The organism is Salinihabitans flavidus, assembly GCF_900110425.1.
Lineage (GTDB): Bacteria > Pseudomonadota > Alphaproteobacteria > Rhodobacterales > Rhodobacteraceae > Salinihabitans > Salinihabitans flavidus.
In genome coordinates this window covers 1-98,699 of record NZ_FODS01000016.1, presented here as the reverse complement: position 1 = coordinate 98,699, position 98,699 = coordinate 1, and the positions used below count along the sequence as shown (strand labels likewise).

The 98,699-nt window shown below is 65.2% G+C and carries 99 protein-coding genes, 3 tRNA genes and 1 pseudogene; 35 read left to right on the top strand and 68 right to left on the bottom strand.

Going from position 1 to position 98,699, the window contains the following annotated elements:
- Nucleotides 1–265, bottom strand: a pseudogene (locus BMW66_RS13395) (IS481 family transposase); the annotation flags it as partial.
- Between the two features lie 172 nt (nt 266–437).
- Between BMW66_RS13395 and BMW66_RS13390 the strand changes: the two are divergent.
- The 5 genes from BMW66_RS13390 (at nt 438) to BMW66_RS13370 (ending at nt 2,865) form a co-directional block, all read left to right on the top strand.
- Nucleotides 438–512 (top strand) — tRNA-Gly (locus BMW66_RS13390).
- A 145-nt stretch (nt 513–657) separates the two neighbouring features.
- Nucleotides 658–1,245, top strand: a complete 588-nt coding sequence (gene hisB / locus BMW66_RS13385; RefSeq protein ID WP_093119232.1) for an imidazoleglycerol-phosphate dehydratase HisB — start codon at nt 658–660, stop codon at nt 1,243–1,245.
- Between the two features lies 1 nt (nt 1,246).
- On the top strand, nt 1,247–1,885 hold the full coding sequence (gene hisH, locus BMW66_RS13380) for an imidazole glycerol phosphate synthase subunit HisH (RefSeq protein ID WP_093119231.1): 639 nt from the start codon (nt 1,247–1,249) through the stop codon (nt 1,883–1,885).
- A 133-nt stretch (nt 1,886–2,018) separates the two neighbouring features.
- Nucleotides 2,019–2,444 (top strand): tellurite resistance TerB family protein, encoded by a 426-nt coding sequence (locus BMW66_RS13375; RefSeq protein ID WP_093119230.1) that lies wholly within the window; start codon nt 2,019–2,021, stop codon nt 2,442–2,444.
- 4 nt (nt 2,445–2,448) lie between these two features.
- On the top strand, nt 2,449–2,865 hold the full coding sequence (locus BMW66_RS13370; protein WP_093119229.1) for a L,D-transpeptidase: 417 nt from the start codon (nt 2,449–2,451) through the stop codon (nt 2,863–2,865).
- 21 nt (nt 2,866–2,886) lie between these two features.
- Here the strand turns inward: BMW66_RS13370 and BMW66_RS13365 are convergent, their stop codons facing one another.
- The 4 genes from BMW66_RS13365 to BMW66_RS13350 form a co-directional block, all read right to left on the bottom strand.
- Nucleotides 2,887–3,663, bottom strand: a complete 777-nt coding sequence (locus BMW66_RS13365; RefSeq protein ID WP_093119228.1) for an SDR family NAD(P)-dependent oxidoreductase — start codon at nt 3,661–3,663, stop codon at nt 2,887–2,889.
- Nucleotides 3,664–3,666: 3 nt separating this feature from the next.
- The gene (locus BMW66_RS13360; protein ID WP_093119227.1) at nt 3,667–4,692 is read right to left on the bottom strand and encodes a phosphotransferase family protein; all 1,026 of its coding nucleotides are present in this window, start codon (nt 4,690–4,692) and stop codon (nt 3,667–3,669) included.
- Nucleotides 4,693–4,727: 35 nt separating this feature from the next.
- Entirely contained in the window at nt 4,728–5,717 is a 990-nt protein-coding gene (locus tag BMW66_RS13355; protein WP_093119247.1) for an NAD(P)H-dependent flavin oxidoreductase, read from the bottom strand.
- Nucleotides 5,718–5,830: 113 nt separating this feature from the next.
- Complete coding sequence (locus BMW66_RS13350; protein ID WP_093119226.1) at nt 5,831–7,453, bottom strand: long-chain fatty acid--CoA ligase; 1,623 nt, start codon at nt 7,451–7,453, stop codon at nt 5,831–5,833.
- A 196-nt stretch (nt 7,454–7,649) separates the two neighbouring features.
- On the opposite strand from BMW66_RS13350, the gene BMW66_RS13345 reads away from it, so the two are divergent.
- Nucleotides 7,650–8,561 (top strand): pirin family protein, encoded by a 912-nt coding sequence (locus BMW66_RS13345; RefSeq protein WP_093119225.1) that lies wholly within the window; start codon nt 7,650–7,652, stop codon nt 8,559–8,561.
- Between the two features lie 42 nt (nt 8,562–8,603).
- Here BMW66_RS13345 and BMW66_RS13340 read toward each other — a convergent pair whose 3' ends face one another.
- Nucleotides 8,604–9,191: a TetR/AcrR family transcriptional regulator gene (locus BMW66_RS13340; protein WP_093119223.1), complete on the bottom strand. Its 588-nt coding sequence runs from the start codon at nt 9,189–9,191 to the stop codon at nt 8,604–8,606.
- 100 nt (nt 9,192–9,291) lie between these two features.
- Between BMW66_RS13340 and BMW66_RS13335 the strand changes: the two genes are divergently transcribed.
- The 3 genes from BMW66_RS13335 (at nt 9,292) to BMW66_RS13325 (ending at nt 11,396) form a co-directional block, all read left to right on the top strand.
- Nucleotides 9,292–9,579 carry a hypothetical protein gene (locus tag BMW66_RS13335; RefSeq protein ID WP_093119221.1) on the top strand — a complete coding sequence of 96 codons (288 nt, stop codon included), beginning with the start codon at nt 9,292–9,294 and terminating at the stop codon, nt 9,577–9,579.
- Between the two features lie 78 nt (nt 9,580–9,657).
- Nucleotides 9,658–10,617 carry a KpsF/GutQ family sugar-phosphate isomerase gene (locus BMW66_RS13330; protein ID WP_093119219.1) on the top strand — a complete coding sequence of 320 codons (960 nt, stop codon included), beginning with the start codon at nt 9,658–9,660 and terminating at the stop codon, nt 10,615–10,617.
- Complete coding sequence (locus tag BMW66_RS13325; protein WP_093119217.1) at nt 10,614–11,396, top strand: 3-deoxy-manno-octulosonate cytidylyltransferase; 783 nt, start codon at nt 10,614–10,616, stop codon at nt 11,394–11,396. The genes BMW66_RS13330 and BMW66_RS13325 overlap by 4 nt, the downstream gene beginning before the upstream one ends.
- Before the next feature lie 6 nt (nt 11,397–11,402).
- Here the strand turns inward: BMW66_RS13325 and BMW66_RS13320 are convergent, their stop codons facing one another.
- From BMW66_RS13320 to BMW66_RS13310, 3 genes are all read right to left on the bottom strand, one after another.
- The gene (locus BMW66_RS13320; RefSeq protein ID WP_093119246.1) at nt 11,403–12,398 is read right to left on the bottom strand and encodes a GGDEF domain-containing protein; all 996 of its coding nucleotides are present in this window, start codon (nt 12,396–12,398) and stop codon (nt 11,403–11,405) included.
- Nucleotides 12,399–12,402: 4 nt separating this feature from the next.
- Nucleotides 12,403–12,990, bottom strand: coding sequence for a heme NO-binding domain-containing protein (locus tag BMW66_RS13315; protein ID WP_093119215.1), 588 nt, complete (start codon nt 12,988–12,990; stop codon nt 12,403–12,405).
- 64 nt (nt 12,991–13,054) lie between these two features.
- Complete coding sequence (locus tag BMW66_RS13310) at nt 13,055–14,776, bottom strand: DUF4153 domain-containing protein (RefSeq protein WP_093119213.1); 1,722 nt, start codon at nt 14,774–14,776, stop codon at nt 13,055–13,057.
- A 216-nt stretch (nt 14,777–14,992) separates the two neighbouring features.
- Here BMW66_RS13310 and BMW66_RS13305 point away from each other — a divergent pair, with 216 nt between their 5' ends.
- Entirely contained in the window at nt 14,993–15,172 is a 180-nt protein-coding gene (locus tag BMW66_RS13305; RefSeq protein WP_093119211.1) for a hypothetical protein, read from the top strand.
- A 343-nt stretch (nt 15,173–15,515) separates the two neighbouring features.
- On the opposite strand, the gene BMW66_RS13300 is transcribed toward BMW66_RS13305, so the two are convergent.
- Nucleotides 15,516–17,078, bottom strand: a complete 1,563-nt coding sequence (locus tag BMW66_RS13300) for a trimethylamine methyltransferase family protein (protein ID WP_093119209.1) — start codon at nt 17,076–17,078, stop codon at nt 15,516–15,518.
- Nucleotides 17,079–17,250: 172 nt separating this feature from the next.
- Between BMW66_RS13300 and yghX the strand changes: the two genes are divergently transcribed.
- A complete protein-coding gene (gene yghX / locus BMW66_RS13295; protein ID WP_093119207.1) occupies nt 17,251–18,138 on the top strand; it encodes a YghX family hydrolase in 888 nt (295 codons plus the stop codon).
- Nucleotides 18,139–18,156: 18 nt separating this feature from the next.
- Here yghX and BMW66_RS13290 read toward each other — a convergent pair whose 3' ends face one another.
- Nucleotides 18,157–18,861, bottom strand: coding sequence for an HAD family hydrolase (locus BMW66_RS13290; RefSeq protein ID WP_175483248.1), 705 nt, complete (start codon nt 18,859–18,861; stop codon nt 18,157–18,159).
- Between the two features lie 81 nt (nt 18,862–18,942).
- Nucleotides 18,943–19,221, bottom strand: coding sequence for a DUF3572 domain-containing protein (locus tag BMW66_RS13285; protein WP_425441328.1), 279 nt, complete (start codon nt 19,219–19,221; stop codon nt 18,943–18,945).
- An 87-nt stretch (nt 19,222–19,308) separates the two neighbouring features.
- On the opposite strand from BMW66_RS13285, the gene BMW66_RS13280 reads away from it, so the two are divergent.
- Entirely contained in the window at nt 19,309–20,697 is a 1,389-nt protein-coding gene (locus BMW66_RS13280) for a diguanylate cyclase (RefSeq protein ID WP_093119204.1), read from the top strand.
- 1 nt (nt 20,698) lies between these two features.
- Here the strand turns inward: BMW66_RS13280 and BMW66_RS13275 are convergent, their stop codons facing one another.
- The 4 genes from BMW66_RS13275 to BMW66_RS13260 all read right to left on the bottom strand — a co-directional run bounded on the left by BMW66_RS13275 (nt 20,699) and on the right by BMW66_RS13260 (nt 22,766).
- On the bottom strand, nt 20,699–21,199 hold the full coding sequence (locus BMW66_RS13275) for a periplasmic heavy metal sensor (RefSeq protein ID WP_175483247.1): 501 nt from the start codon (nt 21,197–21,199) through the stop codon (nt 20,699–20,701).
- 4 nt (nt 21,200–21,203) lie between these two features.
- Nucleotides 21,204–21,584 carry a hypothetical protein gene (locus tag BMW66_RS13270; protein WP_093119200.1) on the bottom strand — a complete coding sequence of 127 codons (381 nt, stop codon included), beginning with the start codon at nt 21,582–21,584 and terminating at the stop codon, nt 21,204–21,206.
- Nucleotides 21,577–22,161 carry an RNA polymerase sigma factor gene (locus BMW66_RS13265; RefSeq protein WP_093119198.1) on the bottom strand — a complete coding sequence of 195 codons (585 nt, stop codon included), beginning with the start codon at nt 22,159–22,161 and terminating at the stop codon, nt 21,577–21,579. Before BMW66_RS13265 ends, BMW66_RS13270 begins: the two co-directional genes overlap by 8 nt.
- A 77-nt stretch (nt 22,162–22,238) precedes the next feature.
- The gene (locus tag BMW66_RS13260; protein WP_093119196.1) at nt 22,239–22,766 is read right to left on the bottom strand and encodes an EF-hand domain-containing protein; all 528 of its coding nucleotides are present in this window, start codon (nt 22,764–22,766) and stop codon (nt 22,239–22,241) included.
- Nucleotides 22,767–22,982: 216 nt separating this feature from the next.
- Between BMW66_RS13260 and BMW66_RS13255 the strand changes: the two genes are divergently transcribed.
- Nucleotides 22,983–23,378, top strand: coding sequence for a DUF983 domain-containing protein (locus BMW66_RS13255; protein ID WP_093119194.1), 396 nt, complete (start codon nt 22,983–22,985; stop codon nt 23,376–23,378).
- A 29-nt stretch (nt 23,379–23,407) separates the two neighbouring features.
- Nucleotides 23,408–24,118 carry an NUDIX hydrolase gene (locus BMW66_RS13250; RefSeq protein ID WP_093119193.1) on the top strand — a complete coding sequence of 237 codons (711 nt, stop codon included), beginning with the start codon at nt 23,408–23,410 and terminating at the stop codon, nt 24,116–24,118.
- Nucleotides 24,119–24,131: 13 nt separating this feature from the next.
- On the opposite strand, the gene BMW66_RS13245 is transcribed toward BMW66_RS13250, so the two are convergent.
- The 3 genes from BMW66_RS13245 to BMW66_RS13235 are packed head-to-tail and all read right to left on the bottom strand — an operon-like array spanning nt 24,132 to nt 26,156.
- Complete coding sequence (locus tag BMW66_RS13245) at nt 24,132–25,028, bottom strand: EamA family transporter (RefSeq protein ID WP_093119192.1); 897 nt, start codon at nt 25,026–25,028, stop codon at nt 24,132–24,134.
- A 20-nt stretch (nt 25,029–25,048) separates the two neighbouring features.
- A complete protein-coding gene (locus BMW66_RS13240) occupies nt 25,049–25,957 on the bottom strand; it encodes a fatty acid desaturase (protein WP_093119190.1) in 909 nt (302 codons plus the stop codon).
- Nucleotides 25,950–26,156: a DUF2061 domain-containing protein gene (locus BMW66_RS13235; RefSeq protein ID WP_093119188.1), complete on the bottom strand. Its 207-nt coding sequence runs from the start codon at nt 26,154–26,156 to the stop codon at nt 25,950–25,952. The genes BMW66_RS13240 and BMW66_RS13235 overlap by 8 nt, the downstream gene beginning before the upstream one ends.
- A 109-nt stretch (nt 26,157–26,265) precedes the next feature.
- Between BMW66_RS13235 and BMW66_RS13230 the strand changes: the two genes are divergently transcribed.
- Entirely contained in the window at nt 26,266–27,123 is an 858-nt protein-coding gene (locus BMW66_RS13230; protein ID WP_093119186.1) for a helix-turn-helix domain-containing protein, read from the top strand.
- 16 nt (nt 27,124–27,139) lie between these two features.
- Here the strand turns inward: BMW66_RS13230 and BMW66_RS13225 are convergent, their stop codons facing one another.
- From BMW66_RS13225 to bcoG, 3 genes are read right to left on the bottom strand one after another with little or no spacing between them, the layout of a single operon-like run.
- Nucleotides 27,140–28,618 carry a carnitine 3-dehydrogenase gene (locus tag BMW66_RS13225; protein ID WP_093119184.1) on the bottom strand — a complete coding sequence of 493 codons (1,479 nt, stop codon included), beginning with the start codon at nt 28,616–28,618 and terminating at the stop codon, nt 27,140–27,142.
- Nucleotides 28,619–28,623: 5 nt separating this feature from the next.
- Nucleotides 28,624–29,187, bottom strand: coding sequence for a lipocalin family protein (locus BMW66_RS13220; RefSeq protein WP_093119182.1), 564 nt, complete (start codon nt 29,185–29,187; stop codon nt 28,624–28,626).
- Nucleotides 29,188–29,207: 20 nt separating this feature from the next.
- Nucleotides 29,208–30,122, bottom strand: a complete 915-nt coding sequence (gene bcoG / locus BMW66_RS13215; protein WP_093119180.1) for a 3-dehydrocarnitine:acetyl-CoA trimethylamine transferase BcoG — start codon at nt 30,120–30,122, stop codon at nt 29,208–29,210.
- Nucleotides 30,123–30,200: 78 nt separating this feature from the next.
- Between bcoG and BMW66_RS13210 the strand changes: the two genes are divergently transcribed.
- The 3 genes from BMW66_RS13210 (at nt 30,201) to BMW66_RS13200 (ending at nt 33,069) form a co-directional block, all read left to right on the top strand.
- Nucleotides 30,201–31,172 (top strand): GlxA family transcriptional regulator, encoded by a 972-nt coding sequence (locus BMW66_RS13210; RefSeq protein ID WP_093119243.1) that lies wholly within the window; start codon nt 30,201–30,203, stop codon nt 31,170–31,172.
- Between the two features lie 287 nt (nt 31,173–31,459).
- Nucleotides 31,460–32,143: a helix-turn-helix transcriptional regulator gene (locus BMW66_RS13205; protein ID WP_175483246.1), complete on the top strand. Its 684-nt coding sequence runs from the start codon at nt 31,460–31,462 to the stop codon at nt 32,141–32,143.
- Between the two features lie 71 nt (nt 32,144–32,214).
- Nucleotides 32,215–33,069 carry an NmrA family NAD(P)-binding protein gene (locus BMW66_RS13200; RefSeq protein ID WP_093119177.1) on the top strand — a complete coding sequence of 285 codons (855 nt, stop codon included), beginning with the start codon at nt 32,215–32,217 and terminating at the stop codon, nt 33,067–33,069.
- A gap of 78 nt (nt 33,070–33,147) precedes the next feature.
- Here the strand turns inward: BMW66_RS13200 and BMW66_RS13195 are convergent, their stop codons facing one another.
- Together BMW66_RS13195 and BMW66_RS13190 are read right to left on the bottom strand one after the other, a co-directional pair.
- The gene (locus BMW66_RS13195; protein ID WP_093119175.1) at nt 33,148–35,160 is read right to left on the bottom strand and encodes a M3 family metallopeptidase; all 2,013 of its coding nucleotides are present in this window, start codon (nt 35,158–35,160) and stop codon (nt 33,148–33,150) included.
- 86 nt (nt 35,161–35,246) lie between these two features.
- Complete coding sequence (locus BMW66_RS13190; RefSeq protein WP_093119174.1) at nt 35,247–36,035, bottom strand: inositol monophosphatase family protein; 789 nt, start codon at nt 36,033–36,035, stop codon at nt 35,247–35,249.
- A gap of 185 nt (nt 36,036–36,220) precedes the next feature.
- Between BMW66_RS13190 and BMW66_RS13185 the strand changes: the two genes are divergently transcribed.
- Entirely contained in the window at nt 36,221–37,246 is a 1,026-nt protein-coding gene (locus tag BMW66_RS13185) for an NADP-dependent oxidoreductase (protein ID WP_093119173.1), read from the top strand.
- 248 nt (nt 37,247–37,494) lie between these two features.
- Here the strand turns inward: BMW66_RS13185 and BMW66_RS13180 are convergent, their stop codons facing one another.
- Nucleotides 37,495–38,400, bottom strand: coding sequence for a LysR family transcriptional regulator (locus tag BMW66_RS13180; RefSeq protein WP_093119241.1), 906 nt, complete (start codon nt 38,398–38,400; stop codon nt 37,495–37,497).
- Between the two features lie 99 nt (nt 38,401–38,499).
- Between BMW66_RS13180 and metF the strand changes: the two genes are divergently transcribed.
- Together metF and BMW66_RS13170 are read left to right on the top strand one after the other, a co-directional pair.
- On the top strand, nt 38,500–39,366 hold the full coding sequence (gene metF, locus BMW66_RS13175; RefSeq protein ID WP_093119172.1) for a methylenetetrahydrofolate reductase [NAD(P)H]: 867 nt from the start codon (nt 38,500–38,502) through the stop codon (nt 39,364–39,366).
- Between the two features lie 69 nt (nt 39,367–39,435).
- Entirely contained in the window at nt 39,436–39,933 is a 498-nt protein-coding gene (locus BMW66_RS13170) for a PaaI family thioesterase (RefSeq protein ID WP_093119171.1), read from the top strand.
- A gap of 6 nt (nt 39,934–39,939) precedes the next feature.
- On the opposite strand, the gene gph is transcribed toward BMW66_RS13170, so the two are convergent.
- The 5 genes from gph to BMW66_RS13145 all read right to left on the bottom strand — a co-directional run bounded on the left by gph (nt 39,940) and on the right by BMW66_RS13145 (nt 45,790).
- Nucleotides 39,940–40,590, bottom strand: coding sequence for a phosphoglycolate phosphatase (gene gph / locus BMW66_RS13165; RefSeq protein ID WP_093119240.1), 651 nt, complete (start codon nt 40,588–40,590; stop codon nt 39,940–39,942).
- The gene (locus BMW66_RS13160) at nt 40,587–41,141 is read right to left on the bottom strand and encodes a thioredoxin family protein (protein WP_093119170.1); all 555 of its coding nucleotides are present in this window, start codon (nt 41,139–41,141) and stop codon (nt 40,587–40,589) included. The genes gph and BMW66_RS13160 overlap by 4 nt, the downstream gene beginning before the upstream one ends.
- A 140-nt stretch (nt 41,142–41,281) precedes the next feature.
- Complete coding sequence (locus BMW66_RS13155) at nt 41,282–42,352, bottom strand: DUF2235 domain-containing protein (RefSeq protein WP_093119169.1); 1,071 nt, start codon at nt 42,350–42,352, stop codon at nt 41,282–41,284.
- Nucleotides 42,330–44,627: a xanthine dehydrogenase family protein molybdopterin-binding subunit gene (locus BMW66_RS13150; RefSeq protein WP_093119168.1), complete on the bottom strand. Its 2,298-nt coding sequence runs from the start codon at nt 44,625–44,627 to the stop codon at nt 42,330–42,332. The genes BMW66_RS13155 and BMW66_RS13150 overlap by 23 nt, the downstream gene beginning before the upstream one ends.
- A 71-nt stretch (nt 44,628–44,698) precedes the next feature.
- Entirely contained in the window at nt 44,699–45,790 is a 1,092-nt protein-coding gene (locus tag BMW66_RS13145) for a type III PLP-dependent enzyme (RefSeq protein WP_342741867.1), read from the bottom strand.
- Between the two features lie 151 nt (nt 45,791–45,941).
- On the opposite strand from BMW66_RS13145, the gene BMW66_RS13140 reads away from it, so the two are divergent.
- Entirely contained in the window at nt 45,942–46,376 is a 435-nt protein-coding gene (locus BMW66_RS13140; RefSeq protein WP_093119238.1) for an Lrp/AsnC family transcriptional regulator, read from the top strand.
- A gap of 142 nt (nt 46,377–46,518) precedes the next feature.
- Here BMW66_RS13140 and BMW66_RS13135 read toward each other — a convergent pair whose 3' ends face one another.
- Nucleotides 46,519–47,862: a dicarboxylate/amino acid:cation symporter gene (locus BMW66_RS13135; protein WP_175483245.1), complete on the bottom strand. Its 1,344-nt coding sequence runs from the start codon at nt 47,860–47,862 to the stop codon at nt 46,519–46,521.
- A 159-nt stretch (nt 47,863–48,021) separates the two neighbouring features.
- On the opposite strand from BMW66_RS13135, the gene BMW66_RS13130 reads away from it, so the two are divergent.
- Complete coding sequence (locus BMW66_RS13130) at nt 48,022–51,129, top strand: valine--tRNA ligase (protein WP_093119165.1); 3,108 nt, start codon at nt 48,022–48,024, stop codon at nt 51,127–51,129.
- Nucleotides 51,130–51,226: 97 nt separating this feature from the next.
- A complete protein-coding gene (locus BMW66_RS13125) occupies nt 51,227–52,420 on the top strand; it encodes an MFS transporter (RefSeq protein ID WP_093119164.1) in 1,194 nt (397 codons plus the stop codon).
- Between the two features lie 4 nt (nt 52,421–52,424).
- Here the strand turns inward: BMW66_RS13125 and BMW66_RS13120 are convergent, their stop codons facing one another.
- Complete coding sequence (locus BMW66_RS13120; RefSeq protein ID WP_093119163.1) at nt 52,425–53,219, bottom strand: crotonase/enoyl-CoA hydratase family protein; 795 nt, start codon at nt 53,217–53,219, stop codon at nt 52,425–52,427.
- Nucleotides 53,220–53,334: 115 nt separating this feature from the next.
- Between BMW66_RS13120 and BMW66_RS13115 the strand changes: the two genes are divergently transcribed.
- On the top strand, nt 53,335–54,438 hold the full coding sequence (locus BMW66_RS13115) for a pyridoxal phosphate-dependent aminotransferase (protein ID WP_093119236.1): 1,104 nt from the start codon (nt 53,335–53,337) through the stop codon (nt 54,436–54,438).
- 19 nt (nt 54,439–54,457) lie between these two features.
- Here BMW66_RS13115 and BMW66_RS13110 read toward each other — a convergent pair whose 3' ends face one another.
- From BMW66_RS13110 to BMW66_RS20355, 8 genes are all read right to left on the bottom strand, one after another.
- Entirely contained in the window at nt 54,458–57,562 is a 3,105-nt protein-coding gene (locus BMW66_RS13110; RefSeq protein ID WP_093119162.1) for an efflux RND transporter permease subunit, read from the bottom strand.
- Nucleotides 57,559–58,704, bottom strand: a complete 1,146-nt coding sequence (locus tag BMW66_RS13105; RefSeq protein ID WP_245729480.1) for an efflux RND transporter periplasmic adaptor subunit — start codon at nt 58,702–58,704, stop codon at nt 57,559–57,561. The genes BMW66_RS13110 and BMW66_RS13105 overlap by 4 nt, the downstream gene beginning before the upstream one ends.
- A 197-nt stretch (nt 58,705–58,901) precedes the next feature.
- Nucleotides 58,902–59,360, bottom strand: coding sequence for an arsenate-mycothiol transferase ArsC (locus tag BMW66_RS13100; protein ID WP_093119160.1), 459 nt, complete (start codon nt 59,358–59,360; stop codon nt 58,902–58,904).
- A gap of 5 nt (nt 59,361–59,365) precedes the next feature.
- Nucleotides 59,366–59,845: a UPF0262 family protein gene (locus BMW66_RS13095; RefSeq protein ID WP_093119159.1), complete on the bottom strand. Its 480-nt coding sequence runs from the start codon at nt 59,843–59,845 to the stop codon at nt 59,366–59,368.
- 246 nt (nt 59,846–60,091) lie between these two features.
- A complete protein-coding gene (gene hisD, locus BMW66_RS13090; RefSeq protein WP_093119158.1) occupies nt 60,092–61,402 on the bottom strand; it encodes a histidinol dehydrogenase in 1,311 nt (436 codons plus the stop codon).
- Between the two features lie 75 nt (nt 61,403–61,477).
- A complete protein-coding gene (locus BMW66_RS13085; RefSeq protein WP_093119157.1) occupies nt 61,478–61,957 on the bottom strand; it encodes a DUF2948 family protein in 480 nt (159 codons plus the stop codon).
- Nucleotides 61,954–63,222, bottom strand: coding sequence for a UDP-N-acetylglucosamine 1-carboxyvinyltransferase (gene murA, locus BMW66_RS13080; protein ID WP_093119156.1), 1,269 nt, complete (start codon nt 63,220–63,222; stop codon nt 61,954–61,956). The genes BMW66_RS13085 and murA overlap by 4 nt, the downstream gene beginning before the upstream one ends.
- A 7-nt stretch (nt 63,223–63,229) precedes the next feature.
- Nucleotides 63,230–63,382 carry a hypothetical protein gene (locus tag BMW66_RS20355; RefSeq protein WP_175483244.1) on the bottom strand — a complete coding sequence of 51 codons (153 nt, stop codon included), beginning with the start codon at nt 63,380–63,382 and terminating at the stop codon, nt 63,230–63,232.
- Between the two features lie 86 nt (nt 63,383–63,468).
- Between BMW66_RS20355 and BMW66_RS13075 the strand changes: the two genes are divergently transcribed.
- Nucleotides 63,469–63,543 (top strand) — tRNA-Thr (locus BMW66_RS13075).
- A gap of 301 nt (nt 63,544–63,844) precedes the next feature.
- Here BMW66_RS13075 and BMW66_RS13070 read toward each other — a convergent pair.
- From BMW66_RS13070 to dacB, 9 genes are all read right to left on the bottom strand, one after another.
- On the bottom strand, nt 63,845–64,081 hold the full coding sequence (locus BMW66_RS13070) for a hypothetical protein (RefSeq protein WP_093119155.1): 237 nt from the start codon (nt 64,079–64,081) through the stop codon (nt 63,845–63,847).
- Between the two features lie 61 nt (nt 64,082–64,142).
- A complete protein-coding gene (gene lepA / locus BMW66_RS13065) occupies nt 64,143–65,945 on the bottom strand; it encodes a translation elongation factor 4 (protein WP_093119154.1) in 1,803 nt (600 codons plus the stop codon).
- Nucleotides 65,946–65,998: 53 nt separating this feature from the next.
- Complete coding sequence (gene arsJ / locus BMW66_RS13060) at nt 65,999–67,249, bottom strand: organoarsenical effux MFS transporter ArsJ (protein WP_093119153.1); 1,251 nt, start codon at nt 67,247–67,249, stop codon at nt 65,999–66,001.
- Nucleotides 67,250–67,261: 12 nt separating this feature from the next.
- A complete protein-coding gene (locus BMW66_RS13055; protein WP_093119152.1) occupies nt 67,262–68,272 on the bottom strand; it encodes an ArsJ-associated glyceraldehyde-3-phosphate dehydrogenase in 1,011 nt (336 codons plus the stop codon).
- Nucleotides 68,273–68,303: 31 nt separating this feature from the next.
- Entirely contained in the window at nt 68,304–69,362 is a 1,059-nt protein-coding gene (arsB, locus tag BMW66_RS13050) for an ACR3 family arsenite efflux transporter (protein WP_093119151.1), read from the bottom strand.
- Nucleotides 69,359–69,724 (bottom strand): ArsR/SmtB family transcription factor, encoded by a 366-nt coding sequence (locus tag BMW66_RS13045; RefSeq protein ID WP_093119150.1) that lies wholly within the window; start codon nt 69,722–69,724, stop codon nt 69,359–69,361. Before BMW66_RS13045 ends, arsB begins: the two co-directional genes overlap by 4 nt.
- A gap of 255 nt (nt 69,725–69,979) precedes the next feature.
- Nucleotides 69,980–71,047 (bottom strand): acyl-CoA dehydrogenase family protein, encoded by a 1,068-nt coding sequence (locus tag BMW66_RS13040; protein ID WP_093119149.1) that lies wholly within the window; start codon nt 71,045–71,047, stop codon nt 69,980–69,982.
- A gap of 3 nt (nt 71,048–71,050) precedes the next feature.
- Complete coding sequence (locus tag BMW66_RS13035; protein WP_093119148.1) at nt 71,051–72,235, bottom strand: acyl-CoA dehydrogenase family protein; 1,185 nt, start codon at nt 72,233–72,235, stop codon at nt 71,051–71,053.
- Nucleotides 72,236–72,308: 73 nt separating this feature from the next.
- On the bottom strand, nt 72,309–73,799 hold the full coding sequence (dacB, locus tag BMW66_RS13030; RefSeq protein ID WP_093119147.1) for a D-alanyl-D-alanine carboxypeptidase/D-alanyl-D-alanine endopeptidase: 1,491 nt from the start codon (nt 73,797–73,799) through the stop codon (nt 72,309–72,311).
- Between the two features lie 111 nt (nt 73,800–73,910).
- On the opposite strand from dacB, the gene BMW66_RS13025 reads away from it, so the two are divergent.
- On the top strand, nt 73,911–74,759 hold the full coding sequence (locus BMW66_RS13025; RefSeq protein ID WP_093119146.1) for a DMT family transporter: 849 nt from the start codon (nt 73,911–73,913) through the stop codon (nt 74,757–74,759).
- Here BMW66_RS13025 and BMW66_RS13020 read toward each other — a convergent pair.
- Nucleotides 74,721–75,299: a nicotinate-nucleotide adenylyltransferase gene (locus tag BMW66_RS13020; protein ID WP_245729481.1), complete on the bottom strand. Its 579-nt coding sequence runs from the start codon at nt 75,297–75,299 to the stop codon at nt 74,721–74,723. The genes BMW66_RS13025 and BMW66_RS13020 overlap by 39 nt on opposite strands.
- 188 nt (nt 75,300–75,487) lie before the next feature.
- On the opposite strand from BMW66_RS13020, the gene ettA reads away from it, so the two are divergent.
- Nucleotides 75,488–77,143, top strand: a complete 1,656-nt coding sequence (gene ettA / locus BMW66_RS13015; RefSeq protein WP_093119144.1) for an energy-dependent translational throttle protein EttA — start codon at nt 75,488–75,490, stop codon at nt 77,141–77,143.
- Nucleotides 77,144–77,257: 114 nt separating this feature from the next.
- On the opposite strand, the gene BMW66_RS13010 is transcribed toward ettA, so the two are convergent.
- Entirely contained in the window at nt 77,258–77,461 is a 204-nt protein-coding gene (locus BMW66_RS13010; protein WP_093119143.1) for a YgaP family membrane protein, read from the bottom strand.
- Nucleotides 77,462–77,720: 259 nt separating this feature from the next.
- Between BMW66_RS13010 and trhA the strand changes: the two genes are divergently transcribed.
- The gene (trhA, locus tag BMW66_RS13005) at nt 77,721–78,368 is read left to right on the top strand and encodes a PAQR family membrane homeostasis protein TrhA (protein WP_093119234.1); all 648 of its coding nucleotides are present in this window, start codon (nt 77,721–77,723) and stop codon (nt 78,366–78,368) included.
- A 175-nt stretch (nt 78,369–78,543) separates the two neighbouring features.
- Here the strand turns inward: trhA and BMW66_RS13000 are convergent, their stop codons facing one another.
- The 4 genes from BMW66_RS13000 to BMW66_RS12985 all read right to left on the bottom strand — a co-directional run bounded on the left by BMW66_RS13000 (nt 78,544) and on the right by BMW66_RS12985 (nt 81,523).
- Entirely contained in the window at nt 78,544–79,326 is a 783-nt protein-coding gene (locus BMW66_RS13000) for a redoxin domain-containing protein (protein ID WP_093119142.1), read from the bottom strand.
- A 131-nt stretch (nt 79,327–79,457) separates the two neighbouring features.
- Complete coding sequence (locus BMW66_RS12995; RefSeq protein ID WP_093119141.1) at nt 79,458–80,174, bottom strand: response regulator transcription factor; 717 nt, start codon at nt 80,172–80,174, stop codon at nt 79,458–79,460.
- Between the two features lie 271 nt (nt 80,175–80,445).
- Complete coding sequence (locus BMW66_RS12990; protein WP_093119140.1) at nt 80,446–81,141, bottom strand: 5-formyltetrahydrofolate cyclo-ligase; 696 nt, start codon at nt 81,139–81,141, stop codon at nt 80,446–80,448.
- A 1-nt stretch (nt 81,142) separates the two neighbouring features.
- Nucleotides 81,143–81,523: a group III truncated hemoglobin gene (locus BMW66_RS12985; protein ID WP_093119139.1), complete on the bottom strand. Its 381-nt coding sequence runs from the start codon at nt 81,521–81,523 to the stop codon at nt 81,143–81,145.
- Between the two features lie 160 nt (nt 81,524–81,683).
- Here BMW66_RS12985 and BMW66_RS12980 point away from each other — a divergent pair, with 160 nt between their 5' ends.
- Nucleotides 81,684–82,112, top strand: a complete 429-nt coding sequence (locus BMW66_RS12980) for an Rrf2 family transcriptional regulator (RefSeq protein WP_093119138.1) — start codon at nt 81,684–81,686, stop codon at nt 82,110–82,112.
- A gap of 7 nt (nt 82,113–82,119) precedes the next feature.
- Here the strand turns inward: BMW66_RS12980 and BMW66_RS12975 are convergent, their stop codons facing one another.
- The gene (locus tag BMW66_RS12975) at nt 82,120–82,596 is read right to left on the bottom strand and encodes a MarR family winged helix-turn-helix transcriptional regulator (RefSeq protein WP_093119137.1); all 477 of its coding nucleotides are present in this window, start codon (nt 82,594–82,596) and stop codon (nt 82,120–82,122) included.
- Between the two features lie 246 nt (nt 82,597–82,842).
- On the opposite strand from BMW66_RS12975, the gene ectA reads away from it, so the two are divergent.
- The 4 genes from ectA to BMW66_RS12955 are packed head-to-tail and all read left to right on the top strand — an operon-like array spanning nt 82,843 to nt 86,646.
- Complete coding sequence (gene ectA / locus BMW66_RS12970; protein WP_093119136.1) at nt 82,843–83,376, top strand: diaminobutyrate acetyltransferase; 534 nt, start codon at nt 82,843–82,845, stop codon at nt 83,374–83,376.
- A gap of 51 nt (nt 83,377–83,427) precedes the next feature.
- Nucleotides 83,428–84,717 carry a diaminobutyrate--2-oxoglutarate transaminase gene (gene ectB, locus BMW66_RS12965; protein WP_093119135.1) on the top strand — a complete coding sequence of 430 codons (1,290 nt, stop codon included), beginning with the start codon at nt 83,428–83,430 and terminating at the stop codon, nt 84,715–84,717.
- Between the two features lie 6 nt (nt 84,718–84,723).
- A complete protein-coding gene (locus BMW66_RS12960) occupies nt 84,724–85,116 on the top strand; it encodes an ectoine synthase (protein ID WP_093119134.1) in 393 nt (130 codons plus the stop codon).
- A gap of 45 nt (nt 85,117–85,161) precedes the next feature.
- Nucleotides 85,162–86,646, top strand: coding sequence for an aspartate kinase (locus BMW66_RS12955; protein WP_093119133.1), 1,485 nt, complete (start codon nt 85,162–85,164; stop codon nt 86,644–86,646).
- A gap of 154 nt (nt 86,647–86,800) precedes the next feature.
- On the opposite strand, the gene BMW66_RS20055 is transcribed toward BMW66_RS12955, so the two are convergent.
- From BMW66_RS20055 to BMW66_RS12945, 3 genes are all read right to left on the bottom strand, one after another.
- Complete coding sequence (locus BMW66_RS20055) at nt 86,801–86,947, bottom strand: TRIC cation channel family protein (protein ID WP_139196179.1); 147 nt, start codon at nt 86,945–86,947, stop codon at nt 86,801–86,803.
- 145 nt (nt 86,948–87,092) lie between these two features.
- Entirely contained in the window at nt 87,093–87,293 is a 201-nt protein-coding gene (locus BMW66_RS12950) for a hypothetical protein (protein WP_093119132.1), read from the bottom strand.
- Complete coding sequence (locus BMW66_RS12945) at nt 87,290–88,894, bottom strand: FAD-dependent monooxygenase (protein ID WP_093119131.1); 1,605 nt, start codon at nt 88,892–88,894, stop codon at nt 87,290–87,292. The genes BMW66_RS12950 and BMW66_RS12945 overlap by 4 nt, the downstream gene beginning before the upstream one ends.
- A gap of 66 nt (nt 88,895–88,960) precedes the next feature.
- Here BMW66_RS12945 and BMW66_RS12940 point away from each other — a divergent pair, with 66 nt between their 5' ends.
- A complete protein-coding gene (locus BMW66_RS12940; RefSeq protein WP_175483243.1) occupies nt 88,961–89,683 on the top strand; it encodes a helix-turn-helix transcriptional regulator in 723 nt (240 codons plus the stop codon).
- 356 nt (nt 89,684–90,039) lie between these two features.
- Here the strand turns inward: BMW66_RS12940 and BMW66_RS12935 are convergent.
- The 9 genes from BMW66_RS12935 to BMW66_RS12895 all read right to left on the bottom strand — a co-directional run.
- A tRNA-Phe gene (locus tag BMW66_RS12935) sits at nt 90,040–90,114 on the bottom strand.
- A gap of 192 nt (nt 90,115–90,306) precedes the next feature.
- Nucleotides 90,307–91,680, bottom strand: coding sequence for an aspartate aminotransferase family protein (locus tag BMW66_RS12930; protein WP_093119129.1), 1,374 nt, complete (start codon nt 91,678–91,680; stop codon nt 90,307–90,309).
- A gap of 8 nt (nt 91,681–91,688) precedes the next feature.
- Nucleotides 91,689–93,203, bottom strand: coding sequence for a M81 family metallopeptidase (locus tag BMW66_RS12925; RefSeq protein WP_093119128.1), 1,515 nt, complete (start codon nt 93,201–93,203; stop codon nt 91,689–91,691).
- Entirely contained in the window at nt 93,200–93,886 is a 687-nt protein-coding gene (locus tag BMW66_RS12920) for an ABC transporter permease (RefSeq protein WP_093119127.1), read from the bottom strand. The genes BMW66_RS12925 and BMW66_RS12920 overlap by 4 nt, the downstream gene beginning before the upstream one ends.
- Complete coding sequence (locus tag BMW66_RS12915; RefSeq protein WP_093119233.1) at nt 93,883–94,554, bottom strand: ABC transporter permease; 672 nt, start codon at nt 94,552–94,554, stop codon at nt 93,883–93,885. The genes BMW66_RS12920 and BMW66_RS12915 overlap by 4 nt, the downstream gene beginning before the upstream one ends.
- Before the next feature lie 93 nt (nt 94,555–94,647).
- Complete coding sequence (locus tag BMW66_RS12910) at nt 94,648–95,409, bottom strand: transporter substrate-binding domain-containing protein (protein ID WP_093119126.1); 762 nt, start codon at nt 95,407–95,409, stop codon at nt 94,648–94,650.
- A gap of 48 nt (nt 95,410–95,457) precedes the next feature.
- Entirely contained in the window at nt 95,458–96,243 is a 786-nt protein-coding gene (locus BMW66_RS12905) for an ABC transporter ATP-binding protein (protein ID WP_093119125.1), read from the bottom strand.
- Nucleotides 96,244–96,266: 23 nt separating this feature from the next.
- On the bottom strand, nt 96,267–97,892 hold the full coding sequence (locus BMW66_RS12900) for a phytoene desaturase family protein (RefSeq protein WP_093119124.1): 1,626 nt from the start codon (nt 97,890–97,892) through the stop codon (nt 96,267–96,269).
- Between the two features lie 118 nt (nt 97,893–98,010).
- The coding region (locus BMW66_RS12895) for a 3-oxoadipate:acetyl-CoA acetyltransferase (protein WP_093119123.1) at nt 98,011–98,699 on the bottom strand (689 nt) is incomplete at its 5' end.

Here is a 98,699-nt window from a genome sequence, read left to right as displayed (position 1 = left end):
CGTAAAGACAGTCGTCCAGCGGCAGCAATGTGTGCCGCCGGAACGCGACGATCATTGCCTCCTCTTCCTCGCTGAGAACGGTTGAACGCGTGGCTCTCGGGCCGGTCTTCTGATCCTCCACCGTCGCACGCTTGCGCCACTTCGCAACGGTCTTGGGGTTGATGCCCAGCTCCTTGCTCAGCTGCGCGAGCGAAGCTTGCGATCGCTGTATTGCAGCTCTGACAGCGTGCGTGGTCGTGGCGCTCCCGTGACGAACTTGTCCCATAATGCTTCCTTCCATTCCCGAGAAAGGATCGCACCATCAAACCATGGGATCAAACACCTAGCCCCGAGCGCATGAAGTGATCGCCTGAAGCCGGGGATTTTTTTCATGCAAAGCGGCATTTTCCACTTGCAGCCCCACGCGAGTCTTTATATCTCACGCCTCACCCAAGGACGCGGGCGTAGCTCAGGGGTAGAGCATTACCTTGCCAAGGTAAGGGTCGAGAGTTCGAATCTCTTCGCCCGCTCCATTTTACCACCGCCGCCGCCACGGCGGATGTCGACAGGGCCGCTCTTGCGGCCCTTCGTCGTTTTTATCCCCTGTTCACGGCATCTTTCCCCGGCCGGCCCGCGCGCTTATAAGACGGTCGAGCCAGACCGGAAAAGGGACATCCCATGCGCAGCGCCGAGATCAGCCGCAAGACCGCGGAGACCGACATCACCGTCACCGTAAACCTTGACGGGACCGGGCAGTACGACAACCGCACCGGGGTGGGATTCTTCGATCACATGCTCGATCAGCTTGCGCGGCATTCGCTCATCGACATGACGATCCGGGCCAGCGGCGACACCCACATCGACGATCACCACACGGTTGAGGATACCGGAATCGCGCTCGGTCAGGCGCTGGCGCAGGCCCTTGGCGACAAACGCGGCATCCGCCGCTACGGCGCCTGCCACCTGCCGATGGACGACGCACAGGTGCGCGCCGCGCTCGATCTGTCCGGGCGCCCCTATCTGGTGTGGAACCTCGATATGCCCACGGACCGGATCGGCAGCTTCGACACGGAGCTAGTGCGCGAGTTCTTTCAGGCGCTGTCCACGCATGGCGGGATCACCCTGCACGTTGACAGGCTACACGGCTTCAACAGCCACCATATCGCCGAGGCCGCCTTCAAGGCCGTGGCCCGCGCCCTGCGCGAAGCGGTGGAAACCGACCCGCGCAAATCGGATGCCGTGCCATCGACCAAGGGGGCGCTGTGACGTGCTGACCGCGATCATCGACTACGAATCCGGCAATCTGCATTCCGCCGAAAAGGCGTTTCAGCGCATGGCCGGCGAAACCGGCACCGGCGATGTTGTCGTCACCTCCGACGCCGACGTGGTGGCGCGCGCCGACAGGATCGTTCTGCCCGGCGACGGCGCCTTTCCGGCCTGCGCGGCGGAGTTGCGCGGACAGAAGGGCATCTATGACGCGATGGTCGAGGCGGTGGAGGACAAGGGCCGCCCCTTCCTCGGCATTTGCGTGGGAATGCAGCTCATGGCGACGACGGGGCATGAGTACGAATCCGTCCCAGGCCTTGGCTGGATCGGCGGCGACGTGGTGAGGATCGAGCCGGAGGACCGGACGCTCAAGGTGCCGCACATGGGCTGGAACGATCTGGTGATCGACCGTCCCCACCCCGTGCTCGACGGGATCGACACCGGCGATCACGCCTATTTCGTGCATTCCTATCACGTCCGGTTGCACAATCGGGCCGATCGCATCGCCCATGTGGACTATGGCGGAGAGATCACCGCCATCATCGGCCGCGACACGATGGTCGGAATGCAGTTCCACCCCGAGAAAAGCCAGACCGTCGGCCTGCGCATGATCGGAAATTTCCTGCGCTGGCGGCCATGACCCGCCCCCGCACGAAGAAGGGGCCAACGTGCGAAAGCACGGCGGCACGGCGCTCCGGCGGCCCGCCGCCCTTGTTCCGCGCAGGCTCCGCCCATATGCTGCACCGCAACAGAATTTCGCAAAGGCGCAATGCATGACCCAGGAAGCCCCTCATCCGCTGACCCCGCAGGATTGTCTCGTGGCGATGATGATCGCCATATCGGCGTCGGACGAAAACATCCGCACCGCCGAGCTGATCAAGATCCAGTCGGCGGTGAACAACCTGCCGATTTTCAGCGACTACGACATCGACCGCATGTCCACCGTAAGCCGCACCGTGTTCGACCTGTTCGAACAGGAGGACGGGCTGTCGGCGTTGTTCGGGCTGATCCTCGACAACCTGCCCCAGCGTCTTTATGAAACCGCCTATGCGCTGGCCTGCGATGTGGCCGCCGCCGACGGGCTGATACTGGAGCCGGAACTGCGCCTGCTGGAAGAGATGCGCTATGAGTTGGAACTGGACCGGCTGCATGCCGCCGCGATCGAACGCGGGGCGCGGGCACGGCACATGACACTCTGATCTCATGTGGCGCGGGATGCTTCTGGCGGCATTGCTGCTCCTGCCCACCCTTGCGCGGGCCGAGAGCATTCTGGCACGGATCGACCTGTCGGGTCAGTGGATGCAGGTTGTCGTGGAAGGCGAGTTGCGCCACATCTGGCCCGTCTCCACCGCGCGCGATGGAAAATGCACGCCGACAGGCACCTATAGGGCGCAATCCCTGTCACGCTTTCACCGCTCCAGCCTCTACAACAACGCGCCGATGCCCTTTTCCATCTTCTTTCACGGCAATTACGCCATTCACGGCACCGATCAGACCGACAAGCTTGGAAGCCGGGCCTCGGCGGGCTGTGTGCGGCTGCACCCAACCCATGCCGAAATCCTCTTCGAGATGACCCGCGCCGCCGGCCCCGAGAACCTGAGCATCGTGATCCGGGACTGACACCGCCCGCGCCGCCCCCCGTCAGACCGCACTGAGCCCGCCATCCACCGCGACCGCCTGCCCGGTCATGAAGCTGTTTTCGCGCGCGCACAGAAACAGCATCGCTGGCACCACCTCTTCGGGCTGCGACACGCGCCCCATCGGCACGCGCGCGGCGATCCGTTCATAGGCATCCTCGCGGCTGATCCCGGTTCGGGCGCCCACCTGATCGGCCATGTCGTCAAACAGCGGCGTGGCGCTGAACGACGGGCAGAGCGCGTTGATCCGAACCCCCTTTTTCGCGTTCTCATCGGCCGCCGACCGCGTCAGCCCGACCACCGCGTGCTTCGCCGCGGCATAGGCCGAAAGCTGCCCCGCCCCCACCAGCCCGGCGGCGGAGGCCACATTCAGGATCACCCCCCGCCCCGCCTGCCGCATCACCGGCAGCTGGTGTTTCATGCCAAGGAACACACCGCGCGCATTGACCGCCATGCAGGCGTCGAACGCCTCCACGCTGATCGTGTGCAGCGGGGCCAGATCATGCCCCATCCCGGCGTTGTTGATTGCCACGTCAAGCGTGCCGAAGGTCTCGACAACCCGCGCCACATGCGCGGCCCAATCGGCCTCCCGCGTCACGTCGAGGCGATCCGTCAGCACCTCCGCCCCCTGCCCCCGCAATTCCTCCGCCAGCGCCTCCAGCGGCGCCAGCACGATATCCGACAGCGCCAGCCGCGCGCCCTGCTCCGCGAACCGCCGCGCGGCCAGCGCGCCGAACCCGCTGGCCGCGCCGGTGATCAGAACCGTCTGCCCATCGAACATCGCCTATTCCCCTTTCGCCGCCTCAAGCCCCGCCGCAGCGAAGGCAGGCACAAAGGCGCCCATCCGCGCGCCCTTCTCCGGGTCCGACGCGTTGCCGTCGAGCGCGCGCTTCTTCACGCCCTGAAGGATCGCCGCCATCCGGAAAAAGCTGAAGGCGAGGTAGAACCCGAACGGCGGAATCCGCTCGATCCCCGCGCGGCGGCAATAGCTTTCGATGAAGGCGTCATCGGACGGCAGGCCAAGCGCCGCGCGATCCACCCCCGCCAGCCCGCGCCCCTCCGCACCGGGGGGCATCTGCCATTGCATGATTACCCCCGCCAGATCGGCAAACGGATGACCCGTCGTGGACAGCTCCCAGTCGAGAACGGCGACACACTCGGGCCTTTCGGGATGAAACAGAAGATTGTCGAGCCGGAAATCGCCATGCACCAGCGTCCTGCGTCCGTCGTCGGGCGGTGTATTGGCCGCCAGCCAGTCGATCAGCGCGTCCATATCCGCCACGGCCTCTGTCTCCGATGCGCGATACTGCTTGGTCCAGCGGCCGATCTGACGCTCGAAATAGTTGCCCGCCGGCCCGTAATCGTCCAGTCCCACGGTGCTGAGATCGACCGCGTGGATCGCCGCCAGAACGCGGCTCATCTCCTCCACGATCCGCCCGCGCGTCTCGGAGGTCAGATCGGGCAAGCGCGGATCTTCGAAATTGCGCCCCTCGACATGCGCCATCACGTAGAAGGCAGAGCCGATCACGCTGTCATCCTCGCACAGCACCAGCATCTCCGCGACCGGCACATCCGTGTCGGCAAGCGCCTTTTGCACGCGGAACTCCCGGTCCACCGCATGCGCCGACTTCAGCAACACGCCAGGCGGTTTGCGCCGCAGCACGTAGTTGCGCGCCGGCGTTCGCAGAAGGAACGTAGGGTTGGACTGCCCGCCAGCGAATTTCTCCGCTTCAAGCGGTCCTTCGAACCCCGGCAGATGGGCGCGCAGCCAGCCGCTCACGGCCTCCACGTCAAGTTGATCGGTGCTCATTTCCTATCTCCCGTTTCGCCCTCGCCGGCCTGTGGTCACTCCACCCGCGCCCGGAGCCGGGCATAGGCGGCGTGATATTCACCCTCGATCCGGGCGATCAGATCGGCGGCCCCGGTGACCTCGCGCACCGCGCCGATCCCCTGTCCCGCGCCCCATATCTCTTTCCACGCCTTCGGTTTGCTGCCCTGATCCTTGAAGTTCATCGTGGAGACATCCCCCTCCGGCAGGGCCTCGGGATCAAGCCCCGCGCGGGTGATGGACGGGCGCAGATAATTTCCCGACACCCCCGTGAACAGCGAGGACGTGACAATATCCTCGGCCCCCGATGCGACGATCATCGCCTTGTAATCCTCGACCGCGTTGGCCTCTGTCGTGGCGATGAAGGGCGAGCCGATATAGCCGAGGTCGGCCCCCACCGCCAACGCGGCCAGAAGCGCATCGCCCGTCGCGATCGCCCCGGACAGCAGAAGCGGGCCGTCGAACCACGCCCGGATCTCGCGGATCAGAGCAAAGGGCGACTGCGGCCCGGCATGTCCCCCCGCCCCGGCCGCCACGGCAATCAGCCCGTCGGCCCCCTTCTCGATGGCCTTGCGGGCGAATCTGTCGTTGATCACGTCATGCAGCGCGATCCCGCCGCTATCATGCGCGGCCTGGTTCACCTCCACCCGCGCGCCAAGCGATGTGATCCAGATCGGCACCTTCCAGCGGTGGCAAATCTCGATATCCCGCTCCAGCCGTGCGTTGGACCGATGCACGATCTGGTTGACCGCATAGGGCGCGGCGGGCCGGTCGGGATTGTCCTGATTGTGCCGGTCGAGCGCCTCGGTGATCTGCTTGAGCCAGACCTCCAGCATCGGCGGCTCGCCCTCGGCCTCGCGCGCGTTGAGCGCGGGAAAGCTGCCGACGATCCCCGCCTTGCATTGCGCGATCACCAGTTCGGGGTTCGAGACGATGAACATCGGCGAGGCGACGGCGGGAATGCGAAGGCCGCGCAGGGCGTGGGGCAGATGGCTGTCGTCGGGCATGAGGATCTCCGGTTTGTCCGCGTTGTGCACAGCCTAAGCCATGCCGCGCCACAGGCAAGCGCGGCGCGCGGGAACACTGCGTCATCCGGCCCGGCCACTGGCCGGACCGCGGCCTAGCTTTCGGGCAGGCTGTGATCCGCGAACCGCTCGCGCAGGGTCAGCTTGGACACCTTGCCTGTCGCCGTAAGCGGCAGATCCTCCACGAACACGATGTCGTCGGGCAACTGCCATTTGGCAAAATGCTCCGACAGCAGATCGAGAAGCGCCTGCCTGTCCGGCGCCTCGCCCTGCGGCACCACGATCAGAAGCGGGCGCTCGTCCCATTTCGGATGCGGCACCGCGATCACCGCGCAATTGGCCACCCGCGGGTGCGACATGACCACGTTTTCCAGATCCAGCGAACTGATCCATTCCCCGCCCGACTTGATCAGATCCTTGGCCCGGTCGGTGATCGTCAGAAACCCGTTGGCGTCGATCGTCGCCACATCGCCGGTGCCGAACCAGCCCTCGCCATCGAACACGCGCGCGTTCGCCTCGTCGTTGCGGAAATAGCCCGAGGTGACGGTATTGCCGCGCACGTAAAGCTCCCCGATGGCCTTGCCGTCATGCGGCAGGCGGGTGCCGTCCTCTGCCACGATCTTCAACTCCACCCCGAACAGGCGTCGGCCCTGCTTGGCCTTGACGGCGAGCCTTTCGTCGAATGGCGCGTCCTCCATATGGGGCGGCAGCGTGCCCTGCGTGCCCACCGGGCTCATCTCCGTCATGCCCCACGCGTGGCAGACGTTGACCCCGGCCTCCTCGAAGCCGCGGATCATGCTCGCCGGCGCGGCGGAGCCGCCGATCACCACATCCCCGAACCCTTTGGGCAGCCGCCCCTGCTTGGCGATCTCCCCCTGAAGGCCAAGCCAGACGGTCGGCACGCCCCATGCGGAGAACACCTCTTCGTCATCCATCAGCCGGAACAGGCTTTCCCCGTCCAGCGCCCCACCCGGAAAGATCAGCGACGCCCCCGTCAGCGGCGCGGCATAGGGCAGGCCCCACGCGTTGACGTGAAACAGCGGCACAACCGGCAGGATCTTCCGGCCCGGTTGCAGCGCCGACGGCAGCGACAGCCCCACCATCATCGCATGAAGCACCGTCGAGCGGTGGGAATAGAGCGTGCCCTTGGGGTTGCCCGTGGTCCCCGACGTATAGCAAAGCCCCGCCGCGCTGTCCTCGGGCAGGTCGGGCCAGTCGATCCGATCCTCCTGCCCCTCCAGCAGATCCTCATAGCAGAGCAGATCGCCCCCCTCGGGCATATGCGCGCGGTCGGTCATCACCACGATCCGCAGATCGCGCGGCCATTGCCCGCGCAGCCCCTCGACGATGGGCAGGAACGTGGTGTCAACGAACAGCACCGTATCCTCGGCGTGGTTGACGATATAGCTCATCTGCTCGGCACTCAGACGCGGGTTGATCGTGTGGCAGACCGCCCCCATCCCCGACACCGCGTAGTAAAGCTCAAAGTGCCGGTAGCCGTTCCACGCCAGCGTCGCCACCCGGTCGCCAGGCACCACGCCCATTTCCGCCAGCCCATGCGCAAGCTGGGCCACGCGGCGGGCCGTGGCGGCGTAGGTGGTGCGATGGATGTCGCCCTCCGTACGCACCGACACGATCTCGCCCTGCGGATGCACCTCCGCCGCATATGTCAGGATGTCCGCGATCTTAAGCGGCACATGCATCATCTGGCCCTGCATCAAGGCACCTCCCCTTCCTGTGTGTCTCCTCGCGCCCACTATGCGAGAGAGCCCGCCGCGCGCCAAAGGGAAATTGCGCCCTTTGCCGCAGCGGCACATCTGCGCTGGGGCACAGGGTCCGTTCGCCCATTCACACCCCGCACGCTTGGCGATGGCTCGGCGCCTGCCTATCTTGAGCGGGAAAGGAGAAACGCTCATGTCTCTCAGACCCACGCTCGAAACCCGCCGCGCCCAACCCACGATGGAAGGGGCCGGCGTGCATCTGCACCGCGCCTTCGGCTTTCAGGATCCGTCCGAGCTTGATCCCTTCCTGCTGTTCGACGATTTTCGCAACGAACGCCCCGAGGATTTCCTCAAGGGCTTTCCCTGGCACCCGCACCGCGGCATCGAAACCATCACCTATGTGTTGTCCGGCACGGTGGAGCATGGCGATTCGCTGGGCAACACCGGCACGCTGGCCGCCGGCGACGTGCAGTGGATGACCGCCGGATCGGGCATCCTGCATCAGGAAATGCCCAAGGGGAACGACACCGGCCAGATGCACGGCTTTCAGCTCTGGGCGAACCTGCCCTCGTCGCTTAAGATGACCGGACCGCGCTATCAGGATGTGCAGGGCAAGGAGATCCCCGAGATCCTCGAGGATGACGGCACCCGCGTGAAGGTGGTCGTCGGCCACTTCTGGGGCCAGACCGGCCCGGTGGACGGCATCGCGGCGGACCCGCAATACCTTGACATCTACGTGCCGCCGGGGGTGAAAAAGACCTTCCCCGTGGACACCTACCGCCGCGCCTTCGCCTATGTCTTCGACGGCGCCGGCGTGTTCGCCGATGCAAGCCAGCCCGGCGGCGTGCTTCTGGAAAAGGAGGTCGCGGGACAGGAGGTCAACATCCGCGACATGTCCGGCAACCGCACGCTCATCCGGTTCGGCACCGGCGACGAGGTCACGGTGCAGGCCGGCGAAGAGGGGATTCGCTTCCTGCTCATCTCCGGCGCCCCGATACAGGAGCCTGTGGCCTGGCACGGCCCGATCGTCATGAACACCCGCGACGAACTGATGACGGCGCTTGCCGAATTGCGCAACGGCACCTTCATCCGGCCCGCGCATTGAGACCCCGGTGGATCGGGGCGCCCCCGATCCAACGCGCCACGCTCAGGCGGAGACCGCCTTGCGCACCATGTCCCAGTAGATGTCCCCGACCTGCCCAAGCGTGAGCGGCCCGCCCGCGCGGAACCATGTGTTCACCCCGTTGAGCATGGCGATCACCGCCCGGGTGGCGATACGCGCGTCGGGCAGGGCAAAGGTCCCCTCGGCCTGCCCCTGACGCAGGATCGCCGTCACCCCGTCCTCGTAGGCGCCGCGCAACGATTCGATCACGGCGAAATTTTCCGGCGTGAGGTTGCGCAGCTCCATATAAGCGATGAACACCTCGTCGGGCCGGCTCGAATGAAAATCAATGTGAAAGCGCGTGAACGCCTCCAGCCGCGCCAGCGCGTCCGCGCCACTCTCCAGCCGGGCGAAATCGGCGAGCAGATCCTCCATATGCGTCTGCATCAACTCGAACAGCAGCGTCTGCTTGTCCGGCGTATAGTTGTAGAGCGCCCCGGCCTGCACGCCGACCTCCCCGGCGATCCGGCGCATCGACACGGCGGCAAACCCGTGCCGCGCGAAAAGCCGCAGCGCCGCCGCGCGCACACGCGGGCCGGTGATGTCGGAATGGGATCCTGCGGTTCTCGCCATGCCCCGACATTAACTGAACAGATGTTCAGTTGAAAGCCCCCGCTTGCGCAGGCCGGGCCGTTGGGGCATCACGGGAGCCACCCAACCCCGCGGAGCCGCCATGCGCCTGTCCCTGCTGTTGATCCCCGTGCTGCTGATCGCGGGTTGCACCCAGTTTCCCGACGTGGACGCGGCGATCGGAGACGAGGTCGCCAAGGCCCCCTATCCGGCGCTTGTGCCGCTCGGGCCCCTGCTGACCGCAGACAGCCCGGCCCGCCTGGACGAGGGCAGCGAGGCCGCTCTGACGGCCCGTGCGGATGGACTCAGGCGGCGCGCGCGCGCCCTGCGTGCCAGCGATCCTGTCAGCGGGGATGAGGAACGCCGGCTTCAGGAGCGGCCCGGCACCTGACCGGCACGCGCCAATTCGACTATTTCACCCCGCCCCCCATCCGCCTATAAGTCGCGCAGCAACTGCAAGAGGCCCGCAATGGCGAAAACCGGCTCTGTCCTGCAAACGGGACAAGGCGTCCTGCGTACCGAGGCGCGGGCGCTGACGCTCATGGCCGATACCATGCCCGCCGATTTCGAGGCGGTGGTGACGCTCATGCTCGGCGTGAAGGGGCGCGTGATCGTCTCGGGCATCGGCAAATCCGGCCATATCGGGCGCAAGATCTCCTCCACGCTGGCCAGCACCGGCACCCCCTCCTCTTTCGTCCATGCCGCGGAGGCCAGCCACGGCGATCTCGGCATGATCACGCGCGAGGATGTGTGCCTGTTGATCTCCAACTCCGGCGAGACGCCCGAACTGCGCGACATCACGCTGCACACGCGGCGCTTCTCCATCCCGATGGTGGCGATCTCCTCGCGCCCCGACAGCACGCTGATGCAGGCCGCCGACTACCGGCTCGCCCTGCCCGAGGCGCCGGAGGCCTGCACCGTGGGCATGGCGCCCACGACATCGACCACGCTCACCTTGGCTCTTGGCGACGCGCTGGCCGTGGCGCTGATGGAGGCGCGCAACTTTCTGGTCGAGGATTTCCACATCTTCCATCCCGGCGGCAAGCTTGGCGCGCAGATGTCCACCGTCGCGCAGCTCATGCACGGCGCCCAAGAGGTGCCCGTCGTCGCGGCCGACACCTCCATGAGCGAGACGCTTCTGGTGATGACCTCCAAGGGCTTCGGCATTGCCGGGGTGCTGACGGGTGGGCGGCTCACCGGGGTGATTTCTGACGGCGACCTGCGGCGCAAGATGGACCACCTGATGTCGCACACCGCGGGCGAGGTCGCCTCCGTCAATCCCGTCACCGTGTCGCCCGATCTGCTCGCCGCGCAGGCGCTCGCGCTGATGAACGAGCGCAAGATCGGCGCGCTTTTCGTGGTTGATGACGATGACCGCCCGCTGGGCATTCTGCACATCCACGACTGCCTGCGCGCGGGTGTCGCATGAAAACCGTGATCGTCATTCCCGCCCGCTACGCCTCTACCCGCTATCCGGGCAAGCCCTTGGTCGAGCTGACGCAACCCGACGGCAGCCGCAAATCCCTCATCCGCATGAGCTGGGAGGCCGCCCGCGCCGTGCGCGGGGTGGCCGAGGTGCATATCGCCACCGATGACGACCGCATCCGCGCCGCCGCGCAAGCCTTCGGCGCGCAGGTGATCATGACCTCCGAGAGCTGCGAGAACGGCACCGCGCGCTGCGCCGACGCCTTGTCGCGCGCCGGGATAAAGGCGGATCTCGTGGTCAACCTTCAGGGCGACGCGCCGCTCACGCCCGCGTGGTTCGTCGAGGATCTGATCGCCGCCATGCGCGACGACCCCGACGCGCAGGTCGCCACCCCGGTGCTGCAATGCGATGCGCGCACCTACAGCCATTTCATCGAGGACCGCCACGCCGGACGCGTCGGCGGCACCACCGCCGTCTTCGACCGCAGGCAGCACGCGATGTATTTCTCCAAGGAGGTGCTGCCTTACATCGACCCCGCCAAACGGCCAGAGCGCGACATTCCCGTCTATCACCATGTCGGCGTCTATGCCTACCGTCCCGCGGCGCTGGCCGCCTATACGGAATGGCCCGAAGGGGTGCTGGAGGCGCGCGAGGGGCTGGAACAGCTTCGCTTTCTCGAAAACGGCGTTCCGGTGCGCTGCGTCATCGTCGAGGGGCGCGGGCGGGTGTTCTGGGAACTCAACAACCCGCAGGACGTGGCGCGCATCGAATCGGTGCTCTGATCCGCCCTACATGCCATCCGGGCGCATCTCCGGCTCGAAGAACGCGAAACACGCCCGCCCCCGGCGCTTGCAGGCGTAAAGCGCGGCATCGGCATCCGCGAGGATTTCCGCCATGCAAAGCGGGCGCGTCTCCTCCGACAGGGCAATTCCGATGGAGATCGAAATCCGGCACACCTGCCCGTCAAAGGGTATCGGCGTCTCGATCCGCGCGATAATCCGCTCCGCGATCCGCGCCAGACGCGCGCGCGCGTCCACCTCGCCGAAGATCACCACGAATTCATCGCCACCGATCCGCGCCACGCAATCGCTGCCGCGGGTCTCTTCCACGAGGATGCCCGCCACCCGTTGCAGAACCGCATCGCCGGCGGCATGGCCCCTCTCGTCATTGACCTGCTTGAAGAAATCCAGATCCGCCTGAAGCACGGCAAAGGGGCCGCCCCCCTCGATCAGCCGGGGCAGGATATGCTCCACCGCGCGGCGGTTCTTCAGCCCGGTGAGCGTATCGGTGAACGCCTGCTCCTCCGCCGCGATCATCGCGCCGCGCAGCCGCAGGTTGAGCTTGCGCGACGCCTCCATCGCCGCCGACTTCGCCTCCACCAGATACAGCATCTCGACCGCCAGATCGGTGGCCGCGAAATCCGCGCTGCTCAGCGCATAGTCGCGCACCCCCTCCAGAATCGAGATCCCGAAGGACAGGTTCATAATCGCCCCCTCGCCGCCCGGCACCGGCACCAGAACACCCTTGAGCGCCGTCGGCGGCGCATCGCGCAGGCGAAGATGCAGCCGGATACCCGCCGCCGCCATCAGATCGTCCATTCCCCGCACCTGACGCGGGCGGGTGAACTCGACCACCTCAAGGAACCGTCGCCCCTCCATCGGGCCGTCGGGGCGCAGCTTCTGCAATGTGGGCCCGGCATGGCGCACATGCCCCGTCGGCGACAGCACCACATGCATCGGACACAGCGCATCCAGCATCCCGCAAAGCGCCTGCGCGTCGGTCATCGCCTCACCCCGCCCGCGCGCCAAGCTCGAACTGCCGCCCGGCGGCAAAGGCCGTCTCGATCAGGGTGATCTCGATCACCTCGGCCCGACCTGCCCCCTCCACGTGTTCCAGAAACACCAGCGCGCCATAGTCATCCGCCATGACCCGCAGAACCCCCATCATCACGTAACCGAACCCCGGTTGCGGATGGGTGCAGGTCAGGCTGAAGCGGTGGCCGGCAAAGGCGCGCAGTTCCATGTCGGGCAGGTCCAGATCCTCCACCGCCAGCCGCGCCCGATCCGGCAGATCGTCCAGCGAATGCAGAAACTCCACGAAACTCTCCCCGCCGAAGCGCAGCAGCCGGCGCAGCGCCTCCACGTTCGGATGCGATACAAGATAGGTGCCGATATCCTCCAGCACGGTCTCGCGCGGCACCCCCTGCACCCGCGCCACCGCCTCCAGAAGGTCAAGGGTGATCCGGTCGTCGTAATGCAGCATCGCCTCGAAATCGGTGACATCGACCCCGGCCAGATGCGTGATCTCGATCCAGCGCGGACGGCCATAGCTGTCGCGCACAAAACACTGAATCGCCCTGTTGATCAGACCGTGCATCCATCCCGTCTCACTCGTGTGGGGCGGAGTATGCGCGCGCAGCCTTAAGAAAACCCCAACAGAATCAATTCTCGGGAAACAGCTCCCGCGCCCCGAGCCAGAGAGAGCGGTGCGTGGACGGCGCAATCCGGAACTCCCCGGCGATCAGCGCTTCCAGATCGGCATGATCGAGCGTCACATCGACCTGCCGCCCCGGCCGGAGTCGCCCCGCCACCAGCGCAAGGCTCTCGACCCCGGCGCTCTGCCCGCGCAGTGGCCGGAACAGGAAGCCCTCCAGCCCGGCGCGCGCGGGATCGAACTCCTCCAGCACCATGACACAGGCGAGCTCGGCGCCCCGGCACGTCTGCCACCACATGTGAAGCCTGTAGTCGGGCACCTCCGCGAAGGCCCCTTCGGGAAGCACCGCCCCCTCGGGCCGCAGGACGAGCGCGGCGCGAAGCTCGGCGCGCTGCCGCCTCCTCTCCTCGCTGTCCGGCAGGGGCGGTCGTTCGGCCGCATCGCGGCCACTTTCGATTTCCGCCAACTGCGCCTGGAGGGCGGCATGATCCGAACCGTCAAGCGTGCGGAGATAGTCCAGCCCGTCCTGCCCCGCCCGGCCCCACGCCCGCGCCATCTCGCGCAGACCGATCTCATCGGCGCTCATCCGCCCCGCCTCGTAGCGCGCGACCTGCGACCATGTGGCGATCCGCGGCGCATTGAGCAGCGGGGTCAGCCATAGCGCCGCCACCGCGATCAGCGCCAGCGCCATGCCCACATTCACCGCCCTGATCCGCGCCATCCAGCCACGCCGCAGCACCACCGCCCCGGCATAAAGCAGCGCATAGCTCAGGATGAACCCGGCGAGGACCACCGCCGCGATCCGGTCCGGCGTAAGGCCGTATTGCGCCACCCGGACCCACACCGCCCAGAGCGCCAGCCCCCCCAGCACCGGCAGCAACAGCGCCAACCCCTGCGCCGCCAGCCGCATCACCGGCGCCCGCACCGCCTGCGCGTCGTCGGTATCGAGCGCGGTCGTCAGAAGCGTGATCGCCGCGATCGCCACCGCCATCAGCGTCGCCGCCACCGAAACATCGCCGAACAGGCCCGACAGACCGCGCAGCGGCAGCGCCAGAATGAAGATCGCCACCACCACAACCACCACCGGAAGCAGCAACCGCAACAGGCGCAGCACCAGATAGGGTGAGAGGAAGTCGCGCAACTCATGCACCACCGCAAGCGCCAACCCCAACGTCAGCCCGGTGAGCAGATAGGGCACCGGATCGAGGTCGATCAGATCCCCGATCACCGTGATCCCGACCATCCCCAGAAGCGCGTCCGACAGAAACAGCACGCCCCAGACGATGGCCGTGAAAATCCACGCCGCCGCATAGCACACCACGATGCTCCAGGCGTTGTCGAACAGCCGCGCATAGTCGCGCCAGCGCGCGCGCCTCTCCAGCCATGTGGCGGCAAAAGGCGTGGCCACGAAAAGCATTACCCCCCACGCCGCAAGCACCAGCCCCCGCTCAAGAAACGGCTCCACCGTGTCATAGCGCAGCGAGGCCCAGAACAGCAGAAGCGCCGCCGGGGCCGACAGCACCGCCGCCGCCCCGGCCGCCCGCATGGGCCGCGCCGGGCCGGCCAGCACCAGAAGAATGGCAAAGAACCCGAAGGCGAAACTCGCCAGCAGCAGCAGAAGGCGCTGATCACTGATCCTCTCGGGCAGAAAATCGACCAGCCCCCACATCGCCAGCCCCGCCGCGGCTCCGATCGCGGCCAGTGTGCCCCGCAACTGCGCATACTCCATGCTTCGGCCCTTTCCCCGATCCGTCCTGCCGCGAAACCTATCCAAGAAAACCGCCGCCGAACAGCCCGGAACGGTCCGGCGGCGGGAGGGCCGAAGTCGGCGGTTGCCGGGGCCGAAAAGGCCGCGCCTGCCTCACCACGCCTTACAAAATCCGGTCGGCGCCCCCATATAGGAAAAAGTGGTGCAACATCCTGCGCCAAAGAAAGGCATTTCCCGATGACCATGTTTTCCATGAAGCCACAGTTCGACCTTGCCGAATTTCTCGCCGTGCCCGCTCCCGTCGGTGCAAGACGCCGGGGAAAGCAAAGCTATCCCCGTCCGGCCGCGAAAGCCGCGGCCCAACCCGCAACCGTCGCGGAGACCGGCAAGACGGACGATCCCGAACAGTCGGCGTAACCGGCATCGCGCGCGGCACCTGCTCTCTCCGGTCTCGGCCGGCAAGAGCAGGCTGCCCCCGCTAGGGCGTCGCCCACAGTCCCTTCATCTTTGCGAAAAATACTCCGGGGTCCGGGGCAGCGCCTCGGGGCTGCGGCCCGATGCTGCGCCGGGCAGGTGAAACCCACCCGGCCCCCGCTCCCCCACGCCTTTACCCGATCTTCACGCCTTTGCACCGAACGCACCGTTAACCGGGCCAGATCCCGACATCGCCACCGACGCGATACCGACGAAATACCGACGTTTTACCGACACGGGTTTTTGAGCGTTAACAATGACTTGAGGCGATTCGCCCCGCCCGGCCTCAGAAATCCGTCGGCGCGCCGCCTTCGGCCTTGCGGCGGGCCACGAACGCGTCAAGCTCCTCGCGGATCGACGCCTCCATCGGCGGGGCCTCGAAATTGTCGATGATCGCCTTGTAAAGGTGATGCGCCCGCTCCGGCGTCCAGACACTGCCGGCGGACTCCCATGCCTCGTAGTTGCGCCAGTCCGATACGAAGGGCTGATGGAAGGCGGTGGTATAGCGGTCCTGCGTGTGCTGGATCCCGAAGAAATGGCCCGCCGTGCCCACGTCTCTGATGGCATCGAAGGCAATGTCCTCAGGGCCCGTCGCCCAGATTTCCGGCTCCATATACCGTTGAATCATCTGGATGATTTCGCAATCCATCACGAATTTCTCGGGACTGGCGATCAGCCCGCCCTCCAGCCATCCGGCGGCGTGATAGACCATGTTGGAGCCCGATTGCACCGCCGCCCAGAGGCTGTTGGACGTCTCCCACATCGCCTGCCCGTCCGGCACATTCGCCGCGCAAACGCCGGACGACCGCAAGGGCAGCCCGTAGAACCGCGCCATCTGCCCGGTCATCTGCGTGGCGCGCATGTATTCCGGCGTGCCAAAGGCCGGCGCGCCCGATTTCATGTCCACGTTGGAGGTGAAGGTGCCGATCCCGCAGGCCACCCCGGGCCGCACATATTGCGCCAGCGCGATGGCGCACAGCGCCTCCGCCAGAGACTGCGCCACCGCCCCCGCCATCGTCACCGGCGCCATCGCCCCGGCCAGTGTGAACGGCGTGACCACAAGCCCCTGATTGCGCCGCGCCATGCGCAGCCAGCCATCGATCATCGGCTCGTCATGCTTGAGCGGAGAGGTCGAGTTGATGTTGGTATACATGCGCGGCTCGGCGTCGAATTCATCGTGGCTGAGGCCCCCCGCGATGCGTACCATTTCCATCGCATCCTCGACCCGCTCCCGTCCGAGCGAATAGGTATGCACCACCTTGTCGGTATAGATCAGCTTGTCGTGCAGAACATCGAGATGACGAATGCCGGCGTGGATGTCCTGCGGCTCCACAGGGTAGCCGCCGACAAAGTGGATACAGTTGAAATAGCTCGACAATTTCAGAAGATTTCGGCACATCTCACGGGTGCCCGGCACCTTGCGGCCGATCTCCATGTCCCAGTAGTTGGGCGGGGAGCTGACATTGCCGAAGAGGATATGCCCCTCCCCCATCACGATCTGCCGCGCCGGGTTGCGCGGGGTCATGGTCCAGCTTGCGGGCGCCTTACCGATCATCTCCATGATGAACGCGCGATCAAACCGGATAGTGTCGCCCTGCACGATGCAGCCGGCCTGCTTGAGGATGCCGCGCGCCTCGGCGTTGTAGAACTCGATCCCGATCTCTTCGAGGATGCGCATCGCCCCCTCGTGGATCGCCTCGACTCCCTCTTCGGTGAGCGGCTCTGTCGGCCTGTCGACGTTGACCGGAAGTCGCCAGGGCATCTGGTCGATCACGCCGAGCCTGACACGCCGCGCCGCATTGCCCGCGCGCCCGCCGCCGCGCCGTTTCCGTGCTGACGTCTCGGCCATGGCATGTCTCCCTCTGCCCTGTCAGCCATAGCAAACACCCCGACCAGAACGCACGGTTGTGCGTTTGCGACACATTCGGTCGCTTTCTGACATCCCGATACGGCACTGGGAAATTTCACGCCGCCTATGATCGTGCTAATGTGTCTGAAACCCATTGATGAAAGGACAGGTCATGCGCCGCCGAAATGCCCGCGATTTCGCTCCGGAACTGCTCGAAATCTTCGACGGCTACGTTCATGGCCGGATCACCAAACGCGCCTTTATCGAGATGGCGGGCAAATACACCGCCGCCGGCGTCACGGGCGCGATGGTTCTTGAGCAGCTAAAACCCAATTATGCACTGGCCCGGCAGGTTTCGCCCGACGATCCGGCCATCACCACCGAAATCGTGACCTACAACAGCCCCGACGGGCATGGCCCGATCGACGGGTTGATGGCGCGGCCGGCCGGTGCATCGGGATCGCTGCCCGCGGTTTTGGTGGTGCACGAAAACCGCGGGCTCAACCCCTATGTGGAGGATGTCGTGCGGCGCGTGGCCAAGGCCGGGTATCTTGCGCTCGGTCCGGACGGGCTGACGCCTCTGGGGGGGTATCCGGGCAATGACGACGACGGCCGCACCCTGCAACGGCAACTTGACGGCGCCCGCCTGATGGAAGATTTCTTCGCCGCCTTCGAATATCTGCGCGATCATCCGGACAGCACGGGAAAGGTCGGCTGCGTGGGCTTCTGCTATGGCGGCGGAATATGCAACGCGCTTGCCGTGGCCTACCCCGATCTCGCCGCCTCGGTCCCCTTCTACGGGCGTCAGCCCGCGGCCGAGGACGTGCCCGCGATCGAGGCGCCGCTGCTGATTCACTATGCCGGGCTCGATGGGCGGATCAACTCCGGGTGGGAGGCGTATTCACAAGCCCTGCGCGAGCATCAAAAGGCCTTCAGCGTGCATTTCTACCCCGAGGTGAACCATGGCTTTCACAACGACACCACCCCGCGCTACGACGAAGATGCCGCCACCCTCGCCTGGCAGCGCACTCTGGCTTTCTTTGAAACGCACCTGCGCTGAGGCGCGGGCTCAACCCGCTCAGGCGGGCACCACGCTCTCGCGCAGCCAGCCGGGGATATGGCCGATATGCGGCAGCACGACATCCGCCATCGGCGACAGCTCTGAGGCAGGCGCCATGCCGGTAAGCACCGCAACCGTCTGCATCCCTGCGGCACGCCCCGCGACCAGATCATGCAGGCTGTCGCCCACCATGACCACCCGTCCCGGCGCAAGGCCCATCGCCGCCGCGAAGGCCAGAAGAGGCGCGGCATCGGGTTTGGCGCCATGACCGCTGTCAAATCCGGCGATGAAATCGAAATGCCCCTCGATACCGGCGGCGACCAGATGCGCGCGCGCCGCGTATTCGGTATCGTTGGTCATCACGCCAAGCCGAAGACCGCCGCCCGCCAGCCCGGTGAGAAGCGGCACAAGATCGGTGGCCGGCGCGGGCGACGCCTCCGCCGCCTGACGCATCATGAAATCCTCGATCCATTCCACATCGCGGCCCGGCAGCACCGCCGCCACCGCCTCGGCGGCCTCGCGGTTGGTGCCCGCGATCACCGCACTTTCCGGTAGAAAGGACCGCGCCCCGAGATCGTAGTCGAGTGCCGCCGCAATGCGCGCGGCCAACACCTCGTCGCCCTCGGCAAAGGATTCTATCACCCCGCCGGCCCAACCGTTCCAGGTTCCGGCGAAATCGAAAAGCGTGCCGTCCTTGTCAAACAGGATTGCATCTGCGCGCATGATTGTCACTCCCGCCTCGGTTCGGGCCAGACTAGCCCGCCCTCTGCCACAAGCACAAGCATGTGACGGGGGCATGACGCTTCAGGTCCAATGCACCTGCGCCCCGCCCGGAAGCATCTGCCGCGCGGCCATGGGCGCGGTATAGTCAAGCCCCTCGGCCTCACAAAATGCCACGACCCAGTTGTCGTCCATCGTGATGAAGTCGAGAACGGCACCGAGAAACTCCGGATCACGCGCCTGCACCCGCAGATCTTCGGCCGAAGCCCCGCTTGCGCCCATAAAGACCCCGATCAGATCCTCCTGCGCCGCCAGCCAGCCCAGAGCGCGCAGAGCGAGCGTTTCCGCAGATTCACGATTCATTGACATTTCAGGCCTTTCGAAAGGGTTTGTTAACCATTGTAAAGCCAAACTTCATGGAACTCAGGCCCAATTTCCAGGATTTCGACCATGCCCGGCAAGATACTGATCGTCGACAGCGTGGCGACAAACCGCATTGTCCTCAAGGTTAAACTGGCAAGCGCCTACTACGAGGTCGAACAGGCCATAAACCCGCAAGAGGCGTTATCGCTTGCGCGCCGGACCTTGCCCGACATCGTCCTGATCAGTAGCGGTTTTCCGGGCAAGGCGGAGTTCGCTCTTTGCCAGTCTCTCAAATCCGACGGCGCGACCGCCGCCATTCCCGTCGTGCTGCTCTCGGCCCCGATGGAACGGAACAACCGCATCCGCGCCCTGCGCGCCGGGATGGATGAGGTGATGTATCGCCCGGTGGACGATCATGTTCTTCTGGCACGGCTGCGCAGCCTGCAACGCGCCCGCGATACAGCGGAGGAACTGCGCCTGCGCGAGGGAACGGAACGTGCGCTTGGATTTGCCGAGCCCGCCGCGGCGTTCGAATCGCGGGCCTGCGCCATGCTGATCACCCCCGACGCGGCGACAAGCCTGCACTGGCGGAACCTGATGGCGCCGCTCACCCCGTATGAAATCCGGACCGAGATAGCCCCGGACACACTGCGCGCCCTGTCCCGAACGGCAGCGCCCGACATCTTCGTGATCGCTGTGGATGATGACCGCCCGCAAGAGGCCCTGCGCCTGCTGGCCGAAATTCGCGCCCGGTCCGCCACGCGGCACTGCGGTATCATGGTGGTGCTCTCCGGTCGTCACCGCGACACTCTGATCGATGCGCTCGATCTTGGCGCCAGCGATGTTCTTGCCGAAGGGTTCGACGCCGAGGAGCTTGCCCTGCGCCTGTCCACACAGGTGCAGCGCAAGCGCCTTGCCGACCGGCTGCGCGCCGATCTGCGCGACGGGCTGCGCGCCGCTGTGACCGACCCGCTGACCGGGCTCTACAATCGACGCTACGCGCTGCCGCATCTGGACCGGATGGCCCGGAACGCGCAGACCTCGCGGCGGGATTTCGCGGTCATGGTGGCCGATCTCGACTATTTCAAGCAGATCAACGACCGCCACGGCCACGCGGCGGGCGATGCCGTCCTGCGCGAAGTGGCGCGGCGCATGCGGGACAATCTGCGCGCGGTGGACCTTCTCTCCCGGATCGGCGGAGAGGAATTTCTCATTGCCATGCCCGACACCGGCAAGGCCGCCGCCACCCACACCGCCGACAGATTGTGCCGCACAATTCGCGACACCCCTGTCACCCTTCCCGGCTCCGGAAGGCAGGTGCCCGTCACCATCAGCATCGGCGTTGTCATGGGCGGCGCACTTGCAAGCTGCCGCGATGAGGCGGCCAGACTTCTGGAACAGGCCGACCGCGCACTCTACACCGCCAAGGCGCATGGCCGCGACAAGGTCGAACTCAGCACCCGGCCCGCCGCCTGACCTACCGCTTGTCGGCCTTGTGCCTGTAGGGGGTGCGACCGGCCTCCGCCTCATCGGCCACCCGTTCGGCATAGGCCTTTCGCGTCTCCGCGCTCATCTCTGCCACCCGGTTGAGCCAGATGTCCTCTGCCTGCGCGCGCCCCTCCGCCAATACTGCGCGGTGCTCCGACAGGACCGTGCGCACGGCCTCGCGGTCAAAGGGGGTCGCCGCCAGCACCCCGGCCAGCCGGGTGTAGATGTCGCCGACTGCCGCCCGGCGGTCCGGATCACGATACCCCTTGCGGATCGCCTGCCCGATCTCGCGCCGCGCCTCGCCGGGCAGTGCACGGATATGCGGCGGACCCAGACGCGACAGATGCGCAGGCGGCCCGTCATGGCGCCAATGCTTGACATAGGCCCCGACCACGACCCCCAGAACCAGCAGGTTGAGCGTCAGCGACGCGATCAGCACAAGACGCACCCCGCGCCGCATCTTTCCACCGTTGGTTGTTGTGCCGGCCATATCGTCACCCTCCATCCGCAAGAAACGCAATCTCGGTGCCGAATTCGGCAAGATAGGCCGTGCCCTGCCCGTCCGTCAGCGCCTCCGGGCCGCCGGGCAACACCAGATCCGGCGCCGCGATTCCGATCCAGACCCCGAACAGCGACGCGGCCACAAGACCTGCCGCCGCCGGCCAGCCGCCGATCGGGCGCAGCAGCCGCGCAAGCGCACCACCGCGGGGCCGCAAGGACCGCGTCGGCGCAGATGTCGCCGGGCCGGGTTGCGCGGCGTTGGCATCGGCCAGAACCCGCGTCATCAGATCCGGCGACGGCTCTGTCCACGCCGCGTCGCGCGCGCCCGTCAGAAGCGCCTCCAGCATTTTATCGTCCGTATCGGTCTCAGCCATCGTCATACCCCAGTTCCGCACGCCGCCCGGCCAGTGCCGCGCTCAACGTCCGCTTTCCCCGCGCCACAAGGCTTTCCACCGCCTCGACGCTGATCTCCATGATCTGCCCGATCTCGGGATTGCCCAGACCGTCGATATGGCGCAACACCACCGCCTGCCGCTGCCGCTCCGGCAACTGGTTGAGCGCGCCCTGCAACGCGTCCTGCCGCGCCCGCTGCTGCAACTGCTCCGCCGGGCCCTCGCGCTCGTCCGGCGGCTCGGCCACAGCATCGAGCGGCACCGTTCGCCGCCGCCGCAGCCTGTCGGTGCACAGGTTCGCGGTGACCCGGTAAAGCCATGTGCGCACCTGCGCCTCGCCCTGCCGCCAGTCCGGCGCGATCCGCCACAGCCGCATCAGCGCCTCCTGCGTGACGTCCTCGGCTTCGGCACGGTCACCCAGCATCCGCGCCGCATGGGCAAAAACCCGCGGCGTGAGCCGAAGAGTCAGGGCGCGCGCCGCCGTCTCGTCGCCATTGGCATAGAGAGTCAGAAGCGCCTCGTCCGACAGGTCATTCTGGGCGTCAAAGGGCATGTGCATGATCCTGTTGGACTAGCCCCATCCATGCGTCCTGTCCATTGGCCGGGCAGGGACTCTCCCGCCCGGCCGGGGTTTACCTAGTCTTTGTCACGCCCGCGCATGTGATATCCATGCCCATCTCCGCCATGACGCTTCATGCCATGGCGACCGCCACGCCTCTCGCGCATCTCGGCAAGTTCGTCGCGGCTCACCATGTCGTCATTGTCGGCGTCCAGCATGTCGAACATGCGATCGGCCCGGCGACTGTCGCGCCGCATCTCGTCGAAGCTCAGCTCGCCATCGCCGTTCTTGTCGTGCCGTTCGATCATGCCCGCGGTGCGGCGCTCGGCGCGCTCCTTCATGCGTTCGAGCATACGCGCCTGCATTTCCTCGGCCGACACGCTGCCATTGCCATCGGTATCGCTTTCAAGGAACCGCGCGCGGGCGTGGGCCTCAAGCTCATCCTGGCTCAGCATCCCGTCGCCATCCGCATCCGCCTTGTCGAAATCGAGCTGCATGCCGCCCCTATGACCGTGATACATGCCCTTGTCCTTGGCCAGCGCCGGAAGCGCCACGGCGCCAAGCGCCAGCGCGGCAATCGCCGGAACGAAATAGATGCGTTTCATCTTGTGAACTCCTTCGTCACTTGCTTGAAAAACCGGCTTCCTGCCCGTTCTCTATGGTATGATACGGGCCGATGCCGACATTCCGTCGCACGCGATCGGGATTTTTCATGCACGCCCTGCCCGACCTCGCGACATCGGGACGCGGGTGTTCCATCCCCCCTTTTAATACCGGACCCGAATCCGCATCTTGCGGGAAGGAAACACGCGAGAGATAGAATGACCGACATGAGTCTTCCGACAGAGCAGGAAACCGGAATCTGGCCCACCCTTTTCAAAGGCTGGCGGCGCAAGTGCCCCAGTTGTGGCAATGGTCCGATGCTCAAGAGCTATCTGAAGGTGCGCGACACCTGCACCGTCTGCCGCGAGGAGTTGCACCACCACCGCGCCGACGACGGGCCCGCCTATCTGACGATCTTGATCGTGGGGCACCTGATGGCGCCGCTGCTGCTGGTGGTGTTTGAAACCTGGCGGCCGGAACCGCTTATCCTCTTCACCATTTTTGCGGTTGGCTGCGTCGCGCTCTCACTCTACCTTCTGCCAAGGCTGAAGGGTGCGGTGGTCGCCTTCCAATGGGCACGCCGCATGCACGGGTTCAAGGACCGCGCCCCCTGACGCCGCCAAACGCAAGCGTCGGGACAGCCATGACCATTGACAAGACCGCCATCAGAAATGCCGCCACTGTCATCGTGATGCGCGATCGCGCGCACGAGCCGCGAATCCTGATGGGCCAGCGCGGCGAAAAGGCCGCCTTCATGCCCAACAAGTTCGTCTTTCCGGGCGGCGCGGTGGATCGCGGGGACACCGACGTGCCGCTGGCCGACGGGTTCGATCCGCTGACCGAGACGCGCCTGCGCGAGGATGCCGACCCCACGCTCGTTCATGCCCTCGGCGTGGCGGCGGTGCGCGAGCTTTGGGAGGAGACCGGGCAGCTTCTGGGCAGCCCCGGCGATTGGACCGGCACACCCGGCCCCGACTGGACCGATTTCGCCGCCACCGGCCACCTGCCGACGGCGCACGGGCTGCATTTCGTCTTTCGCGCGATCACCCCGCCGGGCCGGCCCCGCCGGTTCGACGCGCGGTTCTTCCTGCTGGAGGCAGAGGATCTCAACAGCGATCCCGACGACTTCACCACCGCGCAGGATGAGTTGTCGCATCTGCAATGGATACCGCTGGAAAAGGCCCGCAGCTTCGATCTGCCCTTCATCACGGAGGTGGTGCTCGCCGAAATCGCCGGAAGCATCGACACCCCCGGCCCTCCGCCGTCGGTTCCGTTTTTCAAGAACACCGATGAGGTGGGCTATTTCCGGCGTATCCACGGGCGCGAGCCGACAGAGGCCGATCTGGGCGGTTGACCCCGACCCTCGCTCAGGTCAGCATGATCAGCGCAAGGATGCTCAGCGACAAAAGCGCCATGCCGATCAGCTCGCGCGCGGTGATCCGTTCGCACAGCAGCAGAACCGAGACGATCAGCCCGAAGATGAGCTCCACCTGCCCCACCGCCTTCACATAGGCCGCGGTCTGTAGCGTGAAGGCGGTGAACCAGCAGAACGACCCCGCCATGCTGGTCAGCCCGATCCATCCCGCGCTGCGCCACGCGGCCAGCACGCGCGCGGCCTCGCCCGGCTCGCGCCACGCCATCCAGACCGCCATGCCGATCATCTGCATCAGCGTCACGGCCGCCAGCGTCACCCCCGCGCTCAGGAACGGGTCGGTGCCCCCCAGTTCAAGAGAGGCCGCCCGGTAGCACACCGCCGACACCCCGAAAAGCGCCCCGGCGGCAAGGCCCAGTCCCGCCGACGGGCTCAGCAATCGCCAGCGTCCCGGCGCGGCGGCGGGCGCCGAGAGCACCAGAACCCCCGCCAGTCCGAGCAGGATCGCGCCAAGCCCCGCGGCGCTGATCACCTCGCCCAGAAGAACGATCCCGACCAGAGCGGTCAGCAGAACCTCGGTCTTGATCAATGTCATGCCGACCGCGAAATTGCGCCGCCCGAACAGCATCACGGTGCAGATGGTCGCGGCCACCTGCCCCGCGCCGCCGACCGCGCCATAGGCCCAGAACCCCGCGTTCAGCGCCGGCAGCGCGGCGCCCTGCGCCCACAGATACACCGCCGTCAGAGCCGCCGCCGCAGGGGCGGAATAGACGAACCGCGCAAAGGTCGCGCCCGTTGCCGTCAGGCGCACCTGCGACAACTGCCTTTGCAACAAGAAACGGACGGTCTGAAACCCCGCCGCCGCAACCGCCATGACAATCCACAGATCCATGATCTGCTATTGACGCGGTTTCACTCCTTTGGCCAGAGCGGATGCGGCACCGCGTCCTTCGTGCGCCAGAAGTGGCGCCGGAAAACCTCAGCATAAGAGCTGTAGGAATAGCCGCCATTACGTTCCAGATACCGCGCGCGGTTGTCCCGATACAGCTCCGGCAGGCGATACCACGGGGTGCGCGGATGCATGTGGTGGACCACGTGCAGGTTGTTGTTGAGAAACAGAAACGCCAGCGGGCCGCGATCCTCGATGATCACCGTGCGTCCACTCGCGCGCTCATGCGCCTGATGCTCAAGGAAGGTGCGGATCTTCAGGATCGACAGCGCCGCATAGGCCGACACCACATAGGCCCAGACCGGCATCGACGCCACCGCCGCAAGCCACCAGACCACCGGCACCAGCGCCGCCCCATGCCACAGCCAGCCGCGCAGCACGCCCCGGTCCCCCGCTCGGATCGCGCGCCAGTCCGCCGCCATGAACGCCACCTGCCCCAGCGCCGGCCCGATCAGAAGCCGCCCGGCCAGTGTATTGTTGAACCACAGCAGCGCCCGCCGCCAACCCGGCAGCCGCGCCCAGACCGCCGGGTCGAGGTAATTGCTCTCCGGATCGTCATAGGGATCTGTCAGGGTCGCATCGCGGTGATGCGCCAGATGGGTGTCCCGGAACCGCTGGTAGGGCACGAAAAGCCCGACCGCCGGAAACACCAGCGCCTCCCTCATCAACCGCGCGCGGAAGGGGTGGCCATGCAGCACCTCATGCGACAATGACGAATGCAACGCCAGCGCCAGCACGGTCAGCGCCATGCCCAAGGGCAGCCAGACCGCCGCCGCCCATGTGCTTCCCACCGCCCAGAGCGCGTAGCACAGGATCAGAAGCAACAGTGTTGGCCATTCCACCCGCCTGCCGGGTCTGCGGCGCTCAGACATTGCGCCGACCCCACCCGATCCGGTCCCAGACGCGTTCGTAGACCACATAGAGCGACAGTCCGATGCCGGTATTGATCACCGCCATCGTGCCCCCGATCATGGCCGATCCGGTGGTTACGAACCCTACAACTGCCATCACGCAAAGTCCGATCGCATTCCACAGAACAGCCTTCACGACAGAGCGTTGCCGCGTCTCCATAACGTCACCTCAGTGTCTGAAATTCTCCCCTTTTTCTACGCCTCGGAGGCCGTGTGGGGAACTCCGAGTATGATTAACAAAACTCCGCAACTATGATATATATCACCATATGAATGATAAAATCGACAAACGCCTGCGCGCCGAACGCTTTCGCGAGCGTCTTGTCCAGGCCATGCGCGAACGGGGTCTGAGTCAGAGCGCGCTTTCCCGCCGCGTGGGTGTGGACCGCTCCACCATATCGCAACTTCTCACCGGCAGCGGCGCGCGCCTGCCCAATGCGCAAGTGGTGGCCGAATGCGCCGCCGCGCTGGGGGTCTCGGCCGACTGGCTGCTGAGCCTGACCGACAGGCCCGAAAGCGCCGCCGACGTTCTGGCCAACAGCCTGACCCTGACCGAAGCGCCGCGCGCGCTGGTGGATGAGCAGATCTTCCAGTGGCATGTGGAGGCGCAGGGCTACAAGATCCGACACGTGCCCGCCGGCCTGCCCGACATGCTCAAGACCCGCGAGATGCTGGAATGGGAGTATTCGCCGCATCTGGGCCGCACAACCCAGCAGGCCATCGGCGCGAGCGAGGACCGGCTGGAGTGGATGCGCAAGGCACGCTCGGATTATGAGATCGCCCTGCCCCTCTACGAGATGCAGGCCTTCGCCGAAGGCTCAGGCTATTACAGCACCCTGCCGCGCGACATCCGCGCCGACCAACTCGATCATTTCGCCGCGATCAGCACGCAGCTTTATCCCCGTCTGCGGTTCTATCTCTTCGACGCGCGGCAACTCTTCTCCGCGCCGGTCACGATCTTCGGCCCACTGCTCGCGGTGCTCTATCTCGGGCGCAACTACCTCGCCTTCCGGGACACCGAACGGATCGAAAGCTTCACCGACCATTTCGACAACCTCGTGCGGCAGGCCACGATCTCCGCCCGCAACCTGCCGGAGCATATCGACGGCCTGCGCGCGCTGATGTGATGGGCCCCGGGTGCCCCTACCGCGGCGCGCCGATGGCGCGGCCCGCCCCCTCGGGACGCAGCAGCCCGGCATGGGATGCGGCGATCCGCGCGATATGGCCCGCGATCTGCTCGCCAAACGGCGCGGGTTTGCGGGTGGCCATGTCCACATGCACAAGGAAATGCTCCCCCGTCGCAAGCAGCCTTTCGCCCTCAAACATCTCGTGCCACAGGTGCAGCTTCTTGCCCTCGCCAAGTAGAACCTGTGTGCGAATCTCGATCCGCTGACCCAGAAGCGCCTCGCCCAGATGACGGATATGCGTCTCGGCGGTGAAGAAACTGCCCTTTTGCGCGATGTAATCCTGATCGCAGCCCACGATCTCCATCAGCCGCGTGGTGGCATCGGCAAAGGCGTGCAGATAACGCGCCTCGGTCATATGCCCGTTGTAATCGAGCCAGTCGACCGGCACCGCCCGCCGCCCTGTCACGATGGGTCCGGGCGCGTCACCAAGCTGCTCGGCGTGGCGCACCGTGCCATCGGACGCCATGATCGCCGCGTCGCGCTCGTTCATCAGTTTACCCGCGCCCCAGTTGCGGTCCTTCAGCGCCCGGATCATCGCCACGAGGTTGTCATCGCGGATCTGCTCCATCTCGCGGATGCTCATATGCCCCGACTGCGCGTCCGACTGCCCCGCGATCAGCTCCACAAGCTCCTCGGTGAACTCCGGCACATCCATGAGCTTGGTCCATGGCCATTTCAGCGCAGGGCCGAACTGCTCCATGAAATACTTCATCCCCGCCTCGCCACCGGCAATGCGGTAGGTGTCGAAAATCCCCATCTGCGCCCAGCGAAGACCGAACCCAAAGCGGATCGCATCGTCGATCTCCTCGCTGGTGGCGATCCCGTCGGTGACAAGCCACAGGCACTCGCGCCACACCGCCTCCAGCAGGCGGTCGGCGATATGCGCGTCAATCTCCTTGCGCACATGCAGCGGATACATGCCGGTCCCGCGCAGCATCTCCTGCGCCCGCGCGATCAGCTCCCCGTCGTTGGCCTCGGTGCCCACCACCTCGACCAGCGGCAGGAGATAAACCGGGTTGAACGGATGCGCGACCACGATCTGACCGGGCCGGGCCGCGCCGTCCTGCAATTCGCTCGGCTTGAAGCCGGAGGTGGAAGAGCCAATCACGGCACCCGCGTCGCAGGCCGCCTGCACCTCCGCATAGACCTTCAGCTTGAGGTCGAGCCGTTCCGGTACGCTTTCCTGAATCCAGTCCGCGCCCGCCACCGCCTCGGCAATCGTGGCGTGAAAGCTCAGCGTGCCCTCCTCGGGAAGCGCCACATCGCTCAGCCCCGGCGCGGACCTTCGCGCATTCTCCAGAACCTCGCCGATCTTGCGCTCCGCCTGCGGGTCGGGATCGAACACCCGCACATCCCAGCCTGCCTGAAGAAACCGCGCGGCCCATCCGCCGCCGATCACACCGCCGCCAATCAGGCCGGCAATCTTTCTGCTCATGTCTCTCAGTCCTTGTCTTGCGGCACACGAAAAAGGCGCGCCGTGTCATATCCATTGCGCCGCAGCACATCGGCGGCGGCCTCGAAATCCTCATCGGGGATTTGCGGCGACCGCGCCAGAATCCAGCCCGTCCCGCCGTCCGGCGCGCCGATCACCGCGACGGTGTAATCGTCCGTCACATCCAGCACCCAGTAATCGCCCCACAGGAACGGCAGCCACGAAAACCGCGGCAGGAACGTCACCTGCAGCTTGCCGGGCGCCACCACGCGCGCCACGCCGCTTGCGGTCTCGACGGGGCCGTCAAGCGCCCCCTCCCGGCAGGTGTTGAGCACGTCGATCCGCCCGTCGGGCCGGGCGCTGTAATCCGCCGTGACCCCGACGCAGCCCTCCTCGAACCACACCGGAAAGCGCGCGATCTCATACCATCTGCCCAGATAGGGCTCGATTTGCAGGGAGTCGTCCACCGTCATCGGCACCGAGGTGTCGCGGTAGCTCTCCGCGCCCACCGCCCCGCCGGCCAGCGACAGCACGGCCCCCGCCAGCGCGGCCAACCGTCCGCCCCGGCCCATGCGGCTATGGCGCCCCGCGCTCACCCGAGCATCGGCGCGCGCTTGGTCAGGCCAAGCTTCTCGCGCACCTGCTGCGGGCCGATCACGCGCGCGCCCATCTGCTCGACGATCGACTGCGCGCGCTCCACAAGCTGCCAGTTCTCCGCCAGAACGCCCTTGTCGAGATAGATGTTATCCTCCAGCCCGACGCGCACATTGCCCCCCGCCAGAACGCTCGCGGCGACATAGGCCATCTGGTTGCGCCCCAGCCCGAAGGCCGAGAAGGTCCAGTCATCGGGCACATTGTTGACCATCGCCATGAAGGTGTTGAGGTCATCGGGCGCACCCCACGGCACCCCCATGCAAAACTGCACCAGCACATCGGGCTCCAGCACCCCGTCCTTCACAAGCTGCTTGGCATACCACAGATGCCCGGTGTCGAAGGCTTCCACCTCCGGCTTGACGCCCAGATCGGTCATCATCCGGCCCATGGCCTGCAACATGCCCGGCGTGTTGGTCATCACGTAATCGGCCTCTGCGAAATTCATCGTCCCGCAATCGAGCGTGCAGATCTCCGGCAGGCATTCGGCCACATGCGCCACCCGCGCGCTGGCGCCGATCATGTCGGTGCCGTCCACTGGCGGCAGCGGCTCTTCCGTGCCGCCAAAGACGATGTCGCCGCCCATCCCGGCGGTGAGGTTGAGAACGACATCCACCTGCGATTCGCGGATGCGCTCGGTCACTTCGCGGTAGAGCCCGACATCGCGCGACGGTGCGCCGCTCTCGGGGTCGCGGACGTGGCAATGCACCACCGCCGCCCCCGCCTTGGCCGCGGCGATCGCGCTCTCGGCGATCTGCTTGGGGCTGCGCGGCACATGCGGGCTGCGGTCCTGCGTGCCCCCCGATCCGGTAACGGCACAGGTGATGAAAACCTCGCGGTTCATTTGCAGCGGCATGACAGGCTCCTTTTTGTGTTCGGGGCGGAGTATGCCGGTCTGGACGCGATACTTTTTACGAAATACGAATCATATTTGATGAAACACGAAAAAACCTTGCCCCTGCCCGATCACGCCCCGCTCAACGCGGCGGTGCTCGTCTTCGACGACTGCAACACGCTGAGCTTCGCCGCCGCCGTGGACCCGATGCGCGCCGCCAACCGCCGCGCCGGGCGAGAGCTGTTTCGCTGGCAGTTCCGCACCGCCACCGGCGCGCCCGCGCATCTGACAAGCGGCCTGCGGATCGAGGGCGGCGCGATTGCCGATCTCGACGCCTGCGATCTGCTCTTCGTGATCGCCGGCTTCCGGATCGAGGCGCATGCGACCGCGCGCCTGTCGGCCTCGCTGCGGCGGCTGGCTGCGCGCGGCACACCGATGGCCGCGATCGACGGGGGGCCGTGGCTTCTGGCGCAGGCGGGGCTTCTGGACGGGCACGCCGCCACCACTCACTGGGAGGATCTGGAGCTTTTCGCCACCCGTTTCGCGCGCGTGGACACCCGCCGCGACCGTTTCGTGATCTCCGGGCCCTTCGCCACCAGCGGTGGCGCCGCGCCCTGCATCGACATGATGCTGCACCTGATCCGCTCGCGCTTCGGCGCCGATCTCGCGGCGCGGGTCGGCAGCGCCTTTCTCTACGACCCGGTGCCCGAGGGCACGCAATGGCAAAGCCCGATGTCCACCGCCCGCACCACCCGGCGCAACCCGCGCATCGCCCGCGCGCTGGAACTGATGGGGGCGCATATCGACGACCCGCTGCCCATTGCCGGGATCGCGCGCCGCCTGTCGCTTTCACCGCGCACACTCGAACAGCGGTTCAAGGCGCATCTGGGCTGCGGGCCGGCGACCTATTACCGCCGGCTGCGCCTGGCGGAGGCATATCGCCTCGCCACCGACACCACCATGACCGTTCAGGACATCGCGCTGGCCACGGGCTTTGCCTCGCAGGCCGCCTTCGCCCGCGCCTTCCGCGCCGCGCACGGGCTGTCGGTGCGCGCGCTGCGCGGTGGCTGACCGGCCGCCGCGCAGCGCCCGGCCCAACACTTTGCGCGCCATCTTCGATGGGGCGCGCAGGGGCGGGAGCGCCAGCCCTTTGCACTTCGTCGTGCATGCCCGGGGCAAATCCCTTGCAACCGCGACGCCATGTTGAGCAGCGGCTCCCGAAGACTTCGTCTGGAGCCGTGCGGGTCGGATATCGACTTAGCGGACGGAGCGGACATTCAGCTCCAAGCTGCGTTTTGCAGGACCACTCCATATCTACGGCAATTTTCAATGGTCTCCGAAAACGATATGCTTGTCGCATGCAACGTTCAGGCCGACTTCTCCAACTCCTTCAGATTCTTCGGGAAAGACGCGTCGCCGTAACCGCGAAATTCCTCGCGGAGCGATTTGGTATCTCCGAACGCACCGTCTATCGTGATATGAAAACGCTCGTGGAACTGGGCGTTCCGGTTGAAGGCGAGGCAGGCATAGGTTTCATCCTGCGCCCGGGCTTTTTCCTGCCATCGATGGCGTTCACACGCGACGAGGCCGATGCCGTTCTCTTGGGCCTGCGTTTCGTGCTTGCACGCGGCGATGGCGAGATCGCGAAAGCAGCCGATACCGCATTGCTCAAGATCATGGACGGTATGGGGGACCGGGATGAAACGCAGATGCTGGGGAACGGCTTGGCAGTAGGTCCGCCTGAAACCGAGCGGCGATGCGAACTGGGGACGATAAGACGGGCCATGCGGGATCGCCGCAAGCTGAAAATCGCCTACCGGACTGATGGTCAGGCTTCGCGCAGCCGTGTTGTCTGGCCCGTCGCACTCGGCTTTTTCGATCAAGTTGAAATGCTCGCGGCGTGGTGCGAGTTGCGCGATGCATTCCGCCATTTTCGCATTGACCGGATCGACAGCCTGACTTTCCTCGAAGTGAACTTCCCGCGATCCCGCAACAGTCTGTTGGCCGTCTATCGCAAGCTCGAACCCCACGCGAACCTCTGACTGACGCTTGCTGACACTTTCTGTCAAAACCCGATGATAAGTCTTGGTCCGGAGTTGAAAAGGAGATCGGGATGTATGTCATACTTGGTGGAACCGGGCGGGTCGGGTCGGAAACTGCGCGCGCGCTGCTGGACGAAGGCCAGGAGGTGACAATCGTCACCCGCGACGCGCGCCACGGCGAGGACCTGAAGAAAGCGGGAGCGAAAGTTGCAGTTGCAAATATCCTTGACGTGGATGCGCTGAGACGTGTTTTTCAGGCGGGCAAGCGAGCTTTTCTGCTCAACCCGCCAGCGGACCCTTCCGGCGACACGGACAAGGAAGAGCGCGAGAACGTGGCTGCGATCATCTCGGCGCTCAATGGATCGGGGCTCGAAAAGGTTGTGGCGCAATCGACCTACGGAGCCTTCGACGGCGAACGCTGTGGTGACCTCACTGTCCTGCACGAGTTCGAGCGGGCGTTGGAGAGGCAATCCGTTCCAGCCGCGATCAACCGCGCAGGATATTACATGAGCAACTGGGCGGGAATGGCAGAACCGGTTCGTGAAAGCGGCATACTGCCGAGTTTCTTTCCGACCGAACTGCCAATTCCGATGGTGGCACCGGCCGATCTCGGAAAGGTCGCCGCCCGGCGGCTCATGTCCGGGACCGATGATGTGGGCATCGAGTATATTGAGGGACCGGATCGCTATAAAACCAGCGATGTCGCCGCCGCGTTTGGGGAGGCAATGGACTGCAAGGTAGAGGTCCAAGAAGTTCCTCGCGATGCACTTGAAGATACATTTCGCGACTTCGGGTTTTCGAACGAAGCCGCGGCGTCGTATGCCTGCATGACCTACCGGTTGATTGACGGGAAGACGATGCCAGCGGATGAACCAACCCGAGGGGACGTGACGTTGGAAGACTACCTCGCCTCCCTCCTCGGCTGACAGGGCGGCTACATGCAAAGGTGACAGTCTCTACATGTTGCACCATTCACTGCAAAGGGCCGGGCGGCAGGGCCCCTTTCAGGTCAGAAGCCCGCGCCCCTTCAGCAGCGCCTCGACCCCCGGAAGCCGCCCGCGAAACGCGACATAAAGATCCTCGGCCTCCGCCGATCCGCCCGCCGACAGGATATGCCGCTCCAGCGCCACGGCGATCTGCGGATCGAACGGTCCGCCCGCCTCCTCGAAGGCGGCATAGGCGTCGGCGTCCATCACCTCCGACCACATGTAGCTGTAATACCCCGAGGAATAGCCATCCCCGGCGAACACATGCGCGAAATGCGGCGCCGCGTGGCGCATGGCGATGGCGCGCGGCATCCCGATCCGCGCCAGAACCTCCTCCTGCCGCGCTATCGGATCGGTCGGCGCCGGCCCCTCGTGAAACTCCAGATCCACCAGCGCGGAGGCGATATATTCCACCGTCTGGAACCCCATGTCGAAAGTCGCCGCCTCCAACACCTTCTCCAGCATCGGCTGCGGCATCGGCGCGCCCGTCTCCACATGGGTGGCAAAGCGGCGCAGCACCTCCGGCACCTCCAGCCAGTGCTCGAACAACTGCGAGGGAAGCTCCACGAAATCGCGCGCCACCGAGGTGCCCGACACGCTCTCATAGGTCACGTCCGACAGCATCTGATGCAGCGCATGGCCGAACTCGTGGAACAATGTGCGCGCGTCGTCATAGCTCAGAAGCGCGGGATCGGACTTGGCGAAATTGCAGGTGTTGATCACGACCGGCCCCTGCACGTCCGGAAATTTCCGCTGCCCGCGCATGGCCGAACACCACGCCCCCGACCGCTTGCCGGAGCGCGCGAAATAATCGCCGATGAACACCGCCACATGACGGCCCCGGCGCGTCACCTCCCACGCCCGGCAATCGGGATGATACAGCGGCACGTCGATGGCCCGGAACTCCAGCCCGAACAGCCGGTGCGCACAGTCGAAGGCCGCCTCGATCATCCGCTCAAGCTGCAAATAGGGTTTGAGCGCGCTTTCATCGAGGTCATGCTCCGCCGCCCGCCGCCGCGCCGCGTAGTAGCGCCAGTCCCACGGCTCCAGCGGCCCGTTCGCCCCGTCGGCGCGCATCATCTCGGTCAGCACCCCGGCATCCGCCTCGGCCCGCGCACGCGCCGGCGCCCACACCGCCATGAGCAGATCGCGCACCGCGCCGGGCGTTTTCGCCATCTCGGTTTCCAGCTTGTAGTCGGCAAAGCTGTCGTATCCCAGAAGCGCGGCCCGCTCTTGCCGCAGGGCGAGGATCTCCGCCGCGATGTCGCGGTTGTCATGATCGCCGCCATTGGCCCCCCGAGCCGTCCACGCCCGGAAGGCGCGCTCGCGCAGATCGCGGCGCGGCGCGTATTGCAGGAACGGCACGATCAGGGAACGTGACAGCGTGATCGCCGCCCCCTCCCGGCCCAGCTCCGCCCCCGCCGCCCGGGCCGAGGCGACAAGGAACTCCGGCAGACCCTCCAGATCGGCCTGCGACAGATCCATCACCCAATCGCCCTCATCGGCGAGCACATTCTGCGTGAACTGCGTGCCCAGCACCGCCAGCCGCGCCTTGATCTGCGCCATCCGCTCTGCCGCCTCGCCGCGCAGCGCCGCGCCCGCGCGCACGAACCCGCGATGACACAGCATCAGAACGCGCCGCTGCTCATCGCTCAGGTCGAGGGCGTCGCGCGCCTCCCAGACCGCCGACACCCGCGCGAACAGCGCCTCATCGGCATGGATCGCAGAATAATGCGCCGCCAGACGGGGCGAGAAATCGCGCTGCAACGCCTGCCGCGCGGGCGTGCTGTCGGCCCCGGCCAGCGTGAAGAACACCGACAACACCTTGCCAAACGCCTCGCCCGACACCTCCAGCGCCTCGACCGTGTTGGCGAAGGTCGGCGGCTCGGGAATGCCCGCGATCGCGGTAATCTCCTCGCGGTGCTTGGTCAGCGCGCGCTCCAGCGCCGGGGCGAAATCGGCGTCGCGGATCGCATCGAAGGGCGCAAGGCCATGCGGCCCGGTCCACTCGGACAAAAGCGGATTGGTCATGATCGGCTCTCCTTCCGCCGGGGCCGGAGCGCCTTCGCGCAGGCCCGGCCCGGCCATGTCAAACGCGCGCGCCCGCCTGCCCGGCCTCAGCCGTTGCGGATCACCTTCGTGAACTGGTCGAAGATCGCCCCGTTGGAGCAAAGCACCTCGCCGCCGTCCAGAAGATCGCCCTCCGGGTCGATCGGCTGCACGAAACCGCCCGCCTCGCGCACGATCACCACGCCGGCGGCAATATCCCAGACGTTCAGACCGCGTTCCCAGAAGCCCTCGTAACGCCCCGCCGCCACATAGGCCATGTCCAGCGCCGCCGCGCCCCAGCGCCGCACCCCCGCGCAGGCCGGCATCAGCCGCCCCAGGTCCTTCAGCGTATCGGGCAGATCGGCCCGCCCGCCAAAGGGCACCCCAGTGGCAAAGATCGATTCGATCATCCGCGAACGTCCTGACACCCGCAGGCGCGTGTCGTTGAGCCACGCGCCCTCGCCCTTCTCGGCCACGAACATCTCGTCCTTGGCGGCGTCATAGATCACACCCGACACGATCTGGCCCTTGAACTCCAGCGCGATGGAAATCGCCCAGTGCGGCAACCCGTGCAGGAAGTTCGTCGTCCCGTCAAGCGGGTCGACGATCCAGCGCCGCGTCGGGTCCACCCCGTCGATCCCGCCGCCCTCCTCGGCCAGCCAGCCATAGTTCGGACGCGCACCCAGAAGCTCATCCTTGAGGATCGCCTCGGCGGCGATGTCGGCGCGGCTGACGAAATCGCCCGCGCCCTTCATCGATACCTGAAGGTTCTCCACCTCGCGGAAGTCCTTGACCAGCGACCGGCCCGCCTTGCGCGCGGCCTTGACCATGATGTTGAGATTTGCGCTCCCGGGCATGGGGGACTCCTTGATTTGTCAGGGCGCGCTTATACGCGCGGCCCCTCTCAATGCCAAGGCCGGATCGCGCCCCCGCGTGCCCGCCCTGCCGCCGCGTCAGACACCGCCCCGCTTGCATCCCGCGCCCCGCCCCGGCAGGCTGCGCGCGGATCACCCCAAACCCCAGCGAACGGAAAAGACACCCCATGACCGACACCATGCAACGCATCGTTCTGGCCAGCCGCCCCGAAGGCGCGCCCGCCCATGTCAACTTCCGCCTTGAGGACACCCCCCTGCCGGAACCGGGCGACGGCGAGGTGCTGGTCAGGGTGCATTACCTCTCGCTCGACCCCTACATGCGCGGGCGCATGGACGACGCGAAATCCTACGCCAAACCGGTCGAGGTCGGCCAGACGATGGAAGGCGGCGCCGTGGGCGAGGTGATCGCCTCGAACAGCGACCTGTTCAAGCCCGGCGAGTTCGCCTTCGGCATGTTCGGCTGGGCGAGCCACGGCGTGCTGCCCGCGAAGGCCCTGCAAAAACTCAGCCCCGATCTCGCGCCCATCTCCACCGCGCTCGGCGTACTGGGCATGCCCGGGCTGACCGCGTGGCACGGGCTGACCAGCATCGGCAAGCCGCAGCATGGCGAAACCCTCGTCGTGGCCGCCGCCACCGGCCCCGTCGGCTCCATGGTGGGGCAACTGGCAAAGGCGCGGGGCCTGCGCGCCGTGGGCATCGCCGGCGGGCCGGAGAAATGCCGCCTCGCGGTCGAAACGTTCGGCTTCGACGCCTGCCTCGATCATCGCGCCCACCCCGACGCGGCCTCGCTGCGAGAGGCGCTGGCCGCCGAATGCCCCGACGGGATCGACATCTATTTCGAGAATGTGGGCGGCAAGGTGCTGGAATCGGTGCTGCCGCTGATGAACGTGGGCGGGCGGATACCGCTCTGCGGCATGATCGCATGGTATAGCGGCGCCGATCTCGGGGATCGCAACCTGCTGCCCGCCGCATGGCGCGCGATCCTCGTGAAACGGCTTCTGGTGCAGGGCTTCATCATCTTCGACGCCTACCACCGCCTGCCCGATTTCCTCGAAGAGGTCGCGCCCAAGGTCGCCAGCGGCGAGGTTTCCTACCTCGAAGACATCACCGAAGGGCTGGAGAACGCCCCCGACGCCTTCATGGCGATGCTCAAGGGCGGCAATACCGGCAAGACGGTGGTGAAACTGGTCTGATCGCGGCACGGGGCGCGCCATCGCGCGGCGTCCCGCCTGCCTTCATCTTTGCCGCGAATACTCCGGGGTCCGGGGCGTGCGATCTGCCGCCCGGTCCCCGGTCTTTACCCGATCTTCACGCCTTTGCACCGAACGCCCTGTTCACCATGCGAAATCCGGGCATCGCCACCGACGCGATACCGACAAAATACCGACGTTTTACCGACATGGGTTTTTCAGCGTTAACAACGACTTGACCCGATTCGCGCTCAGGCCGCCTGCATCCGCTCCGCCTCCCGCCGCGCCAGCCCCAGAAGATCGGTCATATAGGGCTTGTCCCGATCGTCCCGCCGCACCGCCGCATAAAGCCGCCGCGTCAGCCCCGCCGGCGTCAGCGGCCGCGTCACGTAGTCAGAGCTGTATTTCACCTCCCGCACCACCCAGTCGGGCAGCACCGCCACCCCCCGATTCGACGCCACCAGAAGCAGGATCACCGCCGTCAGCTCCGCCTGCCGGATGTGCGCCGGCTCCACCTTCGCCGGGGTCAGAAGCTGCGAGAAGACATCCAGCCGCGAGCGTTCCACCGGATAGGTGATCAGCGTCTCGCCGCGAAAATCCTCCGCCTCGACATACTCCCGCATCGCCAGTGGATGCTGAGAAGAGGACACGAAAACAGGGGCATAGTCGAACAGCGGCAGGAAATCGACCCCCGGAAGATCCTCCGGGTCCGACGACACCACAAGGTCCACCTCCTCCTTCATCAGCGCCGGCAGCGCGTCGAAGGCAAGGCCGGGGCGGATGTCCACATCCACATCCGGCCATGTCTTGCGGAATTGCTCCAGCACCGGGAACAGCCACTCGAAACAGGCATGACATTCGATCGCGATATGCAGCCGCCCGGACGAGCCGTCCCGCAGCCCGCTGAACTCCTGCTCCAGCGCCTCGACCTCCGGCAGAATACGCTCCGCCAGCCGCAACAACCGCATCCCCGCCGCCGAAAGCGTCATCGGCTTGGACCGGCGCACGAACAGCTCGACCCCCGCCTGATCCTCCAACCCCTTGATCTGATGGGATAACGCCGACTGCGTGATGTTGAGTTTCTCGGCGGCCCGCGCCAGCCCCCCACACTCGTAGATCGCCTTCACCGTCCGCAGATGGCGGAACTCGATGTGCATTTTCATATTTCGCTCATGTTGTTCTTGAGAATTATGAAGTTGTCTCACAATGCCCGAACTGCGACAAGAGCGGGACACTGAAAAACGGAAAGCCGCCCCATGCCCGCACCGAGTATCTCCTTCGAGTTCTTCCCGCCGCAAAACCTTCAGGCGTCCTTTCGCCTGTGGGATACCGTGCAGGTGCTGGCCCCGCTCAACCCGCGCTTCGTCTCGGTGACGTATGGCGCCGGCGGCACGACGCGCGATCTGACCCGCGATGCGGTCGCCACGCTGCACAAATCCAGCGGGCTGAACGTTGCCGCCCATCTTACCTGCGTGAACGCAAGCCGCGACGAAACCCTTGCAATCGCTGATGAATTCGCCAAGTCCGGGGTCAAGGAAATCGTTGCCCTGCGTGGCGATCCGCCCAAGGGAAGCGACCATTTCACCCCCCATCCCGACGGGTTCGCCAATAGCTGTGAATTGATCTCGGCGCTGGCGGATACCGGCAAGTTCACCATCCGCGTGGGCGCCTATCCCGACAAGCATCCCGAAGCCGCCGACATGCAGGCCGACATCGACTGGCTCAAGGCCAAGATCGACGCCGGCGCCGACGAGGCGGTGACGCAGTTTTTCTTCGAGGCCGATAGCTTCCTGCGCTTTCGCGATGCCTGCGCCAAGGCCGGGATCAACGCGCCCATCACCCCCGGCATTTTTCCCATCGAGAACTGGACCGGCGCGCGCAAGTTCGCCAGCAAATGCGGCGCCTATATCCCCGCATGGCTCGATGACGCCTTCGACAAGGCGCTGCGCGACGACCGTGCCGACCTGCTGGCCACCGCCATCTGTACGGAGCTGTGCTCCGATCTGATCGACGAGGGCGTGGACGCGCTGCATTTCTACACGCTCAACCGGCCCGAACTGACGCGCGATGTCTGCTTCGCGCTCGGCATCAAGCCGGAGATCAAGCTCGAGAACGTCGCGTAACACGCCGCCCGCATTGCACCCGCTCCGGGTTTGCGGCCATCCTGTGCCCGAATGACAAGGGGAACAAGGATGGCCGACCGTTTCATTGCCCAGACCATCGACGACATGCCCGACATGGCCGAGGTTCTCTCGCGCAGCGGGCTCGAGTTCATGCAGGACATGATCGACGGCAAGCTGGCCGGCCCGCCCATAGGCGCCACGATGGGCTTCTGGCCTGTGCATGCCGAAAAGGGCCGCGTGGTGTTTCGCGGCACGCCCGGTTTCGGCGTCACCAATCCCATGAGCACGGTGCACGGCGGCTGGTATGGCGCGGCGCTCGACAGTTGCATGGCCTGCGCGGTGATGACCGAACTGCCACGCGGCAAGGTCTATACCACGCTGGAATACAAGGTGAATATCATCCGCCCGATCCCGATCGGCACCACGGTGGACGCCATCGGCACGGTGCAGCACGCGGGCCGCTCCACCGGTATCGCCAACGGCGAGATTCGCGGCATAAAGGACGACCGCCTCTACGCCACCGGCTCCACCACCTGCATCGTCATGGACGCGCTGCCCGCGGGGTGATCCGCCTCATGCCGCCGGCGCGGCCATAAGTCCCGGCAAATCGGCAAACCGGCCAAAGGCCTCCCGATGCGGGATTTCCGCCACCCGGCGCTTGCGATACCCCCCGGTGAAGAGCAGGAACGGCACCCCGGCACGCGCGGCGCATTCGCCGTCCACCTCGCTGTCCCCGACATAGACACCCTGCGCGTCCAGCCGCTCAAAGCAATGCAGAAGCGGCGCCGGATGCGGTTTGCGCTGCGGCAGGCTGCCCGCCCCCACCACCACCTCGAAATACCGATCGAGCCCAAGCAGGCGCAGGATGTCGCGCGCCGATCCTTCCGGCTTGTTGGTGCACACGCCAAGCCGATGCCCCGACCCGATGAGCGTGGACAGGGTCCTCTCCAGCCCCGGAAACGGCCGGGTGAGCGCGACCGAATCGGCGTTGTAATGAAACAGATACCGCGCCATGAGCGTCTCTCGCCGCTCCGGCGCAATGCCGCGGTCGTCCGCCACCCCCGCGATCAGCGCGGGCACCCCGTCGCCGATGAACCCTGTCACCGCGCCAAGCGAAAGCGGCTCCTGCCCCTGCTCGGCCAGCGCGCGGTTGACAGCGGCGTGTATGTCGGGCGCGCTGTGAACGAGCGTTCCGTCCAGATCAAAGACAACCGCGCCGCTCACGCCGCTTTCCACTTGATCGAACAACCCATCGAAGGCACCTGATCGCGCGGACCCTGCCCGGTCTGTGCGATCTGGCGCATTGCCTCGTAAAGCTCGCGCGGTGCCCCCTCCGGCGCCGGATGGCGGCCAGAGGCATCCAGCCGCCCGCGATACTGCAATTGCGCATCGGCGTTGTAGCCAAAGAAATCCGGCGTGCAGACCGCACCATAGGCGCGCGCCACGCTCTGATCCTCGTCATGCAGATAGGGAAAGGGAAATCCCTTCTCCCGCGCCAGAACCGCCATGTTGTCGAAACTGTCATCCGGATAGGTCGCCGCATCGTTGGAACAGATCGCCGCCACCCCGACGCCCAGTGCCTGCAGATCGCGCGCATCGCGCACGATCCGGTCCAGCACCGCCAGCACGAAGGGGCAGTGGTTGCAGATGAACATGATCAGCGTGCCGGCCTCGCCGCGAATATCCTCCAGCCGATAGCGCTGGCCGTCGGTGGCGGGCAGGTCGAACTCCGGCGCGGGCAGGCCGAACTCGCATACGGGGGGACGTGCAGCCATGACTCTCTCCTTCTCGGATTGCCGTGTCGTCGGGCACAGTCTCATGTTTACGGCCGGATTTGTCCACCGTCCCGCCCCTCTTCTCGGCGCAAATACCTTGCGGGGGTCGGGGGGCGCAAAGCCCCCGGCGCATCCACGCGTCAGGCCCGCGAACCCGATAGATTCTGTGCCGGGGGGTCCTCGCTGGGCAGGGGTTGCGCACTCTCGTGAAGACGCTCTGACACATCGCGCCCCACACCGCGGCGCTTGCGCAGCAGGAACATCTTGCCCCATCCCCGCCAGGTGCCGACAGACGGGGCCTGTGGGTCGATCTCGAACCGTCCGCGCCATCCCTCTGGAAGCGGCAGGTCGCACTGCTCCATCCGCTCGAGCATCCACACCAGCGGAATATTGGCCAGCGGCCGCGCCGCCTCGAACCCGGAAAGCTGCCCGCCCACATCGCCATGCGCGCCGCGAAACCAGACCTGCTCGGCCCGCCCGGCCCAGTCCGGCGGACACTCCCAAAGCACCGGCGCGAACACCTCGCGTGTCTCATGCAGCGCCAGCGCGTGAAACCCGTGCCGGATCGAATGGCCAAGGTGATGGTTGTGAAACTCGTGCCTGGCTTCCGAGAACTGCCACAGAAGCGGCAGCCGCAAACCCAGCGCCTTGACCGTGTCCCAGACCCCGACCATCTCGATCTCGACATGGTGGTGGCAGTAGAGCCGGGCGAAATCGCGTGCCGCGTCGCCCTGGGGCGCGCTTTCGTAGTGACGATAGACCTGCCGGATATTGCGCTCCGTGGCGTGGCGCGCCTGCAAAAGCCCGACCCGGTCGATCACCCCCGCCAGCGATCGCACCGCAAAGGCGCCGCGCGAATAGCCGATCAGGAAAATCCGGTCTCCGGGCCGATAGCGCGAGGCGAGAAACCCATAGGCGCGGCGGATCTGCCGGTTGATCCCGCGCCCCATCATCACGGCGGGCGTGGTGCGCCAGTCGGACCACTGCACCCCCGCCTCGTAGTAGAGCGAGACCTGCGCGCCCATCTCCTGAAGCAGGCGATAGGTCTGACCGGCATTGGTCTCCTGTCCCGGCTCCAGCGTGGACATCGTCCCGTCGAGGATGATCACATGGGTTTGCGCCCCCCGGCCCCGACCGGGTTTGGAATGATCCAGCCGCCAGGGGCGGCCAAGCCATCCGAAAAGCCGTTTAGTCAGCCCTGTGAAGCTCACCGTTCAACATGCTCCATACCCGATGCGGGGTGAAGGGCATATCCGCCTGTCGAACCCCGCGCTGCCAAAGCGCATCCTGCACCGCATTCGCCGTCGCGGCCATCGCGCCCACTGTCCCCGCCTCACCGCAGCCCTTCATGCCCATCACATTCGCGGTGGAGGGCACAGGCTCCGTCTCGAACCTGAACAGGGGAAGATCATCGGCCCTCGGCATCGCGTAGTCCATGAAACTTGCCGTGAGCAACTGCCCCTCCGCGTCATGCACGCTCCGCTCCCACAGCGCCTGACCCACGCCCTGCGCCACGCCGCCATGCACCTGCCCCTCGACGAGCATCGGGTTGATCAGGTTGCCGAAATCATCGACCACGGTGTAGCGGTCAAGCGTGACCTTGCCGGTCTCTGGATCCACCTCCACCTCGGCCACATGCGCGCCATTGGGAAAGGACCGCGCCTCGAGCCGGGCGCGCGCCTCATGGCGCAGCAGATCCTCGCGCCCCGCCGCGCGTGCCATCTCGGCCGCCTCGATCATCGTCGGCGTCAGGTTCGACCCGTCCGCGCGAAACCTCTCGTCATCGAAACCAACGGCGCTTTCGGCCACCCCCATCCTCTCGGCCAGAAACGGCCGGAAGGCGGCGATCATCTTGTCCACCGCCGCCAGCGTGGCGTTCGCCTGCGTGGTGACGGAGCGCGACCCGCCGGTGCCGCCTCCCTTCGCGATCAGGTCGCTGTCGCCCTGCACAACAGAGATACGCTCAGCCGGAATCCCGGTCTGATCGCTCAGGAACGTGGCATAGACCGTTTCATGCCCCTGCCCGTTCGATTGTGTGCCGACATAGATCGTCACGCCACCATCCGCGTTGAATTCCACCGTTGCGCCCTCGGAAGGATCGCCCAGAATACTTTCGATATAGTAACAAAGCCCGATCCCGCGCAGTTTTCCCCGCGCTTCGCTCCGCTCCCGGCGCGCGTCGAACCCGGCCCGGTCCGCCGCCCGCTCCGCATGGTCGAGCACACGCGGGAAATCGCCCACGTCATAGATCTCGCCCGTGGCGCTCTCGTAGGGGAAAGCCCCCGGCGCGATGAAATTGCACCGCCGCAACTCCCAGGGGTCCACCCCAAGCTCGCGCGCCGCACGATCCATCAACCGCTCGATCACATAGATCGCCTCGGGCCGCCCCGCGCCGCGATAGGCATCGACCTGCGTGGTGTTGGTGTAGTATCCCTCCACCTCCAGAAGTGTGTTCTGAAGATCGTAGACCCCAGGAAACACCCGGCTGAAAAGCTGGGTCTGTATCATCTGCCCCATACCGGAGTTGTAGGCACCGAGATTGCAGCGCGTGCGCACCCGATAGCCAGTCGCTTTCAGATCGGCGTCAAAGGCCATCTCCGCCACGGACACCAGATCGCGCCCGGCATGATCGCTCAGCATCGCTTCGCCCCGCTCGCTCATCCAGCGCACCGGACGGCCCAATGCCTTCGCCGCCTGCGCCACCACGAAACTCTCGGGATAGACGATCGCCTTCATGCCGAAACCGCCGCCCACGTCCGGCGTGGTCACGCGCACCGCTTCGGGCGGAAGGTCGAAGGCGTTGCAAAGCTGATCCTTCGCGCCCCAGACACCCTGCCCGTTGACGCACAGATGAAGCCGCGCTCCATCCCATTCGGCATAGCATCCGCGCGGCTCCATCGAATTGATGATCACCCGGTTGTCGCCCACTTCAAGCGACACCACATGCGCCGCCGCATCGAACGCCGCCCGCACGGCATCCGCCTCTCCCAGTGCCCAGTCGAAGGCGCGGTTCCCGGGCGCTTCTGGGTGGATCGTCTCGCCCCCCGGCGCCAGATTGAGCGAGACAGGCAGATCCTCATACTCCAGCTCGATCAGTTCGGCCGCATCGCGCGCCTGCTCAGGCGTGTCCGCCACGACGAGCGCCACAGCCTCGCCCACAAAACGCAGCCTGCCGCGCGCCAGCATGGGCCGCTCGGGCGCCGCCCCCCGACTGCCGTCGCGGTTCTTCTGAAGGTTGGCGCGCATCGCCACGTTCATCCCGGCCGTCTCCAGATCGTCGAGCGTCAGCACCAGGTGCACCCCCTCGGCGGCCCGCGCCGCGCTCACATCCAGTTCGGTGATCGACGCATGGGCCACGGGCGAGCGGAACACATGGGCATAAAGCGCCCCCTCGGGCGCGATATCGTCCACATAGCGGCCCCCGCCGGTCAGGAACCGCACGTCCTCCACCCGCTTGATTGACTGGCTTTTTCCGAACTTCTCCATGACCTGCCTTCGCGCATTGGACTCGGGGCCGACACTAACGCGCCGCGCTGTGCTGTCCAGTGCGCACCCGATCACGGCGCGGTGACGGTCACGATCTCCTGCGCGCCATAGCCGTTGAACCGCGTGGACAGCGACGCCGCATAGGCCCCCATCGCGCGGATCAGCACATAGTCGCCCTCCGCGATCCCGTCAGGCAGCGGCATGGGGTCCGGCAGCCGGTCGAGACTGTCACAGGTCGGCCCGAAAATCACCCGCGGCACCGGGGCGCCCGGCACCGCGCCACCATCGGGGCGCCGCGCCTCGATCCGCGCGGGCAGGCCGATATCGCGCAACTCCATCAGCGCGCCATAGATCCCGTCGTTGAGAAACAGCGCCCCGCCCGCACGCACCGCCTTCACCCGAAGCGCCAGCGTGAACGCCTCGGCCACCATTGCGCGCCCCGGCTCGCAAACCAGCGCCGGGGCGTCCGGCCCGAACGCCGCGCGGACCTCGGTGGCGATGCGGCTGAAGATCGCCTCCAGATCGGGGGCCTCCCCCGCGCGGTGCGCCGCGAACCCGCCGCCCACGTTGAACTGGCAAAGCCGCACTCCCGCGCGCCGCGCCACCTCCGCCGCCGCGCGCACATAGACCGCCCAGGCCTCGGGGTCGGCGCATTGCGTGCCGGGATGAAAAGTCATCGCGGGCGCGAACCCCATCGCCGCCGCGCGCCGAAGCAGCACCACCGCCTGCGCCGGGTCGGCGCCGAACTTCTCACCGAAGTCATAGGCCGCCCCTGCCACCGGCAGACGCAGGCGCACCGCGATCCGCGTGCCCTCGCGCGGCACCTCGGAGAGCTTTTCCAACTCTCGCGGGCAATCCACCGACCAGCTTGCGATGCCATGCGCCATCGCCGCGGCAATCTCCGCGCGCGACCGCACCGGGTTGTGATAATTCAGAAGGGCGCGCGGATGCGCCGCCCGCGCCTGCGCCATCTCTGCCGGAGAGGCGACATCGAAGGCCCCGATCCCCGCCCCGACAAGATTGTCGAGCACCGCCGGATCGGCGTTGGCCTTGACCGCATAGGTCACAAGCCCGCCAAATCCCCGTACGAACCGCCGTGCGCTGGCCTGCAACACCTCCGGTGCGAAATAGAGCACCGGCGCGTCGGGCTGCATCTTCACCATGTGCCGGATCGGCGACGGCCATAGAGCCGGTTGACTGCGCATTGTCCTACCTCATGTCCCGTTTTCTTTCAGTCTGTGGGGAATTCACGTCGATTCCGCGTGGCGATCTGATAGAATCGCAGCGAATTGACGGCAAAATGACCAAATAATGATGCAACTCGACGAAACCGACCGCGCCCTGCTCGCCCGTCTGGCCGAGAATGCCCGCGCGCCTGTGGCCACGCTCGCTCGGCAACTGGGTCTGGCGCGCACCACCGTGCAGGCCCGCATCGACCGGCTGGAAGCGTCGGGCGCAATCGCCGGCTACACCCTGCGTCCCGGCCCGCAGGCCCGCCCCCCGATCCGCGCCACCGCGCTCGTGGCGATAGAGCCGCGCTCCGGGCCCGCCGTCCTCGCGCGGCTCAAATCGCTGCCGGGGGTGGAAAGGGTGCACACCACCTCGGGCCGGGTGGATCTCATCGTGCAGATCGCCGCTCAGACCACCGAAGAGCTTGACGCCACCCTCGACCGGATCGGAGAGGCGCGCGGCGTGCACAGTTCCGAAAGCCTGATCCACCTGGCCACCAAACTCGACCGCGCGCCCTGATCGACCGCCGCCTCTTTTCGGGTGAAATACCTCGGGGTCCGGGGCAGAGCCCCGGGGCCTGCGCGGCCTGAGCGCCTACTCACATGGGCCTGCGTGCCCTGAACGCTAAAGTGACACTGCGCGCGCGGAACGCGCGCTCCGATCAGGACGCGGCCGTCTCCCCCGTCTGACCGACCGCGCGGAACAGCACCGCCGCCACCAGATCGCCGGTGACATTGACCGCCGTGCGGCACATGTCGAGCAGGCGATCGACGCCGAGAATGATCACCATCCCCTCCACCGGAATACCCATGCTCGTGGCCACGTTGATCAGAATGGCGATGCTGACGCCCGGCGTGCCGGGCGCACCAATGCTCGAGGCGACAAGCGTTCCGACCACCACCCCGATTTGCACCGCCGAAAGCTCGATCCCGGCAAGCTGCGCGAGAAAGAGAATGGCCACCGCCTGATACAGCGCGGTGCCCGCCATGTTCATCGTCGCCCCCAGCGGAACCACCAGATTGGCGATATTCTCCGGCACGCCGAGCTGACGCGCCGACTGGATCGTCACCGGCATCACCGCCGAGGAACTGGAGGTCGAGAAGGCCAGCAACAGGTTGCTGCCCGCCGCCTTCATGAAGCGCAGCGGCGTCACCCGCGCGAACAGGAACGCGATCGACAGGTATAGACACAGCAGACCGGCCAGCCCCAGCAGCACCGCGCCCACATAGCCCGAGATCCCGAGCATGGTTTCAAACCCCATACGCATCACGAGCTGCGCCATCAGCCCGAACACCGCGAAAGGCGCCAGAAACATCGCCCATTTCACGATGTTCATGGAGATCGACAGCAGCGCCTCCATCAGCGCCAGAAACGGCGCGGCGCGGCTGCGTTGGACCTGCGTGACCGAAACGCCGACCAGCAACGCCAGCACCACGACCGCGAGCATGTCCCCCTGCACAATCGAGGCGGTGGGATTGGTTGGCAGGATGTCGGCGATCAGATCCGGCAGGGTCGCGGGCGCGCTCAGGTCGGGCGCGTCGGGCAGGGTCTCGCCCTGCGACACCGGCGCCGGGGCGGGCACGGGCACGGAGAACCCGGCAAGCCCCGTGCCCGGTCGCAGCCATTGGGCCAGCGCCACGCCGATGCCCGCCGCCACCGTCGTGGTCACGAGGATGAACGCCGCCAGCCGCAGGCCGACAGACCGCAACTCTTCGCCCGATCCGGCCCCGGCCAGCCCGCCCACGATCGACGAGAATATAAGCGGGATCAGAACCATCGCGATCAGCGCCAGAAAGATCCGTCCCGGCAAGGCCAGCCAGAGCCCGGCCACCTCGGCCACGTCGGGCGGGACAAGCCCCGTCGCCTCGCTCATCAGCAGGCCGAGGCCAAAGCCCAGAACCATTCCTGCCATCACCTGCGCCCAGAGCCTGGAGGTGATCCAGACCCGCAGCTTGAACCGCTGTTGCGCGATCTGCATCGGAGCGTCTTGAATGTCGGTTGCCATGACAGGCCCATAGCACGACCTGATCCCGCGTTTAAGCCGATTGCGCGCCCCACCAGTCATTGCGCCGCAGCCATGGCAGATGCGCGACAACCGGCTTTCCCTTGCCACGGCAATTCGATAGACGATGCGAAACACCGGGATCATGCAGGATCAAGCACAATGGCGATGGAAAAGACCTTCAACGCGACCCAGGCCGAAAGCCGCCTTTACGACGCATGGGAAACGGCAGGCTGCTTTGCCGCCGGCGCAAACGCGAAACCGGGGGCAGAGACGTTCAGCATCATGATCCCGCCACCGAATGTGACCGGCTCGCTGCACATGGGCCACGCCTTCAACAACACGCTTCAGGACATCCTGACCCGCTGGCACCGCATGCGCGGGCACGACACGCTCTGGCAGCCGGGACAGGATCATGCCGGCATCGCCACGCAGATGGTCGTCGAACGCGAGTTGATCAAGGAGGGCAAGCGCCGCACCGATTTCACGCGCGAGGAGTTCATCGCCAGGGTCTGGGAATGGAAACAGCAGTCCGGCGGGCAGATCATCAACCAGCTCAAGCGCCTCGGCGCCTCCTGCGACTGGTCGCGCAACGCCTTCACCATGTCCGGCGCCCCCGCCGCGCCCGAGGGCGAAGATGGCAACTTTCATGACGCGGTGATCAAGGTTTTCGTGGATCTGCATGAAAAGGGGCTGATCTATCGCGGCAAGCGTCTGGTCAACTGGGACCCGCATTTCGAGACCGCCATCTCCGATCTGGAGGTGGAGAATATCGAAACCCCCGGCCACATGTGGCATTTCAAATACCCGCTCGCGGGGGGCGAAACCTACACCTACGTGGAAAAGGACGAGGACGGCAATATCGTGCTGGAAGAAGAGCGCGATTACATCTCCATCGCCACCACGCGGCCCGAAACCATGCTCGGCGATGGCGCCGTGGCGGTCCATCCCGATGACGCGCGCTATGCGCCGATTGTCGGAAAACTCTGCGAAATTCCCGTGGGGCCGAAGGAACACCGCCGCCTGATCCCGATCATCACCGACGAATACCCCGACCCGGATTTCGGCTCCGGCGCGGTGAAGATCACCGGCGCGCATGACTTCAACGACTACGCCGTGGCCAGACGCGGTGGCATTCCCTGCTACCGCCTGATGGACACCAGCGCGCACATGCGCGACGACGGCGCCCCCTATGCAGAGGCTGCCGCGCTCGCCCGGCGCATCATCGACGGGGAGGCGTTCTCCGAGAACGAGATCGACGCGATCAACCTCGTGCCCGACGAACTGCGCGGTCTGAATCGCTTCGAGGCCCGCGAGCGGGTGATCGAGGAGATTACGCAGGAAGGTCTCGCCGTGATGACCGACGGCGAGGACGGCCCTGAGCCCTTCGTCGAAAACAAGCCGGTGATGCAACCCTTTGGCGACCGCTCCAAGGTGGTGATAGAGCCGATGCTCACCGATCAGTGGTTCGTGGACGCCGAGAAGATCGTCGGCCCCGCCCTCGACGCGGTGCGCAGCGGTGAGACGAAGATCCTGCCCGAACGCGACCGCAAGGTGTATTTCCACTGGCTGGAGAATATCGAGCCATGGTGCATCTCGCGGCAACTGTGGTGGGGCCACCAGATCCCGGTCTGGTATGGGCTCGATCTCGGCGCCGCCGATTTCCGCGACGATGAGGGAGACGGCTCTCTCGATCTGGTGGAACTGGGGCGCCTGTTGAACGAGGGCGGGATGCTTCACGCCGGCGACGTGCATCACTGCGCCGCTGATTTCGATGCGGTGCTGCGCGCCTTCCGTGCCGAACTGGCCGACACCCCCCATCCCATCGCCGATGCCCGCATCGTCGAAGTGGAGGACAAACACGCCGCAATCCACATGCTGGCCGAATCCCTGGCGCATTACGCGATCGATCAGGATCCTACCAAACTCGTCTATCCGGTCTGGCGCGATCCCGATGTGCTGGATACGTGGTTCTCCTCCGGCCTGTGGCCCATCGGCACGCTCGGCTGGCCCGAGGACACCGAGGAGCTGCGCAAGTATTTCCCCACCTCGGTCCTGATCACCGGCTTCGACATCATCTTCTTCTGGGTCGCCCGGATGATGATGATGCAATATGCCGTGGTCGGGCAAAAGCCCTTCGATACCGTCTATGTCCACGCGCTCGTGCGCGACGAGTCCGGCAAGAAGATGTCCAAGTCCCTTGGCAACGTGCTCGACCCGCTCGACCTGATCGGGGATTACGGCGCCGACGCCGTGCGCTTCACCCTGACCGCGATGGCCGCGATGGGGCGCGATCTGAAGCTGTCGACCGCGCGCATCGCCGGCTATCGCAATTTCGGCACCAAGATCTGGAACGCCTGCCGCTTCGCCGAGATGAACGGCGTGTTCGAGGCGGACCTGCCCGCCGTTGATTATGGCGCCGGCAACGACGCGGATCAGACGGTGAACCAATGGATCATCGGGGAAACCGCCAAGGTGCGCGAAGAGGTGGACGCCGCCCTTGCCGCCTTCCGCTTCAACGATGCCGCGAACGGGCTTTATGCCTTTGTCTGGGGCAAGGTCTGCGACTGGTATGTGGAGTTTTCCAAGCCGCTTTTGCAGGGGGAGGATGCCGCCGCGCAACAGGAGACCCGGCAGGTCATGCGCTGGGTGCTCGATCAATGCCTGATCATGCTGCACCCGATCATGCCCTTCATCACCGAAGAGCTGTGGGGCACGCTCTCGGCCCGCGACAAGATGCTCGTTCACGCCGACTGGCCCACCTATGCCGCGTCCGATCTGGTGATCGAGCAGGCCGACCGGGAAATGAACTGGGTGATCTCTGTGATCGAGAATGTCCGCTCGGCCCGCGCGCAGATGCACGTTCCCGCAGGGACATATATCCCGGTTCTGGTCAGCGAGATCGACACGGCCGGAGAGGCGGCATGGTCGCGCAACGAGACGCTGATCAAACGCCTTGCCCGCATCGACAGCCTTGAAAAGGTCGACAGCTTCCCAAAGGGGTGCATCACCGTGCCCGCCGAAGGCGCGACCTTCGGCCTGCCGCTGGCCGACATCATCGACGTGGAGTCGGAAAAGGCCCGGCTGGAAAAGTCGCTGACCAAGCTGGCCAAGGAAATCAAGGGGCTGCGCGGACGGCTCGACAACCCCAAATTCGCCGAAAGCGCCCCGCCCGAGGTGGTCGAGGAAACCCGCGCCAACCTTGATCAGCGCGAAGAGGAAGAGGCCAAGCTCAAGACCGCGCTGACGCGGCTGGCAGAACTCGGCTGACACGATCAGGGGCGGGCGCAGGACGTGCCCGCCCCGTCACCTGCGCCGAGAGGTCTGACACAGGCCGCCCGCGCCCGACCCGGACCGCCCCGCCGCCATGACCAGACACTCGCTCAGCCGTACCGACACCATGCTCTTCATGGGCGGAATCACGGCACTTTCGGCGGTGTCGGTGGATATCGTCCTGCCGATGACCGGCGTGGTCGCGCGCGCCTTCGGCGTGGACGAAAGCCGCGGCGCGCTGCTCGTGGGGGTCTATTTCGTCGCCTATGGCATCGGGCAGCTTTTCTGGGGTTTGTTTTCCGACGCCTTCGGTCGCCGCTTTTCGCTGCTGTTGAGCCTGTCGGGCTTCGCGCTGGCCAGCCTCGCCTGCGCCTTCGCGCCTAGCTATGGCTTTCTGCTCACCGCGCGCTTCGTGCAGGGGCTGATGGGCGGCGCGCCGGTCATCGCGCGGGCGATGGTGCGCGACGTGGCCTCCGGCACCGACGCGGCGCGGATGATGACCGTTCTGGGCGCGATCCTGACCGTGGCCGCGATGCTGGCCCCGGTGCTCGGATCGGGGCTGCTGGTGCTGTTCTCATGGCGCGCGGTGTTCATCGCGCTCACCGCGCTGGCGCTGGCCTTTATCGCCTATGCCGCGCTGATCCTGCGCCATCCGGCGGGCACGCGCCGCCCCGAACGCTTCACCCTGTCGTTCCTGCGTGTGGCGACGCGGCGGCTGCTGTCCTCGCCCGCTTTCCTGACGCCCGCGATTGCCGGCTCGCTCACCTTCGGGGGCTACGCCTCCGTCGGGGCCACCGGGGCGATCATCGCCGAAACCCGCTATGGCGTGCCGCCGGAATCCTTCGGTGCACTCTTTGCCATTGCCGCGCTGATCAACACAAGCGCCGCGCTCATCGCCGGGCAGCTTTTGCGCCATGTCTCACTGCGGCAGGTCGGCACCATCGCGATGATCCTGCTCACCCTCGGCGCGGCGCTGCATATCGCGCTGGCCTTTGGCGAACCGGGCCTTCAGGTGTTCTGGGGCGCGGTCTGTCTTTACGTGCTGGCCTTCGGGATGATCCTGCCCACCTCTCTGGCCGCCGCGATGGAGCCGGCCTCCGAATACCCCGGATTCGCCGCCTCGCTCATGGGGGCGATGCAGATGATCGCCGCCTCCGGCGCGGCCCTGCTGGCTTCCGCGCTCTTCGACGGCAGCCATCGCGCCATCTCCATCACCATGGCGGTCTTCGGGCTGGCCGCGGTGCTGACGGTCATTCTGGGCCGCGGGGCCATGCGCCGCGCGCTCTGACCGCTCAACCCCTGAACACCGGCGCGCGCTTTTGCAGGTTCGCGGCGATCACCTCCATCTGGTCCGGCTGCCCGATCAGCGCCGCCTGCGCCCGGCTTTCCTCAAGCAGCACCGCATCGGCATCGCCCGAATGCGCCTCGGCATAGCCGATCAGCGCTTTCGCCGCCCGGATGGCCGACGGGCTCTTCCCCGCGATCTGCGCCGCCATTTCCCGCGCGGCGGCCAGCGGGTCCTCCGCGATCTCTGTCACAAGGCCCCAGCGTTCCGCCTGCTCGGCCTCCACCGGATCGCCGGTATAGGTCATCCGCCGGATCACGTCCGACCGCGCCAGATGCGGCAGAAGCGCCATGCCCCCCATATCGGGGATCAGGCCCCATTTGATCTCCATGATCGACAGCTTCGTGCCCGGCGCCGCGATCCGCACATCCGCGCCAAGCGCGATCTGAAAGCCGCCGCCATAGGCCACCCCCTGAAGCGCGGCGATCACCGGCACGGGCAGCTTGTGCCAGATCAGGCCGACCTGCTGAAACAGGTTGGCGTTGCCGTGGCTACGCGGCATGATCCGGGCCCAGGGGTCCTGCCCCGCCAACGTGGCGAAATTGGCCACATCCATGCCCGCGCAGAACGCCTTGCCCTCCCCGGACAAAACCACCGCGCGCACATCGCCGCGCTCCATGAGCGACTCGCCCGCCGCGATCAACTCCTCGACCAGCTCGAAGCTGAGCGCGTTCATCTTCTCCCCGCGCATAAGCGTCACATGCGCGACGTGATCCTCGATCTTCAACGATACATTGGCCATGACGCCCCCTTTGCAGACTTTGCGACAGTCTGGCCGCACGAACCGGCGAAATCCACCCTGACGTGAGGTTCGCAGGCCCTTGCAGCCGCGCCGGCCTTGCGCCAATCTGCACGCCATGACCGGACCACGTTACACCCCGCTTGCCGCCAGCCTTCCCGCCACCGTGCCCTTTGTCGGGCCAGAGGCCCAGGAACGCGACACAGGCCGCCCCTTCGTGGCGCGTCTGGGTGCGAACGAAAGCATTTTCGGCCCCTCGGCCAAGGCCATTGCCGCCATGCGCGACGCCGCCCCCGATATCTGGAAATACGGCGATTCGAAAAGTCACGACCTGCGCGAGGCGCTCGCCGCCTTCCACCGCGTCACCCGCGACAACATCCTTGTCGGTGAGGGGATCGACGGTCTTCTCGGCTATCTGGTGCGGCTCACCGTGGGGGCGGGCGACACGGTGCTGACCTCCGATGGCGCCTATCCGACCTTCAACTACCACGTCGCCGGCTTTGGCGGCGTGCTGCACAAGCTGCCCTATCGCGACGACGCCGAAGATCTTGACGGGCTGATGGAAGAGGCCGCGCGCCTGCGCCCGAAACTGGTCTACCTGTCCAACCCCGACAACCCGATGGGAAGCTGGCACAGCGGCGACCGGATCGCGGCCGCGCTCGACCGTCTGCCCGACGGCACGCTTCTGGTGCTGGACGAGGCGTATGTCGAATTCGCCCCCGAGGGGACAGAGGCGCGCTATGACGTGGACGACCCGCGCGTGATCCGCATGCGCACCTTTTCCAAGGCCTACGGCATGGCCGGGGCGCGCGTGGGCTATGCCATGGGCGCGAAGGAACTGATCTCGAACTTCGACAAGATCCGCAACCATTTCGGCATGAACCGCATGGCGCAGGCCGGGGCGCTGGCCGCGCTCGCCGATCAGGACTGGCTTGACGAGGTGCGCGGCAAGGTCGCCGCCTCGCGCGAGGCGATCACCCGCATCGCCGCCGACAACGGGCTCACCGCGCTGCCCTCTGCGGCGAATTTCGTCGCCGTCGATTGCGGCCGCGACGGGCGCCATGCCCGCGCGGTCTTGGGCGGGCTAGCCGCGCGCGGCATCTTCGTGCGCATGCCCTTCGTGCCGCCACAGGATCGCTGCATCCGCATCAGTTGCGGCCCCGAGCGTGAGATGGAGCTGCTCTCCCGCGCCCTGCCAGAGGTGCTGTCGGACCTCCGCTGAGACCGCCGCCACCCGGGACTCAGGCGCCCGCCTGCGCCTCCTGCAACTCGCGGACAAGCCGCGCCTCCTGCTCGGCGCGCGGCTTGGAAAACCGCGCCAGCAGAAGATAGGCGACGGGCGTGAGGTAAAGCGTGGACAGCGTCGCCAGACCAAGCCCGCCCACGATCACCCAGCCGAGCGCCTCGCGCGCTTCCGCCCCCGCGCCCGACGACAGGATAAGCGGCACCCCCCCGAAGACGGTGGAGACCATGGTCATCATCACCGGCCGAAGGCGGATCGTGCTGGCGTCGGTGATGGCAGAGGCCACATCCTGCCCCGCATCGCGAAGCTGATTGGCAAACTCCACGATCAGGATGCCGTTCTTGGCCATGATCCCGATCAGCATGACCAGACCGATCTGGCTGTAGACGTTTAGGCTCAGCCCGGTGAACGACAGCGCGAAGATCGCGCAGGCCAGCCCGATGGGCACCGTCACGATCACCACGAAGGCCGAGATGAAGCTTTCAAACTGCGCCGCCAGCACGAGCACCACCACGATCATCGCAAAGCCGAAGGTCAGGAACAGGCCGCTGTTGGTCTCGTCCAGCGTCGCCGCCTCCGCCAGTGGCACGATGCGGTTCTGCTCGGCCAGAATCTCATCGGCCATCCCGCGCACCTCGGACAGCGCGTCGCCCAGAGCAAGCTCGGGCGTGAGCCCGGCGGAGATCTCGACCGACCGGTTTTGGCCCTCGCGGTCAAGCTCGGGCGCCACCGCCCGTTCCTCAAGGGTCACGAAACTCGACATCGGCACCATCTTGCCGTCACCGCTCTGCACGAAGATGTTTTCCAGATCGCCGGGGTCGTTCACCGGATCGCTGGTGGACAGAAGCTGCACGTCATAGCTGCTGTCGCCGATGAAGACCTCCCCGACGGACCGCCCGTTGAGCGCCGCGCGCAGCGCGCTGCCAAGCCCGGTGATGTCGATCCCCAGATCCGAGGCGCGCGTCCGGTCGATCTCGATGAAAAGCTGCGGCTGCGTGGTCTCGTATTCCAGCCGCACCTGCCCCATCGCCGGGTTTTGCTGCATCCGCTCGACAAGGGTTTGCGCGACGTCGGCAAGCTGGCCGTAATCGTCGCCGGTGATGGCAAAGCTCAACCCCCGCCCCGCCCCGCGAATTCCCAGCGAATTGGGCTGGATCGCAAAGGCCCGCATCCCGATCAGGGGCCGCAGCCTGCTGTTGATGTCGCCCACGATCTCATCCTGGCTGCGCGCGCGCTCATCCCATTTCGCAAGCGTGAAGACCATGAAACCGACATTGTCCGCGCCAAAGCCGGTGATCGCGAAGATATTGACGATCTCCCCGGCCTCGCGCAGCGGCGCCACCACGTCCTCGATCTCCTGCATCTTGGCGTTGGTATAATCGAGCGACACCCCCTGCGGCGTCGTCACCCGCATGAGCGCGACAGCGCGATCCTCGCGCGGGGTCAGCTCCTGCCGGATGCCGCCGGCCACGAAAACCGCCGTGACGGAAAACAGTACCGCGACAAGCACGATCACAGCCGGGTTCGCCAGCGCCCCGCGCAGCGTCACGCGGTAGAGCGCGGCAAGCCGGTTGCCCAGCCAGATCATCGGTCCGCGCGCCTCCTGCTTGGGCGGGCTGGCCAGCAGGCGGCTCGCCAGCACCGGGCAGAGCGTCAGTGCCACCACCGACGACAGCATCACCGCCATCGCCAGCGTAAAGCCGAACTCGCGAAACAGCCCGCCCGCCTGACCGGGCAGGAACGACAGCGGCACGAAGACCGCCGCCAGCGTCGCGGTGGTCGTCACCACTGCGAAGAACACCTGCTGCGTGCCCAGAACGGCGGCCGCCCGTGCGCCCATGCCTTCCGACCTTCGGCGCACGATGTTCTCCAGCACGACAATCGCATCGTCCACCACCATGCCCGTCGCCAGAACCAGCGCCAGAAGCGTCAGGATATTGACCGAGAACCCCACCAGATAGATCGCCGCGATCGTCCCGATAAGCGCCACGGGAAGCGTCAGCGCCGGAATGAGCGTGGCGCGCAGGTTGCGCAGGAACACGAAGATCACCACGATCACGATGCTGATCGCAAGGCCCAGCGTCTTGACCACCTCCTGAATGGACCCGCGAATGAACACCGCGTCGTCGGAGGTGACGAATATGCTGATATCCTCGGGCAGCGTGCGGTCAAGCTCCGCCACTACCGCCCGCACGGCAGTCGATATCTCCAGCGTGTTGGACGTGGCCTGCCGGATGATCCCCATGCCAAGGCCCATCTGCCCGTTGGCGCGCAGGATCGTCTCATCGGGCGCCGGCCCCATCGTCACCCGCGCCACATCGCCCAGCACCACATGCGGCGCGATCTTCAGCGCCTCGAACGCCTGAGTGCTCGACACCGTCGCCGTGGTGCGCACGCTGATCGACTGCCGGTCCCCGGTCAGATCGCCAGTCGCCGCATCGAAGGCCACGTTGTCCAGCGTCCGCGCGATGTCGGCCAGCGTTAGCCCCCGGCTCGCCACTTCCAGCAGATCGACATCGACCCGGAAGATCGGCTCCCGGTCGCCATAAATCTGAAGATCGGCCACCCCGTCGATCGAAATCAGCCGGTCCTCGACCTGCTCGCGCACGATCCGGGTCAGCTCCTGCGGCGAACGCCCGGAGGAAGTCACCGCAATGCGCATCACCGCGCTGGCATTGGCGTCGGCCTTGACCACCTGCGGGTCTTCGGCCTCCTCGGGCATCTGCGGCGCAATCCGCGACACCGCGTCGCGCACATCGGTGGCGGCCACGTCGATATCCACAGAATCGTTGAATTCGAGCGTCACCCGGCTGCGCCCGAAACGGGAGTTGGACGAGATCGACCGCACCCCCGCCACGCGGCCCACCGCCCCCTCGATCCGGCCGGTCAACTCCTGATCCACGATCTCGGGCGAGGCGCCGGGGAACTGCGTGGTGACGGTGACGACCGGGCGGTCCACGTTGGGCAATTCACGGATCTCGACCCCGAACAACCCGGCCAGCCCCGCCAGAACGATCAACGCGCTGAGCACGAAGGCCAATATCGGCCGGCGCACGAAGAGCGCCATGCCCGAGGTGCGGGGCGGGCCGCCGGCGTCGCTCATTCGGTCCTCACGGGGCGGTCCGGGGTCCATGTGGCGCGCACCTCGTCTCGTCCATTGGCAACCTCGACCGCCGCGCCGGGCCGCAGGTTCTGCACACCTTCGGTCACGATTGCCTCACCGGGGGCAAGATCGGCCTCGACCAGCACGCTGTCGGCATTGCGCTGGCGGATCTCGACGGGCACGCGCGCCGCCTTGCCCTCGCGCACCGCCCAGACAAAGGCCCCCTCGCTCGACCATTGCAGTGCCAGCGGCGCGATCGACACAAGCGTCTCGCCCGGAAAACTCATCTCGACCTCAAAGGCCATGCCCACACGCAAGAGATCCTCGGAATTCTCCACCCGGCCCTGCACCCGCAGGGTGCGGCTGGCACGGTCCACGATGGTATCAACGGCGCTGATCTCCCCGTTCAGCACCGTCCCGCGAAGCCCCAGCGGGGTCACGGTCACGGGCATGCCGACCGAAAGCTGTGAGATCACACGCTCTGGCACCCGGAAATCGATCAGCAGCGCAGAGCGATCCGTGATGGTGAAAAGCGCCTCTTGCGCGGCCACCCGCTCACCCACCTCCACGTCGATGATGCCCACCCGGCCCGAAATCGGCGCCAGGATCTCGCGCTGCGCCAGATCGAGACGCGCCTGACGCAATTCGAGCTGCGCCGTGCGCAGCGCCAGTTCGGCCTCGCGCAGGCGCACCTCTGTGACCGTTCCCTCCAGTTGGCGAAGCCGGCGAAGGTTGTCCGTCGCATCCTCGACCATGATCTGCGCACGCTCCAGCGCGATGGTCTCCGCCTCGTTCTGAAGCTGCGCGACCACCTGCCCGGAGTCGACCTGCCCGCCCGGCGCCACATGCAGCTCTGTCACCAGCCCCACGGTCTCGGATCGCACGACCACCGCCCGCCGCGCCTGCCCGTCGCCGATGGCGCGCACCCTGTCGGCCAGCGTGCGCTCGGTGACCTCCTCGACCACCACGCGCGTCGCCCCGCCGCCAAAGCCGGGCCCGGCGCCGTTCTCCTCTTCGTTCTGCGCGACCTCGATCCCCAGAAGCTCCGACACTCCGAGGCGGTCAAGCATCGGCCGCGCCGACGGAACATAGGCAATCCACAGATACAAGGCCCCCGCCAGAACGAGGACGGACAGTATCATCTGACGAAGAATGGACATGAACCCCGGTGCTTTTGTTGCGCGATCTTGGGGGAAACAATAGCATTAATCGGTCAATGTCACGCTCAAAACCGTGATGAAATCCACCCGAATGCCTCATCCGCCCGGAAAGTAACACCAGTGTGAACAGGGGGCGCACTCGCGGGCACGCACCGGATTGTTCGGTGGGCCGCCCGGCCTCACGCCCGGCGCGCCGGCCCCCAGTGCGCGGTCAGATTCGCAACGATCTGATCGCGCGTGTCGCGATAGGCCGCGAGCTTGTCTTCGCGCGTCTCGCCCTGCCCCGCCGGGTCGGTGATCGGCCAGAACGCAACCTCCAGATGGTAGAAGCGGGTCATCTCCTCCACCTTGCTCAGGCTCGCGGGGGACAGCGCCACCACCAGATCGAAGGACGACAGTTGATCGCCCATCTTCTCCAGCTCCTCGAAACTGCGCGAGCGGTGCCGCGACAACTCCACCCCGATCTCCTTGCACACGGCGATGGCGAAGCCGTCGATCTCCAGATCATTCTTGATTCCGGCGGACTGCACATAGCTGTCGGTGCCGTAGAACTTCTTGGTGATGCCTTCGGCCATGGGCGAGCGCACGGAATTGTGGTCGCAGCAGAACAGAACAGATTGCGGAAGCTCCCCCCCCATGCCCGTCATCCCCCGAAATGCAGTACGCAGATCAGGGTGAAAAGCCGTCTGGCCGTGTCGTTGTCCACCTTCGCCTTGCCCTCCAGCCGTTCGGCAAGGATGCGCGCGCCCTCGTCGTGAATGCCGCGCCGGGCCATGTCGATGGTCTCGATCTGGCTCGGCGGCAGATTCTTGACCGCCTCGTAATAGCTTTCGCAGATCTGCCAGTAATCCTTCACCACCTGCCGGAAGGGCGAAAGCGACAGGTGAAATTCCACCGCCGGCCCGCCGTCCTGCGCGGCGACATCGAACACCAGCCGCTTGTCGCGGATCGACAGCGAAACGTGATATGGCCCGTCCGGCACCGCCCGGTCGTCCCGCGCCGGAAGGTCAAAGGAATTCTCTTCCAGCAGATCGAACATGGCCACCTTGCGCTCCTGCTCGATCTCCGGCGTGGGGGGCGGCAGGTTGCGGTCGTCGATCTCGATCTGGCAGATACTGGACATGGGTTGGCTTTCAGCGGGAAAATGTCTTGCCCGAAATACCGCAGGCGCGTGGCCGGGGCAATGCGCCATCCCGGTCCGGGCGTGTTTTCCGCCCGCCTGCGCGCGCGCCGCTTGGAGACGGCCAAAGGTTAACAATGTCTCACCGTGCGCCCTGTTCACCGGGCCGATCACGGACACCGGCACCGACGCGATACCGACGCTATACCGACGTTTTACCGCATGGGGTTTTTCAGCAGTATCAGAGGCTTAACCCGAATCGCGGTTCAGGGCCTCCAGGCGCGCCCGCACCGACAGCCCGTGCGCCTGCAAACTCTCGCTCGCCGCCAGCCGCTCGGCCGCCGGCCCGATCGCCCGAAGCGCCCCCGGCGTCATCCGCGCCAGTGTCGTGCGCTTGAGGAAATCCAGCACCGACAAACCCGAGGAAAACCGCGCCGACCGCGCCGTGGGCAAGACGTGGTTCGGCCCGCCCACGTAGTCGCCGATCGCCTCCGGCGTATACTGCCCCAGGAAGATCGCCCCGGCATGTGTGATCGCCGCGCTCAGCGCCTCGGGATCGGCGACGCAAAGCTCCAGGTGCTCGGGCGCCATCCGGTTCGACAGCGCGGCCGCCGCCGCCAGATCGGGCACCGTGATCACCGCCCCGAAATCGCGCCAGCTCGCCCCGGCAATGGCCCGCCGTTCCAACGTCTCAAGACGTTTTTCCACTGCTTTTGCAACGGCTTGGCCGAAATCGGCATCATCGGTGATCAGGATGGATTGCGCGCTTTCATCATGCTCGGCCTGGCTGAGAAGATCCAGCGCGATCCAGTCGGGGTTGTTGTCCTTGTCGGCGATCACGAGAATCTCCGACGGCCCCGCGATCATGTCGATCCCGACCTTGCCGAAGACCCGCCGTTTCGCCGCCGCGACAAAGGCGTTGCCCGGCCCGGTGATCTTGTCCACCGGCGCGATGCTCCCGGTGCCATAGGCCAGCGCGGCAATCGCCTGCGCCCCGCCGATGCGATAGATCTCATCCACACCCGCCAGCCGCGCGGCCAGCAAGACAAGGGGGTTGGCCACCCCGTCGGGCGTCGGCACCGTCACGGCCAGCCGCTCGACTCCCGCCACCTTGGCCGGCACCGCATTCATCAGCACCGATGACGGATAGCTCGCCAGCCCCCCCGGCACATACAGCCCCGCCGCCGACACCGGCGTCCAGCGCCAGCCAAGCTCAGCGCCCTCCGGGTCGATCCAGCGCTCGTCCTGCGGCATCTGCCGGACGTGATAGGCACGGATACGCTCGGCGGCCAGCTCCAGCGCGTCGCGGTCCTCCGCGCTCACCCGCTCGCAATGGGCGTCGATCTCGGCCTCGGAAAAGGCAATGGTTTCAGGGGTCAGGCAGAGCCGGTCGAACTTCTCCGTCAGTTCGATCACCGCCGCATCGCCGCGCGCGCACACATCCGCGATGATGGCCGCGACCGTGTCATCCACGTGCGGGCTGTCCTCGCGCTTGGCGCCCAGAAGGGCGGCGAACAGGGTCTCGAAATCGGCGTCTGCGAAGTTCAGGAACTGGGGCATCGGTCTCTCCTTTGGCCCCGTCCATAGCGCCGCGCGACCCCGGTCACAAGGGCGCGGGGCGCCGCGCCATGCCGCTCAATCGCCGTGCCCCGGTATGCGCTGCGACGGCGCGACATAGGGCTGTGTGACATCCTTCAGAGTGACCTCCAGCGCCTCCGCCGACAGGCGGATCGCCCCGTCCCCCGCCAGCGTCAGAAGCACCTCCTCGCGCCCATCCTCGCCCGTCTCGGCGGTGATCGCCAGAAGCGACAACACCAGATCGGCGTCGCCGCGGTCGATCCCCTGACTGGCCACGCCGGCGACCTTGTCGAACACCAGCAGCGATTGCACCCGCTCCACCGGGCGCCCGCGCTGCCTTGCGGCCTCCGCGTCCTCCCATCGAAAGCGATTGATCAGCAAGGCAAATCTGCGCTCTTGTGCGCGCCAGGTCATTTCGGTCACGGGAAAGACCGCATCCTGTGTCAGCGTCGAGATCACCTGAAGATCCTCGGCGTCCAGCGCGCCAAGGCTCAGCGGCCGCTCCCGCCCGTCCTCGAATTTTGCGTCCTCGGTCACTGTCCTGTCACCCGTTCGATAAGGGCGCCCACCGCGCCCAGTTTCTCTTCCACCCGCTCATAGCCGCGATCGAGATGATAGACCCGGCTCACCACGGTCTCCCCCTCCGCCGCCAGCCCCGCAAGGATCAGCGAGACAGAGGCGCGCAGATCCGTCGCCATCACCGGCGCGCCCCTGAGCCGCTCCACCCCCGTCACGGTGGCGGTGCCGCCCTGCACGTCGATCCGCGCGCCCATGCGCATCAGCTCGGGCGCATGCATGAAGCGGTTCTCGAAAATCTTCTCCTCCAGAATCGATACCCCGTCGGCGGTGCACATGAGCGCCATCATCTGCGCCTGAAGGTCGGTTGGAAAGCCCGGAAACGGCTCTGTCGTCACATCGACGGAGCGCACCCGCCCGTCGCCGCGCGTCACCCGAAGGCCGGCTTTCGTCTCCTCGACCCCGATCCCGGCCGCCTGCAACTTCTCGGCAAAGGCCCCGACAAGATCCATCCGCCCGCCCAGAAGCTCCACCTCCCCGCCGCAGATCGCCGGCGCCAGCATATAGGTGCCAAGCTCGATCCGGTCGGTGACGACGGGATGCGTCGCGCCATGCAGCCGCTCGACCCCCTGCACCGTGATCTCGGGCGTGCCCTCGCCCTCGATCTGCGCGCCCATCCGGCGCAGGCAGCGGGCCAGATCGGCGATCTCCGGCTCGCGCGCGGCGTTCTTGAGAACCGTGGTCCCCCGCGCCAGCGTCGCCGCCATGAGCGCGTTTTCCGTCGCCCCCACCGACACGATGGGAAACTCGAACACCGCGCCCTTCAGGCCGCCCGGCGCCTTGGCGTGAACATAGCCGTCGCGCAGGTCAAGCTCCGCCCCCATCGCCTCCAGCGCCCGCAGGTGCAGGTCCACCGGCCGCGCGCCGATGGCGCAGCCGCCCGGAAGCGACACCACCGCGTGACCGTCGCGCGCCAGCATCGGCCCCAACACGAGGATGGAGGCGCGCATCTTGCGCACGATCTCGTAGTCCGCGACATGGCTGGTCAGATCATGGCTCGACATCGCCAACACCTGCCCGCCCTGCAACCCGCTCACCTCCGCGCCGAGCGATTGCAACAGCGTGCTCATGGTGCGGATATCCGACAGCCGGGGCGCATTGGTGAGCGTGAGCGGCTCCTCGCTCAGAAGCGTCGCGGGCATCAGCGTCAGGCAGGCATTCTTCGCCCCGGCGATGGGGATCTGCCCCTTGAGCGGCCCGTTGCCGCGCACGATGATCGAATCCATTGGCTGTTCAGTCCTTGTTGTTCTTGCCGGTGTCCTGCTCGGCCCGTTTGCGCGCCTGCGCCTTGCGCCGCGCCAGATTGGCCTTGAGCGCCGCCTTGAGGCGATCCTCGCGCGCCGGGGCGCCGCCGGACTTGCCGGAGGGGGGTGTCTTGCGGTTCATTCCGCCTCCTTACATGAGCGGGGAAAAGGCGTCCAGATTGCGCTTGCACGCCTGCGGATTTGAGTCTAATCACCGCGCCACGATCCGCTGCTGTAGCTCAGAGGTAGAGCACTCCCTTGGTAAGGGAGAGGTCGAGAGTTCGATTCTCTCCAGCAGCACCATCCCCCCGACAGCCCCGCCATACAGAATCGCTACACGCGCGGCGCCCGTCCGCCGGGTGGGCGCCGCGGCGGCCGTGAATGGCACTTTATAGGGCAGAACACGCCACCGATCACGCGGGCGCGCAACGCGTCAAGAGCGCCCGCCCGAGGGGGCGGTCGGGCGCTGCGCTGCGGCGCGTCCCGCGCCTTGATTCCGCGCATTGGGGTCAAACCTCATTGTCCCCTCAGGGGTCATCAACGGGACAGCGGCGCATCTGCGTCTTGCCGGCCTACTGCTTTGTCGAACAACTCCGCCAAACCGTCATGAAAGCCCCTTCGGCGCCTTGACGTAGCGGCCGTTTTTCCAATTGGGGTCGTCGCGCCGCAGCTTGCGGGCGTTCCAGATCCCCGCGGGGATGCCAAAGACAAGCCCCACCGCGCCAGCGGCGGCAAAGGCCCAGGGCGAATACCACCCCAAGGCAAGAAAGACGATCAGGGTGGCACCTGCAAGGCAAGACACCCAGAGCACACCAAGTAGCGCTTTCCATCCGTATTTCATGGCGACCTCCTTTCGGCTCACGCCAAGGAGGAAACGCGCGGACGCGGTGTATTGTTCCGGTTCACCCGTCCATCTTCAACGCGGAGATGAACGCCTCCTGCGGGATTTCCACCTTGCCGAACTGGCGCATCTTCTTCTTGCCGGCCTTCTGCTTGTCGAGCAGCTTGCGCTTGCGCGTCGCGTCCCCGCCATAGCATTTCGCCGTCACGTCCTTGCGCAGCGCCGAGAGCGTCTCGCGCGCGATGACCTTGCCGCCGATGGCCGCCTGAATCGGGATCTTGAACATGTGGCGCGGGATCAGATCCTTGAGCTTCTCGCACATCGCGCGTCCCCGTTGCTCGGCCCGGTCGCGGTGCACCATGGTCGAGAGCGCGTCCACCGGCTCATCGTTGACCAGCACCTGCATCTTCACGAGGTTGTCCTGCCGATAACCGATGATCTGGTAATCGAAGCTGGCATAGCCCTTCGTCACCGATTTCAGCCGGTCGTAGAAATCGAACACCACCTCGTTGAGCGGCAGGTCATAGACCACCATCGCGCGGCTGCCCGCATAGGTCATGTCAAGCTGGATGCCCCGCCGGTCCTGACAGAGCTTGAGCACATCGCCCAGAAACTCGTCGGGCACCATGATCGTTGCCTTGATGCGCGGCTCCTCGATATGCTCCACATGGGTCAGGTCGGGCATGTCGGCGGGGTTGTGCAACTCGCGGAAACTGCCGTCCTTCATGAAGACGTGATAGACGACCGAGGGCGCGGTGGTGATCAGCTCGATATCGTATTCGCGCTCGATCCGGTCGCGGATCACCTCAAGGTGCAGCAGCCCCAGGAACCCGCAGCGAAAGCCGAAACCAAGCGCGGCGGAGGTTTCCATCTCGTAGGAAAAGCTCGCATCGTTGAGCGCCAGCTTCTCGATGGCGTCGCGCAGATCCTCGAACTGCGACGAATCCACCGGGAACAGCCCGCAGAACACCACCGGGATCGACGGTTTGAACCCCGGCAGCGGTGCCTCGCAGCCCTTCTTCTCGGTGGTGGTCGTGTCGCCCACCCGCGTGTCGCGCACCTGCTTGATGGAGGCGGTCAGAAAACCGATCTCGCCGGGTCCCAATTCATCCACCGATGTCATCGCGGGGCGGTAGACGCCCACGCGGTCCACGTCATAGGTGCCGCCGGTCCTCATCATCCGGATGCGCTGGCCCTTTTTCAGAACCCCGTCGATCACCCGCACGATAACGACGACCCCGAGATAGGAGTCGTATTTGCTGTCCACCAGCATCGCCTTGAGCGGCGCGTCGCGCGTGCCCCCGTGCGGGGGCGGCAGGCGGGTGACGATCGCCTCCAGCACCTCGGGAATGCCCATCCCGGTCTTGGCGCTGATCTGCACCGCGTCGGAGGCGTCGATGCCGATCACGTCCTCGATCTGCTCCGCCACGCGGTCCACGTCCGCCGCCGGCAGGTCAATCTTGTTGAGCACCGGAACGATCTCGTGGTCGGCGTCGATGGCCTGATAGACATTGGCCAGCGTCTGCGCCTCGACCCCCTGCGTGGCGTCCACCACCAGAAGCGATCCCTCGACCGCGCGCATCGACCGGCTCACCTCGTAGGAGAAGTCCACATGCCCCGGCGTGTCGATCAGGTTGAGCACATAGGTATGCCCGTCCCGGGCAGGGTAATCGATCCGGACGGTGTTGGCCTTGATGGTGATGCCGCGCTCGCGCTCGATGTCCATCGCGTCGAGAAGCTGCTCTTTCATGTCGCGTTCGGCCACCGTCCCGGTCAGCTGGATCAGCCGGTCGGCAAGGGTGGATTTGCCGTGGTCGATATGCGCCACGATGGAGAAATTGCGGATTCTGGAAAGCTCTGTCATGACACCGGGATATGAGCGCAAAGCGTCCGCTGGTCAAGCGCCGTTGCGCGCCGCTACCGTGCGCGCAGCCGCCCCGCCGCCACCGCCGAGGCCCCCGCCATCGCCCCCGCCGTCGCAAGACACAGCGGCAGCCCGCCAAGCTGATACGAGACCCCCGACAAAAGCGTGCCGATCAGCCGCCCAGCCGCGTTCGACATGTAGTAGAACCCCACGTCCATCGTCACCCGCTCCGCGCTCGAAAACGCGAGGATCAGGTAGGAATGCACCGAGGAATTGACCGCGAAGACAAAGCCGAACACCAACAATCCGGCCACCAGCACCCCGGTCAACCCCGGCACCTCGGCCCAGGCCGCCGCCGCCAGCGCCAGCGGGATCAGCGTCAGCGCCGTGACCCAGCCGACCGCCGCATGCACGATCTCGGGCGTCGTCTTCTCGGCCCCCTTCAGGATGCGCGGCGCCATCCCCTGCACCCCGCCGTACAGGATGATCCAGACCGCCATGAACCCGCCCACCATGAAGAACGCCGCCCGGTCCCCCGCCGCGCTGCCATCGGACAGGACCGCGTGGAAATAAACCGGGATGCCGACCACGAACCACACGTCGCGCGCGCCGAACAGGAACATCCGCGCCAGGCTGAGCCGGTTGATATCCACGTTCTTGGAAAACACCTGCGAGAATTTCGCCGCTTTGCTCCCCCCCGGCAGGCCCGGCGGCATGAAGGCCACGACCCCGGCAAGGATCACCGCCAGAACCGCCGCCATCGCCCAGACGGAAGGCGCGAACCCCCACAGCGCCAGAAGCCCCGCGCCCACCAGAAAGCCAAGCCCCTTGACCGCGTTCTTCGATCCCGTGAGGACGGCCACCCAGCGGAACAGCCCGCCCGCCTCGGATGGCGCCAGCAGTTTCACCGCCGATTTGGCCGACATCTTCGACAGGTCCTTGGCCACGCCCGACACCCCCTGCACCGCCATCACGAAGACGACAGAGGCCGCGAGGCTCCAGCCCGGATCAAGCTGCGCCAGCGCGATCAGCGCGCCGATCTGCAACGCCAGCCCGGCATAGAGCGTCGAGGTCAGCCCGAAGCGCGCCGCGATCCAGCCCGCCGACAGGTTGGTGACAACCCCCATCACCTCGTAAAGCAGGAACAGATAGGCAAGCTGCACCGGCGAGAACCCCGCCGTGTGGAAATGCAGCAGAACCAGCATCCGCAGCGCCCCGTCGCTGAGCATGAAGGCCCAGTAGGCGGCGGTCACGGTCACATAGGCCGCCAGCCCCTCGCGCCCGTCTGGTGAGGCATCGCTCATCGCCGTCTCCGCTCAGGCCGCGCCGCGCAGCATCCCGGCAATATCCGCCATTCGGCAGACATAGCCCCATTCATTGTCGTACCACGCATAGATCTTCACCTGCCGCTTGCCGATCACCATGGTCGAGGGGGCGTCGACAATCGCGCTGCGCGCGTCATCGGTGAAATCGCAGCTCACCAAAGGCCGCGTCTCATAGCCCAGTATCCCCCGCAGCGGCCCCTCCGACGCCTCGCGCATCAGCGCGTTGACCTCGCTCTCGCTGGTGTCGCGCGCCACCTCGAACACCATGTCCGTCAGCGAGGCGTTGAGCAACGGCACCCGCACCGCGTGCCCGCCGATCCGCCCCTCCAGATCGGGAAAGATCTGCACGATCGCCTTGGCCGATCCCGTCGTCGTCGGGATCAGCGAATTGAGCGCGGAGCGCGCCCGGCGCGGGTCCTTGTGCGCCCGGTCCGCGATGACCTGCGTGTTGGTCACGTCGTGGATGGTGGTGAAACTCGCCCGCTCGATGCCCAGATGTTCGCGCACCACCTGCACCACCGGCGCAAGGCAGTTTGTCGTGCAACTCGCCGCGGTGACGATCCGGTGCGCCGCCGGGTCAAAGATGTCGTGGTTGACGCCATAGACGATATTGGCCGCCTCGGCATCCTTCACCGGGGCCGACACCAGTACCCGCGACACGCCGGCGTCGAAATAGGGCCGGAGCGCTTCCGCGCTCTTGAACTTGCCCGAACACTCGATCACCAGATCGACGCCCATCTCGCGCAGCGGCAGATCGCCGGGGCGGCTCTCCTGCGTGAACCGGATGTCCCGCCCACCGACGGAGATCGCGCCGCCGCCAGACCCGATATGCGCGTCCCAGCGCCCGTGCACCGTGTCGAACTCCAGCAACAGCGCGTGCGTCTCCGCATCCGCGCCCGGATCGTTGAGCAGCACCAGATCGTCCGCCGCGCCGATATCGAACAGCCGCCGCACCAGCAGCTTGCCCATCCGGCCAAGCCCGTTGATCGCGATTTTCGTCATACCCATCTCCTTCGCACCGATGCGCCGTGCATCATTCTTTGGGGAACCATCCCTGCGTGCGGTTGGCAAAGGCCACCAGCGACAGCATGACAGGCACCTCGACCAGCACGCCCACCACCGTGGCCAGCGCCGCGCCCGATCCCAGACCGAACAGGCTGATCGCCACGGCGACCGCCAGCTCAAAGAAATTCGATGTCCCGATCAGCGCGCAGGGCGCCGCCACGTTGAACGGCACGCGCCAGATCCGCGCCGCGCCATAGGCGATGGCGAAAATCCCGTAGGACTGGATCAGAAGCGGCACCGCGATCAGCGCGATCACGAGCGGGCGGTCAAGGATCACCTCGCCCTGGAACCCGAACAAGAGCACCACCGTCACCAGAAGCCCCAGGACAGAGGCCGGGCGCAGCCGCTCGCGGAACGCCTCGATGGCCGCCTCGCCACCCCGGCGGGCCAGCCGCTGCCGCGTGATCAGCCCCGCCGCCAGCGGCAGCGCCACGTAGAGCGCCACCGAAAGAACCAGCGTTTCCCAGGGCACGGAAATATCGCTCACCCCCAGAAGCACCGCGACAATCGGCGCAAAGGCGAAGATCATGATCACGTCGTTCAGGCTGACCTGCACAAGCGTATAGGTGGCATCGCCCCGCGTCAGGTTCGACCAGACAAACACCATCGCCGTGCAGGGCGCCGCGCCCAGAAGGATTACACCGGCCAGATAAGCGCGCGCATCGTCGGGCGGGATCAGCCCGGCAAAGACATATTCGAAGAACAACACGCCAAGCGCGGCCATGCTGAACGGCTTGATCAGCCAGTTGACCACAAGCGTGATGATAAGCCCCTTGGGCCGCTCGCCCACACGCGACAGCGCTCCGAAATCCACACCCACCATCATCGGATAGATCATCGCCCAGATCAGCACCGCCACCGGCAGGTTGACCGAGGCGACCTCCCACGCCGCCAGCGCGGCAAAGACGCCGGGCACCAGCGTGCCAAGCGTCAGCCCCGCCGCGATGGCCAGCGCGACCCAGACCGACAGCCAGCGTTCGAAACGGCCAAGCCCAGCCGCCACGGCCTCTTGCGTGCTCTGCGTCATGATCCCTCCATCACGTTCTGATTCTGCGGAGCGCTGGCGCGGCCGACACTCTCGATCAGCGGCTGGCAAAGTTCGGGCCGCCCGCCGCAGCAATCCTGCAACAGGAACCCGATCAGGGCGCGCAGCCCGTCCAACTCGGCGCAATAGCGGATCGACCGCCCCTCGCGCCGCTTGCTCACCAACCCCGCCTGAAGCAGGATCGACAGATTGGCCGACAGCGTGTTGGCCCGCACCGAAAGCCGCTCGGCAATCTCCCCGGCCAACAAGCCGTCCTCGCCCGCCGCGATCAGATGGCGGATCACGTCAAGCCGTGTCGGCTGGCTCAGCGCCGCAAAGGCGGCCAGGGCATCATTCTTTTCCATGATTCATGAATTATGGAAATGACAGACGAACCGCAACCGCAGTTTCATGATATTTCGATGACACCCACAGCAACCCGAAACGGGCCGGGGCGGCCCCGTGCCCACCCGCCGTTTCACCCTTGAAAAATACGCGTTGCGCAACGCCCGCCCCGTTCACACCGCCCGCGAGGGCGCGAACCGCGACACCGGCACCGACGCAATACCGACGTTTTACCGACGTGATACCGAAACGGGTTTTTCCACGATTTCAGAGCGTTAACCCTGATTCGCGTATCCGGCGGCCAGGCGGCGCAAATGGTGGTCCCGATCGCCAAGCTGGGCATCGAGCATCACCAGCCGCTTGGCGTAATGCGACACCGGCGCTTCCCACGTCATCGCAATGCCGCCATGCATCTGGATTGCCTCTTCCGCCACCAGCACCGCGACCTGACCGATCAGCGCCTTGGCCATGGCAACGTGGCGACTCCGGTCCGGCTCTTTCATGCGGCTGGCGGCCAGGATGGTGATCGACCGGGCCTGCTCGATCTCCACCGCAAGATCCACGGCCCGGTGTTGCAGAACCTGAAATTTCCCAATGGGAACACCGAATTGGCGGCGAGTCTTGAGGTACTCTAGCAGCATCGCCTGCACCGCGTCCATCGCCCCCACCGCCTCCGCGCAGAGCGCCAGCGCGCCGAAATCCAACGCCTCCTGAAGGGCCGCCTCCGCATCCTCAATTAGGCAGGTCGCGGGCGTTTGCTCAAGAACCACCTCCGCCGCTCCGCCGCCGTCGATCATGCCATAAGGCAGGATCTGCGCGTCTGCGGCGTCCACCTCGTACAGGCCGATGCCGCCCCCTTCATGCCGCGCCGCGACCAAGAGGGACTCCGCAATGCCGCCGCCATAAACCACGCTTTTCCGGCCAGTTAGCCGTCCTTTTTCATGTGACGCCCGACGTCCGGAAAGACTATAAGGCGCCTCCGCCTCACCGATCGCCACCCCGTACCGCCGCGTCCCATCCAGCAACGTTTCAAGATCACTCCCCGCCGCCATCAGAAGCGGCGCCGCCATCGCCACCGGCAGCACCGGCTCGGGACAAAGCGCGCCGCCAAGCGCCTCGAACACCGCCGCGATGTCGAACCCCTCGCCGCCGAACCCGCCCGCCGCCTCAGGCGCAAGCGCCTGCAACACGCCCAGTTCCGCCAGCGCGCGCCAGCGGTCCGGGTCATGGAACGGCGCGGCGTAGGCCACCGCGTTGCGATGCAAAATATCATAGTTTTCAGACAGGTAGCGCCGCAGCATATCCTGAAGCATCTGCCTGTCGTCGCTCATCTCGAACTGCATGGCTCAAAGCTCCAGTAGGGTCTTGGCAAGAATGTTGCGCTGAATCTCGTTCGACCCGCCATAGACGGAAATCTTGCGCATGTTGAAATAAACCGCCGCGTCATGTTCATGCTCGGGTGGCACCAGCCCGAGGTTGTCCGGCAGCGTGCCCGGCAGCGCCGCCGCCCCCGGCCCCAGCGCCCGCCGCGACAGATCGGTGAGCGCCTGCCGAATCAGCGTGCCCTTGATCTTCAACATGGAGCTTTCCGGCCCCGGTGCCCCGGTTTTGTCGGCTTTGGACAACATACGCAGGTTCGTGATGCGCAATGCAGCCAGATCCGTTTCGATTTGTGCAAGTCGCGTGGCGAACCATTCCGCCTCCGAAAGCGGCTTTCCGTCCCGCGTCACCTCCTGCGCCAGCTTTTTCAACGCCTCGAACGCCTGCATCGAGAAGCCGATCCCCGCGATATTGGTGCGCTCGTGCAAAAGCAGGTATTTGGCGATGGTCCAGCCCATGTTCTCCTCGCCCACAAGGTTCTCGGCGGGCACCCGGACATCGGTGAAGAACACCTCGTTGACCTCATGCCCCCCTTCGATCAGGCGAATGGGCCGCATCTCGATGCCCGGCGTGTCCAGATCGACAAGGATGAAGCTGATCCCCTGCTGCGGCTTTCCCTCCCAGGAGGTTCTAACCAAACAGAAAATCCGGTTCGCGTATTGCCCCAGCGTGGTCCATGTCTTCTGTCCGTTGATCACATAATGATCGCCCTCGCGCACCGCTTTCGTCTTCAGACTGGCCAGATCCGACCCCGCACCCGGCTCCGAATAGCCCTGGCACCACCAGTCCTCGCAGCTCAGGATGCGCGGCAGATATGCCTCCTGCTGCGCCGGGCTGCCGAACTTGATCAGCACCGGGCCAAGCATGTTGGGCCCGAAGGGCACGATCCGCGGCGCGCAGGCCAGCGCGCATTCCTCCTCGAAGATATGCCGCTCCACCGCGCCCCAGCCGGGCCCGCCAAACGCCTTGGGCCATGTCACGCCAAGCCAGCCCTGCCGCGACAGGATGCGGTGCCAGCGGTCCATGTCCTCGCGGCTCAGCGGGCGGTTGCCGCGCACCTTCCCGGCAAGATCCTCGGGCAAATTGTCACGCAGGAACGCGCGCACCTGCCCTTGAAAGGCCTGTTCGGCGGGGCTGCAACTCAGGTCCATGTCGATGCTTCCTCCAGTCCCAACGATGGTGGGGCGCTACCGCCCGGCAATCAAGCCTGACGCAACGACTCCCCTAGCTGCTGTAAACCGCGCCCCAGCGTTCAATCAGTTTTTGCTGAAGCTGCTTCGCCTTCCGGTTCCAGACGCGCGCGCCGGGGGGGCGTTCGCGCGCTTCGCGCGGGATCGCGGCGCGCGTCTCGGTATCGGCGACAAAGATAGCGAAGGCCAGATCGGTGCCGCCCGTTCCCTTCATGTAGCCGGCAAGCCCGCTCACGAAGTTGAGCGTACCGGTCTTGGCCTGCACCTCGACGGGGTGCGATTTGTCCGGCCGCCCGTTCGCATCCCGAAGCACGAAAGGCTTCATCAACGGGCGTAGCCGCTCTTCGCGGCTCACCGCCGCAAGGGCCGCGGCCATCTCTCCGGCATGCAGACGCGAGGCATCGCCCAGCCCCGAATGATCGACCAGCGCCGCGTTTGTCATGCCCAGCCGCTCCGCCGCCCAGGCGCTCATGTGCGCCGCAGATTGTGCCAGCCCATCGGGCGCAAGCCCGCGCGCGCGCGTCGCCGAAAGCCCCACCATCTCTGCGGTAATGTTGGTGGAGTATTTCATCATGTCCCGAAGGATAGAGAGTAGATCGACGCTTCGGTGCCGCGCCAGAACGGTGCCGCCGGGACGCGAGGCCACCACCTCAGGCGGCTCAAGAACAATACCGTTGGACCGCGCCAGCACCTGCATCACCTCGCCCGCGTAAACCTCGGGCCGCCGCACCGGAAGCCAGCGTGCCCCGCCGTTGCCAAGCGCGCCGCTGGCCACCGTCCAGTGATCGCGCCCGTCCCTGTCAGCATAGGTATAGACAGGCGTGGTGCGGTCCTTGACCTGCATCCGCGCGACCTCCACCCCCGGACGATAACGGCCGGATCGCGCGTCCATCTGCACGCTCCATCCCGACTCGGCCCGTGACCATTCGAAATGCACCCGGTTGAAATTGAGTGCCAGCCCGGAAATCGCGGGGCTGTATCCCACGTGTTCGGGCTGCCCGGGGTCGATCGTCCGCACCGACGGCAGCGCCCCGCCCCAGATCAGGAACCGCCCCGTCACCTCATGGATTCCCTGCGCCTTCAGGCTCTGCGCCAGCCCCGCGAGATCATCTGTGTCAAGTGTCGGATCGCCGCCTCCTGCGAGTACCAGATCGCCCTTCAGGCGCCCGTTCTCCACCGGGCCGGTGCCGATCAGGATGGTCTCGAACCGATGATCGGCGCCCAATGTGTCCAGCGCGTAAAGCGAGGTGATCGCCTTGGTCACACTCGCCGGCGGCAGACCGGTTCGTGGCGAGTGTCCTTCCAGTATCCGCCCGCTTTTCACCTCCGCGACCGCGAAACTCACCCGCCCGCTCAACCCGGCCTGCGACAGGATCTCCCCGGCCTCGGGCACCGCCCCGCGGGCCACCTGGCCGGGCCGCAAATGCGGACGCAGCGAGACCTGCGGCGCATTGGCCAGCGCCGCGCCCGCAACGCCGGAAAACAGACCGCCAAGAATGAAACGCCGGGAAAATCTTTTCGACATGCGCAAAGGTTAACCCCACGGTTTCCCCACGCACAAGGGCGCATCGCAGTCTTTTGACCGACCCGTCCGCGTGCTAAGGCTCAATTCCGCCCACCCTGAGGATTCCCGCGCATGGTTCAGGCTCTTCTCATCATGTTCGTCGCCATGTCGCTGATCCCGGCGGGGGATACGGCGGGCAAGCTGCTGACCACCGTCCACGGCGCCTCGCCGGTCTTTGTGGCCTGGACCCGGTTCCTGCTTGGCGGGCTGGCCGCGCTTGTGATCGCGCGGCCCGGCTGGGCGCGAATCTTCCTCGACTGGCGGATCTGGATGCGCTCGCTGCTGCTGCTGGGCGGCATCACCTCGATCCAGACCGCGCTGACCACGGCGCCTGTCGCCAGCGCCTTCGCCGCCTTTTTCATCGGCCCGATCTTCAGCTACGCGCTCTCCGTCGTGCTCCTGCGAGAGCAGGTCACACCGCTGCGCACCGCACTGATGGCGCTGGGGTTCGTCGGCGTGCTCGTCGTGGTGCGTCCGGGCTTCGGGGCAGAGCCGGGGCTTGGCTTTGCGCTGCTGGCGGGGCTGTTCTACGGCGCCTTCCTGACCGCGGGCCGCTGGATGGCGGGAATCGCCCGCCCCCGCGCGCTGATGGCAGCGCAGTTCCTGATCCCCGCGCTGCTTCTCACGCCCTTCGGGCTCACGACGCAGATGCCCGACCTCTCGCCCACAACCGCCGGGCTGACGCTGGCCAGCGCGTTATGTTCGATGGGGGGCAACCTGCTGCTTTTCACCGCCTATGGTCGCGCGGGGGCCAGCGTCCTTGCGCCCTTCGTCTATTTTCAACTGATCGCCGCGACCGGGCTGGGCTGGCTTGTATTCTCCGATCTGCCCGACGCGCTCACTTGGGCGGGGCTGGCGATTATCGTCGGGGCGGGCGCGGGCTCAGCCCTCGCCGCCCGGCCAGGCCCCCGACGCGCGTAGCGCCGTGGAGCTGAGATCGACCATCGGCACATTGACGAAACACCACGCCGGCGCCTCGGCCCGCGCCAGAAGACGGCTCTCGCCAGCCCGCAGCCGCGCCCGCCGATAGATCAGCGCCGCCGGTGCCGTGCGCGCGCGCGTGCGCGCCCCGGGCCGGGCCAGAACACCGACCGGCACCCGCTCCATGATCTCGCGCCAGTCTTTCCACAAATGAAACTGCGCCAGATTGTCCGCCCCCATCAGCCAGACGAACCGCACACCGGGGTGGGCGGTCTGAATCGCCGCGATCGTCTGTGCGGTATAGCGGGTGCCGGCCCGCGCCTCGAAATCGCTGACCGCGACGCGCGGATGGCGCATCATCTCGCGCGCCGCCGCCATGCGCCGCTCCAGCGTCGCCGGCCCGGCGCGTTTGAGGGGGTTGCCCGGGCTGACCAGCCACCACACCCGGTCCAGCCCGAAGACCTTGAGCGCCTCGCGCGTGATATGCACATGCCCCGCGTGCGGCGGATCGAACGATCCGCCGAGCAGCCCCACACTCATGCCGGGACGGGCATATGGCACAGTATCGAACACGCGCGCTCCCTCAAACCGGGCCACATTCATCGCGGCGGGTCGGAAATGTCAATGAAAAGCGTGCGATAGCCGCCCCCGGCGCGCCCGCTTGCAGCCCTATCCGATCCACGATAGGTACACCCGGATTTCCACATGAGCGAGCGGACCAAACGGACATGGCTTCATACCAGTACGTCTATCACATGCAGGGTGTCTCGAAGACCTATCCCGGCGGCAAGAAATGCTTCGAGGACATCCACCTGAACTTCCTGCCGGGGGTCAAGATCGGCGTGGTCGGGGTCAACGGCTCGGGTAAATCCACGCTCATGCGGATCATGGCCGGGATCGACACCGACTACAGCGGAGAGGCATGGGCCGCCACCGGCGCGCGCGTGGGCTATCTCCCGCAGGAGCCGGAACTCGACGGAAGCCTGAACGTGCGTGAGAACGTGATGCTCGGCGTGGCCGAAAAGAAGGCCAAACTCGACCGCTTCAACGAACTGGCGATGAACTATTCCGACGAGACCGCCGACGAGATGGCAGAGCTTCAGGACGAGATCGACAGCCAGAACCTGTGGGATCTCGACAGCCAGATCGATGTCGCGCTGGAGGCGCTGCGCTGCCCGCCCGACGACGCCGATGTCGCCACGCTCTCAGGCGGCGAAAAGCGCCGCGTCGCGCTGTGCAAGCTGCTGCTGGACGCGCCCGACATGCTGCTTCTCGACGAGCCGACCAACCACCTCGACGCGGAAACCATCGCTTGGCTGCAACAGCATCTGATCGAGTATAAGGGCACGATCCTGATCGTCACCCACGACCGCTATTTCCTCGACGACATCACAAGCTGGATTCTCGAACTCGACCGCGGCCGCGGCATCCCCTACGAGGGCAATTATTCCGCATGGCTGGAACAGAAAGCCAAGCGGCTGGAGCAGGAATCGCGCGAGGACAAGTCCAAACAGAAGACGCTACAGCGGGAACTGGAATGGATCCGGCAGGGCGCCAAGGCCCGGCAGGCCAAGCAGAAGGCCCGGATCAACAGCTACAACGAACTGGCCAACCAGTCGGAGCGCGAGAAGATGGCGCGCGCCCAGATCATCATTCCCAACGGCCCGCGCCTTGGCCAGAAGGTGATCGACGTGGACGGCCTGTCCAAGCACATGGGCGACAAGCTGCTGATCGAGGATCTGTCGTTCTCGCTGCCGCCCGGCGGTATTGTCGGCGTGATCGGCCCCAACGGCGCGGGCAAATCCACGCTGTTCCGGATGCTCACCGGACAGGAGGCCCCCGACACCGGCGCGATCGACTATGGCGACACGGTGAAACTGGCCTATGTCGATCAGTCGCGCGATGACCTGAAGGACAATGAAACCGTGTGGGAGGCGATCTCGGGCGGCTCCGAAGTCATCCAACTGGGCGACGCGCAGATGAACTCCCGCGCCTATTGCTCGGCCTTCAACTTCAAGGGCGGCGATCAGCAGAAGAAACTCTCGCTTCTGTCAGGCGGGGAGCGTAATCGCGTCCACATGGCGCGGCTTCTGAAAGAGGGCGGCAACGTCATCCTGCTCGACGAGCCGACCAACGATCTGGATGTGGAGACGCTGCGCGCGCTCGAGGATGCGCTTGTCGATTTCGCCGGCTGCGCGGTGGTCATCTCGCACGACCGCTTCTTCCTCGACCGGATCTGCACCCATATTCTCGCCTTCGAGGGCGAGGCACATGTCGAATGGTTCCAGGGCAACTTCGAGGATTACGAAGAGGACAAGAAACGCCGCCTCGGCACCGACTCGCTCGAACCCAAGCGGATCAAGTACAAGAAGTTCTCACGCTGAAACGACACGGTAAAAGCCCCGCCAATGGTGGGGCTTTTGTCATGCCGGGCACCTGACACGCCGAACCGTGAGGCGCCTGCCAACTCACCTTTGTCAGGCGGGCGGGCGCGGCACCTATTCGAAGGCGCAGCCACCCTTCACGCCGAACTTGCGGAAGATCGTCGCGGCGGGGCAGAACCCGGTAAAGGAAGACTGGATCAGGTTGGCCCCGATAAAGACAGTCAGCCACATCCAGAGCGGCGACACCCAGACGGTCAGCGCCACGCTCAAAAGAATCATGAAGCCCGCAAAACACATAACGGCACGGTCGATGGTCATTTGCTCGTTCCCTTGATCACACGGGCCGGACCATTCCCGCCCCCGTTTGACAGCAATATAGGCCACTCGCGAAATACATTCAATATAGAGAATATTTAGCCACCTGCGCTTCAGCGCGCTTGCCGCACTGCCCTTGGAAGGAAACCAGCACACCATTCCACATCTACCCGGCGCGCCCCGGCGCATGACCGAAGGTCATCGCATCTTGCCGCATGCCAACACGCGGGTTATCTTGCATGTCTGCAACCATTGGACTTTCATGCCCCTCTCCATCTCCCGACGCTCGGCCTACAGCCGCGCGGAAACCGTCTCTGATGCCGCCGTTCACATTACGGGGATGGCGCTTATTGCGCTGGCGGTTCCGGCGCTGATCATCCTGACGACACAGATCCGCAGCGACGCCCCGGCCCTAGTTGCGGTCAGCGTCTATGGCGCGGCGCTTGCCGCGATGATCTTTTTCTCGGCGCTCTACAATCTCAACCAGACCGGGCCGATGCGCTGGCTGCTTCGACGGCTGGATCACGCCGCCATCTATCTGAAGATCGCCGGCACATTCACGCCCTTTACGCTTCTGTCCGGACAGGGCGCGGCGCTGACAGTCGGACTATGGGGCACGGCACTGCTCGGGGTGGGGCTGAAGCTGATTTCCCCTTCTCGCTGGCGCTGGTTCACGCTTGCGCTCTATCTCGGCATGGGCTGGGGCGGAGTCGTGGCGGGGCAGGCAATCTTTGCCGAATTGCCGTGGTATGTCATTGCCCTCATGGCGGGGGGCGGTGGCCTCTATACCATCGGCGTGGCCTTCTACCTGTGGGAAGGCTTGCCGTTCCACTATACCATCTGGCACCTGTTCGTGCTGACCGCCAGCCTGTTGTTCTATACCGCCGTGGTTCTGCTCGTGCTGCTCTGACCGCCACGACCCGCACAGCCAACGGCCATTTCTTGACGATTCCTTACCGAACGCCCTGTTAATGGTGGGTCCGACAAAAACGGTACCGACGCGATACCGACAAAATACCGACGTTTTACCGACATGGGTTTTTCAGGATTAACAAGGGGTTGAGGTGATTCGTCCCGCCCGCGCCTCACCCTCCGGTGTCCGACAGGTTATCGGCGCAACGCACGCCATGGCCCACCGGCATTCTGACCGATCCGCTCTGCGCGCAGCAGGCCACGCGAAGGTAGGGCAGAATTTCAAGAATCCGAAGCTCCGGAACACGGCGCGCCCGCGCCTCAACCTCGGTGTCGGGCACAATCAGGCAATCGCCCTCTTCCCAGTCCGAGGGTGTCGCAAATCCGGTCGACTCGTGCATCTGAATCGCACGGATCACGCGCAAGACCTCTTCGGAATTACGTCCTACGAACATTGGATATTCCGAAATCAGGCGGATCTTCAGATCCGGCCCGACCACAAAGGATTTTCGGATCATATGATCGCCGGCTTCCTTCTGGTGCAACATTCCGAAGCAGCGAGACAACTCCAGCGACGGGTCCTCCGCACACGGCCAGTCAATCGTGACGCCGAAAGTTTCTTCCATCTCGCAATGCCAGTCGAACTGATCCTCGACGGAGGAACCGGTTAGCGTCAAATGGCGGATATCATGGCGCGCGAAGGTGTCGCGCAGACCTGCAAAGGCAGCGATTTCGGTGGTGCAGACCGGCGAAAAGGCAACCGGGTGGCTGAACAGATGGGTCCAATGCCCTTCTGCGTAGTCCCAGAACCGGATATCTCCGCGGGTCGTGCGCACGGTGAAATCGGGAAAAATATCACCGATCTGCGGCTGCCAGCGCACACTTCTACGATACTCTCTTGGCAGATGGACCTGCTGGCCGGTGCTGGAGCGCGGAGCGAAAAATTGAATGCTCATGGCTGAAGTATTCCTTGATTGCCTTCAGATCAGCCTGCTCGCCTTATCCGGTCCTAATGTGGCCTAGTTCTCTAAAGATGTATAAATTTCTCGTGATTGCATCACGAAGAATTTCCGCAAGACTCCAGCGTCTAATCTGACAGGATATACCCGCGTCCGTGGATGGTCTTGATGACCTCCAGACCCTGACCATTCTCGAACAGTTTGCGCCTGATCCGACTGATCAATCCATCAATGCTGCGATGGTCGATCGGAGACCGTTCGCCGCGCATGCTCCGTGAGATCTCATCTCGCGTCATCACCATGTTCCGGTTTTCCACCAGAACGTTGAGCAGGTCAAACTCCAACGTGGTCAGCGACACGGTCTGGCCCGCCGGGTCAATCACTCTGCGTCTCCGGGGGTCCAGAAGGAAACCGTGGAACTCAAGCTCTTCACGGATGACCTCATCCTGGTTCGGCATCGCCACAGTCATCCGGCGCAGAAGCGCACGAACACGCGCACGCAACTCACGCACCCGAAACGGCTTCAAAATATAATCATCCGCCCCGAGTTCGAGACCGATGATTCTGTCGGTCTCATCACCGTGACCGGTAATGATGATGATACCCACGTCGGATTCGCGGCGAATGTCGAGAGCAAGCTCCATGCCGTTGCCGTCAGGAACAAGCACATCAATAATCAACAGGTCGAACGCGGCGGATGCGAACTCCCGCTTGGCTTCATTGCAGTTTTCGGTCGCCACAACCTCATAGCCATCCTCCCGAAGACCCTCCACGATAAGAGCGCCCACCTTCGGATCATCCTCAAGGACCAGAATCCTGCGTGTTCGATGTTCTTCTGCCATCATTTCTCGTTCGCGCTTTGGCAAGAATCTGAGCGACTCATTCAAAGCCGCTTGCCCATCAACTTGCAATTTTGACACACTATCTCGATTGCCCCCCGGCCACAACCAGAAGTGTATGCATACGGCGAAACGTCACCTATGATTTACGAACTGGGCGCGTCCGCGACGCCTTCTCCACGCGCGCACACTGACCGGACATGGGCGGCACGGTGGGAACTGGACGGATGACACAATCCCCATTGCCCCGTGCACTCATGGTTTGTCGTTGCAAGCCCTACGCGGCGGGCTCCACCTGCACCCCGGCCTCGGTGACAATCGCGGCCATCGGGATGTCATGCGGTTGAGGATAGATGGTCGCAAGCCGCGCCGCCTGCACGCCCACGCCAATGACAAGCGGTCGTGGATCGAGCACCGCAAGCGTGCGGTCGAAATACCCGCCGCCATAGCCGAGGCGATACCCCGAATCGTCCCAGCCGACCAGCGGGGCAAGCACAATCTCCGGCACCAGCGCCTTCGCCTCGGGTGCGGGCACCGGGATGTTCCAATGCCCCCGTATCATCGTTTCGCCCGGGGCCCATGCGCGAAAGACAAGGGGCGTGGCGCGCCTTTCCACCACCGGCAGGGCGATCCGCGCGCCGCGCGCATGCAGCGCGCCAAGCCACGGCCGCAGATCCGGCTCCGCCTTGATCGGCCAGTAGCCGGAAATCACACGGCCCGACACATCCCCGCAGCGATCGGAAAGAAGCTGGTCCAGATGCGCGACAAGCACCTCCGCCACGCGGCCGCGCCCCGCCACCGACTGCGCGTTGCGATGATCCAGAAGCCGCTTCCGTTCTGCCTTGCGCCAGCGCGCCACATCCACCGCCTGCTGGGGATCGCTCCCGCCCGGTCCAAAATACCCCGGCGTCACCTCCGCCGCCAGACAGGGCGGGGAGGCATAGCCCCTCTTGCTCGTCTCGTTGTGGCTCATGTCAAAGCGCCGGAACACCGCCTCGGGCGTCGCGCGTCGCCATATGCAGCGACCGGGCGATGCGTTCGGCCCGTGCGATCAGATGCGCCGCCCCCTCCGGCGGGCAAAGCTCACGCGCGGTTTGCCGAAACAGCGCCAGCCAGCGTTCGAAATGCGCCCACTCCACAGGAAGCCCCGCATGCGCCGGCACAGGTGCGCCATGATAGCGCCCGGTCATCAGCGCAACGGAGGACCAGAAATCGACCATCTTCGCCAGATGCGGCCCCCAGTCGGTGATCCGCTCGGCAAAGATCGGGCCCAGCATCGCGTCGCGCCGTACCTTGTCGTAGAAACCATGCACCAGATCGTGCAGCATCTGCTCGCTGAGCCCCGTGCGCGCCATGAGATCGGACGTCTGTTCAGGACGCACGGTCCGAATCGGCGGGATCGGGGGGCGTGGTGCGGCGTGGGACATGCGGCCTCTCGACGAACAGGGGTTGGCCTTCAGAAGTATTTCACCTAATAAGTATTGTAAATACCATTTACGACCGAAAGGCTGCCAAATGCGTCTTACCTCCTTCACCGATTACGGGCTGCGCGCGCTCATGCGCATGGCCAGCGCACCCGAGCGCGGATTCTCCACCGCCGAATTGTCCGAGGAATTCGACTTGTCGCGCCATCACCTGAGCAAGATCATGCAGCGGCTGGCACAGGGCGGTATCGTCACCACCCGGCGCGGCGGCGGCGGTGGCGCAATGCTCGCCCGACCGCCCGCACAAATCGGTCTGGGCGATCTCGTGCGGCTTCTGGAACAGGATCAGGCATTGGTGGCCTGCTTCGGGCCGGTTCCGGGCGCCTGTACGATCGAGGGATGTTGCCGGCTGAAGGCGCGGCTTCGTTCGGCGGAACGGGCGTTTCTGGCCGATCTGGACCGCTCGACGTTGGCCGACATCGCGCTGCCGGCAACACAGGCGTCCACGCCGGTGGCATGACATTCTGTCAACTCGGCTTGCGGAAATCGCCCATATCAAGCACCGGCGCCGCGTCGAGCTCTCCCGCGTCCAGCATCGCCGCGACCCTCTCCAGCGAGGCCACGAGCATCGCCTGCTCCCAATCTTCCAGCGCCTCGAACTTGCGCACGTAGCGTTGTTGCAGCGCATCAGGCGCATCCTCGATCGTCGCCTGACCTTTCGGCGTCAGCACGATATTGGTCTGCCGGCGGTCCGTCTGCGATCTTTGCCGCTCCACCATGCCCTGATGAACCAGCTTGTCCACCAGCGACGTGACAGTGGCCTGCGACACCCGCATCCGTACCGAGATTTCCTTGGCGGTGCAGGTGCCCTTTTCCGCGACAAGTTGCAGCACGCGGAACTGAACTGCCGTCAGACCTGCCGCCTGCGCAAGCTGTTTTCCAAACAGTTCGGTGGCGCGTAAAATACGTCGCAGGGCGATCAGGCTGATATCGGTGCGGTCCATGCGGGCTCCTGTCACGGGATGCCGCGTATGTTGGCAGAGGCCGATGTTAGGTTCAATTCTCAAACAGACACCTCTGTTTCTTGGCTTGCTAAACGTTTCAGTTAGCCTAAGTAAATGAAAAGCGGCTGAAAAACAAGGGCTATAGGCGGATTCTGGCAAACCGGGGAAGAATATTGCTTAGTCCCTTGAAATTTTCCTCTAGTTGTTTTACTTAGCTACCCGAAGCAACAGGAGGCCCTTGGTCGCATGAAACTTGCAATCCACAACCCGCTTGATCGCACCACCGTGCTGCGCAAACCCACTGCAGAGGACGGCGCCGATATCTGGGATCTGATCCAGGCGTGCAAGCCACTCGACGAGAATTCCATGTACTGCAACCTGCTCCAGGCAGATCACTTTCGTGATACCTGCGTGATCGCGGAGCGTGATGGAAAGATTCTGGGTTGGATTTCCGCCTATCTGGTGCCTGATGATGCCGAGAAGGTCTTTGTTTGGCAGGTCGCAGTGTCTGAGCAGGCGCGTGGCCTCGGGCTTGGCTCACGGATGCTGCAACATCTACTGGAACGCACGGAATGCAAGGACGTCAAGTCGCTGCAAACCACAATCACGCTCGACAACGAGGCGTCCTGGGCCCTGTTTCGCCGCTTTGCCGACAAGAACGACGGCGAGCTTACCCATGAGCCGCACTTCAAGCGCAATGACCATTTCGGCGGTCAGCACGCGACCGAGCACATGGTCACAATCTCACTGCGCGAAGAGAAGATGCGCAAGGCCGCCTGAGCCATGCAGCGTCCGCCCGTGCTTAACACTCCCATTCCGGAAGGAAATCCCATGTCGACTGACACGTCAGCCGAAATTGCCATTTTCAAACGCCGCGAATCGGAGGCCCGCAGCTACTGCCGCGGCTTCGAAAAGGTCTTCACCTCCGCCAAGGGGTCGGAAATGTCCGACAGCGATGGTCGTAGCTATATCGACTTTCTCGCTGGCTGCTCCTCGCTGAACTACGGTCACAACGACCCGGACATGAAAGAGGCGCTGATGGAGCATGTGGCCTCCGACGGCCTCGCCCACGCGCTCGATCTGCACACCAATGTGAAGGCCGATCTGCTCGACGCGTTCGAAACGCATATCCTCAAGCCTCGCGATCTCGACTACCGCGTGATGTTCACCGGCCCGACCGGCGCCAACGCCGTCGAGGCGGCGATGAAACTTGCGCGCAAGGTGACGGGCCGCAGCAACATTGTGGCATTCACCAACGGCTTTCACGGTGTGACGCTGGGCGCTCTCGCCGCGACCGGCAACAGCTATCACCGCGGCGCCGCGGGCACCACGATGGGCGGCGTCACGCGCATGCCTTATGACAGCTACATGGGCGAGGGCTGCGACACCACGCAATTCCTCGAGGCCATGCTCGGCGACAAGTCGAGCGGTATGGACGCCCCCGCCGCGATCATTCTTGAAACCGTTCAGGGCGAAGGCGGGCTCAACGCCGCGAGCCCCGAATGGGTGAAGCGCGTGGCCGAACTGGCAGAAGAAAACGGCGCGCTGCTGATCGTCGATGACATTCAGGCCGGCTGCGGCCGCACCGGCAGCTTCTTCTCCTTCGAGGAGATGGGTATCAAGCCGGACATCGTGACGATGGCCAAGTCTGTCTCCGGCTTCGGCCTGCCGATGGCGCTGATGCTGACCAAGCCCGAACACGACATCTTCGGCCCGGCCGAACACAACGGCACTTTCCGGGGCAACACCCACGCCTTCGTCACCGCGAAAGTCGCGATCGAGAAGTTCTGGGCCGACGACAGCTTTCAAAAGGACGTGCAGAAAAAGGCCGACATCCTGACCGAGGCGCTGCAAGCCCTGGCAGACATGGTTCCGGGGGCAAAACTCAAGGGCCGCGGCATGATGCAGGGCGTCGATGTCGGCTCGGGTGAGTTGGCCGGCGAAATCTGCGCCCGCGCCTTCAAGAAGGGCTTGATCATCGAGACATCGGGCCCCAATGATCAGGTGGTCAAGGTGCTCGCCCCCCTCACCACGCCGGAAGACCTCTTCCGCAAGGGGCTGAACATCATGCTCGACGCGGCACGCGACGCGACCACGGCAACCAGATACGCAGCGGAGTAACACACCATGATCGTCAGAGATTTCAACAAGATCACCCTCGAAGAACCCGAGCGCGTGGTCTCCGACGCAAAGTGGTCCTCCGTGCGGATGCTGCTGGCCGACGACGGGATGGGGTTTTCCTTCCACATCACCTTTCTTGAGGCCGGGTCGGAGCACACGTTCGAATACAAGAACCACTTCGAAAGCGTCTACTGCATGCAGGGCACGGGGTCGATCACCGATCTGGGCACCGGCGAAACGCATGAGATCAAACCCGGCGTGATGTATGCGCTCGACAAGCACGACCGCCACACATTGCGCGCCGACGAAGAGTTGGTCATGGCCTGCTGCTTTAACCCGCCGGTCACCGGCAACGAAGTCCATCAGGAAGACGGCTCCTACGCGCTATCCGATAGCTGAACAGAAGTAACAGAAGGGCCCGGCCCGACAGCCGGGTAAGCCCGATTGGAATTTTCCAGACATACCGTTGAAAAAATCGGCGGCACATCCATGAGCCGCGTGCGCGAACTGGTGGACACGCTCTTCATTGGCGCGCGCAAGAAATCCGACCTCTATGGCCGCGTTTTCGTGGTTTCGGCCTTTGGCGGCATCACCGACCTGCTGCTTGAACACAAGAAATCCGGTTCGCCGGGGGTATATGCGTTGTTTTCGAATGACGACAACGATCATGGCTGGCTCGACGCTCTGACCCGCGTTGGGGACGCGATGTCCGCCGCTCACAAGGATGTACTCGACCATCCCGGCGATCTGTCGATGGCCGATGAGTTTGTGCGAGAACGCATCGAAGGCGCGCGCTCCTGTCTGTTCGATCTGCAACGGCTCTGCTCCTATGGTCATTTCCGACTTTCGAGCCACATGCTCGTGATCCGGGAATTGCTTTCGGGTCTGGGGGAGGCACATTCCGCCTTCGTCACGACGCTGTTGCTGCAACGTGCCGGCGTGAACGCCCGCTTCATCGATCTCAGCGGCTGGCGCGATGAAACGGAGCACGACCTGATGGGGCGCATCCGCGACGGACTCGATGGCGTGGATTTTGCCACCGAAATGCCCATCGTGACCGGCTATGCGCAGTGCTCCGAAGGGCTCATGCGCGAGTTTGACCGCGGCTATTCCGAGGTGACATTCGCCAATATCGCCGCCTTCACCGGCGCGGCAGAGGCAATCATTCACAAGGAATTCCACCTATCTTCCGCCGACCCCAAGCTCGTGGGCGAGAATGCCGTGCGCAAGCTGGGCCACACCAACTACGACGTGGCCGATCAGCTCTCAAACATGGGAATGGAGGCGATCCACCCGAAGGCGGCCAAAACTCTGCGTCAGGCAGATGTGCCGCTACGTGTAACCAACGCATTTGAACCGGACGACCCGGGAACACTCATCGACGACAACCCTGCAGAGGATCCGCGGGTGGAGATCGTCACCGGGCTCAACGTCGTGGCGCTGGAAGTGTTCGAACAGGACATGGTCGGCGTGAAAGGCTATGACACCGCCATTCTGGAGGCGCTGCGCCGCCACAACGTTCGGATCGTATCCAAGACCTCGAATGCCAACACCATTACGCACTACGTCGAGGCGTCGCTGAAATCGGTGCGCCGGGTGGAACGCGAACTGGCCGCGCAATATCCTTCCGCCACGATCAACGTGCGGGCGCTAGCCATCGTCTCGGCCATCGGGCGCGATCTGTCAGGGCTGCGGGTTCTCTCGCAGGGGCTGCGCGCGTTGGAAGAGGCCGGGATCGAACCTGTCGCCGCGCATCAGACGCCGCGCAATGTCGATGTGCAGTTCGTCCTGCCCTCCGACTCCCGCGACGGAGCCATCACGGCGCTGCACGCCGCGTTGGTCGAGGCTGCGGATGTCGCCAAGGTGCCAGAAGCGCCGGCCCCGTCACAAGCGCAGCAAACGCGGCCGGCCCAGCGGGCGGCCGCCTGACATTTCGCCCCCCTGCTGAGCCATACACTCCCGGAAGGGCTCTGTTGCACAAATCGCGTGAGGGATTCATCTTGTGAAGCCAGCGAGGTAGCTGGATTGCATGAGCAGTCCAGGAGTACCGCCGGCGGCGTAGCCCCGAGCTCAATGTCCCGGATCAAACCACCGAGCAGGGCTGCCGAGCCCGCGGCACGGCGATAACGAAGACGTCGAGGTTGCGGCGAACCGCCAGTATCGCCCCGCTCAGCCCGATGATGAACATCCCGAAAAGATCCAACCAAAGGCCAAGAGGCAGTATTTCCATGCGATCGCTCCTGCATTGACGACCATGTGCGGGGTGCCTCAGCCCGACACCCAATTCAGCCCGCCGCATCCGCGCCAAAGTGCCGCGAACAGCTGGTGCGTGTTGCCTCATTGAGCCAACCTCGCGCCTCTCACAGCCGACCGGATCATGTATCCCTGCGCACTGACCCGGCATCAACAAAGCCGGTCTTGCACTCCTCGATCGCGGCAAGGCTTGCCGTGCTTCCAAGCCTTTCCGCAAGCGCAATCGCAACCTTGGCGAGGTAGACTTCGCTTTGCGCCGGACCAACAGCGTCGATGGCCTCGGCAAGCGCATCGTAGACGGTTTCAAGATGGTCCTGTCTCATACGATTTCCTCCTCGCGTGCCAAGATCGTGTTCATGCACTGGCGTATCCCCTCTTCCGTGGCCCGGCGCCACCTCGCGGCAATATGCAGATCGGGGCGAATGAGATAGGCGGTGCCATCTCCGGCGCCGTATATATCCGCCGCCGCCCACGTGGCAGGCAGCGCGACGACCGCAAGGCCGGCCTTCTCTGGCTTGGGGCCATTGCCGAACACCAACAGGGTGAACCCCCTGCCCAGGCGGTCGCTCAGAAAGCCACTGTCGAGCGCGACATCCTGGAGCATCGCGCCCGGGACCGGGCCCCTGGAGATGCCGGGATCGTCGGGCCCCGTCGCCGGGCTGTCAGCGTAGGTGTAGGGCGTCATCTGGCGCGGATTGGCCAGCCGCCCGGCACTTTCACGCGTCAGCGCCAACGAGAGTGCGGCGTCGCGCATGACGCGCCATCCATGGCTGGGCGGTGTCATGAAACGGGTGCTCTTGCTGGCATTCGCGAAGACGTCCAGCGTCGCGCCGCGCCGCTCCGGGGTGTAGCTGTCGAGAAGAGCGTCCTCGGCGCTCCCTTTCAGGACGGCCGCCAGTTTCCATCCGATATTGTGACCATCCGCGATCCCGTTGTTCAGCCCCCTGACCCCGAAAATCGGCACGATATGGGCGCTGTCACCGGCAAAAAACACCCGCCCCTTGCGGTAATCATCCAGAAGCAGCGTGTTCGCGGAATAGACACTCCACCATTCCAGATCCCAATCGCCGTCGTAGTCAATGTCGCGCAGAACCCGCGACACCGCCGCGCGGACATTCTCCTCCCGCACCGCGTCCTCGGCGCTTTCATCGTCCCGAAGCTGATAGTCGATCCGCCAGATATCATCCGGCTGACGGTGAATGAGCACTGTGCCGCCGGGTCTTGAGGCCGGATCGAACAGCGCGCGGCGGATGGTCGGGAAATCGTGTCGCATCTGGACATCGGCGATGACATAGCGGCCTTCGTAATTCTCCCCCTTCAGGCGTAGACCACAGGACTTGCGGATCGCACTGCGGGCGCCATCCGCAGCGATCACCCATTTCGCCGGCAGTTCGTAACGGCCCGAAGGATCGGTGATCGCGAGGCGCACGGAGCTGCCATCGTCCACGAGGCCAACCACCTTGCTCTGCCAGCGCGCCTCGATCAGATCGGAGTCCGCGACAGCGTTCCAGAGAAACTGTTCGATGTATTGTTGTTGCAGATTGTACATGGGTCGAAATTTCTCGTTCGGGCCATCGGGCATGGCAAACTCGAGAATCTGCTGCCCCCGATAGAAGCTGCGCCCGGTCGTCCAGCCGAGGGATTTCTCCAGGCAAGGCTGTGTAAGCCCGAGGCTGTCGAGAATATGATAGCTCGATCGCGAAATGCAGATTGCGCGGCTGCCGTCATTGAAGGTGGCCTTGTCGTCGAGCAGCACACTGCGCACCCCGTGATGCGCGAGCGTCAGCGCCGCGATCATCCCCACCGGGCCGGCGCCGACGACGGCCACCGGGCGAAGCGGCTCGACTGCGGGCCGGTCCGGCGCCTCAAAATGAGGGTAGTCGAAATACAGTGATTCAAACTCGTCGCGGACGGCGGGGCGCATGGGGTCTCTCCTCTTTTCTACACCCGCGTCTATACCGCGGCTGCATCCTGGAATATGTCCTACATTATGGAGGACAAGACAGCACCGCCCGACAGTGATGCCATCCTCGTGTCGCTCGACGATTGTCTTGCGCGGCTGGGCGATGATGGCTGGGCCGAGGCGTTTGTTACCCTCGCCCTTCAAACCGGTGCCGCCCAGGTCATGATCTTCAGCTACACTGCGGACTCCGCGGCCTGTCTGCTTTCGCGGAACTTTCGCGCTAAGGCACTCGGCGCGCGCCTCGGAGAGGAGTATCTGCGCGGTTGGTTTCGGGAAGATCCGCTGTTCGGGCTCATGCTTTCCATGCCTCCGGGCACCTTGCAGCGGATCGAAAGCCAGCGGATCGCCGCGCAGATGTCCGAGGCATATCGGACGCGCTTTTATGACCAACCAGGGCTCCAGGGAAAGACCGCGATACTGGCGACGGGCACCAAGCTCAGGCTCGCCGTAAATCTCTACTGGCAGCGCTCAGACAGCCCAGGGACTCAACGCTTTCTGGAGACAATCATGGGGCGGCTCGCGCTCTTGCACTTCGAGGCGCGACCCGAACAAAATTACCCCGCACCTCTGGCGGTCTTGTCGAACCGGGAGCGGGCGGTCTGTCTGGGGATCCTGTCTGGCAAGAAGGCCGAAGCCATCGCCGCCGATCTCGGTGTCGCGGTCACCAGCGTCGTCACCTACAGGACTCGCGCCTACCAGAAGCTCGGCATCTCCTCGCGCGGCTCTCTGTTCACGGTGTGCGGCAAGTGATGGGCTGTCCAAGCCCATCAGGCGAATATTGATGGATAGGACCGGCAAGCCACGGAGTTATCCATCCAGAAATAATGAAGATCCGCGTAGACCTCGGCGCTGCGGCCACGCATAACCATCGCTGCCAGCGCCGCGACAGTCAGAGTCACCCCGTCATGGGAGATCATGTTTCAGAAGCGTTATGAAGAGTTCTGGAACGCCGATGACGGGCGCGCATCGTTCAGCCGCTCCATGATCTGCATCGGCCCCCCGCTGTTCGGCGACCGTGCTACTACCCAAATAGTACCCCCAGCAAAACGGGTCGCCGACGCGCGGCAGCGAGATCATAGTAAGTCATTGTTTTGGTTTTGTAAAAGTGGTGCCCGGGGGCGGAATCGAACCACCGACACGAGGATTTTCAATCCACTGCTCTACCCCTGAGCTACCCGGGCACGGGCGAGAGGTCTCTCTCGGGTTGCGGCGTTCTAGGATAGGGTCGGGCGCGTGTCCAGAGGGAAATCCAGCTTGTATCTCAAAAGTCGTGGAAACTCCCCGGCGGCGTTCTCCAGACGCAATGGCGAAATTTGTTTGGCTTCTTAATCAAGTGAGTGAAGACCGCCAGAAGAGAACCATTGGCATTCCGGTCAGAGTGCAGCCCAGACGTCATCGAGGCAAGATTTCAGAATGGTCACGAGCTCGCCGACCTCGTCCTGCGAGATCACGAGCGGCGGCGCGAACACCAGCCCTTCCCGGACCGCGCGGGTCACCAGACCACGCTCGAAACACAGGTCGCGCACACGCGTGGCGACCGATCCCGCCGGATCGAAGGGTCGCCGGCTCGCCTTGTCGGCGGTCAGTTCCAGAGCCGCCACGAGGCCGGCCCCGCGAACTTCGCCGACCAAAGGATGATCGCGAAGCGTGGCAAGACCCGTCTGCAAGGCCGGGGCGGCAGTGACGCGCACATGCCCCAACAGGTTTTCGCGTGCCATGATGTCGAGGTTTTCAAGGGCGACCGCCGCTGCCACCGGGTGGCCGGAATAGGTAAACCCGTGTGGGAACCGCCCAACCCGATCCAGCAGCGGCTCTGCCACCCGCGCATTGATCGCGACAGCGGAAATCGGCTGATAGCCGGAGGAGAGGCCCTTGGCCATCGTCATCACGTCGGGCCGGATGGCGTAACTCTGTGCACCGAACCATTCGCCCATCCGGCCAAAACCGCAGATCACTTCGTCGCAGATCAGAAGAATCCCGTAGCGGTCGCAGATCTCCTGCACCCGCTTCCAGTATCCCGGTGGCGGTACGATCACGCCGCCCGCGCCCATGACAGGTTCGCCAATGAAGGCCGCGACCGAATCCGCCCCGGCTCGGAGGATCGCCTCCTCGACCGCGTCCGCCGCCCGGGCGCCGAATTCGGGATCATCGAGATCCGCCCCGGCCTCCCAAGAATAGGGCGGTTCGGCGTGGACGATGCCCGGGACCGGAATCCCCGGAATGTCGTGCATGCTAGCCATTCCGCCGAGGCTGGCCGCGAGGATCGTCGAGCCGTGATAGGCGTGCCGCCGGCTTATGATAACATGCCGCTCGGGCTGACCGTGCCGGGCCCAGTAGTTTCGCACCAGCCGCACTGCGGTGTCGTTGGCTTCTGAACCGGAATTGGCGAAGAAAACATGGTCAAGACCGTCGGGCAGCAATCCCGCCAGGCGCTCGGACAATTCCACCACGGGTTCGTGCGATGTCTTGAAGAAAGTATTGTAGTAGGCGAGCCGATCCATCTGTCTGCGGGCAACTTCGCCCAGCTCGGGGCGCCCATAGCCGATGTTGACGCACCATAGCCCCGCCATGCCATCGAGCAGCCGTCGGCCCTCGCTGTCCCACAGCCACACTCCCTCACCATGGGTGATGATGCGCGGGCCACCCTCCCCTGCCAATTCCGTGTGGTCGGTGAAAGGATGCAGGTGATGGGCCAGATCGGCAGCCTGCAACTCGGCAGTGGGGCGGACATTCTTGCGGTCGGTCATACGGGGTCTCAGGTCGTCGTGGCGAAAGGGTCCAACGGCCAGATAGGCCGACGGACATGGGTGTAGGGCAGATCCCGCAGTCGCATGGAGGCGATGCCGCCGGCATCGGTGAGAATCACGCCGCTGGCGATCGGGCCGAAAGCGGCGCGGCAGTGATTGCGACTCTTCAGGGCAAGGATTCGGGGCCGGGACGGGTCGATACCGAAAAGGCGCAGCAGGTTGCGGTCGGTCACGGCGACGGCCCGGCTGGTGACGACAACGCGAATACCACCGGTGCCGCCAATGGACAGTAGCACCGAATCTCCAAGCGACTGCTTGCTGCCCGTCCACATCGGCCCTTCGCAGGTGAAGTGACCGTCGGACAGACGCTCCACTCGAGCCTTGACCGAAAGGGGCGGCGTCAACTCGGGGGTCCAGCGCCCACCGAGGTGGAACTCACCGCACCCCCCTGCTCCCAGTTTGCGGGCGCGGGCGACAGTTTCAGGATCGCAGAGCGTGGCGAAAACAGTGTCGGACGCGCCAGCGGCGCAGAGGGCGCGCAACAGATTGGGGGAATCTCCATAGGCACCGGCCGAAGGATTGTCGGCGAAATCCGCCAGCACGACTGGTCGCCCCCCGGGGGCCGCGAGCGCCTCGGCGACGGCCGTCCGGGCATCGGGGAAATCGAGGTCCACGCTTTCGGTAAGCCCGGCGAGGCGGGCAGCGAAACTGTCGGCGATGCGCTGCGCCCGCACCGCATCCGTTCCTGTAACGGTCACGCTCGGTCCGGTCTCCATGCAATCGCCCCACGGGAATCCGATTTGCAGGCTCACCGTATCGATGCCCCTCTCGTCCCCGGCCCTCTCCGCCTCTTCCAGAAGAGCGTTCATCGGTCCCGGCGGATTCGTCCGCCCATGGGCCGCGCTGTCGAGGAGAGGGGGCTGCGCAAGGGCGACGCAACGCGGTCTGCGATCGCGGATCTGCTCGGCCAGCAACACCCCTGCACGAAGCCCGGTGGCGCGCTGGTCAATGTGGGGATAGCTGCGGTAGGCCGTGACCGCGTCGGCCAACGATGCCATGCGGGGCGAGACATTGGCGTGCATGTCGAGGGTGGCGATGACGGGGACATCTCCCACCGTTTCGCGCAACTGCGCCAGTAGCTCACCATCCGCGTCAAGCGTGGTTTGGGTCTGCATGGCCCCGTGCAGGGCGAAGAGGACACCATCCAGGCGCCCTGCCTCGGCCAGCGCCCCGTGAAGGCGGCCGCGCAGATCCTCCCACGCGCCTGCGGCGAGGGGGCCCGAGGGCGCGCAGGAGGCGGCCAGAAGTGGCACAGCCTCCCAGCCATGCGCCTCAGCCGCGTCGAGGAAACCCGCGATCTCGGTGTTGGTCCCGGCGAGATCGGTCGGCGCGCTTCCTTCAAACAGATAGCGCGAGGCAAAATCCGCGAGACCCGTGAGGCGGCGGTTGAAGCTGTTTGTCTCGTGCAGAACGCAACCGATAGCGATACGCGGCCGCCCTCGTTCCGCTGGATTCGGTTTCACACCCGCGACTCCTTCGGTGTCAACCTGCGCTCAAGCAGGACGATACCCCAGGACATGCTATAGGTCAGTGCCAGGTAAATTGCCGCAGCAGCGGTGAACATCTCGATTGGCATGTAGGTTTCCGCCGCCAGCGTGCGGGCGACGCCGGTGATGTCCATCAGCGTGACTGTTGATGCCAGCGAGCTTGCCTTCACAAGAAGGATTATCTCGTTGCCATAGGCCGGCAGCGCCTGCCGCAGGGCCTGAGGCCAGACGATGCGCCGGAAGACGCTCGCGGGTGACATTCCGATGGCACGCGCCGCCTCCACCTGACCGTGCGGAACGGACTGAATTCCACCCCGAAACACCTCGGCAGAATAGGCGCCGGTGTTGAGGGAAAAGGCGATGAGCGCGCACCAGTAGGGTTCGCGCAAAATCGGCCAGAGAATGCTGTCGCGAAGCGCCTCGGACTGCGCAAAACCATAGTAGATCAGGAAGATCTGAACCAGAAGGGGCGTGCCTCGAAAGAAAAAGGCATAGCCCAGAGCCAGCCCCCGCAGGATCGCAAGACGGCTGATCCGCGCCAGAGCCGTCGGAAGCGCGATCACGAATCCGACCACCAGTGCCGCCGCGACCAATTGGAACGTAACAACGAGGCCGGACAGCAGAGCCGGCAAGCTCTCGATCATCAACTCGACATTCATGCCCTTGCCCTCCCGGCGACGCCGCGGTTGGCGCGCGCTTCAAGGCCGCGCTGCGCGGCCATTACCACAACCGTCAGAGCCAGGTAGATGAAGGCGGCGGCCAGGAAAAAGGTGAAGGGCTTCTTGGTGTACCCGACCGCTATCTCGGTCTTGCGCATCAGCTCATCCAGGCCGATGACGGAAACCAGCGCTGTTTCCTTCAGGATGATGAGAAAGGTATTACCGAGCCCGGGCAGCGCGAAGCGCCAGACCTGCGGCAGCAGGATGCGAATCCCGATGGTGGCCGGAGACATGCCGCAGGCACGTGCCGCCTCGATCTGCCCCTTTGGCACCGCCATGACGGCACCACGAAATATCTCGGTCGCGTAGGCCCCGAAGGTAAGTGACAGCGCCGTCACACCGGCGGCGAAAGCCGAGACGTCGATATACCGATCATAGCCGAACGTACTGGCAACCGCATTCACGATGAGGACGCCGCCGAAATAAACGAAGAGGATCACGACAAGCTCGGGCACCCCGCGAAGCACCGCCGTATAGAACCCGGCGATCAATCGCAACGGCCACGCCGGGGAAAGCTTCATCGCCGCGCCCAGAAGGCCGAAGACAAGGCCCAGCACCAGCGACAGGAGCGCCAACTGGATCGTTATGAAGGTGCCCTGCAGCAGCATGGGGCCAAAGCCGTCAAGATCAAACACTGTTCGCTACCCGAGTTGCGGCGCCGGCCATCTGAGCCGACCGGCGCCTTCCGTTTCTGCCAGTCCTCAATCCTTTCGGATGGAGAACGGGAAATACTTGGAATTCAGCTCGTCGTAGGTGCCGTTTTCCAGGATCGCGGCCAGCGCTGTGTCCAACCGTTCGAGCAGTTCGGGGTTGCTCTTGTCGACCGCGATGCCCGCGCCTTCCCCGATGTAGTCCTCGTCAAGCACGGGATCGCCCTTGAATTCGAAGCCGTCGTTGCCCTCTTCCTCCAGCCAGTTGTGCATGAAAACACGCTGCGCCACCACGCCATCGAGGCGCTCCGACTTGAGATCGAGGTTGTGGTTCTCGACGGTATCGTAGAGCTTGATCTCGGCCTCGGGATACTTCTCACGCATCAGGTTGGCATAGGTCGTGGCCCGCTGAACGCCGATTGTCTTGCCGTTCAGCTTCTCGGGGTCGAGCGCGATATCGCTTCCCTCGGGACCAACCAGAATCGCGCCCGCCTGGTAATAGGGCCGGGTGAAATTCACCGCGTTCTTGCGCTTCTCCGTGATGGACATGGACGCGACGATGGCATCGTATTTTCCGGCCCGGAGACCGGGGATCATGCCATCCCACGCCTGCGAGATAATCTCGCATTCGGCATCCATCTCTTCGCAGAGCGCCTTGGCGATATCGACATCGAAGCCTTTAAGTTCGCCGGACTCGTCGACGTAGTTGAACGGGGGATAGGCCCCCTCGGTGGCGATGCGTATCGGGTCGGCCTGTGCGGCCTGACCCAGCACCGAGGCCAGAGCAGCGGCAGCAAGAATCTTGAGTTTCATGTGGTTCCCTCCTTGTTTGGACTTTGGTCTGTCGTTGTCTTGGCACCGTCAGGTTCTGGAAAGAAACTGGCGGCACCTCTCCGAGTCGGGGGTATCGAACACCTTTTCAGGCGACCCCTCCTCTTCGACAAGGCCCTGATGAAAGAACATGACCTTGTCTGAGACGTCGCGCGCGAAGCGCATTTCATGGGTGACGACGATCATCGTACGCCCCTCTTCGGCCAGCATCTGCATGACACGCAGAACCTCACTGACGAGTTCCGGATCGAGAGCCGAGGTCGGTTCATCGAACAGAAGTGCCTGCGGCTCCATGGCCAGGGCTCGTGCGATGGCGGCGCGCTGCTGCTGCCCACCCGACAGTTGGGCGGGATAGGCATCGCGCTTGTCCGCAAGCCCCACCTTTTCGAGTAGCCCTTCGGCGCGATCGCGCGCTTCGGCGAAGCTGACTCCTTCCACTCGTTGCGGTCCCTCTGTCAGATTTCGCAAAATGGTGAAATGCGACCACAGGTTGAAATTCTGAAAGACCATACCGAGTTCGGAGCGGATTCGCTGGAGCTGGCGCCGGTCGACCGCTTCCAGCCCGCCATCGCGCGACTTTCGCAACCTGATCTCCTCGCCCGCGACGCTGATGGTGCCCGCACTCGGGCGTTCCAGCAGATTGATGCAGCGCAGGAAGGTCGACTTGCCCGACCCCGACGCGCCGATGATCGAAACCACGTCGCCGCGCCCGGCCGTCAGGTCGATGCCGCGCAGCACCTTGAGATCGCCGAAACTCATTTCCAACCCCCGCACTTCCAGCGCCGGTTGACTCCTGTTCGTCAGACTCTCGGCCATGATCTATCCTCTGTCCTTCCGCATCATCCAACACGCCGCCATCTCAGATCGTTCAGGATCACCCGTGCGGCATTCATTCCCGGCAGGCCCGTCACGCCGCCGCCGGGATGCGTACCGGACGCGCATTGATACAGCCCCTTCACCGGTGTCCGGTGTCCGGCCATGCCCGGCCCGGGGCGCATCGAGAAAAGCTGGTCGAGATGCATCTCACCGTGAAAGATGTCTCCGCCGGTCAGGCCATAGTCGCGTTCGAGATCCAGCGGCGACAGGGCCTTGTAGCCGATGATCGAGCGGCGGAAGTTGGGCGCCACCTCGTTGACCGTGTCGATCACCCGCTCGGCAGCCGGCTCGCGCAGGGTGTCCCAGCTTTCACCCTCCGGCAGGTCGTTGTTGAAGTGCTGGCAGAAGAGAGACGCAATGTGCGTTCCCGTCGGCGCCAGCGTGTCATCGAGCGCGGTCGGGATCATCACCGAGACGATGGGCTTGCGCGCATACCCTCTGTGCCGGGCGTCGTCGTGTGCCGCATCGAGATACTCGAGCGAGGGAGCGACATAGACCGTACCGCTGTGGTGCCGCTGCAATTCCGTTCCGGGACGCGCGACAAAATCGGGCAGCTCGGATATGGCGACATTCATGCGAAAGGTGCCCGACCGGCAGCGCCAGCCGCGGATCCGGCGGGCGACCTCGTCAGGCACCCAATTCGGGTCGAGCAGGCGTTCGAAAAGGATCTTGGGCGTCACGCCCGAAACAACGAGGCGCGCGTCAAGGTGCGTGCCATCCGAGAGCATCACACCTCCTGCGCGGCCCTTGGCAACCAGGACCTCCTTCACCGCGCACCCCGTCAGAACGGCGCCGCCACGGCTTTCCAGATAGTTGCGCATGGCCTGGGTGATCGCGCCCATCCCACCTACGGGTTGACCCCATTTGCCGCGCTTGCCATTGACCTCGCCGAAGACATGGTGCAGCAGCACGTAGGCCGACCCGCTCATCTGGGTGGATACCATGTTCCCGACAAGGCCCTTTACCCCGAATAGCCCCTTGAACGCATCGCTTTCGAAGCGCGCGTCAAGGAAACCGCCAAGGCTGTTCAGCATGAGTTCACTCAAAAGTGGGCGCAGCCGTCGCGGAAGCCCCCGAAGAGCGCGCGCCGTGCGAAGGGTCGCCGGGACCCCCGACAATCCCGCGTCGATTTCAGGCGGGATGACACGCACCAGCCGACGCACCGTATCCGAGATCACGTCCAGATCTGCGCTGAGATGTTCGAATTCGTTCGCATCCTCCAGGCTGAACCGCTCGATGCTGCGACGGGTGGCATGTGGGTCTGCGGTCAACTCCAGCGCCTCACCGTCGGGCAGAGCCGACATGACCCCACCATCGCGCTCCAGGATGCGCAGCCCGTGACGCGTCAGTTCCAGATCCCGGATCACCTCGGGCGCCAGAAGCCCGACAAGATAGGAGCACGACGAGTTTCTGAATCCCGGCCAGAACTCCTCGGTCACGCAAGCACCACCAACGACGGACCGCGCCTCAACCACTGCAACCTTCAACCCGGCGCGCGCGAGATATCCCGCTGTCACCAACGCGTTATGCCCTCCACCGATCAAAACGGCGTCGAACGACGTGTCTGTGACCTTGGCAGGCTCAGACATGATCGCGTCGTTTGTTCTGGTTCTCGCATTCATAAAACATTTGTTTCACAATCTGACGGCACAATGCAAAGGTTTTTTTCATTACTCTCCATCCTCATGCGGTCTTCTGGCGATTTGGTTAGGTGTGGGCGAAACCCAGTATCTCGCGCGCCTGCGCGGGACTGGCCACCGGGCGTTCGTATGTCTCGCAAAGCGCCGCCGCCCGTTGCACCAGCGCCGCGTTGGAGGGCGCGAGCGTGTCGCGATCAAGGCGCACGTTGTCCTCCAGCCCGGTGCGCGTATGACCACCCGCGGCAATCGCCCATTCGTTCACCACGATCTGGTTGGCACCGATTCCGGCCGCGCACCATTCCGCCTCTGGCGCACGCTCGCGCATCATCCGCACATAGAAGTCGAACACGTCGCGATCCGCGGGCATGGCGTTCTTCACCCCCATCACGAACTGCACGTAGAGCCTGCCGAAAAGCGCGCCTTCGCCATGCATGCGGATGGCCTGAAGAATGTGGCTCAGATCGAAGGCTTCGACCTCGGGCGTCACCTCGTGTTTGCGCATTTCAGCGGCGAGCCAATCCACCAGGTCGGGGGGATTTTCATACACGCGCGTTGGAAAATTGTTCGATCCGACCGAAAGCGACGCCATGTCAGGGCGCAGCGCAAGCATCCCGCCCCGCGTCTTGCCCGCCCCGGTGCGCCCGCCCGTGGACAGCTGAATGATCATGCCGGGGCAATGCGTCTTCAGCCCCTCCATCAGCCGCGCGAACTTCTCCGGGTCCGCTGTCGGCGTCTGATCGTCATTGCGAACATGCG

Excerpts from the sequence above, each read along its gene's own strand:
- lepA (WP_093119154.1), bottom strand. The coding sequence starts at position 65,945 with ATGACAGAGCTTTCCAGAATCCGCAATTTCTCCATCGTGGCGCATATC.
- BMW66_RS13310 (WP_093119213.1), bottom strand. The coding sequence starts at position 14,776 with ATGGAGTATGCGCAGTTGCGGGGCACACTGGCCGCGATCGGAGCCGCG.
- BMW66_RS13095 (WP_093119159.1), bottom strand. The coding sequence starts at position 59,845 with ATGTCCAGTATCTGCCAGATCGAGATCGACGACCGCAACCTGCCGCCC.
- BMW66_RS13255 (WP_093119194.1), top strand. The coding sequence starts at position 22,983 with ATGACCGACATGAGTCTTCCGACAGAGCAGGAAACCGGAATCTGGCCC.
- BMW66_RS13045 (WP_093119150.1), bottom strand. The coding sequence starts at position 69,724 with ATGGAAAAGAATGATGCCCTGGCCGCCTTTGCGGCGCTGAGCCAGCCG.
- BMW66_RS13170 (WP_093119171.1), top strand. The coding sequence starts at position 39,436 with ATGGCCGACCGTTTCATTGCCCAGACCATCGACGACATGCCCGACATG.
- metF (WP_093119172.1), top strand. The coding sequence starts at position 38,500 with ATGCCCGCACCGAGTATCTCCTTCGAGTTCTTCCCGCCGCAAAACCTT.
- BMW66_RS13375 (WP_093119230.1), top strand. The coding sequence starts at position 2,019 with ATGACCCAGGAAGCCCCTCATCCGCTGACCCCGCAGGATTGTCTCGTG.
- BMW66_RS13315 (WP_093119215.1), bottom strand. The coding sequence starts at position 12,990 with ATGCACGGTCTGATCAACAGGGCGATTCAGTGTTTTGTGCGCGACAGC.
- BMW66_RS13340 (WP_093119223.1), bottom strand. The coding sequence starts at position 9,191 with ATGGCGAGAACCGCAGGATCCCATTCCGACATCACCGGCCCGCGTGTG.
- BMW66_RS13140 (WP_093119238.1), top strand. The coding sequence starts at position 45,942 with ATGCAACTCGACGAAACCGACCGCGCCCTGCTCGCCCGTCTGGCCGAG.
- BMW66_RS13040 (WP_093119149.1), bottom strand. The coding sequence starts at position 71,047 with ATGCAGTTCGAGATGAGCGACGACAGGCAGATGCTTCAGGATATGCTG.
- BMW66_RS13325 (WP_093119217.1), top strand. The coding sequence starts at position 10,614 with ATGAAAACCGTGATCGTCATTCCCGCCCGCTACGCCTCTACCCGCTAT.
- BMW66_RS13360 (WP_093119227.1), bottom strand. The coding sequence starts at position 4,692 with ATGAGCACCGATCAACTTGACGTGGAGGCCGTGAGCGGCTGGCTGCGC.
- BMW66_RS13180 (WP_093119241.1), bottom strand. The coding sequence starts at position 38,400 with ATGCACATCGAGTTCCGCCATCTGCGGACGGTGAAGGCGATCTACGAG.
- BMW66_RS13235 (WP_093119188.1), bottom strand. The coding sequence starts at position 26,156 with ATGGAGACGCGGCAACGCTCTGTCGTGAAGGCTGTTCTGTGGAATGCG.
- bcoG (WP_093119180.1), bottom strand. The coding sequence starts at position 30,122 with ATGCCGCTGCAAATGAACCGCGAGGTTTTCATCACCTGTGCCGTTACC.
- BMW66_RS13115 (WP_093119236.1), top strand. The coding sequence starts at position 53,335 with ATGACCGGACCACGTTACACCCCGCTTGCCGCCAGCCTTCCCGCCACC.
- hisD (WP_093119158.1), bottom strand. The coding sequence starts at position 61,402 with ATGCCCCAGTTCCTGAACTTCGCAGACGCCGATTTCGAGACCCTGTTC.
- BMW66_RS13105 (WP_245729480.1), bottom strand. The coding sequence starts at position 58,704 with ATGATACTGTCCGTCCTCGTTCTGGCGGGGGCCTTGTATCTGTGGATT.
- BMW66_RS12995 (WP_093119141.1), bottom strand. The coding sequence starts at position 80,174 with ATGATGGCAGAAGAACATCGAACACGCAGGATTCTGGTCCTTGAGGAT.
- BMW66_RS12975 (WP_093119137.1), bottom strand. The coding sequence starts at position 82,596 with ATGGACCGCACCGATATCAGCCTGATCGCCCTGCGACGTATTTTACGC.
- BMW66_RS12930 (WP_093119129.1), bottom strand. The coding sequence starts at position 91,680 with ATGACCGACCGCAAGAATGTCCGCCCCACTGCCGAGTTGCAGGCTGCC.
- ectA (WP_093119136.1), top strand. The coding sequence starts at position 82,843 with ATGAAACTTGCAATCCACAACCCGCTTGATCGCACCACCGTGCTGCGC.
- BMW66_RS13025 (WP_093119146.1), top strand. The coding sequence starts at position 73,911 with ATGGTTCAGGCTCTTCTCATCATGTTCGTCGCCATGTCGCTGATCCCG.
- BMW66_RS13130 (WP_093119165.1), top strand. The coding sequence starts at position 48,022 with ATGGCGATGGAAAAGACCTTCAACGCGACCCAGGCCGAAAGCCGCCTT.
- BMW66_RS13230 (WP_093119186.1), top strand. The coding sequence starts at position 26,266 with ATGAATGATAAAATCGACAAACGCCTGCGCGCCGAACGCTTTCGCGAG.
- arsJ (WP_093119153.1), bottom strand. The coding sequence starts at position 67,249 with ATGAGCGATGCCTCACCAGACGGGCGCGAGGGGCTGGCGGCCTATGTG.
- ettA (WP_093119144.1), top strand. The coding sequence starts at position 75,488 with ATGGCTTCATACCAGTACGTCTATCACATGCAGGGTGTCTCGAAGACC.
- BMW66_RS13290 (WP_175483248.1), bottom strand. The coding sequence starts at position 18,861 with ATGCGCGCAGATGCAATCCTGTTTGACAAGGACGGCACGCTTTTCGAT.
- BMW66_RS12960 (WP_093119134.1), top strand. The coding sequence starts at position 84,724 with ATGATCGTCAGAGATTTCAACAAGATCACCCTCGAAGAACCCGAGCGC.
- BMW66_RS13370 (WP_093119229.1), top strand. The coding sequence starts at position 2,449 with ATGTGGCGCGGGATGCTTCTGGCGGCATTGCTGCTCCTGCCCACCCTT.
- BMW66_RS13195 (WP_093119175.1), bottom strand. The coding sequence starts at position 35,160 with ATGACCAATCCGCTTTTGTCCGAGTGGACCGGGCCGCATGGCCTTGCG.
- BMW66_RS13160 (WP_093119170.1), bottom strand. The coding sequence starts at position 41,141 with ATGGCTGCACGTCCCCCCGTATGCGAGTTCGGCCTGCCCGCGCCGGAG.
- BMW66_RS13110 (WP_093119162.1), bottom strand. The coding sequence starts at position 57,562 with ATGAGCGACGCCGGCGGCCCGCCCCGCACCTCGGGCATGGCGCTCTTC.
- BMW66_RS13270 (WP_093119200.1), bottom strand. The coding sequence starts at position 21,584 with ATGGCTGAGACCGATACGGACGATAAAATGCTGGAGGCGCTTCTGACG.
- BMW66_RS13275 (WP_175483247.1), bottom strand. The coding sequence starts at position 21,199 with ATGGCCGGCACAACAACCAACGGTGGAAAGATGCGGCGCGGGGTGCGT.
- BMW66_RS13250 (WP_093119193.1), top strand. The coding sequence starts at position 23,408 with ATGACCATTGACAAGACCGCCATCAGAAATGCCGCCACTGTCATCGTG.
- BMW66_RS12905 (WP_093119125.1), bottom strand. The coding sequence starts at position 96,243 with ATGGCCGAGAGTCTGACGAACAGGAGTCAACCGGCGCTGGAAGTGCGG.
- BMW66_RS20355 (WP_175483244.1), bottom strand. The coding sequence starts at position 63,382 with ATGAACCGCAAGACACCCCCCTCCGGCAAGTCCGGCGGCGCCCCGGCG.
- BMW66_RS13335 (WP_093119221.1), top strand. The coding sequence starts at position 9,292 with ATGCGCCTGTCCCTGCTGTTGATCCCCGTGCTGCTGATCGCGGGTTGC.
- BMW66_RS13320 (WP_093119246.1), bottom strand. The coding sequence starts at position 12,398 with ATGACCGACGCGCAGGCGCTTTGCGGGATGCTGGATGCGCTGTGTCCG.
- BMW66_RS13185 (WP_093119173.1), top strand. The coding sequence starts at position 36,221 with ATGACCGACACCATGCAACGCATCGTTCTGGCCAGCCGCCCCGAAGGC.
- BMW66_RS13355 (WP_093119247.1), bottom strand. The coding sequence starts at position 5,717 with ATGCCCGACGACAGCCATCTGCCCCACGCCCTGCGCGGCCTTCGCATT.
- dacB (WP_093119147.1), bottom strand. The coding sequence starts at position 73,799 with ATGTCGAAAAGATTTTCCCGGCGTTTCATTCTTGGCGGTCTGTTTTCC.
- BMW66_RS13280 (WP_093119204.1), top strand. The coding sequence starts at position 19,309 with ATGCCCGGCAAGATACTGATCGTCGACAGCGTGGCGACAAACCGCATT.
- BMW66_RS13220 (WP_093119182.1), bottom strand. The coding sequence starts at position 29,187 with ATGGGCCGGGGCGGACGGTTGGCCGCGCTGGCGGGGGCCGTGCTGTCG.
- BMW66_RS13135 (WP_175483245.1), bottom strand. The coding sequence starts at position 47,862 with ATGGCAACCGACATTCAAGACGCTCCGATGCAGATCGCGCAACAGCGG.
- BMW66_RS12900 (WP_093119124.1), bottom strand. The coding sequence starts at position 97,892 with ATGTCTGAGCCTGCCAAGGTCACAGACACGTCGTTCGACGCCGTTTTG.
- BMW66_RS13145 (WP_342741867.1), bottom strand. The coding sequence starts at position 45,790 with ATGGTGAAGATGCAGCCCGACGCGCCGGTGCTCTATTTCGCACCGGAG.
- BMW66_RS13210 (WP_093119243.1), top strand. The coding sequence starts at position 30,201 with ATGAAACACGAAAAAACCTTGCCCCTGCCCGATCACGCCCCGCTCAAC.
- BMW66_RS13265 (WP_093119198.1), bottom strand. The coding sequence starts at position 22,161 with ATGCACATGCCCTTTGACGCCCAGAATGACCTGTCGGACGAGGCGCTT.
- BMW66_RS20055 (WP_139196179.1), bottom strand. The coding sequence starts at position 86,947 with ATGGAAATACTGCCTCTTGGCCTTTGGTTGGATCTTTTCGGGATGTTC.
- BMW66_RS13330 (WP_093119219.1), top strand. The coding sequence starts at position 9,658 with ATGGCGAAAACCGGCTCTGTCCTGCAAACGGGACAAGGCGTCCTGCGT.
- BMW66_RS13305 (WP_093119211.1), top strand. The coding sequence starts at position 14,993 with ATGACCATGTTTTCCATGAAGCCACAGTTCGACCTTGCCGAATTTCTC.
- BMW66_RS12985 (WP_093119139.1), bottom strand. The coding sequence starts at position 81,523 with ATGGCGCGCACGGGGCTCAGCGAGCAGATGCTGCACGATCTGGTGCAT.
- BMW66_RS12940 (WP_175483243.1), top strand. The coding sequence starts at position 88,961 with ATGGAGGACAAGACAGCACCGCCCGACAGTGATGCCATCCTCGTGTCG.
- BMW66_RS13345 (WP_093119225.1), top strand. The coding sequence starts at position 7,650 with ATGTCTCTCAGACCCACGCTCGAAACCCGCCGCGCCCAACCCACGATG.
- BMW66_RS12920 (WP_093119127.1), bottom strand. The coding sequence starts at position 93,886 with ATGAATGTCGAGTTGATGATCGAGAGCTTGCCGGCTCTGCTGTCCGGC.
- arsB (WP_093119151.1), bottom strand. The coding sequence starts at position 69,362 with ATGACGCAGAGCACGCAAGAGGCCGTGGCGGCTGGGCTTGGCCGTTTC.
- murA (WP_093119156.1), bottom strand. The coding sequence starts at position 63,222 with ATGGATTCGATCATCGTGCGCGGCAACGGGCCGCTCAAGGGGCAGATC.
- BMW66_RS13225 (WP_093119184.1), bottom strand. The coding sequence starts at position 28,618 with ATGAGCAGAAAGATTGCCGGCCTGATTGGCGGCGGTGTGATCGGCGGC.
- BMW66_RS13070 (WP_093119155.1), bottom strand. The coding sequence starts at position 64,081 with ATGAAATACGGATGGAAAGCGCTACTTGGTGTGCTCTGGGTGTCTTGC.
- yghX (WP_093119207.1), top strand. The coding sequence starts at position 17,251 with ATGCGCCGCCGAAATGCCCGCGATTTCGCTCCGGAACTGCTCGAAATC.
- BMW66_RS13125 (WP_093119164.1), top strand. The coding sequence starts at position 51,227 with ATGACCAGACACTCGCTCAGCCGTACCGACACCATGCTCTTCATGGGC.
- BMW66_RS13120 (WP_093119163.1), bottom strand. The coding sequence starts at position 53,219 with ATGGCCAATGTATCGTTGAAGATCGAGGATCACGTCGCGCATGTGACG.
- BMW66_RS13300 (WP_093119209.1), bottom strand. The coding sequence starts at position 17,078 with ATGGCCGAGACGTCAGCACGGAAACGGCGCGGCGGCGGGCGCGCGGGC.
- BMW66_RS13020 (WP_245729481.1), bottom strand. The coding sequence starts at position 75,299 with ATGAGTGTGGGGCTGCTCGGCGGATCGTTCGATCCGCCGCACGCGGGG.
- BMW66_RS13365 (WP_093119228.1), bottom strand. The coding sequence starts at position 3,663 with ATGTTCGATGGGCAGACGGTTCTGATCACCGGCGCGGCCAGCGGGTTC.
- hisB (WP_093119232.1), top strand. The coding sequence starts at position 658 with ATGCGCAGCGCCGAGATCAGCCGCAAGACCGCGGAGACCGACATCACC.
- BMW66_RS13190 (WP_093119174.1), bottom strand. The coding sequence starts at position 36,035 with ATGCCCGGGAGCGCAAATCTCAACATCATGGTCAAGGCCGCGCGCAAG.
- BMW66_RS12915 (WP_093119233.1), bottom strand. The coding sequence starts at position 94,554 with ATGCTGCTGCAGGGCACCTTCATAACGATCCAGTTGGCGCTCCTGTCG.
- BMW66_RS13245 (WP_093119192.1), bottom strand. The coding sequence starts at position 25,028 with ATGGATCTGTGGATTGTCATGGCGGTTGCGGCGGCGGGGTTTCAGACC.
- BMW66_RS13240 (WP_093119190.1), bottom strand. The coding sequence starts at position 25,957 with ATGTCTGAGCGCCGCAGACCCGGCAGGCGGGTGGAATGGCCAACACTG.
- BMW66_RS13100 (WP_093119160.1), bottom strand. The coding sequence starts at position 59,360 with ATGGGGGGGGAGCTTCCGCAATCTGTTCTGTTCTGCTGCGACCACAAT.
- BMW66_RS13000 (WP_093119142.1), bottom strand. The coding sequence starts at position 79,326 with ATGAGCATTCAATTTTTCGCTCCGCGCTCCAGCACCGGCCAGCAGGTC.
- BMW66_RS13055 (WP_093119152.1), bottom strand. The coding sequence starts at position 68,272 with ATGACGAAAATCGCGATCAACGGGCTTGGCCGGATGGGCAAGCTGCTG.
- trhA (WP_093119234.1), top strand. The coding sequence starts at position 77,721 with ATGCCCCTCTCCATCTCCCGACGCTCGGCCTACAGCCGCGCGGAAACC.
- BMW66_RS13010 (WP_093119143.1), bottom strand. The coding sequence starts at position 77,461 with ATGACCATCGACCGTGCCGTTATGTGTTTTGCGGGCTTCATGATTCTT.
- BMW66_RS13200 (WP_093119177.1), top strand. The coding sequence starts at position 32,215 with ATGTATGTCATACTTGGTGGAACCGGGCGGGTCGGGTCGGAAACTGCG.
- BMW66_RS12950 (WP_093119132.1), bottom strand. The coding sequence starts at position 87,293 with ATGAGACAGGACCATCTTGAAACCGTCTACGATGCGCTTGCCGAGGCC.
- BMW66_RS13285 (WP_425441328.1), bottom strand. The coding sequence starts at position 19,221 with ATGAATCGTGAATCTGCGGAAACGCTCGCTCTGCGCGCTCTGGGCTGG.
- BMW66_RS13150 (WP_093119168.1), bottom strand. The coding sequence starts at position 44,627 with ATGGAGAAGTTCGGAAAAAGCCAGTCAATCAAGCGGGTGGAGGACGTG.
- BMW66_RS12945 (WP_093119131.1), bottom strand. The coding sequence starts at position 88,894 with ATGCGCCCCGCCGTCCGCGACGAGTTTGAATCACTGTATTTCGACTAC.
- BMW66_RS13260 (WP_093119196.1), bottom strand. The coding sequence starts at position 22,766 with ATGAAACGCATCTATTTCGTTCCGGCGATTGCCGCGCTGGCGCTTGGC.
- BMW66_RS13205 (WP_175483246.1), top strand. The coding sequence starts at position 31,460 with ATGCAACGTTCAGGCCGACTTCTCCAACTCCTTCAGATTCTTCGGGAA.
- BMW66_RS12980 (WP_093119138.1), top strand. The coding sequence starts at position 81,684 with ATGCGTCTTACCTCCTTCACCGATTACGGGCTGCGCGCGCTCATGCGC.
- ectB (WP_093119135.1), top strand. The coding sequence starts at position 83,428 with ATGTCGACTGACACGTCAGCCGAAATTGCCATTTTCAAACGCCGCGAA.
- BMW66_RS12910 (WP_093119126.1), bottom strand. The coding sequence starts at position 95,409 with ATGAAACTCAAGATTCTTGCTGCCGCTGCTCTGGCCTCGGTGCTGGGT.
- BMW66_RS13350 (WP_093119226.1), bottom strand. The coding sequence starts at position 7,453 with ATGCAGGGCCAGATGATGCATGTGCCGCTTAAGATCGCGGACATCCTG.
- BMW66_RS12990 (WP_093119140.1), bottom strand. The coding sequence starts at position 81,141 with ATGAGCCACAACGAGACGAGCAAGAGGGGCTATGCCTCCCCGCCCTGT.
- BMW66_RS13035 (WP_093119148.1), bottom strand. The coding sequence starts at position 72,235 with ATGGACCTGAGTTGCAGCCCCGCCGAACAGGCCTTTCAAGGGCAGGTG.